The organism is uncultured Fretibacterium sp. (genome assembly GCF_938030725.1).
GTDB lineage: Bacteria > Synergistota > Synergistia > Synergistales > Aminobacteriaceae > Fretibacterium.
In genome coordinates this window covers 1-80,813 of sequence record NZ_CALHIQ010000013.1, presented here as the reverse complement: position 1 = coordinate 80,813, position 80,813 = coordinate 1, and the positions used below count along the sequence as shown (strand labels likewise).

The window sequence follows — 80,813 nt, the reverse complement described above, 5'->3', positions numbered from 1 at the left end:
TTGGGGTCGCGGGTTCAAATCCCGTCTTCCGCTCCAAGAATGCCAAGGGTTCAGGAGATTTTCCCCTGAACTTTTTTTATTCTTTTTGAAGCGCCCTTGAAGCAAAAACAAAAATAGCGGGGCCCCGAAGGGCCCCGTTTTACATCAGCGTCGCAATCCCAGTCTTCAGGAACTTCGGCAGGATATCCCACCCCAGCACGCCGGTGAGGACGGCCAGGAGCCCCAGCAGGACCAGGAACCCCAGCGCGATGGACCTCAGGCGGTGCGAGGCGTCGTCCACCCTCTGGACGGACTCGGTCAGTGTGGCGATGGCCTCCTGCATCTGCGCCATGCGCTCCTCCTGGAGCCCATCGTGCTTCTCAATCGTCTCCACGCGGGTCTGCAATCGGTCCAATAGCTTAAGGATGTGCTTCTGGTTTACCGCGGTCCGTTCCACGCTCTGAGCCAACTCCCATACTTTATTTTCGTCCATCACTCCACCCCCGCGGTACGGGTCATGTCGTTCAGACGGTTCATCCACCCCTCCAGATGTACTTTCTGCCTGGGATCCCCGGCGACGATCTTCTCGTAGTACACCTTGCGCTGCGCCACGATCTCCGCCGCCAGCGTCTTCGGCTCCAGGCTCTTCAGCGCCGCGAAGGTGCGGGGCCCGAACTTCCCGTCGATCGCCAGGTCCACGCCCAGAGCTTTGCACGCCCGCTGGAGAATCCAGGCGAAGCCCCCGTGGTTGATGGAGACATCCAGGCAGCAGAGCGACACCGGCCAGCGCAGCTCCCCCCAGCCGTAGCGGTCCCAGAAGTTCTTGCGGTAGATCGCCTTCGCCTCGTCCGGCGTCAGCTTGCAGATATCGGCGTGCTTCACCACGCCCGAGGCATGGGCGCACTTCAGGGTGGGGATGGTGATGCCGAACGCCGTCGGGCCGCCCTTGTCGTGTTTGGCGTAGGGTTTCAGGACAGGGACGCCCCCCACGTCGTCGAAGTTCCTGCCGCCCTCCCACTTGAGCGAGAAGGCGATAGCCATCTTGAAGTCATCCTTGGGGGTCGGCGCCGGCTTCTCCCGCTCGAGCCCGTACCGCTCGCTCAGCTCCGCCAGGCGCTCGTCCAGGGACTTTTGTTCGCCCCCGGCAGCAGCCTTTACCTCGACGAGGGGCGCGTCCATGACCGTCGTCAGCTTCTCCGTGAGTTCCGGCGTCAGGTCAACATCATCAAATTTCCAGTCCGTCAGCCAGTTCAGACGCTCGCAGATTTTGTCCACCATCCAGCCGATCACGGGGCCGTCGGCCCACTCCGCCCACCAGGGAAGGACCAGCATCTCGTCCACCTTCGCGACGACGGCCGCGCGCTTCTCCGCGCCGGTCTTCCCCTTCAGGTTCTTCTCCGCCCAAACGACCTGCTCCAGTACCCACGTCTTTATCTTCTGCCACATCTTGATCATCCTCCTTAAAAGAATCGAGCGGCCATTACCTGGCCGCCCGTGTGCTTATTTCTCCTCAATCCAGCCATTTGGAGATGCGGCAGACGGTATATCCGCCCTTGCCATAACTGGGGCAAAGCCCGAACAGCCCCATGTCATCGGGGCGGATGCAATACCTCTCATCATAGGCCGACGCGGAGGCCAATATGTTTGGGTTCATCCCGTAGGGAGTTGTTGTGTCCCCACTGATATAGGGCCTGACTTCCTTCACTATCCCCAAGAGCGCCAAGTCGATCCCCAAGTATGGGCTGTATCCTCGCTCGATATCGACCGGGTAAGCGTTCCCGTGAGCATCGTGGGATTGGGCGGGGAGCGTCGATGGAATGGTTATCATGTTGTTCATCTGCGGAGTCCAAAGTCGGATCTCCGTGAACTCCGTCGACGTGGCGCTCCACTCCAGCCCGTCCACGACCATACCATGCTCGTCCCCGTGCCATTTCACATTGAAGAACCCGAAAAAACCACGCCAGTGCATGGAGCCCGCTATGGTGTTCTCCTGACCGCCTCCAAAAACTCCTTTCGTTTTCAAGCTGGCTTTTTCTGCCGCCAGCAGGTCCAGGAGGAGACGACGCTCATAGATGGTCCAGTAATGCCACTTGGAGTCGATGTTTTTCATGGAACGTATAAATTCACGATACACCCCGCCCGCCTGAACTCCCGGCGTAGAGATATAGACTTTGTTCCCATTGTTGTCGATGTACTCCTCGTGTGGCAGGCACGTCCCATGCAGAAACCCATTCGGGCTTCGCGCGAAGGCGGGGTCCAGGAACCAGCCGTCCCCGGTCTGCCGCGAGGCGCTGAACCAGAGGTCCACAACCATGTCTCCGTCGTCGTTGTTGTAGACGTGGCACTTTTCCCAGCATGGGGGGATGAAAGCCATCTCACTCTTGAGGTCCGGTTTCTCCTGCGAGATGGCGACGTTCTGCTTGGCAAACGCGTAGAGGGCGTGGGTGTCCCAATACCGTTGGGTGATGTAGACGATGTTCCCCTCCGGGTCGATGTTGTACACGAAGGGGCGGTTGTATTTTTTGGAGAATATCCGCCTCAGCCCGAAGATCGGGTCGGAATACTCCGGCCGCAGGCCGAACCGCACGGGGACGGCCCAAGGGGTATAGGTCCCGTCCGTCGCCCGCTGGCGCCCCCGTGCGAAGAAGTCCACTCCAAGCGCCGTCGCCAGGTTCAGCCCTGTCGCTGTGTGGAAGGTCAGGTCGTCAGTCCCCTGCGCGTTGTAGATGGTCGTCGCGAACGTGCTGTCCGTGCTGATCTGCCAGTCCCCCTTGTCGAAGTTCCCCGTCCCCGCCAGAACCTTCGGGGACGACATTCCGAGCACGGGGTTTACGGCGGAGGCCTCGGACCCATCCGAGGGGACCGTCATGATCGGCGTGGCCAGGATCCCCGCCGGGAACTGCACCATCGTCCGGAACATGCACGGGGCGCTCCAGTGCGACCATCTGCCCTTGCGATCCTGATACCGAATCCTGGCGTAGTACACCGTGTCCTGCGTCAGATATGGGGAGCCGCCCGGCTTCAGGGGCACTTGGAACACCGGCGTGCCGCTGAACTCCTCCTTCTCGTAGACGGGCGCTGCAAAGTCGTTCGTTGTCGCGATCTGGATGTGCTTTTGGTACATCCCCACGTCGTACGGATGCGCGTAGGGGGTCCCGACGATCTGCGGGACTTGGTTGATGTTGGTCTCGCCGTTGGCGGGGGAAATGATCGATGGGCGGACCGGCAGCCCCTCCCACTGATCCTTGGTGAGGTGGTACGCCTCCGTCACCTTGCCGCCCTCGATCTTGCCGCCCTGGATGGCCTTGAGGTCGTTGTGCGGCGTGTTCTTGATGATGTTGGTGACCTGTCCCTCGTTCACGGTCCCCCCGCCGGCTTCCACCCAATCCCCATCCTTGCGCCCGTAGGTCTTGCCGTCCTTTGGGGCGTCGAGGATGCCCGCCTGCGTCTGCGTCGCGCCGGTGTCCTCCCACTTGTCGTGGTTCCAGATCCAGATCGAACTTGTCGATAACACGATAGCGTACGCGCCGGCCACGTCGGTCGGGTGCGCGGCCTTCAGTTCGTCGGGCGTAGCGAACGGGCCTCGGTAGTAGATCAGGGTCAGGAGTTTGGGGACCTCGTCCCAGCGCGCCATCCTCCGTCCATAGAGCTTCCCGTCCAGCGGGGCCTCTTCGATACCCTCTCCGCTCCCGCCCCCAACGTCTCTCGGCAAAAATGGCATGTGCTATTCTCCTTTCTCCGTGAAGGGCTCGACCTTCACATAGACTTCCGTATCCTTGTCCGCCTCGAAGGTGAGGTAGGCGGACATGTCCCACGGGTAGCGCGACGCATGGTTATTCTGCGGATCGACGGCGATGGGCTCCGCCCGGTCCCCGACATACATCCGCACCAGCCCTTTCGGGACGAAGACGGAGATTTCCACCGTCTCCGAATAGGGCAGTTTGTACACCTCCGGTGCGCCGGATTTGACGACGAACTCCGTGTACCCGAACCCGCGCGCCGGGTCTCGGAGGACATGCGGCTCCGGGCTCACCAGCGTCAGCCCCAGCATCTCGTGTGGCACAAAAAACGGGAGAGCCTTTTGCTCTCCCGGCTGCCACGAGATATAGTGCTTGTCCGGAAACGTGATTCTCGTTTCCGTGTCGTTACGATACGTTGGCATCGCTTGCCTCCTTTCGTCGATTGAGGCGGCCTACTGCGGCCGCCTCCGTATGCCCACCATGTTCAGCGCGGCGGCCTCATCGTCCTCGTTTATGCCAGATCAGCTCCCAGGGGCTCCAGTCCGGCTCGCCGTTTGCCCAGCGGACGAAGGTCTTGTACCACCTCAGGAGCTGCACGCTCGGCAATCCGAAGGCATATCCCCCCGCCTCCACCATGTTCTTCACCACCCGCTCGGCTTCGACGTCCTCTCCGTTCCAGGCGTCCGTCACGACTTTGGCGCCGCTGTCGACGGCCTTGATGAAAGCACTGCCGGCCTCCAGAGCGGGACTGGGGCGGAACTTTCCGGTACCCCCCAGCAACGTGGTCCCCGAGGCAATATCCCGTACTATCGGGAACATGGAGCTTGCCGACAGCAGCGTCCCCTGTATCAGCCACTTCCCGACGGACTTGTCGTCGTCATCATCCCCGCCCAGGGGTGCGCGCCCCTTCACCAGGTCCTCCAGCGCGGACTGCACCGTGAACATCATGAAGCAGAACGCCGCCAGTTTTATTTTCCCGGGGATGCCCTCGCGCCCGGCCCGGGTCATCTGTTCGTGGAACATCTGATACAGGGACCCGAACGCGCTGTAGTACATCGTAAACAGTCGCCGCGTCGGCCCGCCGCGCTGCACCTGCGCCAGGTCCTTGGCGGCCCCCGCGTTGTTCGTGGTCCGCACGACGTAATTGGCGTAGTCCACGGCCTTTCGCTGGTCGTTCCATCGGGCCATGCCCTTCTCGTAGGCCGCGTGCCATACGGGCAGGGACACCGCCATGTCCGCCCACCCCAGCGCCACATACAGAGCCGCCTTTGCCCCGCTCAGAGCACGCTTCCTCGCCCCGCTCCGCTCCAGATCCAGGGCCGCGCGGATATTCCGATCCGTCCCGTTGATACGATCCGCCAGCTCTGGGGAGAGCGCAAAGGCGAAGTCCCGGTACTTTGAATCCCAGAACCCCCTCAGTGTCAGGGTGTTCAAAACGGCAGGAACGACACGCCGAACCCCCAGCTTCCAGGCCGCGGGTACCAGGCTCACGGTCTGCCCCACGGAGGAAACCATATTCAGCCCAAGCTGTACCGCCGCGGCGTTCCCCATCGCCTTGCTGAACACGCGATCGGCCTTGTCCGTCGGGGTCGACGGCGCCGCCAGACTTTGGATCCACGGGCTGAACTGCTCGAATCCCGCCCGTCCCACCGCGTGGGTCAGCAGTCCTCTCACGGCGTCGTCATGGATCAGTTTGTAGAGGTCCCGCACCGCCTCACGGTGCGTCAGGTCGTGGACGACGTTCGCCGTGTGCTCGGCGATCACGTCCAGGGACAGCAGCAACTGTCTCGGGGCGACGCGCTCCACGCGCTCCTTGGTGTGCCCCTTGCGGGTCCCCGGCCGGTGCGTCTGGTCCTCATAGAGCGCTTTCACGCTCTCCTGCTCATTGTGAACAAACGCCGTCCAGTCCGCGTTGGCGTCGAATCGGACGGGATAATACCCGCCCCGCAGGACTTTCCCCGAAGCGGTCCGGATGGGCGTCGCCTCCACCTTCTCTGGGGCGGCGCCGTTCAGTCGCTCCTCAAGAGCCTGAATCTCCGGCCAGAACGTGTCGAGGTAGTCCCAAACGTCCTGACAAAAATCCCACATCGCGTCATTCGAAAGCCGGTTGAAGATGGCCTCGGCCACCGCCTTGCCCGCCTCGTACTCGGCATAGTACTGCACGTCGTCCGCGGGGCGTTCCGTGGATCCCACGGCGTTCTCCCTCAGTCCGTTGCCGTACACCAGGCGTTCCCGGTTGTGCTGATTCCCCCAGTTCAGCATGGCGCAAAGCAGGTTTTCCCCGGTCCAATAGAGCTTTTTCTCCGTTCCGGGGTCGATCATCCCGGTGTCCAGCTTCTCGTTCAGGAAGCGGGTGAACGCCTTCTTGTCCTCGAAATGCTTGTCGAGCAGGGCCTTGATGGCCTCCTTCGCCGCCTTCCCCTTGACCAGCTCCGCCTCGTAGGCCCGCTGCGCGGGAAGGTAGATCGTCTCCCAGAAAGGGCCCTGTTCCTCCAGGCCGTCGGCCTGTCTCAGCAGGGTCTCCGCGCGGTCCAGCGATGCCAGCGTTCCGGCGAACAGCCCCACGCCCTTCTGATCCGTCGCGCGGCTCTGAGCCCCCGGCAGGCCGTGGTGCTTCTCCGTCGCGGCTCTCAGGCGTTCCACGGTCTCCGCAAACGTCTCGTTTCTCTGCGCGGTCAGCAGCTTGTTCTCCAGCCGCCCGATCCGGTCCAGGGCCGTCGCGGCCTTCGTCACGTCCTCGAACTGCTCCGGGGTCAGGTTGGCGAGGCTCGCCCGCGCGTCCCGGATGTCCAGGTCCCGCAGCCACCGCGCCACGGGCGGCATCGTCTCCCTCTTCTTCGTCAGGTCGTTCAGATACTCATCCAACCGCGGTCGGCCCTTCGCCCCCGGGTCCTCCGGGTTCACGCCCAGGCGCTCCAGCAGCCCGATGATCTGGTTGAACGCCTCGTTGCCCATGACGCCCCGCAGCCGCCTCCGGTTGGGCCAGTACCGCTCCAGCAGCTTCCGGCCCTTCTCGTACTCATCCCGGACGTTCATGGCCTCGATCGCCAGTGCGTGGTTGATCAGCTCCGTCCGCTTCCACTGCCGCGCCTCCTCGAAGCGGGCGGAGGCCGCGGCCTGCAGCGCCTTCGCCGAAGCCCGTTTTTCGGCGGCCATGTAATGAGACACGGAGATGTCCCGCATCCGTTTGCCCGCGATGATCCGTTTCGCCTCCGTCTCGGCGGCTTTCGCCATAGCGGCCAGGTTCTCCGGGCCGAACACGCCCCGCAGGTCCTCCTCGGCCCTTCTGTTTTGGTCCCTATCCCGCTGCCTCTCGCGCTCCCTCCCCTCTCTGCGCGCGTCCTCCCCGATCTTCCTCCCCAGCCTGCGTGCCGCCTCGTCCAGCATCTCGGTCTCCAGTGCCAGCCACTCCAGGCGCTCTCGCCCGTGCATGATGCGCTCCGCCTCGGCCCGCAGGGCCTCCGGGTCGTGGATCAGGCTCTCCAGCTGCGCCGTCGCCACCTTCACTCTGTCCGCCACGGCCTTCTGCGGGGGCAGATTTTTTGACCGCTTCAAGTCCTCCAACAGCGCCTCGGGAGTGCCGTATCCCAATAACTCCGCAGCCTCGGCAGGGGACAGGCCGTCGTTGGCAGTCACGCCGACCGGCAGTTCCCGCGCCAGGGCCTCGGCCCCGGCGTCTCCGTAGAGGGCAATGAGCTCGGGCATGGATAGCCTCAGCCCGCCCTTGTCGCGCGGCGTCAGCAGGGCTTCCAGCGCCCGGTACTCCGGCAGGTCCCACACCTCGGCCCCGGCCTGCTTGTGCGCCGCCTTGCGCGCCTCCTTCAGCTCCGCTTGTTTCTCGGCCTTCAGCTCCGCCGTCAGTTTTTTGTACAGCTTTGCCCTGGCGGCGTCCGCTCCTGCAGCCACAACGTCCTTGTAGCGTTCCGCAACGTCGTCCGGGATGCCCTGCTCGGTCAGGATGTGCGCCAGCCTCTCCGCCTCCCGGACGGCGCGGCTCTCCTCGATCTCCTCCTCGCTGGCCAGCATCCGGTCCATGACGCCGCGTATCTCGTCGTTGATCTCGAACTCCACGCGGTTGCCGTCGGCGTCCACGTAGAAGACGTTTCGGACGGCCCTGTAGATGTCCGTCAGCCACTTGCGGAAGGCCCGGAAGGCGCGCGCCAGGTCGAGGCTCGGGGCCCTGCCCTCCATCAGGTACTTCTCGAACCCCGCAGCGAACTTCTCGTGCGCGTTTCTCCAGCGCTTCTCGTCCGCCTCGGACAGCGGCTTGGAGAAATCGATATCGGCGACTTCCATCCACTCCACCAACGTCGCCCAGTCCTGCCGGACGGTATCGTCGACTCCCTCCATCAGGGCGAGTTTCTTGCGGCTGTTCAGAAACACGTGCCCCAGCTCGTGCAGGAAGGTCGAGCGGTTCCCGTCCCTCAGGATGGTGACGATCGTCTCCGCATCCGTGAACTGCGTGGAGCCCAAAGGCGTGCCCAAGGCGCGCGCGGATACAGTACGGGGGGCCGTCCCCTCTCGGGAAGTGCCCCCCGCTCTTTCAGCGCCTAGCCCTGCTGCTGCCCATCGGCCGCCTGCTGCGCCCGTTTGGCTGCTTTCTCCGCCCTGATTTCCTGAATCCTCGCCCAGTACGCTTCCTCGCCCTTCTCGTAAATCTCCTCGGTCATGGGATATATCTTCCGTTCCTTCGACTTGCCTTCCGGGGAATACTGTGGTGTCGATTCTGCTGTAGCCATCCGCTATACCCTCCTTCTTAACTCTCTCGAAGACCTCGCGCGGCTTGTTCCCGTACTTGAAGGACGTTGCCGTGAGGTCCACGAATCGGCCAGTCTCCGCGAAGCGCCGCAGGTTACGCCCCGCTGCCACGTTGGGGTTGATGTCCGCCATGTGGACGTAGACCTTGTAGCCTTTCTGGCGGAAATAATCCACGTACTCATTTTTCAATTTTGCGTAGCCGCTGCCCACGATTGGGATAACGACGTTTTCCCCTTTGTCTACGGCGTTAGAAAGCACAAGCGAAACTATTTCCTTACTCTCCTCATGCACATACCCCGCGCCGAAGCCGTCGTCAAACTCAGGGATGAGTTTTTTCGCCTCGTCGCTGTCGATAAGCATGGACTTATGCTTGCTGGAGATGGGGTCTACAAGGGCAGAAGATTTGCCGCTGGCGGGCAGCCCGATGATGATATCGGCCCTGCGGTCCTTCTTGACTTCCCCATTATAGACAGTCTGCTCTCTTCCGTCAACGATCTCCGTCACGGCGGACCCGTAGCTCATGAGCTTGTCATAGACCTGCTTTCGGATGGCCTCGCGATTCGGGGCATCCAGCGTTGAGCCAGTAGCCGTCCTGCCTCTCGCGTCCTGAATCTCAGGGATGGCGTCGTACTCCTCCGCGGTGACGGGCTTACCGGCCTCCAGCTTCTCCAGCGCTGCCATGTATTCCCTGGATACGGGCTTGCCCGTCAGCTTGAAGGTGAGGGGGGCGCGCCGGATGTTCTCGGCGGTGTCGGCCTGCGGCGTGGAGTACGCCATCGCCGTCTCCATCATCTCTTCCAGGATGATCTGATCTTCCCGTGCCACGTCCTCCGTTTCAGCCAACAAGCGCTCCCTGCGCTCCTTATCATTCATGTACACGCGCCGCCCTGCGTTGCGTGCCTCCACCTCTCCGGCAACGCGCTCATATTGCTCGTGTCCGCCCGCCTTCAGAGGATTGCTTCCCCGTTGAAACCCCTCGCGTTCTTGAATTGCATGCTGAATTTCGTGCGCAAGGGTATCCTTGAATTGCAAACCCTCCGTAGCGTCGGGGTGGTATACATTGTTTAGGCTAATGATGATCCTGTTATGTTTGTGCGAGTATTCTCCGAACCCCACGTTGTCCGCATACAGCCGAACCTGGATATCCGCCAGATCGGGATATGCTGCGAATAATTCAGGCGCGTTATAAACATCTCCAAGGCGGAATTTTTGCCCAGTACGGTTCCCCTCTGTCCACGCCTTATTGGTTGCCTCCAAATCCCGATTCTCTGCCCTACTCAGGGTTTTGTTCTGTTTTTTGAGCAGGAGCAAATGGTACCGTCTTTTCTCTGGGGTGTCGAAGATGCGGAATAAATTCAGATCTCCATCCGGAATCTCGTGCCGCCACTTCCCGTCTGCCCCACGCTCCCAGCCCGTAGCCAACCGAATTGTTTTGACGTCCTTCCCGGCCTGCTCCATCTCGCGGGCGACGTTCAGGTTGTCGAGGCGGGTCGTGCCTTCCTCGGCTACGTCCAGAGCTTCCGCCCCACGCCTGCCGATGATCTGGTAGTACTCCTCCGCCTCCAGCTCCGCATCTATTCTCGCGTCTTCTGCCTCATCCGCCGCCAGCGCCTCTTCCTGGGCAGCGTCAAACTCAGCCCCGATAAGCTGAGACAAACGCTTCTCGATGTTCTTGGGTTTTTTCTTCTCCAGGCTCCTCCTCAGAGCATGAAATCGCTTCTCCAGCTCCACCCCTCGCTCGTTCTTTTGGGTGAACTCCAGGTCGTCGTTTTGCAGACGCCGCGCAAACTCCTCAGAGGACAGGTTCTCAATCCATGCTGCGATCTTGTCGTACTCTTTTTCAAGGGCCAGCGCTTCCGCTTTCTCCGGGCTCTCCGGCCAGGTCTCAACCTCGTCGTCGTCCTCCAGGTGCTGCCACGCCTCGAGTGCCAGCGCCTCGTCCCGCGCAGGCCCCTCCGGCCACGTCTTCGGGTCGCCGGGGTCATATTCCTCGCTCTGGCGCGCTGAGGGCTGCGGAGTGGGAGTAAACGTCTCCGTTCTGCCGTCACCCTCCCGTTCCAGCATGTGCATCACGTTCTCGTCCCAGATAACGAAGTCGTAGCCATTGCCGCCGTCGTCGGGGTAGCGCAGGCCGGGGATGCCCAGGCTGTTCAGGAACATCGACACCTCGCGGGAGGTCTCGTCGACGGGGCCACTCAGCCCCCCGGGAACGCTTATCCTTCCCTCGTTGAGGGCGTCGGCGATCTTCTCCTGAATCTGTGCGCCGCTGAATACGTCGTATATCTTGATGCCGCGCTCGCCATCGCTTTGCTTGTACTCGTCCGCGTAGGGCTGCAGGGCGTCTTTGACCTTCTGCGGTTGTTCAGAGAACCTTTTGTCGCGGGCCAGCAGTACGTCGTCCTCAGGGATATCGAACTTCGCAACCTGCACGCTCTCCGCGTCGCCGCCGGCAAGCAAGGCGTACATCTTCGCCACTTCGCGGGCTGAGGAGAGGTACGCGCCCCACCCGTAGCTTGCCGTCCCGTTCCCACTCCCCACTTTGCTCATGTCGAACTTGTCATAGAGGACCGGGCTTCCGTTGTAGGCGGTCTGCTGATACTTCTCCCCGACGTACGGCTTCCCCTCCGCGTCCTTGACGCCACGCAGCATATCAGCTATAGTGATCTCAGAAGGAGCCCCCGGACTGGGCACCACTTCCTCCGCGAGGAGGCCGTGGTTAACCGCCGGGGACTCCTTTTGCCCTTCCAGAACGACGTCGTAAAGCTCCACATCCGTCGGCCTCAGCCGGTCACTGTCCTTGAGCTCCTCCGCGACAATCCTCACGGCCTGAACGCCCGCGTCCGTCCGGACGGGGACGTAGAGCCTGTGGAAGTTCAGCACGTTCGTCTTCTTCGGGTCGTTGTTCGGCACGCTCTCAATGAGGACGGCGTTCTGCACAAGCTCATCCAGACCGCTTGCGATATTGCTGCGCTGTCGCAAATCGCCCTTCCTGCTGGAATAGGCGACGTGCTTCAGCTTCTTCCCCCTGGGCAGAGTAGCAAAGACCTCCGCATCCCGGCTAATCCACGTCTCATCCTTGAGCGCCAAGTCCTTGAGCCGCGTCAGCAGCTCCTTGGTGGTGCTTGTGCCCTCCGCCCCGCTCAGGTCCAGCACGGGCACTTTTTGCCCAAGGTCCACGCCGGCGTTAGCGGGTTGCGCGAAGCCCGCGCCCTGGCGGGCGTCCTCGCCGCGCCGGAGCGTCAGCCTCATGGCGTCGGATACAGAGATGTTGGCGCGCCGCGCCAACGCTTCGGCAACGGACGCGCCGACCTGGGCGAACGCCCGCGCTTCCTCGCGGTCTTTGCCGACAGCCAGCATCTGCTGCTCCAGCTCCTCGGCAACAGCCTTCGCCTCTGCCGTGCGCGCTGCGGGCTTGCTGGTTCTCCGCAGAACGATCTCCCCAGCCTCCCGCGCCGTCGTGCCCTTAGCGCCGCGCCGCACATCGTTCCTGACCGCTTCAGCCAGCTCCGGTAGCTCCTCGGACAGGCTCGCAAACTGCGCCTCGGTCAGGCGCACCTCGTCCATCCCCTCAAGCGGGGTCAGGTCCACACCCAGGTCCTCGAGCTCTCCGGGGTGCGTCTGGGCGTACTGCTCCAGCGCCGCGACGGGGAGGTAGACGCTCGTCTCACCCCCCTCTGCTTCGGGTTCGGCGTTCTTGCTCAGTCCGTCCGCTGGCTGCCCCTGCACGGCGGCCTCGCCGTCGGCCGCCTTGACGGAAGCTTCCGGCGTCGTCCCTGCTGCGGCAGCGGCGATGTCGCTCCTCGCCTGCCGCACGTCGCGCACCATCCCAATACCCTGCACCACGGCGCCGGGCGCGAACATTAGCGCCATGCTCTGGGCCGTTTCCTTCCCGACCGCAAGCACCTGATTGACCGCATCCTCGACGCTGACGTGCTCAAACTCGCGTCCGGATATGGCCTTGGCCAGCTCGCCGGCGACGATGGGAACGATCTCCTGCGCCATCTCCTGAAAGCTCTCCTCGGTGATGTCCTCAAGCTTCTCTTCCCCCAGCTTGAGGAGCGCCCCGCGAATCGTCGGAACGTTCATGAGGCGCTTTGCCCCGCCGCCCTTTAGGGCCTCCAGGGCCGCCCTGCCGCCTGGGATGTTCTCAATGACGGTTTTCAACTGAAGGTTCTCCAGCGCCGCGTTGATTAGGCCGATACCGAGGGCTGCACCGCGAGCGAGGGTCGGGTCCATCCCGTGCCCGTCCTTGTCCTTCGTCCGAATCAGATCAAGGTAGGCGCTCCCCGCCTCCATCTTGAACATCTCAAGCGTCGAGCCAAACGCCATTCCCGTTGCGAACCCGGTCATCGCGCCGCCCATACCTGTCGCAAGACCTGTCGGGGTCAGTACCGTTCCTCCAAGGGCCTGACCGGTGAGCCCTCCGACCGCCGCGCCGGCGCCCGCATAGGGAAGCGCGCGGAGGCTGGTGTTCCCCATCTGGACGAGCGTCTTGATCGCGCCCTGTCCGGCGCGCACCAGGCCGCCCGTCATCAGCGCGGGCTGAAGCGCCTGCTGTTGGGCCTCCAGCGCCTCGATCTGCTTCTCCCAGTCGGGGACGTTCTGGTACGTCATCAGCCTGTACCCGATATCGCTTATCTGCCGCTCCACGTTTTCGAGGCGCACGCCATTGCCCAGCGTTTCCGTCCAAGCCTCCGTCTTCTTGATGTGCGGGGTGAGCTTCTCATACAGCGCGTCGTCGATCAGGAGCGTGGACGCGGGGACGCCGATGAGCTGCCCCGCCCTCATGCGCTCCTCGACGTCCTCCTCGCTCTTGCCCGTGATCTTTGCGTACGCGGCCCGCTGGCTGTCCCAGCGCGTCTGCGCGGCCTCCTGCATGGTCTTCCCCGTTCGCCCCAGGAAGGAGTTGACCTCCACGATGGGGTAGTACAGCAACGCCTCGGCCTCCCTGCCGCCGAGAAACTGCAGAATCTCCTCGTCCGTGTACCCCTCTCCGCGGGCCTCGTTGATGTTCGTCGCGTAGTGCGGGTACTGGAGCGCGAGGAGGTCCGTGTGCTTCGTGGGCACGGGTGCGCTGATGCCCTCGCGCCAGTTGGCGGGGCCCTGAACATCGTCAAAAACGAACGGGCTTGTGTATTTCTTCTCCGCCCCGGCGGGGGCGCTCTTCTGTTCGAGCATCAGTGCATCATGCCTCCAAAAATATCTTCCAGGCGCCGCTTTTGCTGCGGCGCTGCCGTTTGCTCCTCAAGTTTCCTGGCGTTCTCTATCGTTGGCCCAGGGCGCGACGCCGGCGGCTCAGGGGCAGGGGATGGCGCCGGAGCAGGCACGGGGGCCGCGGCCTGTTTAGGCGCGGCAGGTTTTTTGCCCGCCCCGAAGCTGAACGCCTCCGGGTCCACGTACTCGCCATTGACCTTGATCTTCAGGTCCAGGTGGTACCCGCTCTTTTTTCCCGGGTACCATGCTGTGATTCCGCCCTTCTGCCGGTCGGAGGTCATGCCGGTGTTCCCGACGCGCCCAATGACCTCCCCCGGCTGCACCACGTCGCCGGGCTTCAAGGCGATGCTCCCGTTCTGCATGTGAGAGGCAGTGAGCGAGACCGCCCGTCCATCCGGCAGCGTCCCGCTGAGGGTAACGGTGTTCCCGCCGCCCTTCGACGGCGAGCCTGTGACAACCCTGGTGACCGTCAGGGGGACACCGGCGTCCGGAGAAACGATGGGCGTACCCTCCGGGACAGCCACGTCGATGCCGTTGTGCTTGCCCTTCCTGTACGCCCTGGCGTCGGAGAATCGCCCGGTAATCCGTCCGCTGCCGCCGACCATATCCAAGCCGATGTTGCCGGTGTTGCCAGCCGGACGCGGAAGTGGAGCGGCACGTTCAGTCTCCGCAGTGGGTCTGTTCTCCAGGTGGATGTCGTCCGTCGTGAGGTCCTGACTGTACTCCGTGACGCTCTCGGCCTCTTGATTCAGCTCGTCCAGGGCCTTGTTGACGCGCACGCCGAAGGGCGTGGGCTCCTCGCTTCCAAAGCCGAACCACGTCACGCGCGTCTGCTTTTTCCCGCTCTCCTGAACGGTGAGGGAAAGCGCGTCCCGCCGGGCGTTCATCACGTCCATGCGGTATGTCTTGCCGTTGGGGTCAAGCTGCGACACCAACTCGTTGAACTTCGCCTGCGCAAACGTCTTGTACCCCGCACCATTGCCGCCGGGGATATCGACCTTTGCGATATCCGCATCGAGCATCTTCTTCTGGACGCCGACGAACTCCTTCTGCTCCCCAGTCAGCCTGTTGTCCATACCCTTAAACCGCTCCAGCTCCGCCCCCGTTATCCGCCCGCTGGTGTAGTACGCCTTCAGCTCTGCGTCCGTCATGGTCCCGTCCAGCACACCCGCCCGAATCGCCGCCAGCGCGGCCTCGCGGTCCTCCTGGGTGACCCCCATGCCGCGCATGATGCGCTCCTCCTGCTGTTGCGGGGTGAGAGACGACCAGTCCGGTGACTTCGACAGCTTCTTCGTCACGTCCGCCCGCGTGACGGCGGTCTGGTTCCAGGCCGTAGCCTGTCGATGCTGAGCCGAGGAGATGACGTTGCCCTGGAGCATGGCGTCCAGTTGCTCCTGTGGGACGTTACGTCCCCGGCTCCAGTAGTCCCGGTAGAGCTGGTCGAAGTTAGCCGCCTGTTGCTTCCTGAGCTCCGCATCGGCGTTGACCTCCCGGACGGTCATCTCGCCGATGCGCTGTCTGTAGGCGGAGGCTAGGCGCTCCTCCTCCTCGCCGCCCTTGTGCTCGCGGATCCAGGCCAGCCCCTCTTGCTCCTGTCCCGGCCCGAACCGCTGCACCAGATCATCGACGGCCTCCTGCCGCCGGTAAATCTCCGCCTTGGGGGCTATCGTTCCCCGGAGCTTCCTTGCGTCCATCGGCGTCAGGTACGGGGAGCTCTTGATCAGAGCCTCGCCCAGCAGGGGGTTGCCCTCGGAAACGGCGGAGATGCGAGCCGCCTCCAGGCCGGACACGTACTCGTCCACCGCGGCCTTCACGACCTTCTCGTCGGCCCCGACGTACTGCGCGCGGATGGCTGTGGCGCCCTGGACGGAGGCCGCCTCGAACGCCCCCTCGTCCATGGGGTCGCGCAGGGTCATCTGCATCCCGGCGTCCAGGGTGTTCTTGAACACCTGGCCCCGATACTCGTTGACCTGCGCCGCCTCGAAGTGGCTGGCCTGCTTCCAGAACGGGACGCGGGACCGCTCCGCCATGGCGCGGAAGGCCTGCTTCTGGGCGTCGTTGTCCAGCTGCCCCTCGATCTCCGCGATGAAGCGGTCCGTGTCGGCGTCGGCCTGCTGGGTCAGGCCGCGCGCCAGCCCCAGCTTCCGGGTGTTCAGGACGCCCGTGTCCGGGTCTTCCATGTACGAGGTCATGCGCTTCACGAGCTCGTTGTTGGCCTCCATGGCGCGGGTGGCGTCCCACTCGTCCTGCCGGCGCTTCATGACCTCTCCGGCCTTCTGTATCGTTTCGCCCAGCCTGCCCCACGCCCCGGCGACGTTCACCCCCGTCGCCGCGCCATCGACGAAGTTTTGTCCATACGCCTGCGGCAGACGGCTGGCACCTATTTGAGATCGGTATCGTTCCATTGCGGGGACCTCCATTTCATGCGGGGGCGTCCATCAGAATGAGTACCCGCCGTTGCCGGGCCTGTGCGTCGCGTACCAGTTCGGCTTTTGCCTGAAGCCCATCCCCGTGCGTCGCCCGACGGGGAGGCCGGCGACGGCCTGTGCCCCCGTCCCCAGAATCGAGGTCACGCCCCCAATCCAGCCGGCGGTCCGCGCGTTCTTCGCGCTCGTCCGGGCGGCGTTTGCCTGGTTGGTAAAATTCGTCCGCTGGACGTCGAAGCCCCACTTGTCCTTGAGCGTGTTGAACCGGAGCGTGTCGGCGTCCTGCTCGATACCCTGCGCGGTGTCCGCCAGCACAGAGAGGGCCGACCCGGAGACCTGGGCGCCGCTGGCGGCTATCGCCGTGCGTTGCGAGCTCTGGAACTGCCGGGCCTGCTGCCGGAAGCGTTCCTCCTCGCGGGCGCCGGCCTTCAGGGCCTCAACGCCCTGGCGCTCGGCCATCTTGGCGTTGTACTCGGCCATCTTCGCCTCGGCCTCGTAGGCCCGTGCCTGCGCCTGCCCCGCCATGACGGAGCTGGCCGCGCTGAACAGCCCTCCGACGACGGTCAAAGCCATCGGCAGTCCCATGCCCTCAACTCCCCTCTCGCAAACATCTCACTGACGTCCGAAAGCTCGAACCCCATCCACCGCATCCAGCCCATCAGCGGCTTGTTCCCCCGATAGACGTAGGCGGACAGGACGGGGTATCGCTCCAGCATCTCCCCGACGTAGGGGCGGCTCTGCCGGATGAACCGCAGCTTGACCCGCGCAATCTCCGGCGCCGTCACCAGCCAGGGGGCGCCCACGCCCGGCATGAAGCCGGGCGCGCACCCGAACATGGCCACGATCTTCCCGTCCAGAAACGCGGACCAGCACAACGTAGATGCCCAATAAGCCTTCAAGAGCCCATCCAGGGGCTCCACGCCCCATCCAACCCTCAGGAAGTTCGCCGCAGGCTCGTCCAGCGCCTCAGCCAGCAGGCGGCAGTGCTCTGGCCCCGCTCTGACAACATCCGTATCAACCATGGACGTCCACCTCCGGGAACACGCCCAGGAGGGTTATGGGGCTCGGCTCGTCGTGTTCTATCCTGAGCCGGCACATCCGCCCCATACCGCCCGGCAGCTCGATGCGCAAATCACCGGTGTAGACCAGCTCAGCACCGGGGGGGAAGCGCGCCGTGTCCAGGGCCTGATTGTTCTCGGTCCTGACTCCGGCGCGGAGCTTCCCCGACGTGTACACACGGAGTGTGAGCACGGACATCCCCTTGTGCCGCCCCTGGAGCGTCCCGTCCACCTGCTGTTCCCACTCCAGCAGCTCGACGGTGGAGCTCACGGGGTATTGCCCCGCGTCCTTCCACAGGCTTTCCGACGAGCTGTCGCTCCTCCGCCCCAGCCGTTCGACGACCACTCCGCCTCCGCGCCGGACGGCGAAGTACACGTCGTCCTGCCCGGCCCCTGCGCCGGGGATGGAGCAGACGTCCACGACCTGTCCGCCGAGGTCATGGCGTCCCCAGCCCGCCACCTGGTGCTCCTGGTTGAGCGTCAGCGCCAGCAGCCGACCGTCAGCCATGACGACCCAGACGATGGACCATGGCGCCTGCTGGTACGCCCAGCGCCGGACGGAGGTGTCCCGGAACAGGTGTTCTGCCATGATGGACAGGTCGGAGCTGGTGTAGTTGTCCATCTCCAAGCTGTAGCCCAGCGAGCGGACGGTCCGGCCGTCGCGCTGCACGAAGAGCGTCGCGTTCCCCACGTCGAGCGGGACCAGATCACTACTCCCCCGATACCCCGACGGCGTGATGACGATTGAGGAGGGCGTGAACACGTCCGTCTTCGCCCCGGCCTTGGCGCTCCACTCGCCCCCTGCCGTGAAGATCAGGAGGTCGCCCCGCGACGCCAGCCCCCGGATTTCGTTGACCTCCTTCGAGGCCAGCGTAACCGTGATGGTGTCCGTGTCCTTCGCGGGAATTGACGTGCTGAAGTCGTGCCAGGAGGCCGGCTGTGACATCCAGATCGTCTGGGGCGAGTGCCGGGTGCCCGCTAGGACCAGCCGTTCCTGGTGGAAGATACCCATGGACGGGTAGCCGTAGTGCGGCCCGAACGCCCCGATGGACCAGGCGTCGGTGTCGGGGATGTACCCGCCCTTCTTCTCCACGTCCTCGACCGTGGCCTCCCGTTGGTTCTGAATCTCCTTGATGCGAAACACGCGCTCGATGAGCCCGCCCTCATAGTCGAACGCCACGACGACGCGATTCTTGGGGCCTGAGTAAGTAAACCGGAAGTGCGTCGCGTACTCCTCGACGGCGCCGGAGAAGGCGAAGTTCTCCTCAGCCCCTCCGTCGGAGAAGTACTCCTTGAAGTCCTCCCACTCCCAGGCCGCCTCGTCCTTGCCGACCCAGCCGTCGGGGAGGCATCGCTCGACCTTGACGGTCCCCGTCCACTTCCCTGTCGTCCGGTACGTGAACGGCCCGAAGACGTTCCTGATAACTACGGGAGCCCCATACAGCAAAAGCCCGCTAGGGTCCTTCCCTCCAGGCTTCAGCTCCAGGGTGTTCGACCACGCTTTGACCTTCACCTCGATCTTCAGAAGCGCCTCCAGCAGGTCGTAGGTCAGGAACAGGGGGAAGTTGGCGCTCAGCCAGTATTGGAAATCAGGACGCTGGATGAACGACAACTTCTTCTCCTCATCGGTGTTGGCGTCCTCGAAGGGCCCCTTGTCCAGCTCCACCTTCACGAACTTCCAGACGCGCTGCCCGTTCTCCATCTCGCGCCTGAGCATGTGGATGGGGACGTCGGGGTGGAACAGGTACAGCACGTCGGCGCTCTGGAGCCACCGCAGGCGCGCCAGGTGCGAGGACGTGTAAGGGGAATCCGGGATGCGCTCGCGATATCCCGTGTACGTGTACCGGTCCACGAACCCGTCCCCGAACGCCAGCACGCAGGAATCCTCCTCGGAGAACACGAACGGGACCAGCCGCACGCTGGAGTAGGTCTTCCCCTCCATTGGCACCGTGCCCGGTCGATTGGAGAGGCCGCCCTGCGGGAGGATGATGAAGTTGTTCAGGTAGGCGGCCCCGTTGGCGTACTGCGCCAGGTCCACGCGGGCGTGGAGCAGCGGGGAGAGCTCGCCCGCGGTGAAGGACGTCTTCAGGTCGGGTATCTTCATGGCTTACCTCACGTCCACGTAATCCTGGTTCCGAAGCGGTGTATCGTACCCCTCGACCGCCGCCGTCTGCATCGCCAGCCTCACCAGCATCGCGTACTTCTCAAGCAGGCTCATGGCTAGCTGTGGCGAGCCCGTCAGCATGTTAGCCGCGTCCGACGCCAGGCGCGTCGTCAGGCACTCCAGGACCTGCGCGGGCCATGCCCCCAGGTCCTGGACGTCCGCCGTGTACTCGGCCTTCGCCCACTGAACGTCGCAGTAGATCAGAGAGCCCTCGACCCTGAACGGCTTGCTGGTGTTCACGAGGTCAATCACCCGACGGACGTTCAGTGCCCCCGACGGGTACTGGAACACCCCCACATCTGGCCCCGGCTGCGGCGCGAGGGGGACGGTTCGCATGGCGAACGGCCATGGGAACTCGTTCAGGACGACCCGCTTACAGTGCGGGAGCAGGGCGGAAACGACCCGGGCGGCCTTGACGTTCTCGCTCAGGGATCCGACCGGCTCAACTGCCAGCAGTATCAGCGCCCTGTTCGCCGCCTCCAGGTCTGTCATCGCCGTCCTCCTCCTTCCTCTTTCGACCTCCGCGCCGCTTCGTCGCGAGCTCGTCCGCGTGCTCCTCCTGCGGGGGCTCGACCTCCGGCGCCTCCGACGCAATCTCCTCGAAGAACGCGGACGGGGGCATTTCGCCCCCGCCGCACTCCACCGTTTCGCCGACCTTCCAGAGCTGACGCCGCCACTGGCAGCGCACCGTGCATCGATAGCAGCTCATGGCCTACACCATCGGGTACTTCTTATCGACGTCCAACGCCAGGTGCGCGTTGACCTTCTTCGCCACACTCAGCTTGATGCGCAGCCAGTTGAGGCAGCCCCAGGGCAGCTTCTCCTTGACCAGCGTATCGCCGGGCTTGGCGCTCGCCACGGCCGGGTAGGCCATCAGCGCCGTGAAGCCGCTGTCCTTCTTGTCGCTCGTTTCGAGCGTCACCGTGATGGGGGCGGAGATGGTCTCCGCCGCCGTCACGTGCAGGACGAGGTTGTTGTAAGGCGTCAGGCCCTTGTTCTTGCCCTCCAGGTCACCCTGTCCCAGCGCGACCGCCGGGGACTCCGTGACCGCCGCATCCTTCGCGGTGAGAAACGTCAGGTTGTTGTCGAGAATCATCTACGCCACCTTCTCCTCAGTGTTCAGCAGGGAATCGCAGATACGGATGGGAATCATCTTGTAAGCCTCTTCCCACTTCGACGTTGCGCTCTCCTTCGTGTGCTGGATGTGGTAGTTCTTCAGCATCTGGTTCTCCCAGGCCTCCCGCAGCGTGCGGTTCATGTACCACACCGCCTTGCCGAGCCCGATGTTGTGGATGCGGTTCGTGGCGATGTTCATCAGGCTCATGAGGTCTGCTGCCTGGTTCGCGGCCGTCCCGTAGGTCGGCAGCTTGTCCACGTCGATGTTCGCGATGCGCACGACGTAGCGCGGGTCGCGCAGGCACAGCCCCACGTTCCACTGGAACCGGTCGCGGTAGCCCCGGAACGTGCCTCCGGTAGGATCCACGAGGTCGACGATATCCGACGGGTGGTGCTGCAGCCCCTGCGGGGTCCCCTTCGGGTAGATGCCGAAGGTCGTCAGGTTGCTCCAGACGATCAGCCAGATGGACGCCAGATTGCTCCCCGTCCCCCCTGCGTCGATGATCTGGTTCTTCACGGGCCCGGTCAGCAGGGAGAAGCGCGGGGCGAACCCCGTGATCGTCTCCGGCTTCAGCTGCCCGTTCCCGTACCAGAGCGCGGACTCGAACTCCTGCATCATCGCTTCCATGAAGGCCATGGATTCGGTGAGACGGAACTGCCCCGGGTCGTTCGAGAGCTGCACCAGCTTCTCGTCGATCTCCGACACGGCCTCCAGCATCCCGCAGGTTTCCGTCACCTGCGTGACGGTGCTCTTCGTGGGGGTCACGCCCTGGTTGATGCGCCGCCAGTGGACGCCGGGCAGCCCCACCCGCACGGGGAACACGTGCCCCGTCGGCAGGTTCCCCTCCTGCCAGCTCATGTCCTGAAGGAGCGGGCTCATCTTCGTCAGGACCTCCACAATGGGCAGGACCTTGTTGTCCCGCCCGCCGTGGCGCGTGGCCAGGTCAGCCAGCGTCATCACGTTTCCAAGCTCATACGGCATTAGCTGTTACCTCCATTCTTCATGTTCGGGTACAACGTGTTCGCCAGGTCGGCGAACGTCCCTCCGTGCGCTCCGGCAGCGCCCGCACCGGTCACGAGGCGGTCCTCGCCCAGGATGCGCCCTGCGCGGGCAAACGCCTTGAAAATCTCCGGGTGGTTCCCGGCCCCCGTCGCTTCGAGCGCAGCCTTGAGCTTCTCGCCACCGAAGACGTTGATGAACCGATGCGCATCCCGCAGGCTCTGGGTGAACTTCTGCCCGCCAAACTCCGGGTCCTCCATGGACTGCCGGCTCCACTCCCGCGCCTGCGCCTTCGTCTGTTCCTCGAAGCCCAGCCAGTGCCGCACGTGCAGGTCGACGAGCTTCTGTGCCTGCTCCTGGCTGAGGTTCAGCTCCCGCGCCAGGGTCGTGAACTCGCTCACCTTGCCGTCGTCGTAGTCGAACCCCTCCGGGATGGTGAACTTCTCATACTGCGTCGCCGCGTCCAGGTTCTTTGCAGGCTCCGCGCCCTGCGGCTCCGGGGTCTGAGTACTCTGTCCGCCCTGCGGCTCCGCAGGCATCGGTCCGCCCAGCAGGCTCCCGCTCTGTGTCTCCGTGCCCTGTGGCTCCGCTCCACCCAGCAGGGACTGCGGCGCCCCTGCGCCCGTATCGTTCTCCGCCATCGCTTATGCCTCCTCTATGATCTCCCTCTCCCTGCGCGCCGCCCCAAGCAGCGCCAGGGCGTCCTCGTCCGCCTCCAGCACGTCCGCGTAAACGGGCAGCCCGACGTTTCGGGCCCCCTCATGGAAGGCCGTAGCCCCCGCGTCGCCCGCGACGTAGCTGATCTCAAAGACTCTCGTCAAGTCGAACAGTCGGGATAGAAAACGAGCGCCCTCCCGTGTATGGAGAAGCGCCCGCAAATCCTGCACGTCCTGTTTTCGCAGTTCCTCGCGTGTCATAGCACCCCTTCACCCTCTCCTCCTCCCAGCAGATCCGCGATCTCTCCCAGCCCGCCGCCCTCGGCGGCCTGAGCTGCCTGGCGTACCGCCCCGGCCCCCTGTTGGGCCGTCTGAGCCGCCTGTTGCATGGCGGCCATCTGTTCCATCTGCGCCTGCTGCTGTGCGCGTTGCTCTCGAATCGCCGCCACGTTCTCGTCTGACACGATCACCGCGGCCGGGACGCCCAGCTTCCGGGCGTACTGCTCTATTGCCTCGTCGAAGTCCACCTTGTCCAGGACCTCTGGCTTCAGGGGCGCGTAGGCCCCCACAAAGCCCGCCAGCCGCTCGATGCCCTCAATCCCCACCATCCGCTGCGCCTGCGCCAGGACGGAGATGTACTCCACCTGAAGCAACTTCCCGCCCAGGTCCTCCGGCGGCTGCGGAAGGAGCCCCATGCGGTCCATGATGGCGAACACGCGCTCGATGAGTGGGTCCAGCAGCTCGTTCTCCAGGCGCTCCAGCACGGGGCCCAGCATGAGCATCTTCTCCTCGTGTCGCTCCACGACCTCGCGGGCCGTCATACCCCGCGTGTCGTTCGACGCCAGCATGAGGAACAGGTCGGCGTAGAAGAAGCGCTGAATCATCTGCCGGCTCTCCGCGATGGCCTGCAGCTGGCCAGGAATGTCCGGCTGCACCTGGTAGATGGGCCGAACCCCGACGTCGCCCTCGTAGTACGTCAGCGACCCCGGCGTCAGGTCGGGGCGCGCCTTCTTGAGAGTGGTGTGCCCCATCAGGGGCGGCCGGATCGCCAGCTTCTGCGCGCCCAGGTAGTCGTACCGAAGCTCCTGCAGCATCTTCGATTCCCCAAGCGCCGCCCAGCCCGGCCCGCGCCCGTAGTAGTCCGCGCCAACCACGTCCCACCGCGGGACCAGGACGGGGAACTCCTCGTACCCGGACACCCGAAGCGGCTTCTCCTTGCCGTGCTCCCAGTAGACCGACGCCCACGGCATGGTCCTTGCCGGGCGGTCCTCCTTCCCCAGCGGAGAGAACTCGTCGTTCGGGAAGATGAGGTGATGCACCCGAAACCACTGCCCGCGCCTGCCGTTGTCCATGGCGCTGCGTGCCGCGTCGGACAGCACATCGTACTCGAACGCCTCCGCCATCTGCGGTGCGGTCATCCAGAACGTCCGGCAGAACTCCGAGGGCATCCCGCGCGAATCGAACGCCACAGCGTACTCCCCGGCGGTGAGTGCCGTGCCCCGCAGGGCCTCTGTCGGATCCTCCTCGATATAGACGGCCCCGGTCCCGAACGCTCCGACCTCCGCATACAGCGTGTGCAGGCAGTTGTAGAGGTTCGATCGCCCCAGGACGTGGAGCATCCGCCGCTCCACTTCGTCCAGCCAGACCCGCACCGGCTCGTAATCCCCCAGCTCAGGGTCCGTCACGCCGAGCTTGAACCACGGGCGGGACGGGGAGGTCAGTCCGCCCTGCATCCCCGCCGCGAGGGTCGTGAGCGCCTGAAACGGCGTCGCGTCCAGGAGGTCCCGGTCCTTCCGGTCTCCCTGATTGGGTTCGGCGTCGTCGAAGACGCCGCGTCCCGGCGTGACGTATCGGGCTATCTCCTCCCACTGCGGTCTGATGCGATTGCGCGCCTCCTCCAACTCCTCGACGCGCTTCTGAAGCTCCCTCACTTCCATCGTCCCCACCTACATTCCCAGGAGCGTCTTGCGCCCCTGATCGTCGCGCCCGCTCAAGATCGTCGTGCGGGAGTTCATGGCCCCGCGCAGACGCTTGCGCTCATCCTGCCGGGCCGTCACCGCGTCGTCCGTCTTCGCCTGGTCGATCGTCGGCGCAGGCGGCGGCGTCTCCACCTTCGGTGCCTTCGGGAAACACATGCGGCCTCACCTCCTTCCCCACTCAAAGATATCCCGCTGGTCCTGCGGCCGAAAGTCCGGGACGTACTCCTGCTTGACCACCGGAGCGGCAAACGTCAGCGCCAGCGCGTCAGCCAGGTCGGGGGACGCCAGCCCACGGGCCCGCATCTTCTCTTTCCGCTCTAGCTGGATTTTCCCGGAGAGCGTGTACCCGTACTCCGGCGCGCAGAGATCGTCCCGCAGCCGATCGTCCTTCGGCAGCCAGCCGCCCTCCTTCAGCCAGTCCCGCAGGAGCCCCCAGCACTCCGCCCGTTTGTTCAGGTACGCCGGATGGGTCGGGGCGCTGGCGAAGTCCACGGCGATAGGGGAGCGCCCCATCTGCCGGAGGTTCGACGCCACGCCGAACCCGACGCCGGTCGAATCCACGAACACCGCATCCGCCTTCCGCTCGTCCTCGAAGCGCGCCACGACGCCCGCGAGCGTCGCCGTCTCCACCTCGCGCCCCGTCCAGAGGCACTCCGAGTACAGCCCCTGCCGGAGGAACACCACGCACCGGTCCCCGCCGAACGCCGCGACGTCCACGCCCAGCACCACCGGGGCAAACGAGAATGCGTCCTCCCGGTAGTACCGGGCCTGCGCCTGCTCCACGAGCGCGGAGGGGATGAACTGGAGGTCCCCGCCCTTCGGGAACTCGCCGAGCACGCGGACACGGTAGATGTCACTCTCCTCACCGTACTCCTCCCGCATCTCCTCGACGTACTCCTTCGAGACGAGCGGAGAATCCGCGCAGGAGAACGTCAGCAGGTCCCACGCCTCGCGGTTCCGATGGAACGCCTGGTAGAAGTATCCTGTCGTCCGGGTCGGGTTCGCAGCCATCACGACGCGGGCTCCCGGCGTGGAGAGCGCACCGCGCGCGACCTCGAACACCTGGTCCGGTATGCCGGACGCCTCGTCCACGAGGAAGAGCAGTGTGTCCGCATGGAAGCCCTGCAGTGCCTCCGGGTTCTCCTTTCGCCCGGTCCGTGCCGCTGCGAAGTTCGGCAGCCCGGCGATCTTCACGGCATCCGACGTGACGGATATCGCGGACCGCCACGGCTCCAGCATCCGGCCCCGCCACTTCTCGATCTCGCTCCAGAGCACGTCCTCGAGCTGGTGTCCGGTCGGGGCCGTGCAGGGGACCTTCACGTCCTCGAAACAGCAGAGCCCCCAGAGCGCCAGCCAGGCAAGGGTCGTGGACTTCCCCGTCCCGTGCCCGGACTTCACTGCGACGTGCGCGCCCGGTTTCGATGCAGCGTCCAGAAGCGCCTTCTGCTGCGCGGTCGGTGTGACGCCAAACTGGTCGGACACAAAAAGAGCGGCACTCTCGCGCCACTCCTTCACGACGTCCGCTAGTTTTTCGAGGTCGCTCATTCCCGCCGCCCCCTTATTTTCTCCAGAATCGCGGCAGGGGAGAGGAACATGTCCACCTGCACTTTCCCGGTCGTCTCCGGCCGCCCCATCGTCCGGTCCAGAATCTCCGTAGCCGCAGCCAGCGCGATCTTCTCCGTCCGGCTCCCCACCAGCTCCACGAGCTTCCGCGCCGCGTCCGGCGATGCGGCCTTGAGAATCTCCTTCACCTCGGGGTTCGCCTTGGGCCGGCCCCTGGGGTTCCCCGATTGACCTTTCTTGAAGGCGTGAGGTGGAGCCTTTCTCTTTGTTTCGCCTTTGTTAGCAGAGACCAATCGGTTCACCTCCCAACAAAAAAGGACGCCCCGATCGGCGTCCCAAATTCTGATGCTACCAGAATACCACGACAGGGGGTGTCACATCAATGACACTTTCAATCCGGTAAAAGATATTCTACGGGAGGCCGGCATACTGCCGCCCCCCGATGACTAGGCCACATGCCGGAAGAGAAACGGCACAAGGCGGCTCAGAATCCGGTCCCTCCATCTCCAGAGGGACCGGATTTCTTTCCCGTATGCCTCGGCGATGTCATGCATCCCCATCCGTCGCCAGTATCGCATCTCGACAAAGGCAAGATCACGCCTGGGCAGCACGCGCAGGGCACGCCGCACCGTCTCAACGGTCCGGGCAAGGTCCTGGTACTGTGGGCTGCGCTCCTTCGCCGCCAGGATGCGTTCCTGCTCCGAATCCGCCCCCCCTCCGCCGGGGGTATCCGAAATGGACGGACTGCGAATCGAGGCGGCGATGAAGTCATCCAGCAGGGCGAGCTGTTGCCGCTGCACGGGGAAGGCCTCGAGAATTTTCTCCACGTGCGCGAGGCACTGTGGGGTATATATACGCTTCATGCTTTCCCCCTCTCCGACCCCAGCTCCCACACAACAACGACCGTCGCTGTCTTCGGTCCTGTCCGTCGCTCCACGAGAAGACGCTGTATCTGCCGGTCGTCCTCGATCACGCCGGCCATCGCCAGGCAATCCTGGAGGGCCTTGACCCGGTTATCCAGGTCCCAGCGTCTTCGGTCCGCCGTCTGGAAGAGGACCTCCAGTGCCACGTCGCCGTCGTAAGGGGCGCGGTTCGTCTTCGCGGCAGCCATGATGGCGACAGTGAGGGCCTGCCACTCTTTTCCCTGGGAGGTCTTGTAACGAACTCCGCTTCGGGAGGTCCTGTAAAGGTGATTCACCGTCGGTGGCAGGCCCAAGAGCTCCACCCTGGCCAGCGTCCTCATGGTTTTGCCTCCCATTCGCGCTGGACTTTCTCCAGCGCGTCGATCGTCCCCAGCTTGTGCCCGTGGTTCCGGGCAGAGCGCCGCAAGGCCTTGTAGCGCTGCTGCCACTTGGGGAGTGCGACCCATCCGGCCTCGCGGTCCAGGGACAGCTCGCAGAACTCCCCCCAGCTCCACAGCAGACTCCACACGCTGGGATACTGCACCCTGGGGCTTTTGCGCAGTCTCGGTTTCATTGCGCCCCTCCCGTCCGCATCTGCGCAGCCAGCACCGTTGCGATCGGCACGATCTTCCCCGCTCCGGTCGAGAGCGCCTGCCCCTCCAGCGTTTCGCCCGTCTCCGCGTCGTAGACTTTCGCGGGCAGAGCGTAGCCGTTCGTCCGGTTAGACAACTCGCAAGTCCCCGCCAGGTATGCTGGGACCTTCACCGTGCCACTCGCCCCGTCCCACGTTGCGCAGCGCTCGCCCATCGCGAAGAACTGCGCGAAGTCCTTGGCGCGGAAGGGGAGCTCAGCCTCCGCAAGGCGCATGCAGAACCGCGCCCAGCCGCCCATCTGCTCCAGGGCGTAGTGTATCGCCGGGGACGGGAAGCGGACGCTCGTGTCATGCCCAAACCGGGATACGGCCTTCATGACCAGCGCCCAGGCTGCGGCCGCACGGTCCTCGGCCCGGCCCTCAATGCGCTGAATCACGTCGCAGGGCTTGGGCATGTACGGCGACGACGCCATGTGCCCTTGCAATGCGGCTTTTACCTGCGTCAGGCTGAACTTTTGCAGCAGCAGGAAGAACATTTTCAGCGCCTCCGTGGATAGCGGCGGACGCCCGTACAGGTCTGCGGCCACTTTCAGGCAGGCCGCGAACTCGGGTTTATCTCGCTCGGTCATGTCTCGGCACCTCCAGAACCGCCCCAGAATGGGTCTTTTTGCAGCTCCCGCATGTACTCGTCCATGCTTTGCCCAGCCTGCCCCGTCGGCTGTCCGCGCGGTAAGTTCAGGACACGCCCGTATTTGCCCTCGGCGACCTTGACCAGGTTCGTCTCGTTCAGAAGCCAGTCAAAGTCCAGCCATTGAGCCTTCTCCGCGGCGCTTTTACGCATGAACTCACTCCCGGCTATGGCGGCGATGCGATCACGCCACCACGCCAGCTCCCGGCGCTCGACCCCATCGCGAAGCCTGGCCTTGAAGTGCTTCCGGCGTTCCGGGGTGACCCTCGAGACTTTGGGAAAGCCCAGGGGACAGAGCTCTGTGTTCCAGAGCTCCACGACCTCCGAGACTTTGACGGCCCCGTCGTCCGGAGGCTCAGGGGACGTTTCGTCCGCCTCCGCCTCATCCCCCCGTGGGGGGGTAGGGGGGGTATCTCCTCTCTTCTCCTCTCTTCTCTTCTCTTCTCCTCTCACACCGTACGTACCGGGTTCGTCCGGCGTACGTACTTCGGACGTACTCGTTTCGCACGGTGTACGTACGACGTACGCTTCAGGTTCGTCCGGCGTTCGTACTTTTTCATCGCTTTTCTTTTTCTTTTCCCTATAGGCGCGAAGGCGTTCGGCCTCTTTCGCCCTGCGCTCAAACTCGTCTCCGCAATGTTCGTCCCAATCATGTATCAGGAGCTCGCCATCTTCGGTACGCTCCAAAAAGCCGGCGCCCCGGAACCCGCAGTTCACCATAGCGTCAACGAATCTATTCGGGTCTCCCCCCCATCCGGCGGCATCGGCTATATCCAAGGCATCGAATGGCGTCAGGTTCCCATCTTGCGCGTAATCCATCGCCCACCACCAGAGCATGTGCAGATGCCCCAATGCGGTTGGGATGGATATCTCCAGGCTGCGAGCCAATTTTTTCAGTTTAGGATGGTCCCGTAACGCTTGTTGGGATTTTATCCATGCCATCTTTCGAGCTCTCCTTAGAATAGGCTTTGTGGCGTACATGTACGTACGGTGTACGTACGGCGTACGTCCCGGAGTCTTAGAACGGGATATCCGCCTCGCCGCCGGTCTCCGCTTCGGCGAAGTCCATGGGGAAGTCGTCGTCCTTCCCCCAGCCCCCAGAATGCCCCTGCGGATGTGGGGCGTACCCGCCTCCGCTGTCCTGCCCGTCTTTCTTGCCGCCGACGAAGTTGAAGTCCTGTACCAGGACATCCGTCGTGTAGCGTTTATTGCCGTTCTTGTCCTGGTAGCTCCCGGTCTGTATCTTGCCCTCGACGAGGATCCCGGAGCCCTTCCGGAAGTGCTTGCCGATCACCTCGGCCCGTTTCCCCCAGACGACGCAGGTCGGAAAGTCCGCGGCGTCCTCGTATAAGCCGTCCTGCTTCTTCTTGGAGTACCCGACGGCCAGGGAGAACCTGGCGCACGCCATGCCGTTCTGCGTGTATCGAACCTCGGGGTCGCGCGTCAAGTTCCCCATCAAGGTCACTCGGTTGTAGCCCTTCATCCTTCCATCTCCCCCCGCACCTTGGCGAGCACGTCTGCGGCCATTTGCAGCCTTCGCACGCCTTCGTCTTTACTGACCTTGTCGCTGATCATCAGGTCGAAGAGTTTTTCCAGGGCCTCGTACAGCTCCGGGGCGGCGGCGATCAGGGGTATGTCGCTCGAGTTCTCAGGCTCCGAAAAGAGCGTCGCTACGACATCCCCATTTCCCGCCATTAAATACGGCAGTCCGTCCCAGTCCGGCTCCTCATAGCTCCACGGTCCCGGCGTATGGCTCATCTCTCGATCTCCTCCTGCCCTTGTTCGCCCTTGTGCGTCCCGTGCCCCAGTTCTGCGAGCAAGAGCTGAGCGCGCCCTCTGGCTAATGCAGCGTCCGGGACCTCCGGGGTATTGATGGTCATCATTACAGCCCCCAGCGTATCCAGCAAGTCGGGGGCGGCTGCGATCAGGCGGGCGATCTGTTCGGCTCGGGCAAAATTGCGCTCTGATTCGTCGTTAGAGCCAATACCAGCATGCCCCAGGGGGATATTGGTGTCTCCTACCGTGACGTTGACGACGGTCCCAATTTCCCCGTAGTTCGTGTCATAGCTCCGGGTATACGTGACCTTCCAGCCTTCGAGTGCGTACCCCATCGTCTACCTCCCGGAGCTACCAAGCCCGCCAGTTCCGCGATCGGAGTCCGAAAGTCTGTCCACGATCTCAACGTCCGGCGTTTCGATGGGAACAATCAGGAGCTGAGCGATTCGATCCCCGCGGCTGATCGTCACGTTGTCCCGCCCGTGATTGATGAGGATGGCGTTGATTGTGCCGCGATACCCGGAGTCGATAACACCGACGCCGTTCACAATGCCGATACCGCGCCGAGCCGCATTGCCGCTTCGGGCACAGACCAAGCCGACATATCCGTCCGGGATCTCCACGCTCACGCCGGTATCGACGGCCTGGCGATCTCCGGGGTACAGCAGGGCGTTTTCGGCGGCTTTCAGGTCAAGCCCGGCGTCTCCGTGGTGGGCGCGGGTCGGGGTGTATTTCGGGGCGGTCACTTTGCATTTCAGGGCCTTCAAGGTCATACCCTCCATCTCCTTTTTTCTTGTTTATACCGAGTGGTTGTTTCCAAAACAGAAATAACCACTCGGGAATATCCGCCTACCTGAACAGGTCCATCACCTCGTCATGCGGCACGTCGGGGACGTGAGCCGCGGTCTCGGCATCCTTCTTCTGCAGCGCTTTCCGCGCCTCGGAAAGAATCTTCGCCAGCCCATTGGGCTTGATGTTCACCAGTTCGGTATCCCCTCCGTGCTGGAAGAAGAACTCCGCCCGCTCTCCTGCGGTGTAGTCCAACCCATCCGGGCCCATGATGGACTCCACCTCGGCCCGCAGTTTCTCCAGCTCGGAGAAAGGCTTGGGCTTCTTGGGCGCTTCCTGCTTGTGGTCGTCCAGGGGTTCTGGGGCGCCACTCGGCTCCGTGGGGGCAGGCTCCTCCACCGGGAATGCCGGAGCGTCGGGCTCCACGGGGATAGGGTCGATCGGCGCAAGAGCAGGCTGCGGGGTAAGAACCTCCTCCTTCTCGAACTCAATGGCATCATCCTCGTCCTCCGCAAGAGATGGGGTGACGGTGATGATGTCCTTCTCCGATGCGATGTCCCCCAGATCGCGCTTGATCGTGTTGTCGTTGTCCTGCACAAGCATCAGCTCCGTCGAGAGTGGGAGGTACTTCCAGATTGCCAGGATCAGCGTCTTTTTGGCCATGCCCTCAAAATCAGTATGCCATGGGCTCTTGTCGTTCTCGACGGTTTTCCCGGTCTTATAGTCCCGCTTGTAGAAGCTCTTGGAGAACTTTTTGGCGTGAGCAATGACCTTCGCCACGGGCCAAACCTCGAAGGCATATCCGCCGTTCTTGAAGTTTGCTACCGCGTAGACGTATATGATCCGACCACGGTTCTCCTCGATACTCTCCTCGTGCTCCAATATTGGGTTGAGCCCCTTGGCGTAGCGGAACCTATCCAGCTCACACACGACATCGGCTTGGATGCGGAGCAACTCCCCGGATCGTTGAGCCAAAACGATAGCGCCACGGTACCCAAGTTGAAACTGCGCCTCTGTGACGATCTCCCAACCCCTCGCGGTCTTTTTCTTGTTGTCGTAGGGGATAATGAAACACTGCCCCAGCTGTGGCGTCAGATCCAACCCAAGGGCGGAGGCCGTCATCAGGGCTGACAGAATCGTTACCCCCGTGCACTTCTGGAGCTTGGGGTTCTGCGAAAACAGGGTCATGGCCTGGCGGGCGTACTTCTCCGCGTTCCGCTTGAGGTGCACGGGGAGCGCTGCCTCGATCTCGGACTTGAAATTAGTCACGGCCTGCTTGAACTCCACCTTGCTAAGCTCCGCGCCGGGGGTCGCCAGCTTCCTGTTCAGTTCTGCCGGGGTAATACCGTTCGTTGTCGCCATTTATACCGCCTCCTTGAATTTGAAAAGGAACCGCCGGATTCCTTCTTTTCTCGTCGTGTGCTTCTCGATCAGCTCCGCCGACGGGGCGAGCTCCTTCGCCACGGCTTCCCAGTCCGTTACAAGGGAGGGCCTCGTCGTATTCCACGTCGCTATTCCGTCAAGCCCAAGATGCTCACCAATCCGCCCCTTAAGGACCAGCTCCAGAGCTTTCTTTCGGGTCTCCAATTCTCCGTAGGCAGCTCGGACTCCAGAAAGTTCCCGCGCCAGTTCCATGTCCTCCGGGGTCGGCTCCAAAACGGTCCGATCCTCCTGTCCCATGAGTCCCACGATGTTCTCGTCAAACAGCCCGATGGGCGGCGGGTTCTGTGGGATGACGTGCCCCTCCCAAAAATCCCGCTCCTGAGCGATCATGTCGCCGATGAAACTCTCGTTGCGCGGGACGTATTTGTAAACGAACCTCTGCCCGCCGATCAGGCAGGCGATCCAGCAGCCTTCCCAGTCCATCACGGAGCAATAGTGCTGCACCTGGACGTAATACTCGTCGGGGAGCTCGTCGCCCTCCCATTCCCCACTTTTGTAGGCGCTGGCCGTCTTGCACTCAAGGCCGATCTTTGCCCCGACCAGCTCGCGGTCTATGTTCGCCATCATGAAGGGGTATTCCTCACTGAAGGTCATGGAGTTGCGCCGGCGAACCTTCACGCCCTCGCGGCGGGAGAACTCCTGGGCCACAACGTCCTCCAGGACGTTGCCGAAGTGAACCGCCTCCGAATCGACCGGAGCTTTGACGCCGTTCACTTTGTCCTGGTAGACCGAGAACGGACCGCCCCACCTGGAGAGCCCCATTACCTTCGCGGCGTCGCTGCCGCCGATCCCCTTGCGCCGTTCCTCAAGCCACTGCTCGCGCTCCATCACGCCACCGCCTCCCTTATCACCCTATAGGCCTCCTCCGCAGCGTCTTCGACCAGCCTGAATCTCTCGCGTCGGAGGCATTCAGGCTCCGTCGGGCAGCCATCGGCCGGGCAGAAGTCGTCCGGCGTCCCTCGAGCTGCGAACGGGCAATCCTCACAAAATCGGCGAAGAAAGTCATCGTCGTTCAAGAGCTCCAGGATGATGTCGATCACGTCCGTACCTCCGTAATCTCATAATCCTCGGCCTGCCTCAGCGTGAAGCCCTCCAGCCAACCCGCCGTAGGGTGCCGAAAGAGGTCGACCTCCCCGACGTGCCGGAGGTAGGTCAACTTCTTGGGTTTTTTCGTGGAGTCGACCTCCCGCGTTTTCCAACCCTTGCGCGATACGAACCGATATGTCCGGCCTGTGGTAAAATCCATTTGTCATTAACCCTCTTTTCTTTGGAAAGGCCCCTTGGCAGAGGGGCTTTTCTTATTCCACCTCTCCCCGCGCTTTCGCGAGGGCTGCGCGTGCGAGTGTCACCGCATCTACATAATCTTCGAATCGGGATTTCTGTGGCTTCAGCACCATGTAGGCTGCTTCCAGCGCCGCAGCGAGCCGTACCCGCTGCTCATCGCTGTCCGTGAGGGTGATAGAAAACTTCTTCTTGGTGCTCATTCCTCTGTTTCTCCCTCCCGCAATATCTCCCGCACCTCGCGCCAGGCCGTCCGCATCAGCCAGCCCCAGGCGCCGAGGAGCACGACTTGCTGCAGGATGTACGGCCACGTCCATTTCATGCCAGCTCCTCCCTCTTCTTCACAAGGCTCAAGATATCCCCGCGTGCCCACCGGCGCTCCTTCGGCCCTATGCGAATCCCCTCTGGGATCGTCTTGTTCTTGAGCCACTCGTAGAAGGCGCTCGGCTTGATCTTCAGGAACGCCTGCACCTCCCTGGCGGTCATCAAGTCTTCCGGGCTCGCGGCGGGCTCCGGCACGCGCAGAGCTGGGAGCATCTTTTCGCAAACCCGGTCCGCTATTGCGTTGATATCCTTCGGGCTCAGCCGTAGGGTCAACTCACCCTCCATGTAGAAATACCTCCTAACTACCGGAACCCACTCCGATCTGTTCAAGAAATAGCCCCCTCGTGGGGCTATTTCTCTTACGCCCCCACCTCCTTCAGCTTTTCCATCCCTGCTCCCATCTCCAGCAGCAGGCCCCGCGCCCGGGTCACCTGGTCGATAAAATCCTGGAACTTCGCGTCGTCCCGAAACGTCTCCCACTTCGCGCTCAGCTGCAGGTTCGCCCCGCTCTGCGTCCCCGTGATGGCGGCCACGCACGGCATCGTTCCCGTCATGTCGATCACCTCCTCCTTCGAATCCGCAACCTTGATCTCCAGCACCCACTTCTCCTCCGCCGGGCCCCGCAGCAGTTCATCGACAGAAACACCCAAGACCTCGGCAATCGTGTGTCCCACCGTTAACGATGGGGTCATCTCATTGCGTTCGTACCTTGCAATGCTGTTTACTCCCACCCCAACCTTTTCTGCAAGTTCTGCTTGTGTCAACCCTTTTGCTTGGCGAATCCTTCCAAGAAATCTCACCTCTCTCACACCAACCTTTCAATCCGGATGTATCCCATGCGAGTATTCTATCCTAATACGTATAGGAATGTCAATACAAATCTATACGAAAATGAGCAGAAAGTTATCCGAGTACGTTCTTGCCATCTTCTAGCCTTTTTCGTATAGTTAATTAAGGAGGAGCGTGACTTTTATGGTAGGGGACCGCATAAAACTTCTAAGAGAAGGCCTAAGCCAATCTCAGGAAGAACTGGCGAGCGCTATCGGCATGCACTCTAACACGGTCGCCCGATGGGAACGTGGGGAGTTGATGCCAAGGGGGACTTCATTATCAAAGCTAGCCCAAGCTCTTAAAACGTCGACGGCATATCTTCTTGGCGAAACAGATGACCCGAAGCGTTATACGACCATCCTTGGAGATGGTCCTGAAGTTGATGGGAATAAGCGCCCTTTTTCGCCAGCAGCGTTTGCGTATCTTTCCACGTCAAAAAAGGGGAGCCTTTTAAGTCGCAATGTATTGCCAGAATCTAACGCCCATGAGGTACCTGTTGCCTGGGTGCCAGTGGTGGGTCCCCACGTAAAAGCCTGTTGCGGCAGAGGCAATGCCTACGCTGAAGATGTGGTGTGGGAAGAGATTGGACAGTGTCCTGTCCCGTTTTACATGGTCAACGGCTATTCCTGGCAGGTGGGGGATAACGGGATTCGTGTTATTGCCGTTGAGGGGAACAGCATGGAGCCGCGTATCTACGACGGCGATTGGGTGCTTTTTGTAGATGTCAAGCTATCCAACGGAGACATTGGGCTCGTGAAATATGAGGGGCGCCTGATGGTTCGAGGCGTGCTCTTTGAAGGGAATGACAAGGTGCTGCTTCGCGCGCTCAACAAAGATTACGAGGAAATCCTCGTCGATCTCACGGATGAAGGCGTCGAGTTCGGCATCTTGGGGAAGGTTCTGCTGCGGCTTCCGAAGGCGGAGCGCGTGACGGGGTTGTGGTGAGCTAGGACAAGGAAGGGTGGGTAATCATGGCGCTCGTTCAGGATACGATAGAGAACGTTCTGAAAAACATTAACCAAGACAACAACGGGGGGATTTTTCTTCCTCACATTCAGCGGGATTTTGTCTGGGAGAAGGAGCGCATCTACCGTCTGCTGGATTCCTTCATGCGGCGTTACCCCATCGGGACCCTCCTTGCCTGGGAAACAAAAGAGAAAATCAGCTACCGCCCTTTTATAAAGGACTACCATAAGGCTTATGACTTTGATGAGGATATCCGTGATGGCGAAGATGGTGTGAGCCGACGCTACATCCTTGATGGGCAACAACGTCTCCAAAGCCTTTATATCGCTCGTTACGGCTCTTATGACAAGGATGTACTTTTCTTTGACCTTACCAGCGATCCTGATGGGGAATTTGGTTATATTTTTGACTTCAAGCCTGAGAAGCCTCAAAAGGGAACATGGCTCAATGTCAAGGAGTTCCTGAATACCCCCTATAGGATGACAAGCTCCATCCCCACAGAACTTATGAAAAAAGGAATAATCCCCTCACATTTCAATGAAGAGGCAAAAGCTCGCATGGGACAGAATGCCATGCAGCTTTATAGCGTATTCAAAACCTTCGCCAATGTCCCATTGCAAACCTTGAGCATTGATGACGGGATAGGGCTGGATGATATCGCCGAGGTCTTTGTCCGCACCAATTCCGAGGGGGTCGTGCTGGAGAAAGTTGACCTGCTGATGGCCTTGATCAAGGGGCAATGGGCAGATGCAAGAGGGGAGTTCAACCGTCTTAACGAAACTGTCCTCGCGATGGGATATAAAAAGCCCAAGGACTTTATTTTACGTGCCTGCCTTGCCATGCTGAGCGGGGAGCCCGGCGGAGGGAAAAACGATGCAAGACAATTCGCCAGTTCCAAAATCCAGGAAGCCCTAAAAAAGGGGTTTAAGGAGATTGGGTCTGCTATTTGCGATGTTCTGCGTTTTATCGCCGATTTCAGCTTCATCCGAAGCAAAAACGTGCCGTCATTCAATCCAGTCCTCATTCTGATTTGCTATCGGTACGCGCATCCGGGCGAATGGGAGAATATCAAGGCTCAAGCAAGGACATTTCTTTTTGGGGCCTTTCTTTCGGAAGCATTCAAGAAACCCAGCCAGGCTTTTATGCGAGTGCTTATTGGCTATGCCATTCACAATTCCGCTTTTGATATCAGGGAGATTGAAAGGCTTTGTCGAGAGAACGGCAAGGAACTGTCAGTAAGTATTGATGCTATTTTGGATATCAGCATGAAAGCCCCCTTGGCGGACCTAGTGCTTCATTTGTTTTACATGGGAGAAGCTGGCTATAATCCAGACAAGATGACTGCCAAAGATCATATTTTCCCTGACAGTAAGTTGAAGAGAATCAGGGAGAACGGCAGATTGAAGTACCACCAGGATGCCCGCGACCGCATTTTGAACTGCGAGCTTTTGGACCCACAAGATAATTTGACAAAGGGGGACTCGCTCCCTGAGAGGTACCTTGCACAATGCAATGATGATTATTTGAGATTGCATGGCATCCCTTCAAATGCCAATATTTGGACGATGGACTCTTACGATCAATTCCTGGAAGAACGTCGCGCCATTTTGGCAGTGCGCCTGGGACAGAATTTACAGGGCTTATTAAACTAAACTGGGGAAAGGGTTGGCACAGAAGGCCATGTAGAACACCAGCTTTCTCTTATCTTTGAGCCCCCCCTCCGGTCACGCCATAATCCCGCCTTGGGAACAATAAAGGGCCCGCCCCAAGCTCCAACGCCTCGCTCTATCGGTGCTGGCTGGCTACCCTCGGCGGCCCCTGCAGCGTGTAGCCAACATCAACAAAGAGCCGTTTACTCCTGAGTTAGCCCCTCCAGCCAATCCGCCCAGGCCTGCATCATCTCGCGCCGCTCAGCCAGATACTCCGCATGGTTGTAAGCGGCGCGAACTTTATTCGCGTCCAGGTGCGCCAGCTGGCGCTCGATCACGTCCGGTGCCCAGCCCATCTCGTTCAGCCGCGTGCTGGCCATCCCCCGGAACCCGTGTGCCGTCATCTCGGTGGCGTCAAACCCCATCCGCCGCAGAGCGTACAGTACCGTGTTCTCGCTCATGGGGACAGTCCCCTTCGCAGACCGCAGGCTGGGGAAGACGTAGACGCCACGCCCGGTCAGTCCGCGCAGGTCCGACAGCAGCCGCACCGCCTGCCTCGCCAGGGGCACGATATGCGGCCTGCGCATCTTCATCTTCTCGGCGGGGATCCGCCACTCAGCCACCTCCAGATCGATCTCCGTCCATTCCGCCTTGCGAATCTCGCCCGGACGGGCGAAGGTGTAGGCGGAGAACCAGAGAGCCGCCCGTACCACAGGCGTCCCGTCAAAGTCGTTCATGGCCCGCACCAGCTGGACGATCTTGCCGGGATCGATCAGGGCCGCGCGGTGCTCCACCTTGTAGGGTTGCAATGCTCCGCGCAGGTCGGCGGTAGGGTCGCGCTCCGCCCTCCCGGTGGCGACGGCGTACCGAAAGATTCGGCCGCAATAACTGGAGACCTGATGGGCCGAATAGACCTTATCCTGGTCTTCAATATCCCGAAAGACACGCAGCAGATCGGGGGCCGTTATCTCGCGGATATCTCGCTCTCCGAGAACCGGGAAGATTAAACGCTCCAATCGGCTTAATACGTTACGGGCGTACCTCGGCGTACAGACCCCCCGGATTTGCTTGTCCAGCCACTCCCGCGCCATGTGCCCGAAGGTCGATTCAGAAGGGCTCCTCCTGCCCCTCATCGCCTCGGCAGGGTCAACTCCCTCGGCCCGCGATTTGTGGAGCGCATCGCGCCGTCCTCGCGCCTCCCTGATGGTGACGGAGGGGTAGGTCCCCAGGGATACCTTCTTCTCTTTCCCCTCAACCCAATACCGCAACCGCCAATACTTCCCGCCGCCTGGGACAATAAGCAGCCATAGCCCGCGGTCGTCCCGCAGCATGTAGGGTTTATCCTTCGGCTTTGCCGCCTTGATGGCAGTTTCCGTGAGCGCCAATCCAGTCATCTCCTGTCTTCAGCGCGACCGTACCACAGAAGCGCTTCTCCGTGTCCTCTCGCGAAGAGTGGTACGGGAATAGGTACGGTTATGTGCCGGATATAGACAATATTAACCGGATAGTGGCGGACTGTCAAAACGCAAAAACCCCGCTTTTGAGCGGGGTTTTAAGTGTAACCGGACTGAGCCGGATGATCTGCTGGAGCGGACAACGGGGTTCGAACCCGCGACCCTCAGCTTGGGAAGCTGATGCTCTACCAACTGAGCTATGTCCGCCTGTCGTGCCGCAGACGAGGAACGAACGCCCCCGGACTGCCCGTGTATTATACCTCAGGGAAAAACTTCTGGCAAGCTTGGACAGGTAGGGACCTCTCTATCCGCCCTTATCCTCCGCGGCTCCCGGAGCCGCAACGGTACATCAGCGCCTCTGCCAGGTGCTTCGTCGTCAGCTCCGACTCTCCCGCCAGGTCCGCGATGGTGCGGGCCACCTTCAGCACGCGGCTCAGGCCACGGCCCGACAGGTGCAGGCGCTCCGCCATGCCGGACAGGTAGGCCCGTGCGTCCTCCGACAGGACGAGGCAGCGACGCACCAGCCGCTCAGGCAGCTCCGCGTTGCAGACGAGGCCGTAGGGCGCCCAGCGTTCCTGTTGAACGGCCCGCGCTGCGATGACGCGCCGCCGGATCGCGGCGCTGGGCTCCGACGTCCCGGAGAAGGAGAGCAGCTCCTCCGGCGTCAGGCGCGGCACAGCGATCTGCAGGTCGATGCGATCCAGGATGGGCCCCGACAGCTTGCGCCGGTAGCGCTCCAGCTCCAGGGCAGAACAGGTACACTTGACGACGGGGTCCCCGGCAAAGCCGCAGGCGCAGGGGTTGGCCGCCAGCACCAGCAACACCCGCGAGGGGTAGCTCACCGTGCCGGCCGCCCGGCTCACGACGATCCGGCCGTCCTCGATGGGCGCCCGCAGGCTCTCCGTCAGGTCCCGCCGAAACTCCGTGTACTCGTCCAGGAACAGGACACCCCGATGGGCCAGGGACACCTCGCCCGGCCTCAGGGAAGCGCCGCCCCCGCAGATGGAAACCGTGCTGGCGCTGAAGTGTACCGTACGGAAGGGCCGCGCCCGCCCCGGCGCCTCGGAGATGCCGAGGGTGCTGCGCACCAGGAGCGTTTCCACCAGCTCCTCGTCCGTCAGCGGGGGCAGGATGCCTGCCAGGGCCCGTGCGATCAGCGTCTTGCCGCTGCCCGGCGACCCCACCAGGAGGAGGTTGTGGTGCCCCGCCGCCGCGATCTCCGCCGCGCGCCGCGCCGCCGCCTGCCCCTTGATGTCGGCGAAGTCCGGGTCCGCCGTCTCCGGCAGGTCCGGGACCTCCGCCCCAGGCACGGGCGACGGCTCCGCTTCGCCCCGCAGGCAGGCCGTCAGCTCCGCCAGCGTTTCCGCGCAGAAGGCCTTCACGCCCCGCACCAGCGCCACCTCGCCGGCGTTCTCGCGCGGGACGTAGATGGGCACGCCGAGGCTCCGCGCCAGGAATGCCGCTGGTACGGCCCCCCGCACCCGCCGGAGGCGGCCGTCCAGCGCCAGCTCCCCCATGTAGACGGCCCGCGGCAGGTCCCCCAGGAGGCCCGAAGCGGTCATCATGCCGAGGGCGATGGGCAGGTCCAGGAGCGCCCCCTCCTTCGGGACGTCCGCCGGCGCGAGGTTCACGGAAATGCGCCCCTTCAGCCTCAGCCCCAGGGACCGCAGCGCGGCCCGCACCCGTTCCTTCGACTCCCGCACCGCGACGTCCGGCATCCCGACGATGGAGATGGCGAACAGCCCGCCCGTGATCTCGACCTCCACCTCGACGGGCAGGGCCTCCATCCCCTTCAGCGTCGCACCCAGGATCCCGCTCACGACGAAAACTCCATCCCGCGCGTCACGTCCCGGACGTGCTCCAGCTTCCAGCCCTCGGAGCCCCGACCCGCCGTGACGCCAATCAGGTCGATGCGCCAGGGGCCGTCCCAGCCCATCTCGTCCGCCAGGGTCCGGCCCGCGCGGATCAGCGCATGCAGCTTTCGCGGCCCCACGGAGTCGAGGGGTGCCTGCACCTTGCCCAGCGTGCGGCACCGCACCTCGACGATCACCAGCTCGCGCTCCGCCTCGTCCAGCGCCACCACGTCCAGCTCGCCGCAGTGGTTCGTCACGTTGCGGCCCAGCACGCGCCAGCCCAGGGAGCGAACGTAGTCCGCGGCCCACCCCTCGGCCAGGCGGCCCAGGTCCCCGGCGCTACTCATCGCGCCCTCCGCCGGCGGCCTCGCGGTCCACCCGGTAGACCCAGGTCAGCACTCGCGCCACCACCGTGTAGAGCTCCGCCGGAATCTCCTCCCCCAGCTCCAGCGACAGGAGCGCGGAAACGAGGGCCGCGTCCTCCAGGACGGGGACGTCCGCCTCAAGGGCACGCTCCACGATCTTCCGCGCAATGAAGCCCTCGCCCCTGGCCGTCACCGTGGGCGCGTTCATCGTTTCCCGATCGTATTTCAGCGCGACGGCCTGATCCCGCTTCGCTTCCGCCATCACACGGTCACGTCCAATCCCCGTCCGGCCAGCAGGCGCTCCCGCAGCTCCTGCGGCGCGCCACGGGAGATGCCGATGAATCGTACTGCCAGGGCTGCGCCCGCCAGCTCCTGTCGCAGCTCGCCCCTGCGGGCCTCCAACAGGCCGCAGGCCGCCGCGCTCTCGGCGGTCAGGAGGACGTTGCAGCCGCGCCCATCCGTTTCCGCAACGCCCGCCACCGCGCCGAGGGCCGACCCCGTCAGGCCGAAGCCCGCCTGCCAGTAGCGCTGCCCATCCTCCTCCGCCGAGCGCCCGACGAAGACGCGCGCGGTCATGCCGCCCGTGGCCTCCGGCAGGGGCCAGAAGGGCGCGGCCAGCAGCATGGGGTTCACGTCCTTTCGTGGGAGCCGCATCAAGAGGGAATGCGCCTGCAAAAAACGCGCCTTCTCCCCGTTGCCCTCCTTCATCTCGCGGAGGGCTTCTAAAGGGTCCTGCCCCTTCTTGGTTCGCTCCTTCAGCTCCCGACGGATGCGGTTCCACATCTCCGAGGCCGCCGCCCCGTCCAGCGCCGTGTAGCCCGCCAGCAGGGACACGTTCTCCGCGGACAGCACCGCTCCCCGCGCCCACAGCTCGACGAGGGGCGCGATCTGTCCCTCGTCGGACCCCATGCGGCGCCAGGCGTCGCGGATGACGGCCAGGACCTCCCCCGAAAGGGGCATCTCCCGTGAAAGGAGCGCCGTCGCCAGCCCCCGGTCCCGTTGGGGGACCTGGGCCAGGAACGACAGTTCCTCCTTCGAGAGGCGCAACACCGGCACGCCGCCCCCCGATGCGTCCCACAGGGCGGTGAACCGCTCGCCGGGGACGAGGGTCAGGGTCGCCCTGGCGCGCAGTTCAAGGGGCGGGTTGGCGCCCTGGCCGTCGATCCGCACGACATACGTCCCGTCCGAGTTCCCCGCCAGCACCCTGCCGGTGACCACGGTCCCCGTGCGAAGGCCAGGGGCCCGAGGCGGCGTCCCCTGAAGGGCTTCGGCCTGTTGTCCAACCGCGATCTGACCCGCGCTCGTCCGGCTCGGGTCCGTCAGGTTCTGGTTGATGAGGTTGTTTACCGGGGGCATACGGTTTCCTCCGCTCCGTCAGACCTACCTGAATCCACTCATCGATATCTTTAGCGCTGATCTCCTGCTTCTCTGAGGGCGGTCTTACCAAGGGCGTGCGCCCCTGACCAGAGCCTTCCTCTCCCTAGCATGCCCCCTTTGGCTGTTCGCCAAACAAGGGTACAGGCCAACACAGCGGCACTCTCGGCTTAAAAGGGCTCAATTTTATACCCACAGCCGCGCCTCCGGCTCCGGGAGGCACTTCCGGCAGAAGGAGCGCCGATGCACCGGCGACGGCCCCAGGCGGCGGACGGCCTCGCGGTGCGCCGCCGTGGGATAGCCCTTGTGCTGCGCCAGCCCGTAGCCGGGGTAGAGGGCGTCCAGCCTCGTCATGACGCGGTCCCGCAGCACCTTGGCTGCCACCGAGGCCGCCGAAACTACCGGCGCCAGCGCGTCCGCCGTCACCAGGGGCCACTGCTCCGCCTCGAGGCCGGGGACGAAGGCCGGGCCGTCCACCACGACGCAGACCGGCTCGAAGCCCTTCGCCGCGCATAGGCGGGCCACGCTGCGGCCCATGGCCCAGAGGGAGGTACACCGGATGTTCTCCCGCTCGATGCGGGCCACGCTCCCCGCCTGAGCCGCCCAGGCCGCGCCCATCGCCTGCATGGCGGCGAAGACCCGCTCCCTGGCGCGTGGGGCCATGCGCTTTGAATCCCTCAGCCCCAGCTTCAGGAGGGCCAGCTCCTGCTCCTCCGTCAGGAGGACGGCGGCGGCCACCACCGGCCCCGCCAGTGGGCCGCGCCCCACCTCGTCCGTGCCCACCACCGGGCCGCGTGCCCGAAGCGCTCCGATCAGGCGGCGCACCTGCTCCCGGTCGGCGTGACGGGGCAAGGCGAGGTCAATCATCCGTTCCCGAAAGGCCAATGGGGTCGCCGGGCAGCTCAAGCGTCGCCGGCCCCAGCCTGCCGGAGGAGAAGGCCTCCATGAGGCGACGGGCCGCCAACTCCATATTGACCGATCCGCCGGGCGCGAGGCACCCCAGCCGGCGTCCAATGCGCGCGAGAGTTTCCTCCGGCGTTTCGTCCACGTCCAGCTCCCGAACCTCCCACTTTCCCAGCACGACCTCGAACAGCCCTCGGCTCCGCAGGAAGCGGACGAACTGCAGCGCCGCCGCCTCGAAGCCTCCCAGGACCTCGGCCCGGGCGCAGCCCAGCCAGGACAGGACCTGATGCACGCCCGGCTCCGCGTGGGGGTCCAGAATGCCGGGAGAGTCCACCACCAGCAGGTCCCCATTCCGATACCAGCTGACGGACCGCGTCACTCCGGGGATGCCGCCGACGTGGGCCTGAGCCTTGCCCACCAGCGCGTTGAGCAACATGGACTTGCCCACGTTGGGAATGCCCATGACGGCCACGCGGAGCTCACGGTGTGGGGGACGGCGCGCGGAGAGGGCCTTCCGCAGGGAGGCGAGGCCCTCCTTCCTTCGGAGGTCCAGCGCACGGGCGTCCGGCCCCAGCGCTTCGAGCCAGACGCCCGTGCGTTCCGGGTCCGCCAGGTCCCGTTTGGCGAGGACCAGCAGGACGGGCCTCAGGCGCGAAAAGGTGCTGACGATGGGTGCGGACGTGGAAAAAGGTGCACGGGCGTCGCGCACCTCAAGGATAAGGTCCAGCTTTTCGACAATTTCGGCGAGCTTCCGACCGCCCCGGGCCATGTGGCCCGGATACCAGACCGTTCGGGCCACGTCAGCGGGGGATGCCGAGGCGGGTCAGGGGCCAGTAGCGGAAGAAGGCCGGGCCGTGGAGGTCCGACCTCCGAACGAAACCCCAGAAGCGGCTGTCCTGGGAGTTGGGGCGGTTGTCCCCCATGACGAAGTAGCTGTCCTGCGGTACCGTGAAGGGGCGCTGGAAGAATTCTCCGGTCCGGATGCTGTAGGCGTCATGGTTCACGACGTAGGGCTCCTCCGTGGGGTGTCCGTTGACGAAGACGACGCCGTCCCGGATGTCCACCGTGTCCCCCGGAAGGCCGATGATGCGCTTCACGAAGTCCCGATCCCGGTCCTTCGGATAGGTGAACACGTAGATGGACCCGCGGGACGGCTCGAAGAACCAGTTCCAGAACTTCGCCACCAGGACGCGGTCCCCGATCTCAAGCGTGGGGATCATGGACCCGCTGGGGATCCAAAAGGCCTGCACGACAAACGTGCGGATGATCATCGCCAGGACAAACGCCCAGACGATGGTTTCAATGGTTTCTCGCCACCAGGGCTTCGCTGCTTCTGCTGCCAACTCCATACGTCCTCCGTTCCCGTTCCCGGATGTCCATCGGGAACCTGCTGGGGATAATATAACGCTAACCCATCGGAAAAACAATCTGAAAAAGGCGGGTCGGGAGGGCGGGCCGCGGCGGAGGCCGCTACTTCTTGAGCTGCCGGCTCCCCGGCTTGACGATGGGCTCTCCCTTCTTGCAGAGGGGACACTCCTCCTCCCGCCAGGCGGACGCCTCCATGGTCATCAGGGCATGGAAGGGGACACCGAAGTCCACCCTGCCGCCTGACCGGTCCACCACGGACCCCACGCCCACCACCTCGGCGCCCGCTCCGCGCAGGAGCTCGATGACCTCCCGAACGGAGCCGCCGGTGGTCACGACGTCCTCCACCACCAGCGCGCGCTCTCCCGGCTCCACGCGGAAGCCGCGGCGGAGGGTCATCCTTCCGTCCTCACGCTCCGCGAAGACGTTCCGAACGGAGAGGGCCCGCGCCATCTCGTAGCCCATGATGACGCCCCCGACGGCCGGCGACGCCACCAGGTCGATCCTCTGCCCCGCAAAGCCCTCCGCCAGCGCGCGGCACAGGCTTTCGCTCTCCTTCGGGTGCTCGAAGAGCACCGCGCACTGCATGTAACAGTCGCTGTGCAGCCCCGACGTCAGGCGGAAGTGCCCGCGCTTCAGCGCGCCGAGGCGCGTCAATATCTCCATCGCCAACTCCTGCGTCTTTTCCATGAAAAACGACCTCCTTGGGTAAGTTTTCGTCCGCCTCAGCCCCGCAGGGCCTGCCGTAGGTCCTCCCGCATCCTGAGGGCCTCCTCCCTGGCGGCGGAGATAAAGTCCTCCGTTCCCGCCTTCTTGTGGGCGCAGATCAGGCTGCGCGAGGCGTTCACCACCGCGCCGCGACCCTGGCTGTCGAAGCAGCCCGCCAGGGATCGGCCCGTTGCCCCCTGGGCTCCGTAGCCCGGAAGCAGGAAGAAGGTGTGGGGCATCTCCCGCCGCAGCATCGCGCCCTGCTCCGGGTACGTCGCGCCCACCACCGCGCCGACCGCGCTGTAGCCCATCTCCCCCATCAGGTCCTCGCCCCAGCGGGCCGTGCTCCTCCCCACCCGGAGGAAGAGCGGCTGGCCGTCCTCCATCCTGACGTCCTGAAACTCCACCGACGAGGGGTTCGACGTCTTGACCAGGACGAAGAGGCCCCTGCCGCTCCGCCCGCAGTCCTCCAGGAAGGGCTGCACGCCGTCCGTGCCGAAGTAGGGGTTCACGGTGAGGAAGTCCACCGGCGCGGGAGCGCCCTCCGCCAGGTAGGCCTCCGAGTAGGCAGCGGCCGTGGCGCCGATGTCCCCGCGCTTCGCGTCCAGGATGACGACGTACCCGAGGCGACGGGCCTCCGCCAGGGTCTCCTCCATGCAGGCCACGCCCGACGCCCCCATCAGCTCGTAGTACGCCGCCTGGACCTTGACGCAGGGGATGAGGTCGCGCAGGGCCTCCAGGAGGGCGAAGTTGAAGGCCCGCACCGCGGAGGCCGCTCCGCCCGCCTCCAGGTAGGGACGGGCGAAGGCCGGAGGCAGGTACTCCAGCCGCGTGTCCAGCCCAAGGGCGGTGGGGTTCCCCTTCTCCTCGATGACGCGGATGAGGCGGTCCACCTGAAAGGTCCGCCCCGCTCCCCCACCGGCCGTTCCCTGCGCCGCCCGGCACGGGGCCGGAACGCCGCCTCGCAGCGTCAATCTCGACATCTCAACGCACCTCTCCTTCCGAATCCGCCGTACCTGCGTCCATCAGGACGACGCCCCTCTCGCCGTCGAACTCCGGAAGTCGGACGGCGATCCGCTCGCTCCGGGACGTGGGGACGTTCTTCCCCACGAAGTCCGCCCGGATGGGCAGCTCCCGATGACCCCGGTCCACCAGGACCGCCAACTGGATGCTGCGGGGCCTGCCCGACACCATCAGGGCCTCCATGGCCGCCCGCGCCGTGCGCCCCGTGAAGAGCACGTCGTCGACCAGGACGACGTCGCGGTCCGTGGCACTGAAGGGGACGCCTTGCCCGTCGCCGGCGGCTCTCTCCGCGGCGGGGGCCCGGTCGTCGCGGTAGGAGGCCACGTCCAGATTCCCCACGGGGACCTCCGCGCCCTCCGCCGCGTTGATGCAGTCCGCGATCTCGAGCGCCAGCGGGACCCCCCGCCGGTGGATCCCCACCAGGACGACGTTCTCCGTTCCCCGGTTTCGCTCGACGATCTCGTAGCCGATGCGCCGGATCGCCCGGCTCATCGCCTGAGCGTCCATGATGCGCGCCTTCTCCCTCATGATGGCCTCCTTTTTTGAATGTCGGCAGCGGGCACAAAAAATGCCCCGCCGTCCAAGACGACAGGGCACGACCATTCCCTACAATACGCGCGGAACAACCGCCGCACCGCCGCCTTCTCAGCCTCTCGGGACTGAACTTAAAGGACGCGTGCAACTATTTCGTAAAAGCTCACTGCGGAGTTCATTCTATCACGACAGGGCTCCAGCAGGCAAGGCCTCAAGCCTCCGCGCCGCCCTCCCTTCCGTGGTTCAGGATGCGCGTCGTGGAATGTCCCTCGAGAAGCGGCAGGATGACCACCTCGTCCACGAACTCGCGGCCGGGCAGCTCCTCGGCGCGGTAGTCCCCGCCCTTGGCCAGTACGTCGGGCCGCAGGCGCGACAGGAGCTCCCGGGGCGTGTCCTCGTCGAAGATCACCACCATGTCCACGGGCCTCAGGGCGGCTAGGAGCTCCGCCCGCAGGTCCTGCGGGTTCACCGGGCGGCTTGGCCCCTTCAGCGCGCGAACGGACCGGTCGCTGTTCAGCCCCACCACCAGCCTGTCCCCCAGGAGCCGGGCCCGGCGCAGGCTGTCCAGGTGCCCTGCGTGCAGCACGTCGAAACAGCCGTTTGTGAAGATGACGCGCTGCCCCGCCGACTGCCAGGCCCGCACCTGCCGGACGGCCGCGTCCGTTTCCGCAACGGGGCTGAAGAGGTAGGGCGTCCGCGACCGATAGGCCTCCAGGTAGTCCCTGGCGGTGAAGGCGTAGGTCCCCGACCGCGTGATGACGAACTGCGCGGCCTCGTTGGCCATGCTGGAGGCCCGCTCCGCGTCAAAGCCCGCAGCGTTGAGGGCAGCCAGCATGGCGATGACGGTGTCCCCAGCGCCGCTGACGTCGAAGACCTCCACCGGATGGGCCCGGATGTGGCGGACGGCCTCCGGCCCCAGGAGCGTCATGCCGCGGGAGGACCGCGTCACCAGGAGCCATTTCAGGCCGTTCTTCCGGCGGACCTTCTCGCCGACCTCCGCCACCGTCTTCGGATCGTTGCGGACGTGGCGTCCCCAGGTGGCGCTCAGCTCCCCCAGATTCGGCGTGGCCAGTGCCGCGCCGCGGTACTTGGACCAATCCACGCCGCGGGGGTCCACCAGCACGTGAGCGCCCCGCCGGGCCGCCATGGAGATGACGCCCTGGCACAGCTCCGGCGTGCAGTACCCCAGGCCGTAGTCGGACAGGATCACCGTGCGCACGCCGCCGTCGATGGCCTTGTTCAGGAAGTCCAGCGCGTTCTCCACGCCCTCTGGGGGCAGGGGCTCCACGTCCTCGAAGTCGAATCGGGCCAGCTGCTGCCCGCCGCAGATCAGCCGGGTCTTCACCAGGGTGGGGGTCCGGCGCGGCCAGAGCCGGGGCTCGATCCTGAAGGACTGCACGTGCCCCCTCACCTTCTGGCCGAAGGCGTCGTCGCCCACCATGCCCGCAAGCCAGACGCGGCATCCAATCCCCCGGAGGTTCGCCGCCACGTTCCCCGCGCCCCCCAGGTTGTCGGCGGCGGCCCGCGTGTCGCACACCACGACGGGGATGGGGGCCTCGCGGGACACGCGGCGGGTGGACCCCGTGAGGTATCGGTCCAGGACGATGTCGCCCAGGACGGCCACGGAGGTTTCCGCCGCCCTGCCGCTGCGCAGGAACTCACCCAACGCGCGCTGGGGCTGGAACGGCGCGGACACTAGAGCGCCCTCCCCACCGGGCCGGAGGCGGCCAGGACGGGCGGACGTCCGACGGAGAGGTAGTCGAAGCCGGCCCGCGCCATCTCCTCGCGGGAGTAGACGTTGCGCCCATCGACGATGATCGGCGTGCGCAGGAACGACCGGAGCCGGGCGAAGTCCGGCTGGCGGTAGATGTCCCACTCCGTGACCACGGCCAGGGCATCCGCGCCCCGCGCCGTCTCGTAGGGGTCTGCGACGTAGGTCACGTTGGGCAGGTCCCCCAGCGCCGCGCGCGTTTCCTCGATGGCGCGGGGGTCGCTGGCCCTGACGGAAGCCCCGGCGGCCAGGAGGCCGTGGATCAGGACCTGAGCCGGCGCCTCGCGGGTGTCGGAGGTCTTGGGCTTGAAGGCCAGGCCCCACAGAGCGATCACGCGGCCCGACAGGTCCCCCAGGCGCCCCCGGAGCTCTTCCAGCAGAAGTCCCTTGGCCCGCGTGTTCACCTCGTCCACCGCCGTCAGCAGGTTCGGCTCGTAGCCCGTCGCCCGGGCGAAGTCCCGAAGCGCCCGCACGTCCTTGGGGAAGCAGGAGCCGCCGTAGCCGCAGCCCGCCCGCAGGAACTTCGCGCCGATGCGGTCGTCCCGCCCCATGGCCTGGCGCACACTCTCCACGTCCGCTCCCACGCGGCTGCAGATGCAGGCCATCTCGTTCATGAAGGAGATGCGGGCCGCCAGCATGGCGTTGGCAGCGTACTTCGCCATCTCCGCCGAGGCGATGTCCATGAAGAGCAGCTTTGCGGGCTCCAGGAAGGAGTAGATGCGCCTCAGGGTTTCCGCGGCCTCCGGCGAGTCCGCGCCGAGGACCACGCGGTCCGGCTCCACGAAGTCCCGGAGCGCCGCCCCCTCCCGCAGGAACTCCGGGTTCGAGGCCATGCCCAGCGCGTGCCGGGCCCCCCGCGCGTTGAGCTCCTCACGAATCCAGTCCCGGACGCGGGCGTTCGTCCCCACGGGGACGGTGGACTTCACCACGGCCAGCAGGTCCCCCGACATGCCGCGCCCGATGCTGCGGGCCGCCCCCTCGACGAAGGAGAGGTCCGCGCTGCCGTCCGGGGCCGAAGGCGTCCCCACCGTGATGAAGCAGACGTTGGCCCCCTCCAGGGCCTCCGCCGCCTCCGTCGTGAAGGAGAGGCGCCCCTCGGCGGCGTTGCGCGCCATCATCTCGTCCAGCCCCGGCTCGTAGAAGGGGACCCGTCCGCCGCGAAGCGTCGCCACGCGCTCCCCGTTCGTATCCACGCACACCACCGTATTGCCGTATCGGGCGAGGCAGGTCCCCGTCACAAGGCCCACGTACCCGGTGCCGATCACCGCAAGCTTCATCTGACGACCCCATTTCCAGTTGTTATGACAAAACCGGGAGGCGGCCCACCGCCGCGCCCTACTCCCGATACCGCGTCACGCTGAAGCGCTGGAGCGCGACGCCCTCCAGGCTGCTGAGGCCGGCCTTTCGGGCCGCGATCTCCACCTGCTGCTCCGCGGTGTCCACGCCCTCCAGGTCCGGCAGCAGAACGCCGCGCTGCCAGCCCTTCGACACAATGACGCCCCAGAGCTTGGGGTCCAGCTGCTCCACCCCCTCGACGGGCTCCGGGTCCGACAGCACGTCCACCGACAGGCGGACGCCCTCCAGCTCCTCCGCCGTCATGGGAGGGACGCGCGGGTCCCGCGTCGCGGCCGCCACGGCGTTCTCGATGATCTCGCGATCCAGCGTCCCCTGCGACGGCGCGAGGGTCCCGATGCAGCCGCGGAGGGCGCCCTGCCTCGTCTTGATGGACACGAAGCACGCTGCAGTCCGCTCCCACAGCGGCGAAGCGCACACGTCGCCGCCCCTCTCCGGCAGGGGCCTGCCGGAGAGGAGGCGCGTCACCGTTTCCCGCGCCAGGCGGACGGGGGCGGGGGCCGGAGCGTCCCACACCGCGGTGCAGTAGCCCACGCCGAAGGGGCCCTCGTAGGAGAGCACCTTTGCCGCGCCACCCAGGGCTTCCATGAGCCCCAGCATCGTCAGGACGGACCACAGCCCGCACTGGCCAGCCTCGTTGATCGTCTTGAGGCCGAGGGCGAAGATCGGCGCCGCGGAGCCCTGCCGCAGGGCCTCGAGCACCGCGTCGTCGAAGGCGCGCCCCGCCTCCGGGGCGTAGCCTGCGGGGGCGGAGGGGGTCAGGCGGTGAGACAGGTCGCCGCTGGCCAGCAGCGCCCAGGTCCGCCCGTCGTCGAAGTCCGCCAGGGCCTGCCCCAGATCGAAGGCTCCGCGCGGCGAGAGCCCCACCGGCGAGGCCGTCAGCGTCGCCGGCAGGGCCCCCCAGGCGCGGCGCAGGAAGTAGAGCGGGACCAGGGTCCCCTGATCCGACGAGAGGTCGGGCGAGGCCTGATGGGAAACCGGGATGCCATGGGGCATCAAAAAGCGCCCAAGCGCTTCCCGGTCTTCCGCGCGGGTGCGAAAGTCCACCCGCACCTTCGGGGCCCCGAAGGCCGCAAAGGACCCCTCGGACTCCGGGGCCGCGTTGAAGCCCAGAGAGCCAGGCGTGCAGGGATGATGTGGGGAGAGGACCAGCAGGACCTCCGGCTCCCGACCCCGCACCGCCTCCGCCACCCGGTCAAGACCGGCGAGCGTTTCCGCCGCCTCCGCCTCTCTGCCCCGCCCCAACTCCGGAACGAGGATCGGGGGATGCGGCATGAGGACCGACCATATCCACGGCATGAGAAAGACCTCCTGACCTTTTAAAATGAGAGCTGGCGGCGGGTCGCGCGGCTCCGCTTAGAGGAGTCCTGCCCGTGCAGCCCAGGCTCCCAGAGCCGTGGCCGACAGGAAGAACGTGACGGCCATCTCCCCCGGACTGAGTTCCCCCGGCCTGGGCGAGGTCCTGAAGAGGTGCGCTCCAAAGGTCCTCCGCCAGGGCAGGAGAAGGGGCACCTTGCCGCAGCAGGCGTCCAGCGCGATGTGCAGCAGGCCCCCCAACAGCCAGAATCCGGCGCAGGCCCACAGGTCCCCCGCCGACCCTTCCGCCAGGCCCGCAAGGGTCGGCGTCCGCCACCCCGCGCGGTCCAGACACAGGAGGGAGAGCGCGAGCCATGGGACGAACCAGTGCGTGAGCCTGCGGTGCCAGCGGTTCCTGTTCCGCCCCCACAGCAGCCACTCGCTGGAGTCCGGGAAGGCGGCGCCCAGAAGGGCGCAGAGGGCCGCCGGCAGGGAGCAGGTGACGGCTCCCACCAGCGTGAAGTTCACGATGCGGTGTCCGTGACCCGTCACAGGGGGGCCACCGTCCGACTCAATCGCTTCCGTGTCCAAAGGCACATTCAAAACGCGGGCGGCGTTCGCCCGCTGCCTCCCTTCCGCACCGGCCGGCCTGAGCCGCCGCGCCGGGTCCGTACCTCCGCGCCGCCTCACCACAGCAGGCCGCTCCAAAATTTCCTCCTCGTGGTATAGTTATACCACACCGCAGTCCAGCAAGGCAGCATTTTTATACTTAAGGAGGACCTTACCATGAAGCTTATGGAAGACAGGAAGTACCTGAGGACCCTCGCGTGGTGGGGAGTCGTCGCCCTCATCGCAATCCTGCTCGTTATCCGGGCCAAAACGCAGGCCCCAACGCCCCAGACCGACGCGTACAAACCGCTCGAAACCACTCCCGCTCCGGCCCCTGCCATCTCGGAGCGCGAGGTCGCCGACCAGTCCCTCACGGCCGTCCTCTGGGTGAGGACCTCCGCCGAGTACCGCGCGCTGTGCCATCAGGCCTACAACGCTGCGCTGGAGCGCATCCGATGGGCCTTCGTCAGCCGCCGGAGGGAGGACAGCCCCCTGGCCATCGTCGTGGACTGTCCGGGGGCGATCCTCGACCGCAGCCGTGCCATGGCGGACCGCCTCAGGGAAGGGAAGCTCTTTGACGGGACGGAGGACTGGGACAACCTCGCCTCGGAGGACCTCCTCCCCGGCGCCCTGGACCTTCTGAAGGCCGCGGACGAGTTGGGCGTGGCGATCTTCTACGCGACGAACCGTCCCCTTGAAACGCAGGAGCAGACCGGAGAGGCCCTGAAGGAGCTTCAGGCCCTGGGGCTCCCCCAGGCCGTGGAGGACCGCCTGCTGGCCCGCGCCGGCGGAGCGGAGCCCCTCAACAAGATGCCCCGCTTCGCAAAGGTCGCTGAGGAGTACGACGTCGTCCTCTACTTGGGGGACAGCGTCGATGACCTGCCCCTGGACCTGGAGGGCAAGCCGGCCGCAGAGTGCCGCAGAGCCGTGGACCGGGAGAGTGAGCGCTTCGGGACCTCCTTCATCCTGATCCCCAACCCGGCCGGCATCGAGTGGGAACGGGCCCTCGGCACCGCCTCCTCCTCCCCCGCGGACCGGAACAGGGAGCGCAAAGATGCACTGACCAACCGTTGACGGTCCCCATCGATTGACCGACATTTTGAAAGTCCTGGCTTCGTTTGTTTCGTTGTCATTGCAGGATGGCTCAATTGACGACACGCCCCAGGCGCGGGGCAATCGGGCTATAATGGCGTGAGGGCTTTCGGCGTTCAAAAAAGGGCCGCCGCGCGAGGACAGGGCGGCGCGATACACAAAAAAGGAGTGGGGGTTTAACGATGGCGACGATCGGCGCTTACGACGAGGAGAACTTTAAAAAGGTGAACAAGACTCAGGTCCGCCCGACGGTGGAGGCCGTGTTCTACGGCAACAACGTCCACCGGGTGCTGGACCTGAAGGAGGCCTACAACCTGGCGAAGAACAGCCCGGGCACGGTCGAGCTGACGGGGATGCCCGTCTACCACCCCACGGAGCAGGAGCTGCCCCAGGACGCAAACGTCCTGCTGTTCAACGACGGCGCAATCTTCGGCCGCACGGCGGCGGCGCGCCGCATCGTGGGCTGGCCCGGCGTGGACGCCAAGGCCCTCTGCACCGTGGTGCGCGAGGCCATCTTCAACACGCGCTACCGCAGGATGTACCAGGCGGACGCCTACGTGGGGCTGGACGAGGACTTCATGGTGAAGGCCCACCTGCTCCTGCCGGAGGGCTACGAGAACAACCTCTACAACTGGATGATCAACTTTCAGTACGACAACGAGAGGTACAGGCCACGCTACGCGGCCTCCCGAAGGATCTCGGACACCGACGGCGACATCTTCTTCTTCGCCGATCCCGACTGGTCGCACCCGGACTTCCCGCTGGGCCTCGCGTTCTTCTCCCCTGAGGAGAACTGCGCCGCGGTGCTGGGCCTGCGCTACTTCGGCGAGCTGAAGAAGGGGACCCTGACCCTGGCCTGGGGCATCGCCGCCCGCAACGGCTACGCGGCCTGCCACGGCGGCCTGAAGCGCTACACGATGAAGGACGGAAGGAAGTTCGTCATGGCGGCCTTCGGCCTGTCGGGCTCCGGCAAGTCCACCATCACCCACGCCAAACACGACGGCAGGTACGACATCATGGTGCTGCACGACGACGCCTTCATCGTCAACATCAAGGACAAGTACGCCATCGCCATGGAGCCCACCTACTTCGACAAGCTGGCGGACTACCCCATCGGCTGCGAGGACAACAAGTACCTCCTGACGATCCAGAACTGCGGCGCCACCGTCACCAGGGACGGCCGGAAGGTCGCCGTGACGGAGGACATGCGCAACGGCAACGGCCGTTCCGTCAAGTCCCGCCTCTGGTCCCCCAACCGCGTGGATCGCATCGACGAGCCGCTGAACGCCATCTTCTGGCTCATGCGCGACCCGACGATCCCCCCCGTGCTGAAGCTGGAGGGCCCGTCCCTCGGCGCGGTGCTGGGCGCGACCCTGGCCACCAAGCGCACCAGCGCGGAACGCCTAGCCCCCGGCGTGGACCCCAACGCCCTGGTGTGCGAGCCCTACGCCAACCCCTTCCGCACCTACCCGCTCTCCATGGACTACGAGCGCTTCAAGACGCTCTTGGCCGACGGAGTGGACTGCTATATCCTGAACACCGCCGACTTCATGGGCACCAAGGTGAAGAAGGAGCACACGCTGGGCATCATCGAGTCCATCGTGGAGGGCAGGGCCCGCTGGGTTCCCTTCGGTGACCTGCCGGGGCTCAAGACGCTGGACATGCCGGACTTCAAGGTCGACCTGAACGATGCCGCCTATCGCGAGCAGCTCAAGGCCCGCTTCCAGGACCGGCTGAACTTCGTGATCGCCCGCGAAACGGAGCGCGGCGGCGTAGACAAACTGCCCTCGGACGCGAAGGAGGCCCTCGAGGCGGTCATCGCCGCGATGAGGTAGGGCGGAGTTCGTCCCCATCGGAGCGATGAACGAAAATTTAAAAACGCTTCCCATCGGAATTCAGAGCTTTGAGCGGCTGCGGACGCGGGGGCACCTCTACGTGGACAAGACGGCTCGACTGCTGCAGTTGATCAACTCGGATCGGGTTTTCCTCTCCCGGCCGCGCCGGTTCGGCAAGTCCCTGACCCTCTCGACGCTCGAAGCCCTATTCAGTGGCAAGTTAGAACTGTTCCGTGGCCTCGCCGCCGAGGCGTGGGCCACGGAACAGGCTAGGCACCCCACGCCGGTGCTGAGCCTCAGCATGGCAAAGGGACGGCCTACGGATGACGTTCAACGTTTCGACGTCAGCCTGTACAACGACCTGATGGTCTTCGGCCGCAGGTACGAGCTGCCCATGCCCCGCAAGGACACCGAAGGCGCGCTGGGGGCCCTCAAAGACACCATTGAGGGACTTTTTGAGCGCGGAGGGCCGATCGTCGTCCTCATCGACGAGTACGACAAACCCATCCTGGACAACATCGGAAACGTGAACTTGGCTGCAACGTTCAGGAGTTATCTTCGGACCCTCTACCTTAACCTGAAGGACTACGACGAGTACCTCCGCTTCGTCATGCTGACCGGCATCTCCAGGTTTACCAGGACCGGCGTCTTCTCCGCCATGAACAACCTGCGGGACATCTCCATGGTGGAGGAGTTTGGCGACGTCGTGGGCTACACGCAGGAGGAGCTTGAGCGGGACTTCGTGGGCTGGATCGACGACGCGGCCGGCAAGATGCGCCTCTCCCGCCAGGAGCTCCTGACGCGGATGAAGGACTACTACGACGGCTTCTGCTTCGACGGCACAACCCGCCTCTACAACCCCTTCTCCATCCTCAACTTCCTGGCCGACAGGGAGTTCAAAAACTACTGGTATCACTCGGGCTCCCCTACGTTCATCCTCTCCTATCTGCGCAGCCACGGGATCGACGACCCGGAGGTCTATCGGCACAAAAGCGTTTCCGCCGACTTCGCGGACAGCCAGGAGATCGAGCGGGCCAGGCCGGAGAGCTTCCTCTACCAGGCGGGCTACCTGACCATCGAATCCGCGGAGGAGCAGGAGCTGACGCTGGACTATCCCAACCGCGAGGTACTGAACTCGATCTCGCGCCTGTACCTGGATAACGTCTATCGCGTGGAGGACTTCACGGCTCTTGGCTCCAATCTCTGGCGTGCGCTGAAGGACGGGGATATCGAGGGAGCGGTCAAGCTGTACAACACCGCGCTGGCCGGCATCCCCTACCAGGACTTCACGCGGCGGGACGAGTCCCTGTACCGCTCCCTGTTCCTGATGCTCCTGCGGGGGGCGGGCATCACGGCCCACGGGGAGGTCCCGACCAATCGAGGGCGAAGCGATGTCCTGGTCCTCTTTCCCCACCGCGTCGTCGTGCTGGAGTTCAAGCTGGCCCGGAGCGCGGGAGAGATCGACGGACTGCGTGTCGAAGGGCAGCGGCAGATCGAGGAGAAGGGCTACGCAAAGCCCTACGATGGAGAGGGCCGCGCCGTCACCTCCGCGGTCGTCGTCATCGACCTCCAAAAGCACGAGGCGGCGCTGTAGCGCCGCCTCGCTAAAGGAATGGGGTGCAGCCGAAGTCCGCGCCCCACTCGTCCCCTCCCTAATACTCCTCCCGGCTCCTGCGAAGCCCCGTTCTCACGCCTCCGCGCCGGCTGCGGACCTCGCCGCGGAGGCTGCGCCGCCCGCGACTGGGAGCCTCGTCCTCCGGGAAGAGCCCCCAGCGCGCCAGCCCCGCCCGTCCCTGCTCCAGGCGAGACATGGCCAGCGGCTGAAGCTCCACCAGGATGTGATCGTCCTTCAGGCGGATGGCGCCCACCTCGCAGCGCTCCACCTTCAGCGCCGTGCAGAGCGCGTTCAGGATGCGGCCCACGTCCGTCACCGGCCCGCGGCTGCTGCGCATCCGTGTCATGACGCCGCGCTGCCTGCGGCCCGGCGCCGCACTCTCCCGCGTCCGAACCGCCGAGCGTCCTCCCCGACGGCGCTCCCGCTCTCGATCCAGCTCCGCGCTGAGGCTGTACCCCTTGGCCGTGCGGGAGGAGAGGAAGGCCAGGAGCTTCGCGGTCAGCACCCTCGGCTCCGCGCGCGACAGGAGGTCCTCCGCCCAGCTCAGGCACTCCTCGTAGTCCCCGTCGAGGGGCGCGGAGAGCAGCTCGCGCTCCATCACCTCGCGCTGCGTCGCGTGGATGCGGTCCAGGTCCGGGATGTCCTCCCACTCCACCTTCATCCGGGTGGAGCGCAGCATGTCGCGGAAGCGCCCCGCCTCGGGCGGCGAGAGCAGGATCAGGTTCGTGCCCTCGTTGCCCGCCCTTCCCGTGCGGCCGCTGCGGTGGACGAAGGTCTCCTGGTCGTCCGGCAGTCCAAGCTGGATGACGTGCGTCACGCCCTCCACGTCCAGCCCCCGCGCAGCCACGTTGGTCGCCACCAGACAGGGGATGGAGCCGGACTTGAAGGAGGCGAGCACCGCCATGCGCTCGTTCTGCGTCATGTCGCCCTGCAGGGCCGCCGCGGTGAATCCCTCGTCCTGCAGCTTCTGGGCGATTTCGATGGACTCCATCTTCGTGTGACAGAACACGAGGCAGCGCCTCGGGTGCTCCCACAGCAGGATGTTCACCAGCCCCTCAAAGCGGCGGCGGGAGGGGATCATGTAGACCCGATGCAGGATGTCCGCGTGCTGCGCCCCCTCCTCCACGAGGGAGAGGATCAAGGGGGCCTTCAGGTAGCGGTCCGCCAGCTCCCGCATCTCGTCCGGCATCGTGGCGGAGAAGAGCCACGTCCGGCGCTCCTCCGGCATGGCCCCCAGGATGGCCTCCAGCTCGTCGCGGAAGCCCATGTCCAGCATCAGGTCCCCCTCGTCCAGGACCACGTGCTGGATGCCCTCCGTCAGCAGGGTTCCGCGTTCGATGTGGTCCCGCACCCGACCGGGGGTCCCCACGACGACGGCCGCGCCCCCGCGCAGGGCGCGCAGCTGGGGGCCCATCTCCATGCCGCCCACCAGCGCCACGACGCCCAACCTCAGGTGGCGCGTCAGCCACTCCGCCTCCTTGGCCGTCTGCTGCGCCAGCTCGCGGGTCGGGGACAGCACCAGAATTCGGGGCTGCCTCTCCCCCACCGAAACCTCCTGGAGCAGGGGCAGGAGAAAGGCCAGCGTCTTGCCGCTGCCCGTCCGCGCCCGGACGATCAGATCCCGTCCCTGCCACTCCGCGCCCAGCACGCGCCGCTGCACGGGCGTCGGGTGCTCGAAGCCCTTCTCCTCCAGCGCGCGCAGGAGCTCGTCCCGAAGGCCGTAGACGTCAAACCCCTCGTCGACGGGCTCCCGCCCGTAGCTCTCAAGCTCGCGGTACTCGTCCCTCGATATCTCGCTCAGGTCCAGGTTTGAGGGCGCGCCGAAGGGCGTCCCCCCCTCCCCGGCCTCGTTCTCGCCCTTCACTTCACTCACTTCACTCACTTCATTCACTTCACTCGTTTTACTCACTTCGTTCATTCCCTGCACTTCGTTCATTGAAACCTGCATACCCCCATAGGCAAAAAAGGGGAAGGCCGCGTCGGGCCTTCCCCGCATTAAGATCCCTCGCGTCTGATTATGAGCCAGACGAAGGATAATGTCAATGACGCGATCGCGTCCTGTGCCGTCCTACCGGCCGGCCTTCCTGCCCCACAGCCCGATCTTCGAACGGCGGGCCTCCTCCTCCAGTCGGGCGAAGAGTTCCCTGTAGCGGGTGTTCGGCTTGATGGACAGCACCCGCGCATAGCCTCCCGTCAGGAGCCGCGCGTTGAACATGCCCCGCCGCACCGACGCCTCGTCCGCGCTTTCGGGCGGGGACGTCAGCCACACGTAGGCCAGGTGGCGTCCGTAGCGGTCCGTCGGCTCGGCGTCGTACTCCAGCCAGACGCGCCGCCCCGTCAGCTCCCGCTTCGTGAAGTCGCTGGCCGCCTTTCCGTAGTACTGCACCGGTGTGTTGGGCTTCACGGTCTCCGGGGTGTCCACCCCGATGAGCCGCACCTTCCGGTTCGAGCCCTCCACGCTCACGACGATCGTATCCCCATCCACGACGCGCACCACCGGAGCGGAGAGGACGTCCCCCGTCTGCCCTTGCCAGTGTTCAAGTCCCAGCCACCCGGCCAGAAGGGCCAGAAAGGCGAGGACGAGGCGCTTCAGCATCCGCTCCATGACGCGGTTCGCTCCCCTCCGAAGGCGGCGGGGACCGCTCCAAAACGAAGCGCTTCGCCGTCGTCCAGCCATCGCTCAGCGCGTCGTGGACAGCAGACCGGCGGCGTCAAGCTCCGGCAGGAAGTCCCGCAGGGCATGGCGGACGTGCCCCCCGCGCCCCCGAACGGGTTCCGCCCACAGGAGCGCGCTCAGGATGGCCTCCTCCGCAGCCTCGGCAGCGGCCTGAAACAGGGGGTCAATGCAGTTCTCGTGAAGGGAGGGAACGCGGAGGACGGGGTCCTCCGACACCTCGTGGGGGATGCGGAAGGCGTTCGAAAAGGCCACGGCAACGTCGCCGCTGCCGTCCCCCACGAAGGAGCCCGTCCGGCCTACGCCCACGAAGCACCGGCGCGCCATCCGCGTCAACTGCCGCGCCGTGAGGGGCGCGTCCGTGCCCAGCACCAGGATGATGGAGCCGGACTCCCGCTCCTCCTCGGTCCGGCGTGCCTCCAGGAGGGCCGAAAGTGCCGCCCCGACAGGACGCCCCGCCAGAACGAGGTTCGTCATGACGCCGAAGTTCGCATTGACCAGGACGCCGACGGTGTACGTTTCCTTCCCTGCCGCCGCCAGCCGCGAGGCGCTGCCGATGCCGCCCTTCAGCCCAAAGCAGGTCATTCCCCGCCCCGCGCCCACCGCGCCCTGCTGAAAGTCCTCCGCGGCCGCCGCCAGCGCCGCGTCCAACTGGGGACGGCCCAGGCGCGCGGCCCGTGCGTCGTTCAGGTAGCTGTCGTTGCACTCGCACACCACGGGGTTCACGCTGCCCGCCGTCGTGCAGATCTCAGGGTGCTCGTCCATGGAGCGGCGGAACAGCGCCTCGTACAGCGCCCCGGCGCTCGAGACCCCCGTCAGGACGACGGGCGTCTCAATGGTCCCCTTCTCCTGAATCTGCAGGAGCCCCATGCTCTTGCCGAAGCCGTTGAACACGGCACACCCCGCTGGGACCTTTTGGCGAAACAGGCTTCCGGGCGCCGGAATCACGGCCGTGACGCCCGTCTGGACGCCACCGTCGTCCACCGTGGCGTGGCCGACGCGCACGCCCGGCACGTCCGTCAGGGCGTTCCTCGGCCCCCTGGACAGCGCGCCAACGCCCAGCCCCAGCTCCTCCACGAGAGAGGCCATGAGCCTACCCCTTCAGGGGGATGTCCCGGCGCACCCTCAGCCGCACGCAGGCCGCCCGGCGCGTTCCATCCCGTGCCGTCAGCAGGACGGCGAGGTCCGTAAGGCAGGGGTCTGCGTCCTCCATCCACGCGCCGCCGCCGAAGGTCAGCTTGAAGGAAGCGCCGTCCGGCGCAACCTCCAGCGCGGACCCGACGGACCACTTCTCCTGCGGCAGGTAGTGCGGCCCAGCGAGGCATCGCTCCGGGTCCAGGGCAGCGGGGGTCAGTCCCTGCGCGTCCCAGCGCACGGAGAAGCGGGCGCCCGCCTGCGACGCATCCAGCTCCCCGTCGGGCGTCCCCACCAGGACCTTCAGGTCGCTGAAGAGCGCGTGCATCCCCTCCCGAACCGTCACGCCCCAGGCGCGGACCAGTCCCTCCATCATAGCCCTGGCGACGTTGGGGTCCGAGTGCATGTGCATCTCGATCTGGGCGTCCATCATGCGGAGCTCGTCCTCCATGTGATCCTCCATCAGGCAGACCCTGGAGCGCACGGCCTCCTCCGCGGCCCCGCCCAGGAGCTCCGCAGCCGCCTGAACCGCCGTGGTCCGGAACCAGGCGCTGTCCTCCCGCCAGTCCAGGTCGGTTGCGGGCACGGAGAAGTGCGTCGCGAGGGCCTCCTTCGCCCCCGCCGCATAGCCGTACCCCTCCGGGACCTCGGCGATGCCAAGGTACCAGGGCATGTAGGGGGAGAGGCAGGGCCGGCCCAGAGCGCGCCGCGCGAGGATGCGCTCCGGAGCGTGGCGCACCTCCACGATGTTGCTCTCAAGGGTCGTGACGGCACAGATCGGGCGGGTGCTCATGAAGTGGTGGGAGCCCCCCTCCGAGATGTCGGACGCCGTGCCCTCGAAGTGCGTCCGCAGGATATTCTTCAGCGTGCCGATCCCCACCGGGCGCGCCGGCTTTACGGAGAAGGGTAGGTCCTCCGGCCGGTCGAGGAGGCCGCTCAGGTCACGCTCCAGCAGGATCTCAAGCCCTCGCACGTGCCGGTGCATGTTGTAGATCGCCCCCCGCGACGCCGGGGCCTGACAGGCCTTGGCGAAGTCGAAGGGACCGTCCGCGGGGCTGTACCACCCGCGCTTCGTCGCGTAGCCCACGAGGGCCTGAAGGCCCGGCGTGTCCGGGTCCGGCTCGTGGATCGTGTAGTGGTTCGGGATGATGAAGACCTCGTCGTCCGGCACCCGCTTGACGGCGAAGTGCTTGCCCTTCATCACCTGCACCACCCAGCACTCCTCGCTGTCCGCGAAGTGGTAGGACCGCCCGCTGTCCGCATAGCCGTAGCGCTGAATGAGGTCCGCGGCGATCTCCACGGCGTGAGCGGCGCTCCTGGCCCCCTCGGCCACGAGGCGGCGCAGGCCGTAGCCGATGCCGCCGTCCGTCAGGTCCGGGGCGTCCTCGCGGGAGTCCGAGCAGTTGTCGCTGCAAACGACGACGCCGTTCCGGTTGATGAACAGGTCGCAGTAGGACTCGCCCCCACCCTTTCCTCCCCGGCGCGCCTCGGACCACAGGAGGCCCGCACTCGCCTCCGGCAGGGGCAGTTCCGCGCAGCACGGCTCAAAGCGGACGGTCTCCGGGACGGTCCGGATGACGGGGTCCGTCATGTGGGTCAGCATCACGTAGCGTCCGCGGCTGTCCTCGTTGTGCCCCACCAGGACCACGCCGTTCTCGGAGGCCCTGCGCCCCACCAAAACCGTCATACAGGCGTGCGCGGGCCGCCTCCAAAGGAGCACCAGCGCAAGCGCGCCGAAAACCGCCGCTGTCGTCACCAGAAACATCCAAACGGACCTCCTCGGCGGAGGCGCCCAACCTCGCGGGCTGCCTCCAAAGATAGATATGGTAAGTTGTTTATTATCGCACTAAACCGTAAAAACGGACAGGCCTCGTTCAGGCCGACGGGCAAAACGTGCCGCCATGAGAGAGTTCCGGGACCGGATCGGGGCGCTCGGCCTTCACGAGGGCAGAGATGGAGCGAAGCCGCAGCGTCATGGCCTGGCGGGACACCCGATAGCGCCGGGCGAGAGCCTCCGGGCCGGCTCCAGCCTCGGCGGCGACCATCGCAAGGGGCATCAGGAGCTCCGCCGCGAAGAGGTCGGCCTGGCGCTCCTGCCGTTCGTCCGACAGGGAGGGCCGCTCCAGGGCGGAGCGGTGCCCCAGGAGGGCGTGTCCCAGCTCGTGGGCGATGGAGAAGCGCGCCCGGACGAGGGGGATCGCGGTGTTGACCATCAGGATCCGCCGTCCCCGCACCTCCGCCAAAAGCGCCCCGAAGGCGTCGCAGGGCTGAGCGTAAACCTGGATGTCCAGGTAGTCGCAGATGACGCTCAAGCTCACCGGAGGCGCGGACATCCGAGGCATCGTCGATCGCAGGAGGGAGGCCGCAGCCTCCCTCGCAGGGCCCAGGAGCCCGTCCCAAAACATTGCCCTCAAAACCCCTCCCGGACGCGGCGCGTCTTGATGGCGTCCACGGCGTAGCCCAGGGCCAGCCTCAGGCTCGAGGCCAGAAACTTCCAGTCCTCCTCCGTGAAGGAGTCCTGGTCCTTCACGAAGCTGCGAAGGTACAGGGCCAGCTGCGGGTCGTTCTCGAGCGTTCGGGTCACGAAGGTGCGGGCGTCCTCGCCCAGCGCCGACAGCTCCGTCTTGTCGTCGCACTTCAGACCCAGGAGCTCCCGCACGTCGCAGGAGAGCGCCGAGGCGATGGGCAGCAGCATGTCCGAGCTGAGCCCCTTGACGCTCGACTCGATGCGGCTGATGTTCGCCTGCGTCACGCCAAGCTTCCTGGCCAGCTCCTCCTGGTTCATGCCCAGCGCCCGGCGGCGCGCCTTGATGTTGGCACCGATCGAAGCCATCCTAAAATCCCCCTCCTCAAAAGTCAGCAGCATCCAGCACCGCATTTTCTCAGAAAGTATCTCAGGAGCGTTCACCGTCTTACCTGTATATAATAACATGAAGGCAACAAGATAATTGCTTATGCAGTTAGCGTTGATGCCGATCAAGGGGCAGACCTCTTTTAACGTGGAAACGCCTGCCGAACCTGCACCAAAACGGACCTGTTCACCCTTGAAGGGCCGCCCGGCGGCCTTGACACTCTCGCCTGATGTTTTTCACGGATGGCATTTAGGACGTTTCGTCCTATTATTAAACGGTTAAGCAACGAAACGCCGCGTTCATGGCGCGGTACGAACTATTATTATTTCACGAAGGGGAGTGCGTTTCAATGGAAGACGGAGCACGCGCAAGGCCCGGTCGGAAGGCTGCGAGGGGAGGAGGGCACGGCGCCGTCAAATTTCTCCTTGGCCTCGTCGCCCTGCTCGCCGTCATCGGAGGCATCCTGTCCTTCGTCGACATCGGGGGCGACCTGATCCTCGGCATCGCAAAGGAACAGTTGAAGAAGCAGGCCCAGCTGGAGCTGACGGCCGAGGGCGTCAGCGGAAACCCCCTCAAGGGCTATCGAATCTCGGACTTCTCCGTTGCCACCGAAAGTGGGGACCGCCTTCTCTCCGCGCGATCCCTCTCCGCCAGCCTGAACTTCTCGGCGCTCCTGAGGGGCTCTCTGCGGCTGGCAAACCTGTCGGTCGGTGGGGTGGACATGGACCTCGACCAGTTTATCGACGAGGTCCAGAAGCTGAAGCTTCCCGAAGGCGGGAACGGCGGCGGCGAGCTTCCCCTGGACCGCATCAGCCTGACGGACAGCCGCTTCACGTCGAAGTGGGGCGTCGTCCAGGTGAAGGAGGTCGGGGCGAACGTCCGTGGCAGGAACCTGGACGTCGATGCGGACGGCACGGTTAACGGCGTCCCGGTGCGGGGGGATGCGAACCTGGACGTGTCCGGCGGCACGACGATCGGCATCAACCGCTCCGACGTGAGCTTCGGCCAGGGAAAGATCAGCGTGACCGGCGGCATCCATCCCCTCTCGGAGCAGAACACGGTCACGACACTCGACCTACAGGGCGCCGTGCAGGAGCTGGACCTTCAAGAACTCATGGCGATCCTGCCCGCGCTGGACTCGAACGATTACAGCGGAACGGCGAACCTCAGCGTCGAGGCCAGCGGCACGACGGCGGCGCTCAAGATCACGAGCACCGTGAACTATCGAGGCACCCGGCTGGGAGGCTACCCCGTGGAGCGGGTGGCGGCCAACGTGGACTACAGCGGAGGACACATCTCCATCAGCAACATCGACGCCTCGGCCCTGAACGTCCCCATCACGGGGACCGCGGCCGTCAACGTCGAGGAGGGGAAAGCACCCTCCGTCACGATCAAGCTGGAGGGGACGGACGCCGCGCTGGAGGGGCTGGAGAAGACCTTCCCAACCCTCGCGGGGCTGGGCGGGCGCGTTTCCTCCTTCAGCGCCAACATCCAGGGCCCCGTGAAGGCCCTGAGCGGCGCCGTGAACCTGACGGCCCCCAAGGTGAGCTGGCAGGGCCGGACGGCAACGGACGTCAGGGCTCAGTTGAAGCTTGCCAACAGCGACAGCGCCACCCTGGACGGCAAGTTCAACTTCGAGGGAGCGAAGGGCTTCCTGAACGGCAAGGTCGCCTCGCTCCTGACCGGCCCCAAGATGGACCTCAAGGCCACGCTTCAGGGGCTGGACCTGACCCGCGTCGCCTCACTGATCCCCGGCGCGTCGCAGTACGACCTGGCAGGGCAGGTTACGACGCGGCTCGCCATCCGCGGCGGTACCTCCAACCCCTCCATCAGCGGCACGATCGAGAGCCCTGCGGTTTCCGCGAAGCTTTCTGGCCAGCAGTACGCACTGGACAAGCCCTCCGTGAGCTTCGCCTACGCCGGAGGGACGCTCTCCATCCAGAAGAGCAGCGGCACGCTGAACGGAATGCCCGTAACCCTATCGGGCAAGCTGGGCCCCCTGACCGCCGCCAAGCCCTCCATCGACATGAGCGCGACGCTCACCATCGCGCCAGCGGCATTGGAAGTCCTGGCGCCCCAGGTGCGCGCCTACTCCCTGAAGGGGAACGTGAGCGCCGGCATCAAGCTGACAGGGAACCTGCCGGCTCCCCACGTGGACCTGGTCGCCTCCAGCGCCAACCTCTCCGTCATGAACCTCCTGACGGTTCGCGGCCTGGAGCTCTCCACGGCCCTCGACGGCGGAGTTGCAGTGTTGAACCGGCTGGAGCTGAGCGCCCGTGCAGACAGCGTGGAGGCATCGGGGACGACCCTCACGGACGTGGCGGCGAAGGTGAGCAAGGCCGGGGACGCCATCAGCCTGGCCGGCTTCAGCGCCCGAAGCGGCGGCGGCTCCATTACGGGCAGCGGAACGGCAGGCTCCTCGCCCGACTCCAAGCTGAACCTGACCTTCAACCTGGACCGACTGGACCTGAAGCCCCTGGCTCAGGCATCGGGGCTGGACTTGAAGGGCGTCCTGACGGGCAACGTCGGCATCGGGGGAACGGTAGGAGCGCCGACCTTCAGCTTCAACGGCAGCGCGCCCTCCGTCACGGCCCAGGGGCTCACCCTGATGAACCTGACGGCCGACGCCTCGGGGACACAAAAGGAGCTTCGAATCAACGCCTTCAAGGCGGAGGCGGGCGGCTCGCCCCTCAGTGCCTCCGGCACGGTGCAGTTCGCCCCCCTGTCCGCCAACCTCTCCATTCAAGGCACGGCCCTGGACCTGGCGGCCCTGACGAAGGACTACCCGGACGCCGCGGGGCAGATCAGCGGCAAGGCGAACCTGACCTTCAACGTGACGGGCGGTTCGGGCGGGCTCTCCGGCAAGGGGGCCCTCACCTCTCCGGCCCTGAAGGCCTTCGGCCTGAACCTGACGGAGGTCAACCTGCCCCTATCTTACAACGGCTCCACCTTCGCCTCGTCGGGAGGCACGGCGAGGCTCTACGGCGGCAGCGCCAGGAACAGTCTGACCTTCGATACGGGGTCCTTGAAGTTCAGCGACGAGCTCTCCGCCGACGGACTGGACGTGAACGCGCTGCTCCAGGACGTGACGGGCGGCCTGGGCGGCAGGGTTACGGGCAGAGGCCAACTCAGCCTGAAGCTCAACGGCAGCGCGGCGAAGGGCCTGAGCTACGCCGGAACGGGTCAGTTCACCATGGGCGAGGGGGCCGTCACGGGCTTCAGCGGGCTGGACGTCGTGACGCGCCTCTACGGTACGCAGGGCGTCCGCTACGTCAGCGTCAAGGCGCCCTTCACCGTCAAGACGGGCAAGCTGATCCTTCACGCCGGCGCAGAGGCGACGGCCCCGAAGGGCGACCCGCTGTACCGCTACGCTAAGATCGCCTCCGACGGTGTGATCAACTTCGATAAGACGCTCAACGTTCCCATTGAGCTCATGGTGAACTACCAGCTCGTCAACGCGCTGACGGGCGGCGGCACGGGCGCCCTGGGCGGCCTGCTGGAGGGCGGCACAAACGTGGCCGACACGCTGAAGCAGGCGCTCGGCGGGGGCCTCGAGGGGGCGCAGAAGGGCGGCGCACGGGCGGACTTCCGCACCGTCACCCTGACGCTGAAGGGCAAGGCAGATGCGCCCTCCGTGAAGGACCTCAAGATCGGCCCCTCCACGCTGAAGGACGAGTCGCAGGGCGCGGCGGTCATGACGAGCGCGGATCAGGGCACGCCAGCGGTTCAGGTTCAGCCCGGCGGAGGGACGGCCGCGCCTCAGCCCGAGGCACCGGAGAGCAAGGACGCCGTGGACCGGATAACGGATCGGGTCCTGGACGCCATCATCCCATCGGGGAACGAGGGCCAGGGACAGCAGCCTGCCTCGCAGGACGACGAGGCTCAAAAGAGCCAGGGCGACCAGATCAAGGACCAGTTGAAAGAGGAGCTGGGCAAAGAGCTGAAGAAGGGACTGGAGGGGTTGTTCAACTGAGGCTCCAAACGGTTTAAGGCGCACGAAAACACAGGGAGAACCCCCGGATAAAACAAAGGGAGGGGTGGGCGACCCTGCCCCTCCTGACTTAATGAGAGCGAGGAATGGGTTGACGCATGAAGGACGGCATCAGACAAAGGCTGGACGACCTGGAGGAGTTGCTGCACGAGGAGTACATCACCGGGGAGGAGTACGCGACGGCACGGGAAAACCTTCTGCTGGACATGGGCTTCGACATCGTTCCGCGCCTTGAGGGCCCGGCGCGCCGGGAGCCACAGTCTGCGATGCAGGCCCGGAAGCGTCAGGGCGCGGGGTGTGGCTGTACCCTGGCGCTACTGCTCCTCCTGGTTGTCGCGGCAGGCGGGGCCCTCCTGGCCCTGCCGGAGGAAACGCTGCGGCAGTTTCCATGGACGGAGAAGCTGATGGGCATGGAAGCCTTCCAGCAGGTCAGGCAGTCCCTGGAGCACTTCATCGACGACCTGCGGGGCAATCCCTCCCTGGGGCCCAGCCTTGAGCCCAGCTTCGACGCAGCGGGACCGCAGTTACATTCCCCCGCGCTGGACGCCACAGCACCCGCCTCGGTAGACGAACAGATCGTGGAGGCGGCCAGCGGGGATGAGAACGGCGACGAGGCCTCGACGGACGAGCTGGAACAGGATGCGGACACCCCGCCGGACGAGGACCTGACGGATATCCTCCCCTGAACCCAAACCCAAACTGACTTCGCCCCTTGCAAGGGGGGCTGCCCCCGAAGGGGCTGGGACTGACGGCCCATGAGCGATAGCGAATGGCTGCCGGAAGGCTCCCCGAAAGTGGGGGACTGACGGCCCGTGAGCAAGGGCGAACGGCATCCGGAAGGCCCCCCCGAAGGGGGGTGCTGTTGAGCGTGAAGACAACCCCTCCCGGTCGCTGTTTCGTTATGATATCATCGCAGTACAAAATGACGTTCTTGGGAGGGTTGAGCGCATGGACGAGGAGAGCATCGGCAGGGAGGCCCTGCACCCCATCTACCCGGCAAAGGGCCCCGTGACGGAACAGCAGGTTGAGGAAGATAGTCCCTACCTCCTGCCTCATTCCAGCTCGTCGATTGCGCGGCAACTGTGCCGCGCATCGACATAAGGATCGACACGCCCCACAAGGCTAACGCCTTGTGGAAAGGCGGTCGCCTGCTTAAAAACGTCTACCTCGACATCGTGGCCAGCATGGCGGACGGCACACAGGTGGAGGTCGAGGTACAGGTGAGGAACAGGAACGACTATCCCCAACGCTCCGCCTATTACCTGAGCACCCTGCACGCCTCTCAGATGAGGGCAGGGGATTCCTACCTGGACCTGAGGAAGACGATCTCGATCCACATTCTGGCGTTCAGCTTGTTCGAGGGAGATCGTTTCCACCGGGCGTTCAGCCTGTGCGACGAGGAAACGGGGGAGAAGTTGTGCGAGGATTTGAAGCTAGTCTACCTGGAGGTGCCGAAGTACGTCCGTCAGGGTGTGCCCCGGAACCGCCTGGAGTACTGGCTGCTGTATCTTGCAGGAATGGAGGCGAAGAAGATGCCTGAGGCGATGGTGCAGGACCCGATGATCGGCGAGGCTCTTGACCTGGAGAGGGTGTTTTTGCAGAACCACGAGGAGCGTCTGCGCTACATTTTGAGCTACAAAGCGATGGTGGACAATCTGACGATCGAGGAAACGATCCGTCGAGCAGCCAGGGCAGAAGGCAGAACCGAAGGGTTTGCCGAAGGTGAGGCTAAAGGTGAAGCCAGAGGTAAGGCTGAAGGCATTGCCTCCACGGCGCGGCGGATGTTGGTGAGGGGCGTACCGCTGGAGCAGGTCGTTGACTTCACCGGCCTTTCCCCTGACGAGGTTGAGGCACTGCGGAGCGGGCAACCGTGAGGCTGCCGGCGAAGGCCAAAGGACAGGCGCTCCCCTCGTGGGGGGCGCCTGCGTTTTTTCGCCCCCTAATGAAGCCCCTAAGCGACCGGCACATCTCACTGCGCTACGTTGGCCGTCTGCGTATGCAGGGGGCTGTCACGGATTTCAAGGGAGGCAAAAAGAGAGCGGGAGGCAAAAGCCTCCCGCTCTCTTTTTAATTCAAGACCGTTCGTGATTCTCGTGACTAGAACGTAACCTGGGTACGGAAGCGAATGACGTGGTCATCATTAATGTTGTCGCTGTCCCAGTCGATCTTCACGAAGTTAAGACCAAACTTCACGCTGGGGTTGTAGGTGTACTGAACGCCCAGGCCCCACTCCGTCAGGTCGTCCATATCGTCGAAGTTGTAGCCGTTGTAGAACAGGTGGGTGGCCCACTTGTCGTTCCAAGTCTGGCCCAGTGCCGCACGCCAGTACTTCAGGTCGTCAGGAAGCACTTCACCAAAGTATTTGCTGGTGAACAGCGCTCCATTGTCACCAAGGCCCGTCGGGACGATGAAGCCCTCGTCCATCTGGCCATACTCCAGCCACAGGCTGGTGAACTTCAGAGCCTCCTGCTTGACGTCCACGATCAACTTCCAGTGGTTCGTGCTGTCGAGGTCAGCCTCCTGCCAGACGTAGGTGCCTGCAGCGTTCTGCGCCCAGACATCGCCGTTCAGCTGCTGGTGGTAGAAGATGCCCTTCAGCGCGATGTCGTCGTTGAAGTTGAAGCGAAGGCCCGCATAGATCGTCCACAGGTTGTCGAAACTCCAACCGCTGTTGGTTGCGGTATCAACATACTCTGCGTTGTCACCAAGGAAGGCCTGAGCACCCAAGTCGAAGCCGAAGCGCTCCGTGAACTGAAGCTGAGCCGCCACAACAAGCTCCCACGCCCCAAACGCTTTCAGGTCCTTATCCCTGTGATCGAAGTATTCCTCGCTGGGGTGTGCCACGTAGGCGAAGAACTTGCCCATGCCCCACTGCTTCTGAATGCCAAGGCCATCCAGTGTCCGGTCCGTCAGGATGCTGTCGTAGGCCGCAAAGGTCCCCGTCGCCGGGAGGGCCGTCGCACCACCGATGTAGTACTCATCCTCAAGCTCCCAGTTGAAGCGACCTGCCGTGAAGGTCGTGTCGAAGAAGAACGGAATATCGACATAGAAACGGCTCCAGTTTTTGTTCCCCTCGTCCATACGGATCACGGCGTGCATGGGGTTCTCCTCGTCGCCGAACCACCGCTCGATCCACAGACGCCCACGCTGCAAGTAGACCTTGTTCTCCGACTCAGGAGCATCGCGATCGTCGTAGTTATTAACGTCAAGGCGCATCTGAGCGTGGATATGCCATCCGCCCAGGCGATCCTCAAGCAAGCTGACCCTCTCGTCCAGGTTCTCGACCTTGACGCCCAGAGCCTCCAACTCATCCTTGAACTCAACGACGAGCTTCTTCAGCATCTCCACGTCCTGCTTGCTGGCCTTCGTCATGTCGACGACCGCCAGCGCGCGGGCGAGAGCGGAAGCCATCTCGTAACGCGTCGTGGGCTGCTTGCCCTTGTAGGTGCCGTCCGGATAGCCGGAAAGGATGCCGTGAGCGGCAAGCTGACCGATGGCGTCATAAGCCCAGTGGTTCATCGGAACGTCCATGAACGGGTTGGTGGCCGCGAACACGGGCGCCGCGAAAGCAAAAAGCACCGCAACTGCAATTGCTGCTGCAAACTTCTTCATGATCTTGTGAAACCCCCTTATTTGGTTGTCAAAATACCTTTTGACATGCACCGTCCTCGTCCCTGGGGCACTGCCCTGCGATTCGGGGGGTTCCGGGAGAAGTTGCCTTGTTCCCTTTTCCCATTCCCTTCCCCTGTCGAGAGAAACACCCTGCCGAACCAGCGCCTTGGCTTCCCGTCCCTTATGGCATCTTGGGGGTTCTGCACCTCCTCTCCTGCCGTCAGAATCGAAAAACTTCGCCTTGGCCGACGATGTCGCCGTCCTCACGTGTCCCCACCTGAAGATCAGCTTGGCTATATCTTACAGGATAAGGTGTTTTTGTGCATGGGTCTTAAGGTTTATTTTTCGACTTTTTCCTCAGGTTTGGGGTCCGCCGCCCTGCGGAGGCGCACCTCCGGCTCCGTCGGGATGGAGAAGAGGGGGATGAATCGGTCCCACCCCGTCCAGGTCAGGATCAGCATGGAGCCGACGGCAATCCACGCGAAGTAGTTGTGCAGGATGATGCCGCCCAGCGAAACGGTGCCCACCGCCAGCGGATACACCGCCCAGGTGATCCCCGCAAAGAACGCCATGTAGGCGTGCCACGGGATGAGTTCCGCGCCCAGCACGGCCATCGCGTCCGCGAAGGTGGCGTTGCGCAGCGCCAGCCGATACATGGCCTTCGGGTCGCCCTCCACGTTCTGCTCCGTCAGGTTACGGATGATGGGGCTGAGGGTGACGATCTGCGCCATCTCGTCCGCCAGGGCCGCGTTGCCCAGGAGACACAGCGCCGCGTTGGCGAACATCAGCTGCCGCACCTTGGACACGCACCTCAGCACGGCGGCCGCGATGGGGTCAAAGGCGTTCATCTTGCGCATGACGCCCCCAAAGGCCCCCACCCACAGCATCATGGCGATGGACCAGCCCCCCGCGTCGGAGAAGCCCGCGTAGACGCGCTCCCCAAAGGCGGAGAGGCTCGTCACCGTCCCCGCAGCGAAGCCGAAGATCAGGGAGCTCAGGATGCCCGTGCCCAGGCAGATCAGCGTGCTGGTGCCCCGCGCCGCCATGATGAGCACCAGCACCAGCGGGATCACCATGTAGTACGGCACACCGGCCTGCACCTGGTGCAGCAGCGTTACAGCCGCGGGGCGCTTCTCCTCGAGGGCGGCCCACACCGTGTCAGGAATCTGACGGATGGCCTCCTCCGCGCTGCCCGCCACGTCCGAGAGGCCCATGCTGACCGAGGCGAGGTAGAACGCAGCAACCCCAAGCGCCAGGCACAGCGCGGACCAAACGCCCTGATGGCGCACGCGGTCGATGACGGAAACGTTCTGCATCCCGGAGCTGACCACCGTCGTGTCGGAGATCAGGCCGATGTTGTCCCCAAAGCAGCTGCCGCCCACCGCCGCCGCGACCACCAGCACCGTGCTGCCGCCCACGATGTGGTTCAGCCAGAGGAAGATGGGCGCGCAGGCGGCGAAGGTGCCCCAGGACGTGCCCGTCGCCACGGAGAGGATCGCCGTCACGACCAGGCAGGCAGGCGCCACGAGTTTGGCCGTCATCCCCATGGAGAGCGCCATGTTGATGATGGCGGCCGCCACTCCGGTGGACATGAAGCACTCCGCCACGGCGTAGGCCGCCTGGAGGATCAGGAACACGATCAGGAAATGCCGCAGGTTGTCCAGCGCGGCGTCCTGAAGCTCGCCGAAGGTGTAGTGCTCCGTCGCCATGGCGACGAGCACGGCACAGACGAAGGCGACGGGCGCGGAGAGCAGGATGTCGATGCCGCCGATCATCATTCCCGCCAGGACAGCAATGGGGCTCAGTTTCAACAGTGCGATCATTAAAAGCTCACTCCTTAAATTTAAGTATAGATCAAGGCCGTGAGCGCTCGTTCTCAAGGTTCAACGCACACTCACGGCTCATATTTTTTGAAAGACGACGGCCGTTTCCGTTGCGGCACAAAATTTTTCAAGAATTATCGCACAGGACTCGGTGCAGTGCAAGCGCGGCGCAGCGTCAATACAGCCCCGCGGTTTCGCCGCCGTCGATGCGGACGTCCGCGCCCGTGATGTACCGGGCGTCGTCGGACGCCAGGAAGGCGTAGAGCGCGGCGATCTCCTCCGGCTCCGCATGACGCTTCATGGGGATGCCCTCGTTGACCTTCGCCAACATCTCGTCCGTGTACTCCGCGCGCTGCATGGGCGTCAGGACGTAGCCAGGGCAGACGCAGTTGACGCGCACGACGGGCGCCAGCTCAAGCGCCATCGTCTTGGTCAACAGGATGACGCCGGCCTTCGAGGCGTTGTAGTCCGCGTACCAGCGGTGTCCCTCCGTGCCGTTGGTGGAGGCCGTCATCAGGATGACGCCGCCGCCCTGGTCCCTCATGCGACGGCCCGCCTCCCGAGCGCACAGGAACATGCCTCCCAGGTTGATGCCCATCGTGCGGTTCCACTGGCTGTAGGAGACGTCCAGGGCGTCGTTTCGCACGCTGATCCCGGCGTTGGAGATCAGGACGTCGATGCCGCCGAGCTCCCGGTCCATCTGCCGAAAGGCCGCAGCCACGTCCTCCTCCTTCGAGACGTCGGCCGCAGAGAAGCCGGCGAACTCCGGATGCGCTTTCCGCGTCTCCTCCAAGGCCTCCGCGTTGTAGTCCACGATAAAGACCCGTGCGCCCTCCTTCGCAAACCGACAGGCCGTCGCCAGCCCGATGCCGCTGGCAGCGCCCGTCACCATCACGCGCCGCCCCTTGAGCTCCTCATAACGCGCCATATCCTCCACCTCCGTGCCATTTTCCGTTGCATCAATAAAATCACATGAACCTTTGGCCCTCAACGACAATCGGGGCCGGGGCGCGCAACCCCGCCTCGGTCCCCGCTCCTGTCCTCGCCTCAAAGCGGCATGGGTACAGGCTTGTGTTTCCTGTAAACGTAATACTCCCTGAAGCCCGCATCCCGCAAAATTTCGCCAGCCACGTCAAAACATGCCCCGATCCGCTCCGGGAAGTGCGCGTCCGAGCCCAGGGTAATCAACTCGCCGCCTAGCTCCCTGTACCTTCGGAACACGTCCCGCCCGGGGCTGGAATCCCTCATGCCGATCACCAACGACTTCGTGTTCAGCTCAAGGGCCTTCCCCTTCCGGATGATCGTCCTCATGGTTTCGTCAAGGACGTCCGCATACGTTTCGTAGCGGAACCCCTCGTTTTTTCCGGGGATGTCCCGAAGGACGTAATCCAGGTGCCCGACGGTGTCGTAACCGTTGATGCACGTCAGGTTCTCCAACTGCGTCTCAAGGTACTCCCGGATGGCGGCCTCCTTGGACCGCCCCTCGTAGAGCGAAGGGTCCTCCGTATCCCGGCCGCTGAAGCAGTGCGTGGAGCCGATCACCATGTCGAAGGGATACCTGGCGTACTCCATGTCAATGCGCTCCGCGAGGTGCGGCATTAGGCCGTACTCGATCCCGATGAACACTTCAATGCGATCGCTGTAAGCCTCTTTCACTTCATGGAGCTTCTTCAGGTAGCCCTCGACATCCCCCGTCTCCGAGAGCAGGTAGACGTTACCGTGCCAGCCGGGATAATCGTAGTCCTGATGGTCCGTAATGCAAATGTGTTTCAGCCCGCGCTTGATGGCGCGTTCGAGCTGTGCCTCCGGAGGCGTGTTGGAATCGCTGGAAAAGCAGGTGTGGACGTGAACGTCGGAATACATGGTCATTACGCCCCCGCCGCGCTTTCTTCCCTCTCGCGCTGCGCCGCAAGCTGTTTGGCCGTCGGCTGCTTCTGGATGCAGATGCCCGTGAAGCCGTAGACGATGGCGAAGATCCACACCAGCCAACTGAAGAAAGAGTACTGAAGGAAGGTCAGGCTGGAGGAGAAGAGCACGCTCGCATACAGGATGCCCGACGACGTCCAGGGGAAGAAGCCGGAACAGCCCGTGCCGAAGTCCTCGAGGGTTCGGGAGAGGTTCAGCGTGTTGACCCCCATCTCCTCATACTTCTTCTTGAACATGTTGCCCCCCAACAACAGGGCCACCGTGGAGCTGCCGCCCACGGCGATCAGGACCACCACGGCAATGCCCGTCGTCAGGATCAGGCTGCCCGTGGAGTGCACAAAACCCATGAGGTTGTCCAGCATCACGTCAAGGCATCCGCACTTTTCGGCGATCGCCGCAAAGTAGAAACAGAGCCAGGTCGCCACGAACGTCTTGTTCATGTCCGCGATGCCGCCGCGCTCAAGCAACGTCTTCGCGGCCTTGCCCATGGTTTCCAAATTGAAGTCAGGGTGTGCCGTCAGCACCATCTTGGAATCAAAGCCGCTGTAGAGGACGTTAACCGCGTCCGAGGCCGAGAAGCCCTGATAGAGGACGCCGATCAGGACCGCGATGAAGCCGGAGCCGAACAGGATCACCGTGGACGGCTTCTGCGTGATGGACCCCCAGACGATAAAGACGACGGGCAGCAGCAACAGCGCGTTGAACTTGAACATGGAGCTGAGCGAGGACAGGAGTTGGGCGGTCTCGTCGCTGGTGACGGTTCCCCCGGTCGGGCTGTTCATCCCGATCACGATGTAGACCACGATGGAGATCAGCGCTGCCGGCAGGACGGTCTTCGACATGTTCACGATGTGATCGAAGATGTCGTTGTCCGTCGTCAGCGAGGCGAGGACCGTGGTGTCGGAGAGGGGGGAGAGCTTGTCGCCGAACTGGGATCCGGCATAACAGGCACCGGCCACAAGGCCCAGGTTGACGTTCGGCATCGCCATCGCGAGCCCCATCATCGCAAGCCCTGCCGTGGACGCGGAGCCGTTTGACGTCCCCGTCACCGTGGAAAAGGTGCAGCAGAGCAAAAACGCGCACAGGGCAATCCAGCGGGGGCTGACGAATTGCAGGCCGTAGTAGATCAGCATCGGCAGCGTCCCCGAAAACATAAGTCCACCCAACATAAACCCGATAGCTAGAAGGATCATGATCACGGGGACGGAGCGCCCGATGCGCTCCCCCACCGCGGCCTCCATCTCACGCCACGTGTACCCGCAGCGCTTGGCGATAATCGCTGCATACGCCGCCACAACCACCATCAGGGGCACATAGTTCAGGCCGTAGGCCGCCCCCAGGCCAAAGGTCAGCAACAGGAAAAAAATCGTTGAATACGCCTCGAGGTTCGTCGGTTTCCTCCGCTCTGTCGTCGTCGCCTTTCGTCCTGCTTGGTCCTCATTGGCCATCGCGTTTTCCTCCCAAAGTTAAGCAGTATGAATTAACTTATTGCACAATTCTCTCAATTTTTTCAACCTCAAGATGAACACAATAAACGACTTGCCGACACCCGCAAAGTGCGGCCCCGTTCACCGCGACAGCCGGCACATCTGCCGGCGGGCCCAGCCCGTGACCACCGGAACGTAGCCCGACAGCTCCCGATCCAGGTCCGCGTCGCCCGTATCGACCAGGAGAGGACGTGGAAACAGGGCGTTCAGCTTGGCCGGCGTGGCAGCGACGACGATGTTCTCGCGCCCCGTGGTTCGGATCACCTCCGGACTGAGCTGTTGGTTTCCCCGGCCGAACACGTGCCCCTGCCCGCCAATGACCGTCACGATGAGGGTCGTGTCCTCCGGCTTCGCCATCTCAAGGATCGCGCGTTCCGTCAGGTCACGCCCCACCAGGCGCCGGTCCCTCACCGCGTCCACGCCCAAGAGCGTATCCGGCAGGCCCAGGGCGTCCATCACAGCCTGAGTCGTCGTGCCGGACCCGACCAGGTACAGCCGCCCCGGCCTCATCTGGTCCGCCAGCCAGGCGCCGATGGCCGTGCGGTCGTACTCGTCCCGCGCCATGCCTCCCGACTTCCGATCCTGAAGGCAGCTCCGGTCCAAAGGCACCGTCAGGCAGCCGTAGAGCCGGGCGTTGACATGCCCCTGACGAAAGGCCTCCTCGTCGATGTCCATCACGTCGGCGCGGGTGAAGTCCCTCACCTGGCCGCTCATGAACTTCGCCAAAAGCTGCCCCGACCGGGCGGGCGTGACGCCGTAGACGGCGGAGTGGATCTTGACCCCCGCCGGAACGCCGATCACGGGGACGTCGCGGCCCTCAAGCGCCGAACACAGGTCGCGGGCCGTGCCGTCCCCGCCGGCGAAGACGATGAGGTCTGCCCCGGCCTCCGCCATGGCACGGGCCGCCCGTCGGGTGTCCTCGCCACTCGTCATCCCCTCCGGCGCGTAGACGACGCCGCAGGGGATGCCCAAGGACGACAGGATCGCCTCCCCCATCTCCCCGCCGCAGGACAGGAAACGAACCCCATCGGGAACGGGAAGGGCCGCGGAGAGGGCCGAACCCGCGCGAAGGTGGGCGCGGGGAACGGCGCCGAGTGCAAGCGCCCTGCGCAGCGTCTCCGCGCCGTCCGTCCCCTTCAGGGCCACGGTGCCCCCCATCCCGGCCACGGGGTTGACGAGGAAGCCGATCTTCATCTATTTCTTCCGAGGCTGAAAGTAGCCCGTGTACTTCTGCCGGTAGTTCCGCCACGACAGGACCCAGCGGTCCGGGTCGTCGAAGTAATCGTGGCTCGTGTGGTGTACGGTGCTGTTCAGCGGGGCCGCACGGATGACCTCCGGCTCCTCATAGCACTCCCTTGCAATCTCCTTCAGAATGTCGCAGTAGGTGTCCAGGTCCTCCCTGGAATAGGACTCGCTGGGCTCGATGGTGAAGGGCTCCGGGATGACCCAGGGCTCGTGACTGGACCAGTAGTGCGTCCCGAAGTCCGGGATGCGGCGTGAGACGTCCGCCGTGCCGAAACCCGTGTCCTCCTTCAGCTTCTGCCAGCTATAGCGCACCTGCTCCACGCGAGGCGCGTGGGCCGGGAAGCTGATGGAGGCCCCCTTGATGTCGAGGATTCGCTTCATGCAGTAGTTGTTGTTCAGGATGGCGACGCGGGACGCCTCCTTCAGGCCCTCCGCACCCAGGCTCATGATCCAGGCGTAGGCGCGCACCGCCACCGGAACCACGCCCCAGAAGGACTTGACCTTTCCGCAGGTGTGGGGCAGGTCGAAGTCCAGGTAGTACCCCCGCTCCGGACTGTGCTCCACCAACGGGACGGGCATACAGTCGCGGAACTCCTTCCGGCAGGTGATCATGCCCACGGCGGGGCCACCGCAGCCGTGGGGAGAGGAGAAGGTCTTGTGCAGGTTGAAGAAGGACATGTCGAAGTCCGCCTCCACCGTGCGGGTGATCCCCAGGAGGCCGTTGGCGTTGGCCTGGTCGTAGCAGCAGAGGGCCCCCACCTCGTGGGCCAGCCGTGTGAACTCCCGAATCCGGCGGTTGAAGATGCCCGTGTCCTCCGGGTTCGTCATGAAGATGGCGGCCGTGTGCTCGTCCAAGGCGGCCTTGAACGCCTCCAGGTCCGGCAACCCCTCCTCGTCCGGGGGCAGCACGATGACCTTGTACCCCTTGACGACGGGGCAGGCGGCGTCGGAGGGATGAGAGAAGAACGTGGTGATGACGGTGTCCCGCCCCTCCTCCCCTCTCTTTCGCCAGTAGGCTCGAACCATGGAGGCCAGGGCCAGGATGCCGTGGGTGCCGCCGCCGGGCTGGACGCTGAAGCACTCCAGCCCCGAAATCTCGCCGAAGAGCTGCCCCAGCCGCCAGACGATCTCCAGGATGCCCTGGGCCGTCCCATCGGGCTGCAGCGGGTGCATGTCCACCACCTTGGGGCCGGAGGCCAGCCGGTCGTTGACCTTTGGACTGTACTTCATCGTGCAGGTGCCCTGACCGATGTCGATGTTGCTGTCCACCCCCAGGTTCTCCTGGGACAGGTGGTTGTAGTGCCGCGCCAGTTGAGGCTGGCCGATCTCCGGCAGGTCCGGCGGCGTCTCACGCCTCATGCAGGCCGGAAGGCTCGACACGCCGTCCCCGACCTCCAGGGCCACCCTCTCCGACACCTGCGGGACCAGCACGCCGCGCTGCCCCTTCACGCTCAGCTCGTAGATGATGGGCTCGTTCCAGCTGGCCTGATGGAACCTCGCCAGGCTCGTATCCCTCTTGTCCGCGATCTTGTCCATGAAAAATGCCTCCCCTCAGCCCAGGATCTCCGTCAGGGCCGCGGCCAGCCCGTCGATGTCCTCCTCCGTCGTACGCTCCGTCACGCAGAGGAGAGCGCACTGCCCCAGCTCCGGGAACTTCGCGCTGAGGTCGTACCCGCCCAGGATGCCGCGCGCGAGGAGCGCCTCGTTCACCTCGGCCACGCTTCGCCCCTCAAACCGGACGACGAACTCCGCGAAGGGCGTTCCGGACAGGGGACAGACCGTCAGGCCGGGCACGGAGGCCAGGCGCTTGCGGGCCAGAAGGCTGCGCTGCAGGATCGTCTGCCCCAGCTCGCGCATCCCCTCCGGCCCCATGCTCGCCAGGTAGACGGCCGCGGCGATGCTCCACAGAGCGGCGTGGGTGCCGACGAACTCCTTGGCGTGGTCGCGGTTCGCAAAGGACGTGCGCTCCCACATGACGTCCCCGAAGCCCCACTCCCCGTGGGTGGTGGGGGCCAGGCCGAACAGGCGCGAGGGGTACTCCCGAACGATCTCAGGCCGGTCCTTCGAGGCGACGTAGCCCGCCACGCCACCGCCGTAGTTCATGTGGATGCCCAGGCCCTGGATATCGCCGCAGGCGATGTCCGCGCCGTACTGGAAGGGGGGCTTCATCACGCCCAGCAGCGAGGGCTCCGCGTAGACCAGGAAGAGCGCGCCCGCCCCGTGGGCCATTCGAGCGACCTCCTCCGCCTCCTCCTCGACGATGCCGAAGAAGTTCGGGTTCATCACCAGGACGGCCGCGACATTGCTGCTCAGCTTCTTCTTCAGGTCGGACAGGTCCATCCGGCCCGTCCTCCGGTCGTAGTCCACGAGGGTCAGTGCAACGTCCGGATCGAGGTAGGTCCTCACAGCCTCCAGCACGTCCGGGTTCAGGGCGGCCGTGACCAGCACCTCGTCGCGCTTCGTCACGCGCGTCGCCATGCGGAGCGACGTACCCGCCGCCTGGGAGCCGTCGTAGTTTGGAACGTTGACGACGTCGCAGTCCAGGAGCTCCGCCATCATGCTCTCGTACTCGAAGCAGGCCTGAAAGCGGCCGTGGTCCTCGTAGGGCTCGCCGGCGTAGGCGGACAGGAACTCCGAGCGGCCGATCACCTCGTCCACCAGCGCGGGGACGTAACGGTTCCAGCAGCCCGCGCCCAGGAAACACGTCAGCTCCTGCGCCGTGCGGTTCCTGTCCAGGATGGCCGACACGTGGCGCACCAGGTCGCCCTCCGCGGTGAAGGGCGCCGGGAGCTTCAGCGGCTCCTTCATCAGGAGCTCCTTCGGGATGTTCTGCTCGATCAGCTCATCGATGGACCTCACTCCGATGGCCTTCAGCATCTCAGCCTGGATGGCGGGGTCCGAGTTTGGTATGTAGGGGACGTTGCGTTTTGACATTGATAAGACCTCCCCGGTCCGTCCGTTAAGCAATGCCGCCGCCGTCCACGACGAGGGCGGCGCCCGTTACCCATGACGACAGGTCACTGGCCAGGAACAGCACGGCGCGTCCGATGTCCTCCGGCGTGCCGAGGCGCGCCAGTGGGCGGCCCTTTGCGGAATCCCTCAGGAACGCGCCCTCCTCCTCTCCCAGTTGACGGCCTTCGTCGCGCAGCATGTTCGTGTCCGTGTCACCGGGGTTGACGGAGTTCACGCGGATGTTCTGCGAGCCGTGGTCGATGGCCATCGCCCGGGTGAGGTTCACGATGCCGCCCTTCACGGCGCAGTAGGCCGCGGCCTTATCCCCGCCCTTCAGGCCCCAACCGGACCCGGTGTTGATGATGCTGCCGCCGCCACCCTTCGCCATGACGGGGATGACGTGCTTCGAGAGCAGAAAGGTACCCTTCAGCCCCACTCCCAGCACGAAGTCCCACTCCGCCTCCGTCAGGTCCACCACCGTCTTGCGCACCGTGACGCCCGCGTTGTTGAACAGGATGTCGATCCTACCGTACCTATCGACCACGGCGTCCACGGCCGCGGCCACCTCGGCCTCCGACGTGACGCTGCATCGGACGAACATGGCGTCGATGCCCATGCCGGCGAGTTCGGAACGGGCGGCCTCTCCCGCCTCCGCCTTCAGGTCCAGCAGCACCACGGACGCGCCGTGCCGTCCGAGCACCCGCGCCGTGCCCAGCCCGATGCCTCCGGCGCCACCCGATATCACGGCGACCTTGCCCTTCAGAGAGATGTGGTCCTCCATCGCGACTCCTCCTCCCCGCGCGTCGCTCTGCGCGTTTTATTTTTGAAGATGATTCCCTGTGCTGTTGTATCGATGCAGTGCGTTTGCACCAAGTGTATACAAAGTATACACTGAGGGCGGAGCCGTTGTCAATTCATTGTTTTTTCCGCTCATCTGCCGCGTTTGGCCTGAGAAGCCAGCAGCGCAAAAAAAGCCTCCCCTATAAGGGGAGGTGGTCCGAAGGACTGAAGGGGGTCAGCCAGACGACACGACTTACGGACGCCGACAGGCGGTCGGCGTCGTGTCGGTCGGC

75 protein-coding genes and 1 tRNA gene are annotated in these 80,813 nt (G+C 64.6%); 9 read left to right on the top strand and 67 right to left on the bottom strand.

Annotated elements, in window-relative coordinates; genetic code table 11:
* Positions 1-139 precede the first annotated feature (139 nt).
* The 36 genes from Q0629_RS01175 to Q0629_RS01000 form a co-directional block, all read right to left on the bottom strand.
* A complete protein-coding gene (locus Q0629_RS01175; protein ID WP_298777871.1) occupies positions 140-472 on the bottom strand; it encodes a hypothetical protein in 333 nt (110 codons plus the stop codon).
* Positions 472-1,425 (bottom strand): glycosyl hydrolase 108 family protein, encoded by a 954-nt coding sequence (locus tag Q0629_RS01170; RefSeq protein WP_298777870.1) that lies wholly within the window; start codon positions 1,423-1,425, stop codon positions 472-474. Before Q0629_RS01170 ends, Q0629_RS01175 begins: the two co-directional genes overlap by 1 nt.
* A 64-nt stretch (positions 1,426-1,489) precedes the next feature.
* Entirely contained in the window at positions 1,490-3,700 is a 2,211-nt protein-coding gene (locus Q0629_RS01165) for a hypothetical protein (protein WP_298777867.1), read from the bottom strand.
* Positions 3,701-3,703: 3 nt separating this feature from the next.
* On the bottom strand, positions 3,704-4,141 hold the full coding sequence (locus Q0629_RS01160) for a hypothetical protein (RefSeq protein ID WP_298777864.1): 438 nt from the start codon (positions 4,139-4,141) through the stop codon (positions 3,704-3,706).
* 76 nt (positions 4,142-4,217) lie between these two features.
* A complete protein-coding gene (locus Q0629_RS01155) occupies positions 4,218-13,655 on the bottom strand; it encodes an LPD23 domain-containing protein (protein WP_298777861.1) in 9,438 nt (3,145 codons plus the stop codon).
* Positions 13,655-16,096 (bottom strand): M23 family metallopeptidase, encoded by a 2,442-nt coding sequence (locus tag Q0629_RS01150; RefSeq protein WP_298777860.1) that lies wholly within the window; start codon positions 16,094-16,096, stop codon positions 13,655-13,657. Before Q0629_RS01150 ends, Q0629_RS01155 begins: the two co-directional genes overlap by 1 nt.
* A gap of 33 nt (positions 16,097-16,129) precedes the next feature.
* On the bottom strand, positions 16,130-16,702 hold the full coding sequence (locus Q0629_RS01145; RefSeq protein ID WP_298777858.1) for a hypothetical protein: 573 nt from the start codon (positions 16,700-16,702) through the stop codon (positions 16,130-16,132).
* Positions 16,681-17,139: a hypothetical protein gene (locus tag Q0629_RS01140; RefSeq protein ID WP_298777856.1), complete on the bottom strand. Its 459-nt coding sequence runs from the start codon at positions 17,137-17,139 to the stop codon at positions 16,681-16,683. The genes Q0629_RS01145 and Q0629_RS01140 overlap by 22 nt, the downstream gene beginning before the upstream one ends.
* Positions 17,132-19,279, bottom strand: a complete 2,148-nt coding sequence (locus Q0629_RS01135; protein ID WP_298777854.1) for a hypothetical protein — start codon at positions 19,277-19,279, stop codon at positions 17,132-17,134. Before Q0629_RS01135 ends, Q0629_RS01140 begins: the two co-directional genes overlap by 8 nt.
* Before the next feature lie 3 nt (positions 19,280-19,282).
* On the bottom strand, positions 19,283-19,831 hold the full coding sequence (locus Q0629_RS01130; protein ID WP_298777852.1) for a hypothetical protein: 549 nt from the start codon (positions 19,829-19,831) through the stop codon (positions 19,283-19,285).
* Positions 19,782-20,048, bottom strand: a complete 267-nt coding sequence (locus Q0629_RS01125; protein ID WP_298777851.1) for a hypothetical protein — start codon at positions 20,046-20,048, stop codon at positions 19,782-19,784. The genes Q0629_RS01130 and Q0629_RS01125 overlap by 50 nt, the downstream gene beginning before the upstream one ends.
* A gap of 3 nt (positions 20,049-20,051) precedes the next feature.
* Entirely contained in the window at positions 20,052-20,435 is a 384-nt protein-coding gene (locus tag Q0629_RS01120) for a hypothetical protein (protein WP_298777849.1), read from the bottom strand.
* Entirely contained in the window at positions 20,436-21,437 is a 1,002-nt protein-coding gene (locus tag Q0629_RS01115) for a major capsid protein (protein WP_298777847.1), read from the bottom strand. It abuts the gene before it with no gap.
* Positions 21,437-22,096, bottom strand: coding sequence for a hypothetical protein (locus Q0629_RS01110; RefSeq protein ID WP_298777845.1), 660 nt, complete (start codon positions 22,094-22,096; stop codon positions 21,437-21,439). The genes Q0629_RS01115 and Q0629_RS01110 overlap by 1 nt, the downstream gene beginning before the upstream one ends.
* 3 nt (positions 22,097-22,099) lie before the next feature.
* Positions 22,100-22,276, bottom strand: coding sequence for a hypothetical protein (locus tag Q0629_RS01105; RefSeq protein WP_298777844.1), 177 nt, complete (start codon positions 22,274-22,276; stop codon positions 22,100-22,102).
* 92 nt (positions 22,277-22,368) lie between these two features.
* Positions 22,369-24,048 carry a portal protein gene (locus Q0629_RS01100; protein ID WP_298777877.1) on the bottom strand — a complete coding sequence of 560 codons (1,680 nt, stop codon included), beginning with the start codon at positions 24,046-24,048 and terminating at the stop codon, positions 22,369-22,371.
* A gap of 9 nt (positions 24,049-24,057) precedes the next feature.
* Entirely contained in the window at positions 24,058-24,246 is a 189-nt protein-coding gene (locus Q0629_RS01095) for a hypothetical protein (protein WP_298777842.1), read from the bottom strand.
* A gap of 6 nt (positions 24,247-24,252) precedes the next feature.
* The gene (locus tag Q0629_RS01090; RefSeq protein WP_298777840.1) at positions 24,253-25,635 is read right to left on the bottom strand and encodes a hypothetical protein; all 1,383 of its coding nucleotides are present in this window, start codon (positions 25,633-25,635) and stop codon (positions 24,253-24,255) included.
* Positions 25,632-25,955, bottom strand: a complete 324-nt coding sequence (locus tag Q0629_RS01085; protein WP_298777838.1) for a DUF5681 domain-containing protein — start codon at positions 25,953-25,955, stop codon at positions 25,632-25,634. Before Q0629_RS01085 ends, Q0629_RS01090 begins: the two co-directional genes overlap by 4 nt.
* Positions 25,956-26,099: 144 nt before the next feature.
* Positions 26,100-26,516 (bottom strand): hypothetical protein, encoded by a 417-nt coding sequence (locus tag Q0629_RS01080; RefSeq protein WP_298777836.1) that lies wholly within the window; start codon positions 26,514-26,516, stop codon positions 26,100-26,102.
* The gene (locus Q0629_RS01075; protein ID WP_298777834.1) at positions 26,513-26,911 is read right to left on the bottom strand and encodes a RusA family crossover junction endodeoxyribonuclease; all 399 of its coding nucleotides are present in this window, start codon (positions 26,909-26,911) and stop codon (positions 26,513-26,515) included. The genes Q0629_RS01080 and Q0629_RS01075 overlap by 4 nt, the downstream gene beginning before the upstream one ends.
* Positions 26,893-27,129, bottom strand: coding sequence for a hypothetical protein (locus tag Q0629_RS01070; RefSeq protein ID WP_298777832.1), 237 nt, complete (start codon positions 27,127-27,129; stop codon positions 26,893-26,895). The genes Q0629_RS01075 and Q0629_RS01070 overlap by 19 nt, the downstream gene beginning before the upstream one ends.
* Positions 27,126-27,776 (bottom strand): DUF6475 domain-containing protein, encoded by a 651-nt coding sequence (locus Q0629_RS01065; protein WP_298777830.1) that lies wholly within the window; start codon positions 27,774-27,776, stop codon positions 27,126-27,128. The genes Q0629_RS01070 and Q0629_RS01065 overlap by 4 nt, the downstream gene beginning before the upstream one ends.
* Positions 27,773-28,777, bottom strand: a complete 1,005-nt coding sequence (locus Q0629_RS01060; protein ID WP_298777828.1) for a hypothetical protein — start codon at positions 28,775-28,777, stop codon at positions 27,773-27,775. Before Q0629_RS01060 ends, Q0629_RS01065 begins: the two co-directional genes overlap by 4 nt.
* Before the next feature lie 76 nt (positions 28,778-28,853).
* On the bottom strand, positions 28,854-29,318 hold the full coding sequence (gene ssb / locus Q0629_RS01055; RefSeq protein WP_298777826.1) for a single-stranded DNA-binding protein: 465 nt from the start codon (positions 29,316-29,318) through the stop codon (positions 28,854-28,856).
* Positions 29,315-29,593, bottom strand: coding sequence for a hypothetical protein (locus Q0629_RS01050; RefSeq protein WP_298777824.1), 279 nt, complete (start codon positions 29,591-29,593; stop codon positions 29,315-29,317). Before Q0629_RS01050 ends, ssb begins: the two co-directional genes overlap by 4 nt.
* Positions 29,590-29,946, bottom strand: a complete 357-nt coding sequence (locus Q0629_RS01045) for a hypothetical protein (protein ID WP_298777821.1) — start codon at positions 29,944-29,946, stop codon at positions 29,590-29,592. The genes Q0629_RS01050 and Q0629_RS01045 overlap by 4 nt, the downstream gene beginning before the upstream one ends.
* Before the next feature lie 3 nt (positions 29,947-29,949).
* Entirely contained in the window at positions 29,950-30,384 is a 435-nt protein-coding gene (gene dut, locus Q0629_RS01040) for a dUTP diphosphatase (protein ID WP_298777819.1), read from the bottom strand.
* A 76-nt stretch (positions 30,385-30,460) separates the two neighbouring features.
* Positions 30,461-31,762 (bottom strand): recombinase RecT, encoded by a 1,302-nt coding sequence (locus tag Q0629_RS01035; RefSeq protein ID WP_298777818.1) that lies wholly within the window; start codon positions 31,760-31,762, stop codon positions 30,461-30,463.
* On the bottom strand, positions 31,763-32,671 hold the full coding sequence (locus tag Q0629_RS01030) for a lambda-exonuclease family protein (RefSeq protein ID WP_298777875.1): 909 nt from the start codon (positions 32,669-32,671) through the stop codon (positions 31,763-31,765).
* On the bottom strand, positions 32,671-32,883 hold the full coding sequence (locus tag Q0629_RS01025; protein ID WP_298777816.1) for a hypothetical protein: 213 nt from the start codon (positions 32,881-32,883) through the stop codon (positions 32,671-32,673). The genes Q0629_RS01030 and Q0629_RS01025 overlap by 1 nt, the downstream gene beginning before the upstream one ends.
* Positions 32,880-33,089: a hypothetical protein gene (locus tag Q0629_RS01020; RefSeq protein ID WP_298777815.1), complete on the bottom strand. Its 210-nt coding sequence runs from the start codon at positions 33,087-33,089 to the stop codon at positions 32,880-32,882. Before Q0629_RS01020 ends, Q0629_RS01025 begins: the two co-directional genes overlap by 4 nt.
* 52 nt (positions 33,090-33,141) lie before the next feature.
* Complete coding sequence (locus Q0629_RS01015; RefSeq protein WP_298777813.1) at positions 33,142-33,327, bottom strand: hypothetical protein; 186 nt, start codon at positions 33,325-33,327, stop codon at positions 33,142-33,144.
* Positions 33,324-33,446, bottom strand: coding sequence for a hypothetical protein (locus Q0629_RS01010; protein ID WP_298777811.1), 123 nt, complete (start codon positions 33,444-33,446; stop codon positions 33,324-33,326). The genes Q0629_RS01015 and Q0629_RS01010 overlap by 4 nt, the downstream gene beginning before the upstream one ends.
* Positions 33,443-33,778 (bottom strand): hypothetical protein, encoded by a 336-nt coding sequence (locus tag Q0629_RS01005; RefSeq protein WP_298777810.1) that lies wholly within the window; start codon positions 33,776-33,778, stop codon positions 33,443-33,445. Before Q0629_RS01005 ends, Q0629_RS01010 begins: the two co-directional genes overlap by 4 nt.
* Positions 33,779-33,807: 29 nt before the next feature.
* On the bottom strand, positions 33,808-34,248 hold the full coding sequence (locus Q0629_RS01000; RefSeq protein ID WP_298777873.1) for a helix-turn-helix domain-containing protein: 441 nt from the start codon (positions 34,246-34,248) through the stop codon (positions 33,808-33,810).
* 172 nt (positions 34,249-34,420) lie between these two features.
* On the opposite strand from Q0629_RS01000, the gene Q0629_RS00995 reads away from it, so the two are divergent.
* Positions 34,421-35,224 (top strand): LexA family transcriptional regulator, encoded by an 804-nt coding sequence (locus Q0629_RS00995; protein WP_298777809.1) that lies wholly within the window; start codon positions 34,421-34,423, stop codon positions 35,222-35,224.
* A 26-nt stretch (positions 35,225-35,250) separates the two neighbouring features.
* Positions 35,251-36,897, top strand: a complete 1,647-nt coding sequence (locus tag Q0629_RS00990) for a DUF262 domain-containing protein (RefSeq protein ID WP_298777806.1) — start codon at positions 35,251-35,253, stop codon at positions 36,895-36,897.
* A gap of 200 nt (positions 36,898-37,097) precedes the next feature.
* Here the strand turns inward: Q0629_RS00990 and Q0629_RS00985 are convergent, their stop codons facing one another.
* The 16 genes from Q0629_RS00985 to Q0629_RS00910 form a co-directional block, all read right to left on the bottom strand.
* Positions 37,098-38,288 (bottom strand): integrase arm-type DNA-binding domain-containing protein, encoded by a 1,191-nt coding sequence (locus tag Q0629_RS00985; RefSeq protein ID WP_298777805.1) that lies wholly within the window; start codon positions 38,286-38,288, stop codon positions 37,098-37,100.
* A gap of 191 nt (positions 38,289-38,479) precedes the next feature.
* Positions 38,480-38,555, bottom strand: a tRNA-Gly gene (locus tag Q0629_RS00980).
* 107 nt (positions 38,556-38,662) lie between these two features.
* Entirely contained in the window at positions 38,663-40,168 is a 1,506-nt protein-coding gene (locus tag Q0629_RS00975) for a YifB family Mg chelatase-like AAA ATPase (protein WP_298777802.1), read from the bottom strand.
* The gene (locus Q0629_RS00970) at positions 40,165-40,548 is read right to left on the bottom strand and encodes a YraN family protein (protein ID WP_298777799.1); all 384 of its coding nucleotides are present in this window, start codon (positions 40,546-40,548) and stop codon (positions 40,165-40,167) included. Before Q0629_RS00970 ends, Q0629_RS00975 begins: the two co-directional genes overlap by 4 nt.
* Positions 40,541-40,828, bottom strand: coding sequence for an EscU/YscU/HrcU family type III secretion system export apparatus switch protein (locus tag Q0629_RS00965; protein WP_015556412.1), 288 nt, complete (start codon positions 40,826-40,828; stop codon positions 40,541-40,543). The genes Q0629_RS00970 and Q0629_RS00965 overlap by 8 nt, the downstream gene beginning before the upstream one ends.
* On the bottom strand, positions 40,828-41,922 hold the full coding sequence (locus Q0629_RS00960) for a hypothetical protein (RefSeq protein ID WP_298777791.1): 1,095 nt from the start codon (positions 41,920-41,922) through the stop codon (positions 40,828-40,830). Before Q0629_RS00960 ends, Q0629_RS00965 begins: the two co-directional genes overlap by 1 nt.
* 204 nt (positions 41,923-42,126) lie before the next feature.
* Positions 42,127-42,807 (bottom strand): ribonuclease HII, encoded by a 681-nt coding sequence (locus Q0629_RS00955; RefSeq protein WP_298777789.1) that lies wholly within the window; start codon positions 42,805-42,807, stop codon positions 42,127-42,129.
* Entirely contained in the window at positions 42,800-43,612 is an 813-nt protein-coding gene (locus Q0629_RS00950) for a GTPase (protein WP_298777787.1), read from the bottom strand. Before Q0629_RS00950 ends, Q0629_RS00955 begins: the two co-directional genes overlap by 8 nt.
* Positions 43,613-43,643: 31 nt before the next feature.
* Positions 43,644-44,192, bottom strand: a complete 549-nt coding sequence (lepB, locus tag Q0629_RS00945) for a signal peptidase I (protein WP_298777785.1) — start codon at positions 44,190-44,192, stop codon at positions 43,644-43,646.
* Positions 44,193-44,313: 121 nt separating this feature from the next.
* Positions 44,314-44,898, bottom strand: a complete 585-nt coding sequence (pyrE, locus tag Q0629_RS00940; RefSeq protein ID WP_298777783.1) for an orotate phosphoribosyltransferase — start codon at positions 44,896-44,898, stop codon at positions 44,314-44,316.
* A gap of 35 nt (positions 44,899-44,933) precedes the next feature.
* Positions 44,934-45,899 (bottom strand): orotidine-5'-phosphate decarboxylase, encoded by a 966-nt coding sequence (gene pyrF / locus Q0629_RS00935; RefSeq protein ID WP_298777780.1) that lies wholly within the window; start codon positions 45,897-45,899, stop codon positions 44,934-44,936.
* Between the two features lies 1 nt (position 45,900).
* Positions 45,901-46,467, bottom strand: coding sequence for a bifunctional pyr operon transcriptional regulator/uracil phosphoribosyltransferase PyrR (pyrR, locus tag Q0629_RS00930; protein WP_298777777.1), 567 nt, complete (start codon positions 46,465-46,467; stop codon positions 45,901-45,903).
* Positions 46,468-46,684: 217 nt separating this feature from the next.
* On the bottom strand, positions 46,685-48,169 hold the full coding sequence (locus Q0629_RS00925; RefSeq protein ID WP_298777775.1) for a bifunctional heptose 7-phosphate kinase/heptose 1-phosphate adenyltransferase: 1,485 nt from the start codon (positions 48,167-48,169) through the stop codon (positions 46,685-46,687).
* Positions 48,169-49,521: a UDP-glucose/GDP-mannose dehydrogenase family protein gene (locus tag Q0629_RS00920; protein WP_298777771.1), complete on the bottom strand. Its 1,353-nt coding sequence runs from the start codon at positions 49,519-49,521 to the stop codon at positions 48,169-48,171. Before Q0629_RS00920 ends, Q0629_RS00925 begins: the two co-directional genes overlap by 1 nt.
* Before the next feature lie 58 nt (positions 49,522-49,579).
* Positions 49,580-50,896, bottom strand: coding sequence for an AmmeMemoRadiSam system protein A (gene amrA, locus Q0629_RS00915; RefSeq protein WP_298777769.1), 1,317 nt, complete (start codon positions 50,894-50,896; stop codon positions 49,580-49,582).
* A 57-nt stretch (positions 50,897-50,953) separates the two neighbouring features.
* The gene (locus Q0629_RS00910) at positions 50,954-51,445 is read right to left on the bottom strand and encodes a metal-dependent hydrolase (RefSeq protein ID WP_298777766.1); all 492 of its coding nucleotides are present in this window, start codon (positions 51,443-51,445) and stop codon (positions 50,954-50,956) included.
* A 234-nt stretch (positions 51,446-51,679) separates the two neighbouring features.
* On the opposite strand from Q0629_RS00910, the gene Q0629_RS00905 reads away from it, so the two are divergent.
* The 3 genes from Q0629_RS00905 (at position 51,680) to Q0629_RS00895 (ending at position 56,023) form a co-directional block, all read left to right on the top strand.
* A complete protein-coding gene (locus Q0629_RS00905; protein WP_298777764.1) occupies positions 51,680-52,576 on the top strand; it encodes an HAD family acid phosphatase in 897 nt (298 codons plus the stop codon).
* A gap of 200 nt (positions 52,577-52,776) precedes the next feature.
* Positions 52,777-54,429: a phosphoenolpyruvate carboxykinase (ATP) gene (locus Q0629_RS00900; RefSeq protein ID WP_298777762.1), complete on the top strand. Its 1,653-nt coding sequence runs from the start codon at positions 52,777-52,779 to the stop codon at positions 54,427-54,429.
* 25 nt (positions 54,430-54,454) lie between these two features.
* Positions 54,455-56,023: an AAA family ATPase gene (locus tag Q0629_RS00895; RefSeq protein WP_298777760.1), complete on the top strand. Its 1,569-nt coding sequence runs from the start codon at positions 54,455-54,457 to the stop codon at positions 56,021-56,023.
* A gap of 58 nt (positions 56,024-56,081) precedes the next feature.
* Here Q0629_RS00895 and Q0629_RS00890 read toward each other — a convergent pair whose 3' ends face one another.
* The 6 genes from Q0629_RS00890 to Q0629_RS00865 form a co-directional block, all read right to left on the bottom strand.
* Positions 56,082-57,917 (bottom strand): DEAD/DEAH box helicase, encoded by a 1,836-nt coding sequence (locus Q0629_RS00890; protein ID WP_298777757.1) that lies wholly within the window; start codon positions 57,915-57,917, stop codon positions 56,082-56,084.
* Positions 57,918-58,112: 195 nt separating this feature from the next.
* Positions 58,113-58,649 (bottom strand): thermonuclease family protein, encoded by a 537-nt coding sequence (locus tag Q0629_RS00885; protein ID WP_298777754.1) that lies wholly within the window; start codon positions 58,647-58,649, stop codon positions 58,113-58,115.
* A gap of 75 nt (positions 58,650-58,724) precedes the next feature.
* Positions 58,725-59,807 (bottom strand): P1 family peptidase, encoded by a 1,083-nt coding sequence (locus Q0629_RS00880; protein ID WP_298777750.1) that lies wholly within the window; start codon positions 59,805-59,807, stop codon positions 58,725-58,727.
* 4 nt (positions 59,808-59,811) lie between these two features.
* A complete protein-coding gene (locus tag Q0629_RS00875) occupies positions 59,812-61,617 on the bottom strand; it encodes a C69 family dipeptidase (protein ID WP_298777746.1) in 1,806 nt (601 codons plus the stop codon).
* 109 nt (positions 61,618-61,726) lie between these two features.
* Positions 61,727-62,194, bottom strand: a complete 468-nt coding sequence (locus Q0629_RS00870) for an ImmA/IrrE family metallo-endopeptidase (RefSeq protein ID WP_298777744.1) — start codon at positions 62,192-62,194, stop codon at positions 61,727-61,729.
* 68 nt (positions 62,195-62,262) lie between these two features.
* Entirely contained in the window at positions 62,263-62,685 is a 423-nt protein-coding gene (locus tag Q0629_RS00865) for a helix-turn-helix transcriptional regulator (RefSeq protein ID WP_298777741.1), read from the bottom strand.
* Positions 62,686-63,053: 368 nt separating this feature from the next.
* Here Q0629_RS00865 and Q0629_RS00860 point away from each other — a divergent pair, with 368 nt between their 5' ends.
* The 4 genes from Q0629_RS00860 to Q0629_RS00845 all read left to right on the top strand — a co-directional run bounded on the left by Q0629_RS00860 (position 63,054) and on the right by Q0629_RS00845 (position 68,569).
* A complete protein-coding gene (locus Q0629_RS00860; RefSeq protein WP_298777737.1) occupies positions 63,054-66,677 on the top strand; it encodes a hypothetical protein in 3,624 nt (1,207 codons plus the stop codon).
* Between the two features lie 116 nt (positions 66,678-66,793).
* On the top strand, positions 66,794-67,381 hold the full coding sequence (locus Q0629_RS00855) for a hypothetical protein (RefSeq protein ID WP_298777735.1): 588 nt from the start codon (positions 66,794-66,796) through the stop codon (positions 67,379-67,381).
* Between the two features lie 262 nt (positions 67,382-67,643).
* Positions 67,644-67,796: a hypothetical protein gene (locus Q0629_RS00850; protein ID WP_298777733.1), complete on the top strand. Its 153-nt coding sequence runs from the start codon at positions 67,644-67,646 to the stop codon at positions 67,794-67,796.
* Positions 67,797-67,825: 29 nt separating this feature from the next.
* On the top strand, positions 67,826-68,569 hold the full coding sequence (locus Q0629_RS00845) for an Rpn family recombination-promoting nuclease/putative transposase (protein WP_298777725.1): 744 nt from the start codon (positions 67,826-67,828) through the stop codon (positions 68,567-68,569).
* Positions 68,570-68,792: 223 nt separating this feature from the next.
* Here the strand turns inward: Q0629_RS00845 and Q0629_RS00840 are convergent, their stop codons facing one another.
* The 9 genes from Q0629_RS00840 to Q0629_RS00800 form a co-directional block, all read right to left on the bottom strand.
* Positions 68,793-70,307: an S-layer homology domain-containing protein gene (locus Q0629_RS00840; protein ID WP_298777723.1), complete on the bottom strand. Its 1,515-nt coding sequence runs from the start codon at positions 70,305-70,307 to the stop codon at positions 68,793-68,795.
* Positions 70,308-70,645: 338 nt separating this feature from the next.
* Positions 70,646-72,130, bottom strand: coding sequence for a Na+/H+ antiporter NhaC family protein (locus Q0629_RS00835; RefSeq protein ID WP_298777721.1), 1,485 nt, complete (start codon positions 72,128-72,130; stop codon positions 70,646-70,648).
* A gap of 175 nt (positions 72,131-72,305) precedes the next feature.
* Complete coding sequence (locus tag Q0629_RS00830) at positions 72,306-73,058, bottom strand: SDR family oxidoreductase (RefSeq protein ID WP_298777719.1); 753 nt, start codon at positions 73,056-73,058, stop codon at positions 72,306-72,308.
* A gap of 119 nt (positions 73,059-73,177) precedes the next feature.
* Positions 73,178-73,999, bottom strand: coding sequence for a histidinol-phosphatase HisJ family protein (locus Q0629_RS00825; RefSeq protein ID WP_298777717.1), 822 nt, complete (start codon positions 73,997-73,999; stop codon positions 73,178-73,180).
* Positions 73,999-75,504, bottom strand: a complete 1,506-nt coding sequence (locus Q0629_RS00820) for a Na+/H+ antiporter NhaC family protein (RefSeq protein ID WP_298777715.1) — start codon at positions 75,502-75,504, stop codon at positions 73,999-74,001. The genes Q0629_RS00825 and Q0629_RS00820 overlap by 1 nt, the downstream gene beginning before the upstream one ends.
* Before the next feature lie 120 nt (positions 75,505-75,624).
* Positions 75,625-76,737 carry an ATP-NAD kinase family protein gene (locus tag Q0629_RS00815; RefSeq protein WP_298777712.1) on the bottom strand — a complete coding sequence of 371 codons (1,113 nt, stop codon included), beginning with the start codon at positions 76,735-76,737 and terminating at the stop codon, positions 75,625-75,627.
* A complete protein-coding gene (gene gcvPB / locus Q0629_RS00810; RefSeq protein WP_298777710.1) occupies positions 76,738-78,324 on the bottom strand; it encodes an aminomethyl-transferring glycine dehydrogenase subunit GcvPB in 1,587 nt (528 codons plus the stop codon).
* 15 nt (positions 78,325-78,339) lie between these two features.
* A complete protein-coding gene (gcvPA, locus tag Q0629_RS00805) occupies positions 78,340-79,722 on the bottom strand; it encodes an aminomethyl-transferring glycine dehydrogenase subunit GcvPA (protein ID WP_298777708.1) in 1,383 nt (460 codons plus the stop codon).
* A 25-nt stretch (positions 79,723-79,747) separates the two neighbouring features.
* A complete protein-coding gene (locus tag Q0629_RS00800; protein ID WP_298777704.1) occupies positions 79,748-80,521 on the bottom strand; it encodes a glucose 1-dehydrogenase in 774 nt (257 codons plus the stop codon).
* Positions 80,522-80,813 lie beyond the last annotated feature (292 nt).

Coding starts and splice junctions, on each gene's coding strand:
- Q0629_RS01175 (WP_298777871.1), bottom strand. CDS start 472: ATGGACGAAAATAAAGTATGGGAGTTGGCTCAGAGCGTGGAACGGACC.
- Q0629_RS01170 (WP_298777870.1), bottom strand. CDS start 1,425: ATGTGGCAGAAGATAAAGACGTGGGTACTGGAGCAGGTCGTTTGGGCG.
- Q0629_RS01165 (WP_298777867.1), bottom strand. CDS start 3,700: ATGCCATTTTTGCCGAGAGACGTTGGGGGCGGGAGCGGAGAGGGTATC.
- Q0629_RS01160 (WP_298777864.1), bottom strand. CDS start 4,141: ATGCCAACGTATCGTAACGACACGGAAACGAGAATCACGTTTCCGGAC.
- Q0629_RS01155 (WP_298777861.1), bottom strand. CDS start 13,655: ATGCTCGAACAGAAGAGCGCCCCCGCCGGGGCGGAGAAGAAATACACA.
- Q0629_RS01150 (WP_298777860.1), bottom strand. CDS start 16,096: ATGGAACGATACCGATCTCAAATAGGTGCCAGCCGTCTGCCGCAGGCG.
- Q0629_RS01145 (WP_298777858.1), bottom strand. CDS start 16,702: ATGGGACTGCCGATGGCTTTGACCGTCGTCGGAGGGCTGTTCAGCGCG.
- Q0629_RS01140 (WP_298777856.1), bottom strand. CDS start 17,139: ATGGTTGATACGGATGTTGTCAGAGCGGGGCCAGAGCACTGCCGCCTG.
- Q0629_RS01135 (WP_298777854.1), bottom strand. CDS start 19,279: ATGAAGATACCCGACCTGAAGACGTCCTTCACCGCGGGCGAGCTCTCC.
- Q0629_RS01130 (WP_298777852.1), bottom strand. CDS start 19,831: ATGACAGACCTGGAGGCGGCGAACAGGGCGCTGATACTGCTGGCAGTT.
- Q0629_RS01125 (WP_298777851.1), bottom strand. CDS start 20,048: ATGAGCTGCTATCGATGCACGGTGCGCTGCCAGTGGCGGCGTCAGCTC.
- Q0629_RS01120 (WP_298777849.1), bottom strand. CDS start 20,435: ATGATTCTCGACAACAACCTGACGTTTCTCACCGCGAAGGATGCGGCG.
- Q0629_RS01115 (WP_298777847.1), bottom strand. CDS start 21,437: ATGCCGTATGAGCTTGGAAACGTGATGACGCTGGCTGACCTGGCCACG.
- Q0629_RS01110 (WP_298777845.1), bottom strand. CDS start 22,096: ATGGCGGAGAACGATACGGGCGCAGGGGCGCCGCAGTCCCTGCTGGGT.
- Q0629_RS01100 (WP_298777877.1), bottom strand. CDS start 24,048: ATGGAAGTGAGGGAGCTTCAGAAGCGCGTCGAGGAGTTGGAGGAGGCG.
- Q0629_RS01095 (WP_298777842.1), bottom strand. CDS start 24,246: ATGTGTTTCCCGAAGGCACCGAAGGTGGAGACGCCGCCGCCTGCGCCG.
- Q0629_RS01090 (WP_298777840.1), bottom strand. CDS start 25,635: ATGAGCGACCTCGAAAAACTAGCGGACGTCGTGAAGGAGTGGCGCGAG.
- Q0629_RS01080 (WP_298777836.1), bottom strand. CDS start 26,516: ATGAAGCGTATATATACCCCACAGTGCCTCGCGCACGTGGAGAAAATT.
- Q0629_RS01075 (WP_298777834.1), bottom strand. CDS start 26,911: ATGGGAGGCAAAACCATGAGGACGCTGGCCAGGGTGGAGCTCTTGGGC.
- Q0629_RS01070 (WP_298777832.1), bottom strand. CDS start 27,129: ATGAAACCGAGACTGCGCAAAAGCCCCAGGGTGCAGTATCCCAGCGTG.
- Q0629_RS01065 (WP_298777830.1), bottom strand. CDS start 27,776: ATGACCGAGCGAGATAAACCCGAGTTCGCGGCCTGCCTGAAAGTGGCC.
- Q0629_RS01060 (WP_298777828.1), bottom strand. CDS start 28,777: ATGGCATGGATAAAATCCCAACAAGCGTTACGGGACCATCCTAAACTG.
- ssb (WP_298777826.1), bottom strand. CDS start 29,318: ATGAAGGGCTACAACCGAGTGACCTTGATGGGGAACTTGACGCGCGAC.
- Q0629_RS01050 (WP_298777824.1), bottom strand. CDS start 29,593: ATGAGCCATACGCCGGGACCGTGGAGCTATGAGGAGCCGGACTGGGAC.
- Q0629_RS01045 (WP_298777821.1), bottom strand. CDS start 29,946: ATGGGGTACGCACTCGAAGGCTGGAAGGTCACGTATACCCGGAGCTAT.
- dut (WP_298777819.1), bottom strand. CDS start 30,384: ATGACCTTGAAGGCCCTGAAATGCAAAGTGACCGCCCCGAAATACACC.
- Q0629_RS01035 (WP_298777818.1), bottom strand. CDS start 31,762: ATGGCGACAACGAACGGTATTACCCCGGCAGAACTGAACAGGAAGCTG.
- Q0629_RS01030 (WP_298777875.1), bottom strand. CDS start 32,671: ATGGAGCGCGAGCAGTGGCTTGAGGAACGGCGCAAGGGGATCGGCGGC.
- Q0629_RS01020 (WP_298777815.1), bottom strand. CDS start 33,089: ATGGATTTTACCACAGGCCGGACATATCGGTTCGTATCGCGCAAGGGT.
- Q0629_RS01015 (WP_298777813.1), bottom strand. CDS start 33,327: ATGAGCACCAAGAAGAAGTTTTCTATCACCCTCACGGACAGCGATGAG.
- Q0629_RS01010 (WP_298777811.1), bottom strand. CDS start 33,446: ATGAAATGGACGTGGCCGTACATCCTGCAGCAAGTCGTGCTCCTCGGC.
- Q0629_RS00995 (WP_298777809.1), top strand. CDS start 34,421: ATGGTAGGGGACCGCATAAAACTTCTAAGAGAAGGCCTAAGCCAATCT.
- Q0629_RS00990 (WP_298777806.1), top strand. CDS start 35,251: ATGGCGCTCGTTCAGGATACGATAGAGAACGTTCTGAAAAACATTAAC.
- Q0629_RS00985 (WP_298777805.1), bottom strand. CDS start 38,288: ATGACTGGATTGGCGCTCACGGAAACTGCCATCAAGGCGGCAAAGCCG.
- Q0629_RS00970 (WP_298777799.1), bottom strand. CDS start 40,548: ATGAGTAGCGCCGGGGACCTGGGCCGCCTGGCCGAGGGGTGGGCCGCG.
- Q0629_RS00965 (WP_015556412.1), bottom strand. CDS start 40,828: ATGGCGGAAGCGAAGCGGGATCAGGCCGTCGCGCTGAAATACGATCGG.
- Q0629_RS00960 (WP_298777791.1), bottom strand. CDS start 41,922: ATGCCCCCGGTAAACAACCTCATCAACCAGAACCTGACGGACCCGAGC.
- Q0629_RS00955 (WP_298777789.1), bottom strand. CDS start 42,807: ATGATTGACCTCGCCTTGCCCCGTCACGCCGACCGGGAGCAGGTGCGC.
- Q0629_RS00950 (WP_298777787.1), bottom strand. CDS start 43,612: ATGGCCCGGGGCGGTCGGAAGCTCGCCGAAATTGTCGAAAAGCTGGAC.
- lepB (WP_298777785.1), bottom strand. CDS start 44,192: ATGGAGTTGGCAGCAGAAGCAGCGAAGCCCTGGTGGCGAGAAACCATT.
- pyrE (WP_298777783.1), bottom strand. CDS start 44,898: ATGGAAAAGACGCAGGAGTTGGCGATGGAGATATTGACGCGCCTCGGC.
- pyrF (WP_298777780.1), bottom strand. CDS start 45,899: ATGTCGAGATTGACGCTGCGAGGCGGCGTTCCGGCCCCGTGCCGGGCG.
- pyrR (WP_298777777.1), bottom strand. CDS start 46,467: ATGAGGGAGAAGGCGCGCATCATGGACGCTCAGGCGATGAGCCGGGCG.
- Q0629_RS00920 (WP_298777771.1), bottom strand. CDS start 49,521: ATGAAGCTTGCGGTGATCGGCACCGGGTACGTGGGCCTTGTGACGGGG.
- amrA (WP_298777769.1), bottom strand. CDS start 50,896: ATGCCGTGGATATGGTCGGTCCTCATGCCGCATCCCCCGATCCTCGTT.
- Q0629_RS00905 (WP_298777764.1), top strand. CDS start 51,680: ATGAAGCTTATGGAAGACAGGAAGTACCTGAGGACCCTCGCGTGGTGG.
- Q0629_RS00900 (WP_298777762.1), top strand. CDS start 52,777: ATGGCGACGATCGGCGCTTACGACGAGGAGAACTTTAAAAAGGTGAAC.
- Q0629_RS00895 (WP_298777760.1), top strand. CDS start 54,455: ATGAACGAAAATTTAAAAACGCTTCCCATCGGAATTCAGAGCTTTGAG.
- Q0629_RS00885 (WP_298777754.1), bottom strand. CDS start 58,649: ATGGAGCGGATGCTGAAGCGCCTCGTCCTCGCCTTTCTGGCCCTTCTG.
- Q0629_RS00880 (WP_298777750.1), bottom strand. CDS start 59,807: ATGGCCTCTCTCGTGGAGGAGCTGGGGCTGGGCGTTGGCGCGCTGTCC.
- Q0629_RS00875 (WP_298777746.1), bottom strand. CDS start 61,617: ATGTTTCTGGTGACGACAGCGGCGGTTTTCGGCGCGCTTGCGCTGGTG.
- Q0629_RS00870 (WP_298777744.1), bottom strand. CDS start 62,194: ATGCCTCGGATGTCCGCGCCTCCGGTGAGCTTGAGCGTCATCTGCGAC.
- Q0629_RS00865 (WP_298777741.1), bottom strand. CDS start 62,685: ATGGCTTCGATCGGTGCCAACATCAAGGCGCGCCGCCGGGCGCTGGGC.
- Q0629_RS00860 (WP_298777737.1), top strand. CDS start 63,054: ATGGAAGACGGAGCACGCGCAAGGCCCGGTCGGAAGGCTGCGAGGGGA.
- Q0629_RS00855 (WP_298777735.1), top strand. CDS start 66,794: ATGAAGGACGGCATCAGACAAAGGCTGGACGACCTGGAGGAGTTGCTG.
- Q0629_RS00850 (WP_298777733.1), top strand. CDS start 67,644: ATGGACGAGGAGAGCATCGGCAGGGAGGCCCTGCACCCCATCTACCCG.
- Q0629_RS00840 (WP_298777723.1), bottom strand. CDS start 70,307: ATGAAGAAGTTTGCAGCAGCAATTGCAGTTGCGGTGCTTTTTGCTTTC.
- Q0629_RS00835 (WP_298777721.1), bottom strand. CDS start 72,130: ATGATCGCACTGTTGAAACTGAGCCCCATTGCTGTCCTGGCGGGAATG.
- Q0629_RS00830 (WP_298777719.1), bottom strand. CDS start 73,058: ATGGCGCGTTATGAGGAGCTCAAGGGGCGGCGCGTGATGGTGACGGGC.
- Q0629_RS00825 (WP_298777717.1), bottom strand. CDS start 73,999: ATGACCATGTATTCCGACGTTCACGTCCACACCTGCTTTTCCAGCGAT.
- Q0629_RS00820 (WP_298777715.1), bottom strand. CDS start 75,504: ATGGCCAATGAGGACCAAGCAGGACGAAAGGCGACGACGACAGAGCGG.
- Q0629_RS00815 (WP_298777712.1), bottom strand. CDS start 76,737: ATGAAGATCGGCTTCCTCGTCAACCCCGTGGCCGGGATGGGGGGCACC.
- gcvPB (WP_298777710.1), bottom strand. CDS start 78,324: ATGGACAAGATCGCGGACAAGAGGGATACGAGCCTGGCGAGGTTCCAT.
- gcvPA (WP_298777708.1), bottom strand. CDS start 79,722: ATGTCAAAACGCAACGTCCCCTACATACCAAACTCGGACCCCGCCATC.
- Q0629_RS00800 (WP_298777704.1), bottom strand. CDS start 80,521: ATGGAGGACCACATCTCTCTGAAGGGCAAGGTCGCCGTGATATCGGGT.